Annotated in this window: 83 protein-coding genes, 2 tRNA genes and 4 pseudogenes; 69 read left to right on the top strand and 20 right to left on the bottom strand. The window is 69.3% G+C overall.

Annotated elements, in window-relative coordinates; all coding sequences use genetic code 11:
* Positions 1 to 299: 299 nt before the first annotated feature.
* The 3 genes from MFF54_RS13760 to MFF54_RS13770 all read left to right on the top strand — a co-directional run bounded on the left by MFF54_RS13760 (position 300) and on the right by MFF54_RS13770 (position 3,732).
* The gene (locus tag MFF54_RS13760; protein ID WP_238303491.1) at positions 300 to 452 is read left to right on the top strand and encodes a DUF3096 domain-containing protein; all 153 of its coding nucleotides are present in this window, start codon (positions 300 to 302) and stop codon (positions 450 to 452) included.
* Between the two features lie 149 nt (positions 453 to 601).
* Positions 602 to 3,304 carry a pyruvate, phosphate dikinase gene (gene ppdK, locus MFF54_RS13765; RefSeq protein WP_238303492.1) on the top strand — a complete coding sequence of 901 codons (2,703 nt, stop codon included), beginning with the start codon at positions 602 to 604 and terminating at the stop codon, positions 3,302 to 3,304.
* A gap of 179 nt (positions 3,305 to 3,483) precedes the next feature.
* Positions 3,484 to 3,732 carry a hypothetical protein gene (locus MFF54_RS13770; RefSeq protein WP_238303493.1) on the top strand — a complete coding sequence of 83 codons (249 nt, stop codon included), beginning with the start codon at positions 3,484 to 3,486 and terminating at the stop codon, positions 3,730 to 3,732.
* 43 nt (positions 3,733 to 3,775) lie between these two features.
* On the opposite strand, the gene MFF54_RS13775 is transcribed toward MFF54_RS13770, so the two are convergent.
* The 3 genes from MFF54_RS13775 to MFF54_RS13785 form a co-directional block, all read right to left on the bottom strand.
* Complete coding sequence (locus MFF54_RS13775; protein WP_238303494.1) at positions 3,776 to 5,257, bottom strand: peptidoglycan L,D-endopeptidase MepK; 1,482 nt, start codon at positions 5,255 to 5,257, stop codon at positions 3,776 to 3,778.
* Between the two features lie 224 nt (positions 5,258 to 5,481).
* The gene (locus MFF54_RS13780) at positions 5,482 to 7,446 is read right to left on the bottom strand and encodes a L,D-transpeptidase family protein (protein ID WP_238303568.1); all 1,965 of its coding nucleotides are present in this window, start codon (positions 7,444 to 7,446) and stop codon (positions 5,482 to 5,484) included.
* Between the two features lie 121 nt (positions 7,447 to 7,567).
* Complete coding sequence (locus MFF54_RS13785; protein WP_238303495.1) at positions 7,568 to 9,055, bottom strand: sigma-54-dependent transcriptional regulator; 1,488 nt, start codon at positions 9,053 to 9,055, stop codon at positions 7,568 to 7,570.
* A 298-nt stretch (positions 9,056 to 9,353) separates the two neighbouring features.
* On the opposite strand from MFF54_RS13785, the gene MFF54_RS13790 reads away from it, so the two are divergent.
* From MFF54_RS13790 to MFF54_RS13830, 9 genes are all read left to right on the top strand, one after another.
* Positions 9,354 to 11,228 carry a M3 family oligoendopeptidase gene (locus MFF54_RS13790; protein WP_238303496.1) on the top strand — a complete coding sequence of 625 codons (1,875 nt, stop codon included), beginning with the start codon at positions 9,354 to 9,356 and terminating at the stop codon, positions 11,226 to 11,228.
* An 84-nt stretch (positions 11,229 to 11,312) separates the two neighbouring features.
* Positions 11,313 to 12,674 carry an ABC1 kinase family protein gene (locus MFF54_RS13795; protein ID WP_238303569.1) on the top strand — a complete coding sequence of 454 codons (1,362 nt, stop codon included), beginning with the start codon at positions 11,313 to 11,315 and terminating at the stop codon, positions 12,672 to 12,674.
* A 139-nt stretch (positions 12,675 to 12,813) separates the two neighbouring features.
* A complete protein-coding gene (locus MFF54_RS13800; RefSeq protein WP_238303497.1) occupies positions 12,814 to 13,107 on the top strand; it encodes an aa3-type cytochrome c oxidase subunit IV in 294 nt (97 codons plus the stop codon).
* Positions 13,108 to 13,240: 133 nt separating this feature from the next.
* Positions 13,241 to 14,464 (top strand): Re/Si-specific NAD(P)(+) transhydrogenase subunit alpha, encoded by a 1,224-nt coding sequence (locus tag MFF54_RS13805; RefSeq protein WP_238303498.1) that lies wholly within the window; start codon positions 13,241 to 13,243, stop codon positions 14,462 to 14,464.
* A gap of 24 nt (positions 14,465 to 14,488) precedes the next feature.
* Positions 14,489 to 14,938 carry a proton-translocating transhydrogenase family protein gene (locus MFF54_RS13810; protein ID WP_066918323.1) on the top strand — a complete coding sequence of 150 codons (450 nt, stop codon included), beginning with the start codon at positions 14,489 to 14,491 and terminating at the stop codon, positions 14,936 to 14,938.
* A gap of 4 nt (positions 14,939 to 14,942) precedes the next feature.
* Entirely contained in the window at positions 14,943 to 16,343 is a 1,401-nt protein-coding gene (locus tag MFF54_RS13815) for an NAD(P)(+) transhydrogenase (Re/Si-specific) subunit beta (protein ID WP_238303499.1), read from the top strand.
* A 298-nt stretch (positions 16,344 to 16,641) separates the two neighbouring features.
* Positions 16,642 to 18,336, top strand: a complete 1,695-nt coding sequence (gene recJ, locus MFF54_RS13820) for a single-stranded-DNA-specific exonuclease RecJ (RefSeq protein ID WP_238303570.1) — start codon at positions 16,642 to 16,644, stop codon at positions 18,334 to 18,336.
* Between the two features lie 92 nt (positions 18,337 to 18,428).
* Positions 18,429 to 18,512: transfer RNA gene (locus tag MFF54_RS13825), tRNA-Tyr, on the top strand.
* Between the two features lie 75 nt (positions 18,513 to 18,587).
* A tRNA-Gly gene (locus MFF54_RS13830) sits at positions 18,588 to 18,661 on the top strand.
* Between the two features lie 121 nt (positions 18,662 to 18,782).
* Here MFF54_RS13830 and MFF54_RS13835 read toward each other — a convergent pair.
* Positions 18,783 to 19,760, bottom strand: coding sequence for a hypothetical protein (locus MFF54_RS13835; RefSeq protein WP_238303500.1), 978 nt, complete (start codon positions 19,758 to 19,760; stop codon positions 18,783 to 18,785).
* Between the two features lie 547 nt (positions 19,761 to 20,307).
* Positions 20,308 to 20,616: a hypothetical protein gene (locus MFF54_RS13840; protein WP_238303501.1), complete on the bottom strand. Its 309-nt coding sequence runs from the start codon at positions 20,614 to 20,616 to the stop codon at positions 20,308 to 20,310.
* Positions 20,617 to 20,649: 33 nt separating this feature from the next.
* Between MFF54_RS13840 and MFF54_RS13845 the strand changes: the two genes are divergently transcribed.
* From MFF54_RS13845 to MFF54_RS13880, 8 genes and pseudogenes are all read left to right on the top strand, one after another.
* Positions 20,650 to 20,892, top strand: coding sequence for a hypothetical protein (locus MFF54_RS13845; protein ID WP_238303502.1), 243 nt, complete (start codon positions 20,650 to 20,652; stop codon positions 20,890 to 20,892).
* 96 nt (positions 20,893 to 20,988) lie between these two features.
* Complete coding sequence (locus MFF54_RS13850; RefSeq protein WP_238303503.1) at positions 20,989 to 21,498, top strand: hypothetical protein; 510 nt, start codon at positions 20,989 to 20,991, stop codon at positions 21,496 to 21,498.
* Between the two features lie 83 nt (positions 21,499 to 21,581).
* Entirely contained in the window at positions 21,582 to 23,225 is a 1,644-nt protein-coding gene (locus tag MFF54_RS13855; protein WP_238303504.1) for an AAA family ATPase, read from the top strand.
* Positions 23,226 to 23,235: 10 nt separating this feature from the next.
* Complete coding sequence (locus tag MFF54_RS13860; RefSeq protein WP_238303505.1) at positions 23,236 to 23,457, top strand: hypothetical protein; 222 nt, start codon at positions 23,236 to 23,238, stop codon at positions 23,455 to 23,457.
* Positions 23,450 to 23,662 carry a hypothetical protein gene (locus tag MFF54_RS13865; RefSeq protein ID WP_238303506.1) on the top strand — a complete coding sequence of 71 codons (213 nt, stop codon included), beginning with the start codon at positions 23,450 to 23,452 and terminating at the stop codon, positions 23,660 to 23,662. Before MFF54_RS13860 ends, MFF54_RS13865 begins: the two co-directional genes overlap by 8 nt.
* Positions 23,663 to 23,679: 17 nt before the next feature.
* Positions 23,680 to 23,952, top strand: a pseudogene (locus tag MFF54_RS13870) (hypothetical protein); the annotation flags it as partial.
* 55 nt (positions 23,953 to 24,007) lie between these two features.
* Positions 24,008 to 24,436, top strand: coding sequence for a hypothetical protein (locus tag MFF54_RS13875; RefSeq protein WP_238303508.1), 429 nt, complete (start codon positions 24,008 to 24,010; stop codon positions 24,434 to 24,436).
* 422 nt (positions 24,437 to 24,858) lie between these two features.
* Positions 24,859 to 28,914: a bifunctional DNA primase/polymerase gene (locus tag MFF54_RS13880; protein WP_238303509.1), complete on the top strand. Its 4,056-nt coding sequence runs from the start codon at positions 24,859 to 24,861 to the stop codon at positions 28,912 to 28,914.
* On the opposite strand, the gene MFF54_RS13885 is transcribed toward MFF54_RS13880, so the two are convergent.
* Positions 28,847 to 29,803, bottom strand: coding sequence for a hypothetical protein (locus MFF54_RS13885; protein ID WP_238303510.1), 957 nt, complete (start codon positions 29,801 to 29,803; stop codon positions 28,847 to 28,849). The two genes, MFF54_RS13880 and MFF54_RS13885, sit on opposite strands and share 68 nt — an antisense overlap.
* Positions 29,804 to 30,297: 494 nt before the next feature.
* On the opposite strand from MFF54_RS13885, the gene MFF54_RS13890 reads away from it, so the two are divergent.
* The 22 genes and pseudogenes from MFF54_RS13890 to MFF54_RS13995 all read left to right on the top strand — a co-directional run bounded on the left by MFF54_RS13890 (position 30,298) and on the right by MFF54_RS13995 (position 52,620).
* Entirely contained in the window at positions 30,298 to 30,687 is a 390-nt protein-coding gene (locus MFF54_RS13890; protein WP_238303511.1) for a hypothetical protein, read from the top strand.
* A 203-nt stretch (positions 30,688 to 30,890) separates the two neighbouring features.
* Positions 30,891 to 31,121: pseudogene (locus MFF54_RS13895) on the top strand (trimeric intracellular cation channel family protein); the annotation flags it as partial.
* Between the two features lie 982 nt (positions 31,122 to 32,103).
* On the top strand, positions 32,104 to 32,610 hold the full coding sequence (locus MFF54_RS13900) for a hypothetical protein (RefSeq protein WP_238303512.1): 507 nt from the start codon (positions 32,104 to 32,106) through the stop codon (positions 32,608 to 32,610).
* A gap of 532 nt (positions 32,611 to 33,142) precedes the next feature.
* Entirely contained in the window at positions 33,143 to 33,772 is a 630-nt protein-coding gene (locus tag MFF54_RS13905; protein WP_444543605.1) for a DUF4113 domain-containing protein, read from the top strand.
* 249 nt (positions 33,773 to 34,021) lie between these two features.
* Positions 34,022 to 34,534, top strand: a complete 513-nt coding sequence (locus MFF54_RS13910) for a hypothetical protein (RefSeq protein WP_238303513.1) — start codon at positions 34,022 to 34,024, stop codon at positions 34,532 to 34,534.
* A gap of 76 nt (positions 34,535 to 34,610) precedes the next feature.
* A complete protein-coding gene (locus tag MFF54_RS13915) occupies positions 34,611 to 35,048 on the top strand; it encodes a hypothetical protein (RefSeq protein ID WP_238303514.1) in 438 nt (145 codons plus the stop codon).
* Positions 35,000 to 36,901, top strand: a complete 1,902-nt coding sequence (locus MFF54_RS13920; RefSeq protein WP_238303515.1) for a phosphorylase family protein — start codon at positions 35,000 to 35,002, stop codon at positions 36,899 to 36,901. The genes MFF54_RS13915 and MFF54_RS13920 overlap by 49 nt, the downstream gene beginning before the upstream one ends.
* 254 nt (positions 36,902 to 37,155) lie before the next feature.
* Positions 37,156 to 37,753: pseudogene (locus MFF54_RS13925) on the top strand (cysteine hydrolase family protein).
* A 328-nt stretch (positions 37,754 to 38,081) separates the two neighbouring features.
* Positions 38,082 to 38,348: a metal-sensing transcriptional repressor gene (locus MFF54_RS13930; RefSeq protein WP_238303516.1), complete on the top strand. Its 267-nt coding sequence runs from the start codon at positions 38,082 to 38,084 to the stop codon at positions 38,346 to 38,348.
* A 7-nt stretch (positions 38,349 to 38,355) separates the two neighbouring features.
* Entirely contained in the window at positions 38,356 to 39,690 is a 1,335-nt protein-coding gene (locus MFF54_RS13935) for an MFS transporter (protein ID WP_238303517.1), read from the top strand.
* 124 nt (positions 39,691 to 39,814) lie between these two features.
* Positions 39,815 to 40,249, top strand: coding sequence for a DNA polymerase III subunit gamma/tau (locus MFF54_RS13940; protein ID WP_238303518.1), 435 nt, complete (start codon positions 39,815 to 39,817; stop codon positions 40,247 to 40,249).
* 56 nt (positions 40,250 to 40,305) lie between these two features.
* Positions 40,306 to 42,033 (top strand): efflux RND transporter periplasmic adaptor subunit, encoded by a 1,728-nt coding sequence (locus tag MFF54_RS13945; protein WP_238303519.1) that lies wholly within the window; start codon positions 40,306 to 40,308, stop codon positions 42,031 to 42,033.
* 8 nt (positions 42,034 to 42,041) lie between these two features.
* Positions 42,042 to 45,155 carry an efflux RND transporter permease subunit gene (locus MFF54_RS13950; protein ID WP_238303520.1) on the top strand — a complete coding sequence of 1,038 codons (3,114 nt, stop codon included), beginning with the start codon at positions 42,042 to 42,044 and terminating at the stop codon, positions 45,153 to 45,155.
* 17 nt (positions 45,156 to 45,172) lie between these two features.
* On the top strand, positions 45,173 to 45,550 hold the full coding sequence (locus MFF54_RS13955; protein WP_238303521.1) for a hypothetical protein: 378 nt from the start codon (positions 45,173 to 45,175) through the stop codon (positions 45,548 to 45,550).
* A gap of 39 nt (positions 45,551 to 45,589) precedes the next feature.
* Positions 45,590 to 45,874, top strand: a complete 285-nt coding sequence (locus MFF54_RS13960) for a DUF1289 domain-containing protein (RefSeq protein ID WP_238303522.1) — start codon at positions 45,590 to 45,592, stop codon at positions 45,872 to 45,874.
* Positions 45,858 to 47,063 carry an MFS transporter gene (locus MFF54_RS13965; RefSeq protein ID WP_238303523.1) on the top strand — a complete coding sequence of 402 codons (1,206 nt, stop codon included), beginning with the start codon at positions 45,858 to 45,860 and terminating at the stop codon, positions 47,061 to 47,063. Before MFF54_RS13960 ends, MFF54_RS13965 begins: the two co-directional genes overlap by 17 nt.
* A gap of 222 nt (positions 47,064 to 47,285) precedes the next feature.
* Entirely contained in the window at positions 47,286 to 48,116 is an 831-nt protein-coding gene (locus MFF54_RS13970) for a chromate resistance protein ChrB domain-containing protein (RefSeq protein WP_238303524.1), read from the top strand.
* 2 nt (positions 48,117 to 48,118) lie between these two features.
* Entirely contained in the window at positions 48,119 to 49,528 is a 1,410-nt protein-coding gene (chrA, locus tag MFF54_RS13975) for a chromate efflux transporter (protein WP_238303525.1), read from the top strand.
* Entirely contained in the window at positions 49,528 to 50,172 is a 645-nt protein-coding gene (locus tag MFF54_RS13980) for a hypothetical protein (RefSeq protein WP_238303526.1), read from the top strand. Before chrA ends, MFF54_RS13980 begins: the two co-directional genes overlap by 1 nt.
* The gene (locus MFF54_RS13985) at positions 50,169 to 50,561 is read left to right on the top strand and encodes a hypothetical protein (protein ID WP_238303527.1); all 393 of its coding nucleotides are present in this window, start codon (positions 50,169 to 50,171) and stop codon (positions 50,559 to 50,561) included. The genes MFF54_RS13980 and MFF54_RS13985 overlap by 4 nt, the downstream gene beginning before the upstream one ends.
* A 41-nt stretch (positions 50,562 to 50,602) precedes the next feature.
* Positions 50,603 to 51,565 (top strand): DUF1259 domain-containing protein, encoded by a 963-nt coding sequence (locus MFF54_RS13990; RefSeq protein WP_238303528.1) that lies wholly within the window; start codon positions 50,603 to 50,605, stop codon positions 51,563 to 51,565.
* A 5-nt stretch (positions 51,566 to 51,570) separates the two neighbouring features.
* Positions 51,571 to 52,620, top strand: coding sequence for a Cj0069 family protein (locus MFF54_RS13995; RefSeq protein WP_238303529.1), 1,050 nt, complete (start codon positions 51,571 to 51,573; stop codon positions 52,618 to 52,620).
* A 59-nt stretch (positions 52,621 to 52,679) separates the two neighbouring features.
* Here MFF54_RS13995 and MFF54_RS14000 read toward each other — a convergent pair whose 3' ends face one another.
* The 5 genes from MFF54_RS14000 to MFF54_RS14020 form a co-directional block, all read right to left on the bottom strand.
* Positions 52,680 to 52,883, bottom strand: a complete 204-nt coding sequence (locus MFF54_RS14000; protein WP_238303530.1) for a hypothetical protein — start codon at positions 52,881 to 52,883, stop codon at positions 52,680 to 52,682.
* 121 nt (positions 52,884 to 53,004) lie between these two features.
* Positions 53,005 to 54,207: an MFS transporter gene (locus tag MFF54_RS14005; RefSeq protein WP_238303531.1), complete on the bottom strand. Its 1,203-nt coding sequence runs from the start codon at positions 54,205 to 54,207 to the stop codon at positions 53,005 to 53,007.
* The gene (gene arsB / locus MFF54_RS14010) at positions 54,197 to 55,264 is read right to left on the bottom strand and encodes an ACR3 family arsenite efflux transporter (RefSeq protein ID WP_238303532.1); all 1,068 of its coding nucleotides are present in this window, start codon (positions 55,262 to 55,264) and stop codon (positions 54,197 to 54,199) included. Before arsB ends, MFF54_RS14005 begins: the two co-directional genes overlap by 11 nt.
* 6 nt (positions 55,265 to 55,270) lie before the next feature.
* On the bottom strand, positions 55,271 to 55,708 hold the full coding sequence (gene arsC, locus MFF54_RS14015; RefSeq protein ID WP_238303533.1) for an arsenate reductase (glutaredoxin): 438 nt from the start codon (positions 55,706 to 55,708) through the stop codon (positions 55,271 to 55,273).
* Positions 55,701 to 56,060, bottom strand: coding sequence for an ArsR/SmtB family transcription factor (locus MFF54_RS14020; protein ID WP_238303534.1), 360 nt, complete (start codon positions 56,058 to 56,060; stop codon positions 55,701 to 55,703). The genes arsC and MFF54_RS14020 overlap by 8 nt, the downstream gene beginning before the upstream one ends.
* Positions 56,061 to 56,110: 50 nt before the next feature.
* Here MFF54_RS14020 and arsH point away from each other — a divergent pair, with 50 nt between their 5' ends.
* From arsH to MFF54_RS14035, 3 genes are all read left to right on the top strand, one after another.
* Positions 56,111 to 56,857 (top strand): arsenical resistance protein ArsH, encoded by a 747-nt coding sequence (arsH, locus tag MFF54_RS14025; RefSeq protein WP_238303535.1) that lies wholly within the window; start codon positions 56,111 to 56,113, stop codon positions 56,855 to 56,857.
* 100 nt (positions 56,858 to 56,957) lie between these two features.
* Positions 56,958 to 57,356: a hypothetical protein gene (locus MFF54_RS14030; RefSeq protein WP_238303536.1), complete on the top strand. Its 399-nt coding sequence runs from the start codon at positions 56,958 to 56,960 to the stop codon at positions 57,354 to 57,356.
* Positions 57,357 to 57,681: 325 nt separating this feature from the next.
* On the top strand, positions 57,682 to 57,999 hold the full coding sequence (locus tag MFF54_RS14035; RefSeq protein ID WP_238303537.1) for a hypothetical protein: 318 nt from the start codon (positions 57,682 to 57,684) through the stop codon (positions 57,997 to 57,999).
* 163 nt (positions 58,000 to 58,162) lie between these two features.
* Here the strand turns inward: MFF54_RS14035 and MFF54_RS14040 are convergent, their stop codons facing one another.
* Positions 58,163 to 58,753 (bottom strand): hypothetical protein, encoded by a 591-nt coding sequence (locus tag MFF54_RS14040; RefSeq protein ID WP_238303538.1) that lies wholly within the window; start codon positions 58,751 to 58,753, stop codon positions 58,163 to 58,165.
* A gap of 83 nt (positions 58,754 to 58,836) precedes the next feature.
* Positions 58,837 to 59,412 carry a hypothetical protein gene (locus MFF54_RS14045; protein ID WP_238303539.1) on the bottom strand — a complete coding sequence of 192 codons (576 nt, stop codon included), beginning with the start codon at positions 59,410 to 59,412 and terminating at the stop codon, positions 58,837 to 58,839.
* A gap of 267 nt (positions 59,413 to 59,679) precedes the next feature.
* Here MFF54_RS14045 and MFF54_RS14050 point away from each other — a divergent pair, with 267 nt between their 5' ends.
* From MFF54_RS14050 to MFF54_RS14105, 12 genes are all read left to right on the top strand, one after another.
* Positions 59,680 to 59,898, top strand: a complete 219-nt coding sequence (locus MFF54_RS14050; RefSeq protein WP_238303540.1) for a hypothetical protein — start codon at positions 59,680 to 59,682, stop codon at positions 59,896 to 59,898.
* Positions 59,885 to 60,067, top strand: a complete 183-nt coding sequence (locus MFF54_RS14055; RefSeq protein WP_238303541.1) for a hypothetical protein — start codon at positions 59,885 to 59,887, stop codon at positions 60,065 to 60,067. Before MFF54_RS14050 ends, MFF54_RS14055 begins: the two co-directional genes overlap by 14 nt.
* Positions 60,067 to 60,438, top strand: a complete 372-nt coding sequence (locus MFF54_RS14060; protein WP_238303542.1) for a hypothetical protein — start codon at positions 60,067 to 60,069, stop codon at positions 60,436 to 60,438. Before MFF54_RS14055 ends, MFF54_RS14060 begins: the two co-directional genes overlap by 1 nt.
* Before the next feature lie 72 nt (positions 60,439 to 60,510).
* Positions 60,511 to 60,780 (top strand): hypothetical protein, encoded by a 270-nt coding sequence (locus MFF54_RS14065; RefSeq protein ID WP_238303543.1) that lies wholly within the window; start codon positions 60,511 to 60,513, stop codon positions 60,778 to 60,780.
* 77 nt (positions 60,781 to 60,857) lie between these two features.
* A complete protein-coding gene (locus MFF54_RS14070; RefSeq protein WP_238303544.1) occupies positions 60,858 to 61,526 on the top strand; it encodes a hypothetical protein in 669 nt (222 codons plus the stop codon).
* Between the two features lie 84 nt (positions 61,527 to 61,610).
* Complete coding sequence (locus tag MFF54_RS14075; protein ID WP_238303545.1) at positions 61,611 to 62,261, top strand: hypothetical protein; 651 nt, start codon at positions 61,611 to 61,613, stop codon at positions 62,259 to 62,261.
* Complete coding sequence (locus MFF54_RS14080) at positions 62,261 to 62,629, top strand: hypothetical protein (RefSeq protein WP_238303546.1); 369 nt, start codon at positions 62,261 to 62,263, stop codon at positions 62,627 to 62,629. Before MFF54_RS14075 ends, MFF54_RS14080 begins: the two co-directional genes overlap by 1 nt.
* Entirely contained in the window at positions 62,629 to 62,880 is a 252-nt protein-coding gene (locus MFF54_RS14085) for a hypothetical protein (protein ID WP_238303547.1), read from the top strand. Before MFF54_RS14080 ends, MFF54_RS14085 begins: the two co-directional genes overlap by 1 nt.
* Complete coding sequence (locus MFF54_RS14090; protein ID WP_238303548.1) at positions 62,873 to 63,247, top strand: hypothetical protein; 375 nt, start codon at positions 62,873 to 62,875, stop codon at positions 63,245 to 63,247. Before MFF54_RS14085 ends, MFF54_RS14090 begins: the two co-directional genes overlap by 8 nt.
* On the top strand, positions 63,240 to 63,671 hold the full coding sequence (locus MFF54_RS14095; protein ID WP_238303549.1) for a hypothetical protein: 432 nt from the start codon (positions 63,240 to 63,242) through the stop codon (positions 63,669 to 63,671). Before MFF54_RS14090 ends, MFF54_RS14095 begins: the two co-directional genes overlap by 8 nt.
* Positions 63,668 to 64,162, top strand: coding sequence for a hypothetical protein (locus tag MFF54_RS14100; RefSeq protein ID WP_238303550.1), 495 nt, complete (start codon positions 63,668 to 63,670; stop codon positions 64,160 to 64,162). Before MFF54_RS14095 ends, MFF54_RS14100 begins: the two co-directional genes overlap by 4 nt.
* A gap of 79 nt (positions 64,163 to 64,241) precedes the next feature.
* On the top strand, positions 64,242 to 64,691 hold the full coding sequence (locus tag MFF54_RS14105; protein WP_238303551.1) for a hypothetical protein: 450 nt from the start codon (positions 64,242 to 64,244) through the stop codon (positions 64,689 to 64,691).
* Positions 64,692 to 64,744: 53 nt separating this feature from the next.
* On the opposite strand, the gene MFF54_RS14110 is transcribed toward MFF54_RS14105, so the two are convergent.
* Positions 64,745 to 65,338, bottom strand: a complete 594-nt coding sequence (locus tag MFF54_RS14110; protein ID WP_238303552.1) for a metallophosphoesterase family protein — start codon at positions 65,336 to 65,338, stop codon at positions 64,745 to 64,747.
* Between the two features lie 297 nt (positions 65,339 to 65,635).
* On the opposite strand from MFF54_RS14110, the gene MFF54_RS14115 reads away from it, so the two are divergent.
* Entirely contained in the window at positions 65,636 to 65,854 is a 219-nt protein-coding gene (locus tag MFF54_RS14115) for a hypothetical protein (RefSeq protein ID WP_238303553.1), read from the top strand.
* On the opposite strand, the gene MFF54_RS14120 is transcribed toward MFF54_RS14115, so the two are convergent.
* Complete coding sequence (locus MFF54_RS14120; protein ID WP_238303554.1) at positions 65,811 to 67,373, bottom strand: integrase arm-type DNA-binding domain-containing protein; 1,563 nt, start codon at positions 67,371 to 67,373, stop codon at positions 65,811 to 65,813. The genes MFF54_RS14115 and MFF54_RS14120 overlap by 44 nt on opposite strands.
* 388 nt (positions 67,374 to 67,761) lie before the next feature.
* Here MFF54_RS14120 and MFF54_RS14125 point away from each other — a divergent pair, with 388 nt between their 5' ends.
* Entirely contained in the window at positions 67,762 to 68,511 is a 750-nt protein-coding gene (locus MFF54_RS14125; RefSeq protein WP_238303555.1) for a DUF5131 family protein, read from the top strand.
* Positions 68,508 to 69,434, top strand: coding sequence for a three-Cys-motif partner protein TcmP (locus MFF54_RS14130; protein WP_238303556.1), 927 nt, complete (start codon positions 68,508 to 68,510; stop codon positions 69,432 to 69,434). Before MFF54_RS14125 ends, MFF54_RS14130 begins: the two co-directional genes overlap by 4 nt.
* A 158-nt stretch (positions 69,435 to 69,592) precedes the next feature.
* On the opposite strand, the gene MFF54_RS14135 is transcribed toward MFF54_RS14130, so the two are convergent.
* Positions 69,593 to 70,006, bottom strand: coding sequence for a hypothetical protein (locus MFF54_RS14135; RefSeq protein WP_238303557.1), 414 nt, complete (start codon positions 70,004 to 70,006; stop codon positions 69,593 to 69,595).
* Between the two features lie 224 nt (positions 70,007 to 70,230).
* Here MFF54_RS14135 and MFF54_RS14140 point away from each other — a divergent pair, with 224 nt between their 5' ends.
* Both MFF54_RS14140 and MFF54_RS14145 read left to right on the top strand, forming a co-directional pair.
* Positions 70,231 to 70,575, top strand: a complete 345-nt coding sequence (locus tag MFF54_RS14140) for a hypothetical protein (protein ID WP_238303558.1) — start codon at positions 70,231 to 70,233, stop codon at positions 70,573 to 70,575.
* Positions 70,576 to 71,189: 614 nt separating this feature from the next.
* On the top strand, positions 71,190 to 72,191 hold the full coding sequence (locus MFF54_RS14145) for a BstXI family restriction endonuclease (RefSeq protein WP_238303559.1): 1,002 nt from the start codon (positions 71,190 to 71,192) through the stop codon (positions 72,189 to 72,191).
* Here the strand turns inward: MFF54_RS14145 and MFF54_RS14150 are convergent.
* Entirely contained in the window at positions 72,175 to 73,242 is a 1,068-nt protein-coding gene (locus MFF54_RS14150; RefSeq protein WP_238303560.1) for a DNA methyltransferase, read from the bottom strand. The genes MFF54_RS14145 and MFF54_RS14150 overlap by 17 nt on opposite strands.
* A 724-nt stretch (positions 73,243 to 73,966) precedes the next feature.
* Here MFF54_RS14150 and MFF54_RS14155 point away from each other — a divergent pair.
* The 5 genes from MFF54_RS14155 (at position 73,967) to MFF54_RS14170 (ending at position 77,417) form a co-directional block, all read left to right on the top strand.
* Positions 73,967 to 74,485: a hypothetical protein gene (locus MFF54_RS14155; protein WP_238303561.1), complete on the top strand. Its 519-nt coding sequence runs from the start codon at positions 73,967 to 73,969 to the stop codon at positions 74,483 to 74,485.
* Positions 74,486 to 74,587: 102 nt separating this feature from the next.
* Entirely contained in the window at positions 74,588 to 76,189 is a 1,602-nt protein-coding gene (locus MFF54_RS14160; RefSeq protein WP_238303562.1) for an AAA family ATPase, read from the top strand.
* A 13-nt stretch (positions 76,190 to 76,202) separates the two neighbouring features.
* Positions 76,203 to 76,532: a hypothetical protein gene (locus tag MFF54_RS14165; protein WP_238303563.1), complete on the top strand. Its 330-nt coding sequence runs from the start codon at positions 76,203 to 76,205 to the stop codon at positions 76,530 to 76,532.
* A complete protein-coding gene (locus tag MFF54_RS27900; protein WP_442412701.1) occupies positions 76,450 to 77,067 on the top strand; it encodes a L5-gp82 domain-containing phage-derived protein in 618 nt (205 codons plus the stop codon). The genes MFF54_RS14165 and MFF54_RS27900 overlap by 83 nt, the downstream gene beginning before the upstream one ends.
* On the top strand, positions 77,037 to 77,417 hold the full coding sequence (locus MFF54_RS14170) for a hypothetical protein (protein WP_238303564.1): 381 nt from the start codon (positions 77,037 to 77,039) through the stop codon (positions 77,415 to 77,417). Before MFF54_RS27900 ends, MFF54_RS14170 begins: the two co-directional genes overlap by 31 nt.
* A gap of 4 nt (positions 77,418 to 77,421) precedes the next feature.
* On the opposite strand, the gene MFF54_RS14175 is transcribed toward MFF54_RS14170, so the two are convergent.
* The 3 genes and pseudogenes from MFF54_RS14175 to MFF54_RS27800 form a co-directional block, all read right to left on the bottom strand.
* On the bottom strand, positions 77,422 to 78,015 hold the full coding sequence (locus MFF54_RS14175) for a hypothetical protein (RefSeq protein WP_238303565.1): 594 nt from the start codon (positions 78,013 to 78,015) through the stop codon (positions 77,422 to 77,424).
* 133 nt (positions 78,016 to 78,148) lie between these two features.
* Positions 78,149 to 78,712, bottom strand: a complete 564-nt coding sequence (locus MFF54_RS27650) for a phage antirepressor KilAC domain-containing protein (RefSeq protein WP_283206281.1) — start codon at positions 78,710 to 78,712, stop codon at positions 78,149 to 78,151.
* Positions 78,654 to 78,938 (bottom strand): annotated as a pseudogene (locus tag MFF54_RS27800) (Rha family transcriptional regulator); the annotation flags it as partial. The pseudogene MFF54_RS27800 and the gene MFF54_RS27650, both read right to left, overlap by 59 nt.
* 407 nt (positions 78,939 to 79,345) lie before the next feature.
* On the opposite strand from MFF54_RS27800, the gene MFF54_RS14185 reads away from it, so the two are divergent.
* Together MFF54_RS14185 and MFF54_RS14190 are read left to right on the top strand one after the other, a co-directional pair.
* Positions 79,346 to 81,376: a hypothetical protein gene (locus MFF54_RS14185; RefSeq protein WP_238303567.1), complete on the top strand. Its 2,031-nt coding sequence runs from the start codon at positions 79,346 to 79,348 to the stop codon at positions 81,374 to 81,376.
* 169 nt (positions 81,377 to 81,545) lie between these two features.
* A partial coding sequence (locus tag MFF54_RS14190) for a hypothetical protein (protein ID WP_373321168.1) occupies positions 81,546 to 81,803 on the top strand: 258 nt, incomplete at its 3' end.

Below are 81,803 nucleotides of genomic sequence, written 5' to 3' on the forward strand. Positions count from 1 at the left end.
GCGCGCGAGCTTGCGGCCGGCATCAGGTGGTCGAGGGCACGGGCCAGGACGCGCGGATGGACGAGGGCTGGGCGCTGGAGGAGCGGGTCGGCGTGGAGCATCGGTGCAATGATCCTTTCGAGCCCCTTGAATATTCTGGATCCTGGTTAATGCGCGTTTAAGCGCTGCGCTGATCTGAACCGCCAAGTATTCGCCCTCTCGCCGGCGATCAGGGCGGCCGCAGGGCCTGTGACGCAGCGATGGGAACCAAAACGCCCGTCGGGCGTCTCCAAACCGCCAAGCTTTGTCCGCCGAATCCGATGACCATCACCATCTCGAACCTGCAGCCCGTGATCGCGATCATCGCCGGGGTGCTGATCCTGATCGCGCCCCGGTTGCTGAACTATATCGTGGCCGCGTACCTGATCGGCGTCGGACTGATCGGCCTTGGCCTTTTCCGCGGGCTGGTGTGAGCCGAGAGGCTTCATCGCCGCGGTGAGACAGCCGTGGGTCGGCATCCACCGCCTTCAGGGCGTTCACCTTGCGTTGCAACGCGAGATGGTCCAACCCGCGATCCAATGACCGGTCACGGTCACGTCACTTTCGAATGGACGGAAACGATATGGCGAGCCAGGGCAGCGCGGGCACCGCGAAGTGGGTCTACGCCTTCGGCGACGGCAAGGCCGAGGGCAAATCGCAGATGCGCGAACTGCTGGGCGGCAAGGGCGCGAACCTCGCCGAGATGTCGAATCTCGGCCTGCCCGTCCCCCCCGGTTTCACCATCACCACCGAAGTCTGCACGTATTATTACGCGCATGACAAACAGTACCCGCCGGAGTTGAAGGCGCAGGTCGACGAGGCCCTGGCCAAGGTCGGTGCGCTGACCGGCCGGACCTTCGGCGACGCGCAGAGCCCGCTGCTCGTCTCGGTTCGCTCCGGTGCCCGGGCCTCGATGCCGGGCATGATGGACACGGTGCTCAACCTCGGCCTCAACGACACCACGGTGCTGGCGCTCGCCCAGAGCGCGGGCGACGAGCGCTTCGCCTACGATTCCTATCGCCGCTTCATCACCATGTACTCGAACGTGGTTCTGGGCGTTGAGCACCACGCCTTCGAGGAGGCGCTGGAGCAGTACAAGGAGAGCAAGGGCGTCGAGCTCGACACCGAGCTCGGTGCCGAGGACTGGAAGACCCTGATCCAGACCTACAAAAAGATCGTGCGCGAGGAGCACGGCTCGGACTTCCCGCAGGGCGCGCAGGACCAGCTCTGGGGTGCGATCAGCGCCGTGTTCGATTCCTGGATGATCCCGCGCGCGAAGAAGTACCGCGAGCTGAACAGCATCCCTGAGAGCTGGGGCACGGCCGTGAACGTGCAGGCCATGGTGTTCGGCAACATGGGCGACACCTCGGCCACCGGCGTGGCCTTCACCCGCAACCCATCGACGGGCGAGCGGGCGCTCTACGGCGAGTTCCTGATCAACGCTCAGGGCGAGGACGTGGTCGCGGGCATCCGCACGCCCCAGGACATCACCGAGAAGGCGCGCATCGAGGCGAAGTCCGACAAGCCCTCGATGGAGAAGGCGATGCCGGAGAGCTTCGCCGAGCTGACCAGGATCTACGGGATCCTCGAGAAGCACTATCGCGACATGCAGGACATGGAGTTCACCATCGAGAGCGGTAAGCTCTGGATGCTCCAGACTCGCAACGGCAAGCGCACCGCGAAGGCCGCGCTGAAGATCGCGGTCGATCTCGCCAGCGAGGGCCTGATCTCCGAGAAGGAGGCGATCCTTCGCGTAGAGCCCGGCGCGCTGGACCAGCTCCTGCACCCGACGATCGACCCGAAGGCCGAGCGCAAGGTGATCGCCTCCGGCCTGCCGGCCTCTCCGGGCGCGGCGACGGGCGAGATCGTGTTCAACTCGGAGGATGCCGAGGCCTGCAAGAAGGCCGAGCGCAAATGCATCCTCGTGCGCATCGAGACCTCGCCGGAAGACATCCACGGCATGCACGCCTCCGAGGGCATCCTCACCACCCGCGGCGGCATGACCAGCCACGCGGCAGTGGTTGCCCGCGGCATGGGCAAGCCCTGCGTTTCGGGCGTCGGCTCGATCCGCATCGACTACAAGGCCAAGACTCTGACGGTCGGTGGCGTGACCCTGAAGGCCGGCGACAAGCTGACCATCGACGGCTCGACGGGCCAAGTGCTGCAGGGCGAGGTGAAGATGCTGGAGCCCGAGCTCTCCGGCGACTTCGCACAGCTGATGGGCTGGGCCGACGCGCACCGGACCATGAAGGTCCGGACCAATGCCGACACCCCGAACGACGCCCGCACCGCGCGCAACTTCGGCGCCGAGGGCATCGGCCTCTGCCGGACCGAGCACATGTTCTTCGAGGGTGACCGCATCATCGCGGTGCGCGAGATGATCCTGGCCGACGATGCGGAGGGCCGGCGCTCGGCGCTCGCGAAGATCCTGCCCTACCAGCGCCAGGACTTCGCCGAGCTGTTCGCGATCATGTCGGGCCTGCCCGTCACGATCCGCCTGCTCGACCCGCCGCTGCACGAGTTCCTGCCGCACTCGGACGCCGAGGTGGCCGAGGTCGTGAAGGCGACGGGCGTCGCCGAGGACAAGATCCGGCACAGGATGCGCGAACTCTCCGAGTTCAATCCGATGCTCGGCTTCCGCGGCTGCCGCCTCGCCATCGCCTTCCCGGAGATCGCCGAGATGCAGGCCCGCGCGATCTTCGAGGCAGCCGTTCAGGCCGCCAAGGAGACCGGCGCTCCGGTAGTACCGGAGGTGATGGTGCCGTTGGTCTTCACCCGGGCCGAGTTCGACATCGTCAAGGCGCGCATCGACGCCATGGCGAAGGCGGTCTCGGAGGAGACGGGTGCCAAGCTCGACTATCAGGTCGGCACCATGATCGAGCTGCCGCGCGCGGCATTGAAGGCCGGCGAGATCGCAGAGACCGCTGAGTTTTTCTCCTTCGGCACCAATGATCTGACGCAGACGGCGCTCGGCATCTCGCGCGACGACGCCGCCACGTTCCTGGGTCCCTACACCCAGAAGGGCATCCTGGCGGCCGATCCCTTCGTGACGATCGACCAGGAAGGCGTCGGCGAACTGGTGCGCATCGGCGTGGAGCGCGGGCGCAAGACGCGGAGCGACATCAAGCTCGGCATCTGCGGCGAGCACGGCGGCGATCCGGCCTCGGTCGGATTCTGTCAGGAGGTCGGGCTCGACTACGTTTCGTGCTCGCCCTACCGCGTGCCGATCGCGCGCCTCGCGGCGGCCCAGGCGGCGCTCGGCAAGGTGCTCAGCGGCGAGGGCTGATCCGAATCGAACGTGGCCCGGGCAGCCCGTCCGGGCCACGTTCACCCGCCGTTATCGAAGCGGCGCAACAGCTGTGGAAAAAATCAGGGCGCCGGGACGAACCTGCGCTGTACCGGCACGTTGACTGCTAGTGGCTCCGACGAGCGCCAGCCCGAATGCCACGCGCGGGATTGCCGGCCATGAACGACCCGAGCCCCTCCCCACTCTACATCTCTGACCATCCCGCCGCCGTCCGGCTCCCGCGCACTCTGGAGCGCGCCTGCCTGTGGACGATCGGCACCATCGGCGGCCTCGCCACGTGCGGCCTGCTGGTCTTCGCGGTGGCGACCCAGAGCAGCGCCGACGCGGAGCGTATCGCCGGCACCAGCGACTACGCCGCCGGACTGGTCGCAGCGCTCGCGACCGCGCAGGCCCGCGGCGGCCGCTGAGCCGGTCCCGGCCCGCGCGTCGCGGTTACCGGGGAGATCGCTCTCAGCGCCCCCCGCCGACGCCGCGCGTCGCCGAACCGCTGAAGCGCTGGCTGTCGAGCGCGTCGCCGGGGCTACCTTGGCCGAAGCGGGTCGTGATCCGCTCCGGCGATGCCGAGACGAGGGCATCCGGGGCCGCGTCCGATCGCGCCCGGGCCGCGGCGACGCGGACCGGCGCTGCGTTCGAGGCGGGGACGGACGCGTCGTCCGCCGCGACGGTCTCGAATAGGGCACGCAGCTGCTGCTTCGGATCGGCATCCGCCGCCACGAGGTTGCTGCGCCGGGCCGTCACAGGCAGGAACGCTGCCTTCTGCAGCGGCTCCGCCGCGGGAATGGCCACGGCGCCGATGGCGGCGAACTGAACCGGTCGCGGCGGAGGCAGCGGCATGGCGATCGCGCTCGCCGCCACCGCCTCGAACTCGGCAGGGCGGCGGGGCGGCAGCGGCGCGAGCGTTGCCTGGATCGCCGCATCAGCGCTGCCGGACGCGGCGCCTGCGGGCTCCGCCGTCAGCAAGCTGCGGGCATCCGGCTTTCCGTCGCGGGCGAGGGCCGCACCGCGCAGCGCCGCGCTGGCGTTCGGCGCCGCGTAGGCGAGGGCCGCGTTGGCGCCGACCGGCGCTTCGGGGTCGGCGCTCGCGACCACGATCGGCGCGCGGCGCTGGCGCGCGGCCGGAACCGGTGCCGTCGCGGGGACGCTGGCAGAGCCGCCGCCGAACAGGCTCGCCAGGAAGCGACCGACGCTCGGACCGTCATCCTCCTCGGCGCTCGCGACCTGTGTCTGCACGCCGGCCACCGTGCCGCCGCGGGCCAGAACGGCGGCGCGGGCTTCCTCGTAGCGTGCAAGCGGGTGGCCATCGCTCGGCAGGTGCACGGTCCGGCCGTCCGGGAACAGCCGCGCGAGCTGGTCGTGGGTCATGCGCGGCCAGGAGCGAACCGAGCCGACATCGAGATGCACGAAAGGCGAGCCCGAGCGCGGATACCAGCCGACGCCGCCGCGCTGCATCTGCATGCCGACTGCTCGGATCTGATCGATCGAGACATCCGGCAGGTAGAAGTCCATGGCCTTGCCGAGCATGTGCTGGCTGTATTCGGCCACCATCCGGGAGCGCCGCCGCAGCATCGCGTTGGTGCCAGGGGAGCGGTAGGCGGAGACGATGTGGATCGCCTCGCTCGAACCGACCTGCCGGTAGGCCTCCCACACCGTATCGAAGAGGCGGGGATCCATCTTGGTCGGCTCGTCCACGCGCCAGTCGCGCAGGAGCCAGTTCAGCTGATCGAGCCCGGACCGATCGTAGCGCCCGTCGCGCTTGAAGGTAACGGTGGCGCTCTCCTTGGTGTGGGTGTGGAAGATCGTGAGGCTGCGGGTATCGCCGTTGGCGACCGCGTCCTGCGTTCCGCTCGTCGTCCCGATCAGAGCGAGCGACACGCCGGCCGCGAGGACGAGGCGGCGGATCGCGGCCGGACGGATGGGGGAGAACCTGCGCACGATGGCCCTTGCCCTCTTGCCGCGCCCCGGGCGGAGCGTCGTGGTGAATGCAAGGTTGCCGAAAACCGTGAATCGCCGGTTATCGAGGCCTCGCCGCGGATACCGTCCTGTCGGTGGAACGGCTAAGCCGCGACCATGGCGAAATCGTGCCCGCAAGTGCTCGGGCGCACGCTCGCGGATTCTTGTCTTTGGATCGGACAGGATCCGGAAAGTCTAGCGCCGACTTACCACCAGCCGCGCGAGATCGGCGCGGGGCGCGGTCCCCAGGGATCCGGGCTGGCGTAGACCGGTGCCGCCTCCGCCCGCACCGTCGGGCGCGCGGCGTGCCGCACCTTCGGCTTCGGGCGCGGCATCTCGGCGGTCTGCCGCGCCGGCTCGGTCGGCGCCTTCGGGGCGCGGGCGATCGCAGGTCCACCACCGCCCGGCAGGCCGAGCGCCGCGCGCATCGGCGCGTCGTAGCCGTAGATGTCGGGCAGCGTCCGGTAGCTGCCGGAATCGTCCAGGTAGGCCGTGAAGTAGGCGAGATGCACCGGCAGCTTCTCGTCCAGTCGGATCGTGCGCTCGCCCTTGCCGATCAGCTTCTTCAGCCGCTCGCTGGTCCAGGCCTCGGACAGCACCGCGTCGGCGAAGCGGAACGGGTCGTCGACCCGTACGCAGCCGTGGCTGAGCGCGCGGTCGGATCGGGCGAACAGCGAGCGATTCGGCGTGTCGTGCAGGTAGACCGCGTGGTTGTTCGGGAACATGAACTTCACGAAGCCCAGCGCGTTCTTCTCGCCCGGCGGCTGCCGCAGGGAGACGTGGCCGCCGCGCCGAACCACCTCGTAGCCGCCCCAGGTCTTGCCGCCGTAGGCGGCGATCTTCGGCAGCATCGTCTTCAGGATCGAGGGCGGGACGTACCAGGACGGGTTGACGACCGCGTACTCCATCAGGCCCGAGAAGAGCGGGGTCGGCGATTCCGTCTTGCCGACGATGACCCGGGTCTCGTCGCGCAGGCGCCCCTGCCGGACGACGCGCAGGCGGTATTCCGGCACGTTGACCAGCACGTAGTCGGATCCGAGATCGGTCGGCAGCCAGCGCCAGCGCTCCATATTGACGATGATCTGCGCCTCGTCCGCGCTCGCGTGGCGCTGCGGCTCGACGCCTGCCAGAGCCAGCACGGTCTGGGCGTTGAGCGTGCCTGTCGCGGGTAGCCCGCGGGACCGCTGGTAATTCGAGACCGCCTTCGCAACGCCCGCGTCGTAGAGATCGGGTTCGCCGGGACCGTGGTCCAGCGTGCCGGGCGCGCGCGCCTCGATGTCGAGATGCTGGCGCAGAGCGGGCACGCGCGAGTCGCGCATGCCGATCTTGAGCATCGGGCCCGGCGGCAGCTTCAGGGGCTTGCTCGAGGCGGAGACCGTCGGTTCGGCCGGCCCGCGCAGGGCGGCGAGCCGGGTCCTCAGCGCGAGGTAGCCGGGTTGGCGCGGATTGTACCGCTGGAGCACGCTGCCGGCCTCGGGGCCGGCCGCCGCCACGGCGGCAAGCACCGCATCGGCTGTCGGCAGATCGAGGCTCGGTGTGATCAGGCGCGAGATCGACGCGAGGTTGACGCGCCCACCGCGCGCATCGCGCGCGTAGAGGGCGATGGCAGCGGACAGCTTCAGGTCGGCGTCGGCGATCGTCGCAAGGTCGTCCGGTGAGGCGGGCAATCTCGGCACCGGATAGGCGCGCGTGTCGAGCCCGTCCTCGCTCGCGGCGGCCAAGCGTGCCACGGCTGCCTTGGCGGCCGGATTGTAAGCGCCCTCGCTCACCCATACCGGCTGAAAGGCGCCGAGCGCGTAGAACGCCCGGATCGCCTCGCGCTCCTTCGCGGTGAGGCGGGCGAGCAGGGGCGCCGCGTCGGCGAGGCGGTTGAAGATCGCGGCGGCGCGCGGATCGCTCGGTACGGCGGGCGCAGCGGCGCTAGCGGGGGCCGGAGCCGGCGGCGTCTCGGCCTTCGCGGCCCCCTCCGCCGGCACGCCTACCGCCTCGTCCGCGGTGGTGGGCTTGGCCGATTCAGCCGCTCCCGAGACGGCGGGAGCTGCCGAGGGGGTCGCGGCGTCGGGCTCGACGGCGGCGGTGCGCAGGGGCATGCCGGGCTCCGCCCGGGCGGGCACGAGCGTACCGGCGAACAGCGCGGCCAAGGCGATGGTGGCGGAGCGCGGAACGCCCATCATGGCTCTCCTCGGGGCGGACCGCGTAGTGCGATCCTCACAAATGTATAATCGAAGCAAGCGCTGCCGTATGCATGCGCCCCGGGAAAACCGAGCCTGCGCGGCGCGCGATGGCGCACGGTCAGGCGGCAGCGTCCTCGGCCTTCTCGTCGATGCCGAGATCCTTGAGCTTTCGGTAGAGCGTGGATCGGCCGATTCCGAGGCGGCGCGAGACCTCGGACATTCGGCCGCGGTAATATTGCAGCGCGTAGCGGATCACCTCTGATTCTACGGCCTCCATCGTCTTCATCTCACCGGTCTCCTCCACGACGAGCGACATGGCGTGGGGGTCGCGCACCTCGACGCGCACGATCTCGCGCACCGGCTCCAGAGCCGCGTGCGCCGAGACCGGCTGGCCGGGGGCGGGCGGGATGCGGATGTCGAAGCCCTCGACCTGGGCGGCGATCTGGGGGAATTCGGAGACGGTCAGCTCGTCCCCGTCCGCCAGCACCACGGCACGGAACAGCGCATTCTCGAGTTGGCGCACGTTGCCGGGCCAACTGTAGCGCGTGAGGAGCGCCATCGCTTCGGCGCTGACCCCGCGCACGCGCTTGCTCTCCTCCGCCGAGAAGCGGGCGCAGAAGGAGCGCACGAGGTCCGGAATGTCCTCGCGGCGAGCCCGCAGAGGCGGCAGGGTCATCGGGAAGACGTTGAGGCGGTAGTAGAGGTCCTCGCGGAACTTGCCGGCTTTGACGAGGTCGAGGAGCGAGCGGTTCGTCGCCGAGACCAAGCGGATATCGACCCGCACGCTGCGCTTGGCCCCGACCGGATCAACCTCGCCTTCCTGCAGCGCCCTCAGGAGTTTGACCTGGGCGTCGAGGGGGAGCTCCCCGATCTCGTCGAGGAAGAGCGTGCCGCCCGACGCCTCGACGAACTTGCCGGTATGCCGCTCGGTGGCGCCGGTGAAGGCACCCTTCTCGTGGCCGAACAGGGTGGATTCGACGAGATTCTCGGGGATCGCCCCGCAATTCACGGTGACGAAGGGCTTGCCGCGCCGGTCGCCGGAGCCCTGGATCGCGCGGGCCAGAACCTCCTTGCCGACGCCCGACTCGCCCTCGATCAGCACGGGGATCGTGGACTTGGCCGCGCGCTCGGCCAGCCGCATCACCCGGTCCATGTCGGGGCTCTTCGAGGCGAGATCGCGGAACGTCAGCGCGCCGGAGGCGCGGCGGCGCATGCGCCGGACCTCCTCCTCCAGCTGATCGACCCGCAGGGCGTTCTTGATCGAGACCTGGAGCCGCTCGGCGCCCGCGGGCTTGACCACGAAATCGACCGCCCCGGCCCGCATGGCGCTGACCACCGCATCGATGGAGCCGTTGGCGGTCTGGACGATCACGGGGGTGTCGATGTCGCCCTTGCGCATCTCGGAGAGCACCCCGAGCCCGTCCAGCCCCCCCGGCATGACGAGGTCCAGAAGCACCACGTCGATGTCGTGCTGAGCCCGCAGGAGGCTCAGAGCCTCCGCGCCGTTTTCCGCGGTGCGCGCCTCGAAGCCGAATCGGCGCACGCTCGCCTCGGCGAGGCGGCGCTGCACCGGGTCGTCGTCGACGATCAGCACCGTGGTCGTCATGCGGGCTTTCCTCGTGCTGGCGCGCCGATCCCGCCGCGCCGGAGGCAGCCTCCGCCGACGGTCGCGGTCCGCGACGTGTTCCGTTTCGAGATGCAGCCTCGCTCAGATGCGTAAAGCCGCGCTTAACGACGATCCCGGGATTTCGGGCACGGCGAGCACGCGCGGGGCCGGCCGGCTTGTCACAGCAACGACCGGCGCATCGGTTGAAGCGCGGGCCGGGCCGCTCGATATCAGCGGCTTGCCATGGGATCCGGGGCCTGTCTCACGGGCACGGCCCCTTCAAGGAATGTGAGCGCCGATGCCAGACCGTATTGCCGCCGTGGAAGCACAGCCCTGCCGGAGCGCCGACAGCGCGCTGGCGGCCCGCGCGACCGCCCACGCGGTCGATCTCGGCGCGCTTCCCGAGTGGGACCTCTCGGATCTCTACGCCGGCCTCGACGATCCGGCCTTCCGCGACGACCTCGCGCGGGCGGAGAGCGCGTGCAAGGCCTTCGCCGAGACCTATGCAGGCCGGATCGCCGCGCTGGCGGCGGGCTCGGATGCTTCGGAGCGGCTGGCCGAGGCTCTTCGCACCTACGAGGGCATCGAGGATCTGCTCGGCAAGCTGATGTCCTACGCAGGTCTCGTCTATTCCGGCGACACCACCGACGAGGCGCGCGCGAAGTTCTACGGCGATACCCGTGAGCGCCTCACCGACGCCTCGGCCGAGTTGCTGTTCTTCGCTCTCGAGCTCAACCGCGTCGAGGACGCGGTGCTCGACGCCGCGATGGCCACCGGGCCGCTCGCTCATTATGCGCCCTGGATCGAGGACCTGCGCCGGGAGAAGCCCTACCAGCTCGAGGACCGGGTCGAGAAACTGTTCCTCGAGAAATCTGTGACCGCGAACGCCTCCTGGGACCGGCTGTTCAACGAGACGATCGCGAGCCTGCGCTTCCCCGTCCAGGGCGAGATGCTGCCGCTGGAGCCTACGCTGAACAAGCTGCAGGACCCGGACGGTGCTGTCCGCCGCGAGGCGGCCGGAGCGGTGAGTGAGGTGCTGCGCGGGAACCTGCGCATCTTCACCCTGATCACCAACACCCTTGCCAAGGACAAGGAGATCTCCGACCGCTGGCGCGGCTTCAAGGACGTGGCCGACGCGCGCCACCTCTCCAACCGGGTCGAGCCCGAGGTGGTCGCGGCCCTGGTCGACGCCGTGCAGGCGGCCTATCCGCGATTGTCGCACCGCTACTACCGCCTCAAGGCCAAGTGGTTCGGCGTCGAGGCTTTGCCCTACTGGGACCGCAACGCGCCGCTGCCGCGGGTGGAGCAGCGCACGATCCCCTGGACGGAGGCCCGCGACACGGTGCTGTCGGCCTACGATGCCTTCTCGCCGGATCTCGCCAACATCGCCCGGCGCTTCTTCGACGATCGCTGGATCGACGCGCCGACCAGGCCCGGCAAGGCGCCGGGTGCCTTCGCGCACCCGACCGTCCCCTCAGTCCACCCCTACGTTCTGGTGAACTATCAGGGGAAACCGCGGGACGTGATGACGCTCGCACACGAACTCGGCCACGGGGTGCATCAGGTGCTGGCGGCCCCGAACGGCGCCCTGATGGCCCAGACGCCTTTGACGCTCGCCGAGACCGCGAGCGTGTTCGGCGAGATGCTGACCTTCCGCAAGCTCCTGGCGGAGACGAGGGACACGACCCAGCGCCGGGCGATGCTCGCCGCCAAGGTGGAGGACATGATCAACACGGTCGTGCGCCAGATCGCGTTCTACGCCTTCGAGCGGAAGGTGCATCTCGCCCGCGCCAAGGGCGAGCTGACGACCGAGCAGATCAACGCGCTCTGGCTCTCGGTCCAGGCCGAATCACTCGGGCCGGCGATCCAGCTCGACTCGGGGTACGAGCCCTACTGGGCCTACATCCCGCACTTCATCCACTCGCCCTTCTACGTCTACGCCTACGCCTTCGGCGACTGCCTCGTGAACTCGCTCTACGGCGTCTACGCCAAGGCGGAGGCGGGCTTCGTGGAGCGCTACTTCGCGCTTCTCTCGGCCGGCGGATCGAAGCCCTACAGCGAGCTGCTGAAGCCCTTCGGGCTCGATGCCAGCGATCCGGGCTTCTGGCAGATCGGGCTCGCTATGATCGAGGGCATGATCGCCGAGCTGGAGGCGATGGAAGGGGCGTCCTGACCCGCGGCGCAGGGACCCACGGCCCTGGCACCGGCGCGCCGGCTGCTTATCTCGGCTCTGACAGCTGAGGTGAGCACCCGCCCGATGGCCGAGACCGACCGCGAAGCCAACCGCTTCTCCGCCCGCGCCAGCCGCTACGCCCGCGTCGGCGTGAATGTCGGCGGCGTCGCAGCCCGGATGGCGAGCGCCCGCCTGTTCGGAGGCGAGGGCACCACCAACGCGGCCGCGCTTGCTCAGGCGCTGGGCGGGCTTAAGGGGCCGATCATGAAGGTGGCGCAACTGCTCGCCACCATCCCGGACCTGCTGCCGCCGGAATACGCGGCCGAGCTCCAGAAGCTCCAGGCCGATGCCCCGCCGATGGGCGCAGCCTTCGTCAAGCGCCGGATGATGGCCGAGCTCGGGGCCGACTGGCAGAGCCGCTTCGGCAGTTTCGACCTGAAGCCGGCCGCTGCCGCTTCTCTCGGGCAGGTGCACCGCGCCACCGCCAAGGACGGCGCAAAGCTCGCCTGCAAGCTTCAGTACCCGGACATGCAATCGGCCGTGGAGGCCGACCTGAAGCAGCTGGAAGTGGCCTTCGCCCTGCACCGGCGCATGAATTCCTGGCTCGATACCCGCGAGATCGCCCAGGAGATCGGTGCTCGGGTACGTGAGGAGCTGGACTACACCCGCGAGGCGAAGCACGCGGCGCTCTACGCCGCCGTGCTCAAGGACATCGATGCGGTGCGGGTTCCGGGCGTTCACGCCGACCTTTCGACCAAGCGCCTTTTGACCCTGAACTGGCTCGACGGCGAGCGCATCCTGAACTTCGCCGAGAGCCCGGTGGAGATCCGCAACCGCCTCGCCCAGGCGATGTTCAAGGCGTGGTGGCACCCGTTCAGCCGCGCCGCGGTGATCCACGGCGACCCGCATCTGGGCAACTACACGGTCTTCTCGGAGGGCGGCGAGGCGCAGGGCATCAACCTGCTCGACTACGGCTGCGTGCGCATCTTCCATCCGCGCTTCGTCGGCGGCGTGGTGGACCTCTACCGCGGCCTTCTGGAGGACGACGAGGCCCGTATCGTCCACGCCTACGAGGTCTGGGGTTTCAAGAACCTCAATCGCGAGATCATCGACATCCTGAACATCTGGGCGCGCTTCATCTACGGGCCCCTGCTGGAGGACCGCACCCGCACCGTGGCGGACGGCGTGAAGCCCGGCGAGTACGGCCGTCGGCAGGCCTTCCAGGTCCACCAGGCCCTGAAGGAGCGCGGGCCCGTCACCGTTCCCCAGGAATTCGTGTTCATGGACCGCGCGGCTGTCGGTCTGGGCGCGGTGTTCCTGCATCTGCGCTCGGAGCTGAACTACCACCGCCTGTTCGAGGCCGAGATCGAGAGCTTTTCCCTCGACGCGCTGGCCCGGCGACAGGGCGAGGCGCTGGCCGCCGCGGGCCTCGACCTGCCGCGTTGACGGCGGGGACTGGCGCAAAGTTGCGCGTAACGATGCGATCTTGGCCTTAAAGACGGCGGCAACGCGATTGCCGCCCGTATGGGCTTGAGTTAAATCCCCTGCGACAGAACAAACAGGCGTCACAGGGGACGAACGCACGATGGCTGAGACCAAGACCGTGTCCGGGGCAGCCTACAGCCCGGCGATGGACGCCAAGACCCACGAGCAGACCTACAAGGGCTTCATCCGCTTCGTCGAGATCGCGACCGGCGTGGTCATCTGCTGGGTCCTGGCGCTCGCTGTCGGCGGCATCCGCGAGGCTTGGCTTACGGCGATCGCCGGCGTCGTTGCGGCCTCCGCCGCCGGTGCTGTCGGTGCGCTCGCGCCCGCGGTCGGCTGGAAGGCGCCCTTCGTGGTCGCCGTTCTTCTCGCGCTGTATCTGTTCTTCGCGTAGGGGCGGCTGCGTCTGCGGCCAGAGACGCCGAGTTACATCCGCACCGTTTCCATCAACCAGACAGTGCCCGCTCACCTCGTAAAACCGTCATGGTTCGCGCATGCGGTGGCGGTCCATTTGAGGGGTAAGCTGAATGCGCATCGCTGTGCTTTCGGAAACCGACGCCGCGGAGCCGCGGGTCGCGGCGGTGCCGGAGACGATCAAGAAATTCAAGGCCTTGGGGGCTGAGGTCGTGGTGCAGTCGGGTGCGGGCCTCTCGGCCGGCGTTCCGGACGCCGAGTACGAAGCCGCAGGCGCCACCGTGGCGTCCTCCGCCGAGGACGCAGGCCGCGATGCCGACCTTGTCCTGAAGGTCCGCCGCCCGAGCGCCGACGAGGCCAAGCTCCTGAAGCGCGGCACCACCGTCGTCGCCATCATGGATCCGTACGGCCGCGAGGCCGAGCTGAAGGCCCTGGCCGATGCCGGCCTCGACACCTTCGCGATGGAGTTTATGCCGCGGATCACCCGTGCGCAGGTGATGGACGTGCTCTCCTCGCAGGCGAACCTCGCCGGCTACCGCGCCGTGATCGACGGCGCCGCCGAGTACGGCCGCTCCATGCCGATGATGATGACCGCCGCCGGCACCGTTCCGGCCGCGCGCGTCTTTATCATGGGCGTCGGCGTCGCTGGCCTCCAGGCGATCGCTACGGCCCGCCGCCTCGGCGCGGTCGTCACCGCCACCGACGTCCGCCCCGCCACCAAGGAGCAGGTCGAATCGCTCGGTGCGAAGTTTGTGGCCGTCGAGGACGACGAGTTCAAGCAGGCAGAGACCGCGGGCGGCTACGCCAAGGAGATGTCGGCCGAGTACCAGCGCAAGCAGGCCGAGCTGGTGAAGGGCCACATCGCCAAGCAGGACATCGTCATCACCACCGCGCTCATCCCGGGCCGGCCGGCCCCGAAGCTCGTTTCCGAGGAGATGGTCGCCTCGATGAAGCCGGGCTCCGTCCTGGTCGACCTCGCGGTCGAGCGCGGCGGCAACGTCGCCGGCGCCAAGGCCGGCGAGATCGTCACCACACCCAACGGTGCGAAGATCGTCGGGCACCTCAACGTGCCGGGCCGCCTCGCCGCCACGGCCTCGGCGCTCTACGCGCGCAACCTCTACGCCTTCCTCGAGACGCTGATCGACAAGGAGTCGAAGGCGCTGGCGATCAAGTGGGACGACGAGCTGGTCAAGGCCACGAACCTGACCCGCGACGGCCAAGTCGTGCATCCCTCGTTCCAGCCCAAGACCGACGGCGCGGCCTCCGAGGCCTCGGCGGTCGGTCTGTCGAAGTCCGAGGCGGGCCAGGGCGCCACCAAGGGCGCGGGCGCGGCGTAACCGGCTCCCCAGGAGATCTCACCCATGGCAACCATCGCCCCTGACCAGGCCGCGGATCAGACCCGCCTCCTGGCCGACACCGCCCGCGCCGCCGCCGCGGCCGCCCGCAACGCCGCCGACCAGGCCCAGGCGATCGCCGACGGCCTCGGCCACGGCGTCGCGGCGGCCACGCACGGCGCCGTCGACCCGACCGTGTTCCGCCTCGCGATCTTCGTGCTGGCGATCTTCGTCGGCTACTACGTGGTCTGGTCGGTGACTCCGGCCCTTCACACCCCGCTCATGTCGGTCACCAACGCGATCTCGTCGGTGATCATCGTGGGCGCCCTGCTCGCCGTGGGCGTGCCCTACATCGAGAAGGGCAGCGGCTGGGCCCGCTTCTTCGGCTTCATCGGCATCGTGCTGGCCTCCGTGAACATCTTCGGCGGCTTCCTCGTCACACAGCGCATGCTCGCCATGTACAAGAAGAAGGCCTGAGCCGATGTCCGAGAACGTCTCCTCCCTTCTCTACATCGTCGCCGGCGTCCTGTTCATCATGGCGCTGCGGGGCCTCTCGCACCCGACGACGTCCCGCCAAGGCAACCTCTACGGCATGATCGGCATGGCGCTGGCCGTGCTCACCACGCTGATCGGCCATCCGCCGGCGGGCGCGGCCGCGTGGGTCATCGTGCTGCTCGGCCTCGCCATCGGTGGCGGCGCGGGCGCGGTGATCGCCAAGCGCGTGCCGATGACGGCGATGCCGCAGCTCGTCGCCGCCTTCCACTCGCTGGTCGGCCTCGCGGCCGTGGCGGTCGCGGCCGGCGCTCTCTACGCGCCGCAGGCCTTCGGCATCATCGAGAACGGCCACTTCCACAAGCAGTCGCTGTTCGAGATGGGCCTGGGCGTCGCGATCGGCGCGATCACCTTCACGGGCTCGGTCATCGCCTTCGCCAAGCTCGACGGCCGCATGTCCGGCAAGCCGATCATGCTGCCGCAGCGCCACCTCATCAACGCGCTGCTGGCCGCGGCCCTGGTCGTGCTGCTCGCGCTGTTCATCGGCACCGAGTCGAAGTTCCTGTTCTGGCTGATCGTGATCCTGTCGCTGGTCCTCGGCGGCCTGATCATCATCCCGATCGGTGGCGCTGACATGCCCGTCGTCGTCTCGATGCTGAACTCGTACTCGGGCTGGGCGGCGGCCGGCATCGGCTTCACCCTGGGCAACCTCGCGCTCATCATCACGGGCGCGCTGGTCGGTTCCTCGGGCGCGATCCTCTCCTACATCATGTGCCACGCGATGAACCGCTCGTTCATCTCGGTCATCCTGGGCGGGTTCGGCGGCGATGCCGCGGCGGCGGCCGGCGGCGGACAGGTCGAGACGCGCCCCGTCAAGCAGGGCTCGGCGGACGACGCGGCCTACATCATGAAGAACGCCGAGCGCGTGATCATCGTGCCGGGCTACGGCATGGCGGTGGCGCAGGCCCAGCACTCGCTGCGCGAGATGGCCGACCTCCTCAAGAAGGAGGGCGTCGACGTGAAGTACGCGATCCACCCCGTCGCGGGCCGCATGCCGGGCCACATGAACGTGCTGCTGGCGGAAGCCAACGTGCCCTACGACGAGGTCTTCGAGCTGGAGGACATCAACGGCGAGTTCCCGCAGGCCGATGTCGCCTTCGTGATCGGCGCCAACGACGTCACCAACCCGGCCGCCAAGACCGACAAGGCCTCGCCGATCTATGGCATGCCGATCCTCGACGTGGAGAAGGCCAAGACCGTGCTCTTCATCAAGCGCGGCATGGGCTCCGGCTACGCGGGCGTCGAGAACGAGGTGTTCTTCCGCGACAACACCATGATGCTGTTCGGCGACGCCAAGAAGGTCGTCGACTCGATCCTGAAGAACCTCTGATCGGATCGGGGATCCCCAAGGGCCTGAGGCCCTCGGGCGAGGTCCGGGGCGCGCAGCCCTGCACCCGTCAAAGGTCTCGACCTTTGGCACCCATGACACGCTCTTGCGGGGCGGCCAGCGATGGCCGCCCCGCTGTCGTTTTCGGGCGGCAGCGTAAGCGGCGGCTCCGCGCTATGATCGCGCCGTGCTAGCCCTAACGCCCCCGCCCCGTTCTTTCCTCGGTGTCAGTGCCTCGATCCAGGGGCGGGCGTGGCGCGAGCGCTGCGCGGACCCGACTGCCCAGGCCGCCGCCGCCGCCATGGTCCAGGCCTATGGCCTGCCCGAGTTGCTGGCGCGCGTGCTCGCCGGGCGCGGCATCCGACCGGACGGGGCGGATGCCTATCTCCGCCCGCGCCTGCGCGAGCTGATGCCGGACCCCGACAGCCTGCTCGACATGGACATCGCCGCCAAGCGCATCGCCCGCGCGGTGCGTCGCGGCGAGATCGTCGCGGTGTTCGGCGATTACGACGTGGACGGCGCCGCGAGCGCGGCGCTGCTCGCCGGCTACCTCCAGGGCCTCGGCGTCACCGCCCGCATCCACATCCCGGACCGGATCACGGAAGGCTACGGTCCAAACGTCGCGGCTGTGCGGGCACTCGCCGCGGAGGGCGCGAGCCTCCTCGTCTGCGTCGATTGCGGCACCAGCGGCCACGGCCCGCTGGAGGAGGCGGAGAAGCTCGGCCTCGACGTGGTGGTGCTCGACCACCACACTGCCTCCGAGGTGCTGCCGCCGGTGCGCGCCCTGGTGAACCCGAACCGCCTCGACGATCTTTCCGGCCTTGGCCACCTCTGCGCGGCGGGCGTCGTCTTCCTGACGCTGGTCGCGGTCAACCGTGTCCTGCGGCGCGAGGGCTTCTTCGGCGGCGAACTGACGGAGCCGAGGCTCACCGATGCTCTCGACCTCGTGGCCCTGGCAACCGTCGCCGACGTGGTGCCGCTGACGGGCCTCAATCGGGCCTTCGTGGTCCAGGGTCTCACGGTGATGCGGTCCCGCAATCGCACGGGCCTTGCCGCCCTGTTCGATGCCGCCTCTCTCGACGGTCCGCCGGAGGCTTGGCACCTCGGCTACCTGCTGGGGCCCCGCATCAACGCGGGCGGGCGAATCGGCGATGCGAGCCTCGGCGCGCGGCTGCTGCTGAGCGCGGACGGAATGGAGGCGGTGCGGATCGCGGCCGAACTCGACCGGCTCAACCGCGAGCGCCAGCTCATCGAGGCGCAGGCCGTCGCCGATGCCGAGGCCGCGATGGACCGCCTGCTCAGTCTCGACCCGGACCGGCCGGTTTTGGTCGCCGGGAGTGCCGACTGGCACCCGGGCGTGGTCGGACTGATCGCTTCGCGGCTCAAGGAACGCTTCGGCCGGCCCGCCTTCGCCTTCGCACTGCGTCCGGACGGAACGAGCACCGGCTCGGGCCGCTCGGTCGCGGGGGCCGATCTCGGGGCTGCGGTGCGGGCCTGCGTCGATGTGGGGCTCGCCGCCAAGGGCGGCGGCCACGCCATGGCGGCGGGTGTGACCCTGAAGGGCCAGGACCTCACCCGGTTCGAGGCGCACCTGACCGAGAGTCTCGCTGCGGCCGTCGCAGAGGCGCGCGCGGCGGACGTGCTCCTCGTCGACGGCACGCTCAGCGCGGGTGGCGCCACCGCCGAGACGGTCCACCTGATCCAGCGCGCCGGCCCTTTCGGCCAGGGGGCACCGGAGCCCGTCTTCGCCCTCGCGAACCACCGTATCGTCGATGCTGGGGTGGTCGGCACCAGCCACGTCCGGGCGCGCCTGCGCAGCCGCGACGGACAGCTCATCGGCGCGATCAGCTTCCGCAGCGCGCAGAGCCCGCTCGGCCTCGCGCTTCTCAACGGGATCGGCCGGGAGTGCCACGTCGCCGGCACCCTCGCATGCGACCGCTGGCGCGGTGCGGAGCGGGCCCAGCTGCGCATCTGCGACCTCGCTTCCGCCGATTGATCGGTCGTCGTACAACAGCGCAACGAGGCTGTTGACTCCAGGGCAGCCCCCAACCATAAGACCCCGGCGCGGCCCGTACGGGCCGCTCGTTTGGGGGAATGTCCCGAGCGGCAAAGGGGGCGGACTGTAAATCCGCTGCGTAAGCTTCGAAGGTTCGAGTCCTTCTTCCCCCACCAAACGATCCCATGGACTGCCGGACAGCTCAGCGGTTCGCTTCTCAAGCGTTCCGCTTTGTGCTATCCGGCCGGCATGCGGGTGTAGCTCAATGGTAGAGCAGCAGCCTTCCAAGCTGAATACGAGGGTTCGATTCCCTTCACCCGCTCCAATCTCCCCCCCCTGAGAACGGCTTTCCCCGCAGGCGCTTAGGCTCTTCGTGGTGGTATCCGCGGCTGCACGCATGAGCGTCGGATGCCACTGGGATACCACCTCAATGAGTGGTATCCCCCCTAGGCAGCGGCGCCCTTCGTGACCCGCCGGACCTTCTTCTGGGCCGTGACGGTGTCCCGCATCAGCGCGACAAGGGCCTGCCCAGGGACGCGGTAGTGCTCGGGCGCGGCGCACTCCAGGGTCTCGCTTCCCCGCTGGACCACCAGGCGCGTCGGCAGGGTCCCGGTCCCGATGATGATCTGCTGGTCGACCTTGCGGGCCCACTCGGCGACGTGTCCGAGGTTGTAGATCTCGAAGAACGAGTTGACTGCCCGGAGGCGGACCCGCTGCTCCTCGATGCGCCTCATCAGGTCCCCCAACTTCACGAGGCCGATGCGGATCTCGCGGGTCGTGGCCTCCTGCCGGCGCAGGACCTCCAGGGTCTCTTCGACCTCCCGCTCGATGGCGAGCAACTGCTCGGGGACCGTCGGGCCGGAGCGGAAGAGCTCGGCCCCGTGCAGCGCGTAGCCCTGGACGACCACGCCCCGGACGCGGGCGTTCTCGGTGCCGTAGTCGCGGAGTTGCTCATCAGTGGAGAGCATGCCGTCGCCGCTGGCCACACGTTCGAGCCGCGCCCAGACCGTCCGCCCGAGCATCGCCTGCAGGCGGCGCCGGACGTCCATGAAGGCCTGGACGGCCGGGTCGGCTCGCATGGCGGCGATCTGGTCGACGAGGTCGGAGCGCTGGGATAGGACCATCCGCTGCCGCTCGACGTAGTCGCGCCGGTCCCGGGCCGCGTCGAAGTCCTTGACCAACTCGTCGAAGACGACGCCGTACCGCTTGTGGGCGCAGTCGCGCCCGACGAGCCGGCGCCCGCCGGAGCGGTAGAGCATGACCACGCCCTTGTCGTGGTTGGGGTGCTTGCAAAACACGCACTGGGCGCGGCCGCGGTCCCGGCCCGCGACGTTGTAGGCCAACTCGACCATCGCCTCCTCGTCGGGCGGCGGGTCGTTCGAGACGTTGTCCAAGCTTTCCGGGTCGTCGGTTGTGAACTCCATCGCGAGGAGTTCGTCGTCGGATCGGGTTTTCCAGAAACCCGCACCCGACTTGTCAAAAAGGGCTTCGAGGTCTGCCAAGGGCATCTTCCTGATCACCAATCAACGGAAGATGGAAACACAGTAAGCAGTTCGCCACCAGCGCCCCGCGAATCTTTACGCAGTAATCTGTGGATAAGCGGGTCAGGATACACCGATCCCTGCTAGCAGTCCGGGGCGAGTTCCACTAACCGCCCGCGACCATCGTCTCCAGGGCCACGACCCGGGCGGCGATCTCCTCGATCATGCAGGCGTGGTCATGGCCGTGGACCGTGGCCCACCAGAACTGGTTCTGGGTCATGCGGAGCTCCCCGCGGCGACGGTGCGCCGGCACAGTTCCGCGCACTCCGGTTCGCCGTCCGCGCGGTCCCGGCAGCCCCCGGCGCAGCGCAGGTGGGCGGCCTCGATCTCGGCGGCGCGCCGAAGGTCCTCGGCACACTCCTCGTAGGGTTGGTCCGCCATCGCGGCGATATGGCCGAGGGCATGGTGGACGTAGGCTTCGTAGGTCGTCTCAGCTCTGGAAGGACCCCACGGCAGACAAGGGGGCGTCAGAAGTGCGCTTGAGCTCTTCGGTCCAGGGCACGCCGTAGACCTTCGACAGGAACTCGGTGTCCTCGGGCGGCTGCGCCGATAGGTTCGTGAAGAGCTGGTAGCGGTGCCGGCCGGTCGTGGGCTCGTCGATCCGGACAATGGCCGCTCCGGGGCGCAGTTGGTGGATAACCTCCCGCAGCGCCTCGGCGTCCGCTGCGTGCCGGGCCCGCTCGTCATCCAGCGCGGCCACGGCGCGCGCGAGCTCGTCCAGTTCGTCGTCCTTGAGCATGTAGTGATCCCTTCCCAAAGAGAGGTCTTCAGGATGAACCGGCGTACGACGCAGAGGGACCGCGTCACCCGGAACCTGCTTCCCCCGCGCGTCCTGCAGAAGATTTCGTATGTGGCGAGCGCGGACGACATGACCGAATTGGCCAACGGCTTGATCGCCGCCGCGCGCTATTGGGCCAAGTTCAAGGGCGACGAGGCGGTCACCCGCCGATACTGGCAGAATGTCATGGAAGTGTTCCTCGGGGATGCGGACGTGGACATAGCCGGGAAGCAATGACGCCCTCGGCGTCCCGTTCGCCCATGGAAGGAAGGCCCTGCCCACCCGGCGGGGCCTTCCTCGTTTCGGGGGAGCCTGGGCGTGCTATGCCAGGGCATGGACGTCATCCTTCAGTACATGGATCCCGAGGCGTGGCCGCGTCCGGACGGGTGGGTCGTCATCGGGCGCTTCGGGACCAAGGCGCTCGCCTATGACGGCGAGCGGCGCCCCTTCCTGATCGGCGACGGCGAGCCCGAGCCGCTCGACCGAGACGCCGTGAATGCCGCCCTGGCGCCAGCGGTGGACGCCGCGGCGTCCAGGCTATGGCCGGGGGGCTGGTCATTCGCGGTCTCCGAGGTATTCGGCATCAACCGGCGTAATCTGCAACCTGAACGGCTCGCCCGCGGGGGCCTGCCGCCTGGCGTGCTGCAGGCGCTCGCCCACATGTCCGACAGCGAGGACGCCGAGGGCGTGGGATGGCTGATGGTCGCGCTCGCCCGGTACACTGACCGGTACGCGGAGCGTAGCGACTTCATTGACCGCTTGGACGAGGCCCTCGCCGCGGCCCGGAATGCAGCCGAGGGGCTGCGGCTCGCCCGCCGTGGAAAACCGCTCCGGCCCGAATAAGGAAACCGTTCTTTAACGTCTGCCCCCTCATACCGGGGGGATGCGCTGGGAGGCATCGGTCTCTCGCGCACGGAGAGTAGCCGATGACACAGACGCCCTTCGAGGCGGCTGCCGCGGAGATGCGCGCCGATATCATGGCCGCAGACCGGGCAGCCCAGAACCGCCCACACGATCACGTCCTGACCCTCGCCGAGCTCTACCAGGGGGCCGAGCCCGGCGACGTCCTGGATCAGGCCGCCCGCGCCGCCGAGGCTGCCCTTGCGGCGCGGAACAGAATCCCCCTGAGCCAGAAGGCCCTGGTGGAGTTGAAGGACTTCCGCCGGGAGCCCACGCTGCAGGGGCTCAGGCAGATCGTCTGCCTCTGCGACAGCTTCATTCAGAGCTGCACCGATATCATCACGGCGCGGATGGCGCATCAGGACCTGCGCGACCACGCGGCCATCCTGCTGATGCTCGCCGGCGACCGCGTCGGGGCACGGATGACCGTCAGAAAGACGTTCTCGCTGCTCCTTGCCGGCGACCACTCCTCGCTCTGCCACTACGAGCTCTGGGTCACGCTCGTGGAGGCGCTGCACGTCGCGACGGACGGGCGCGGCGAGGACGAGCCCGACGACTACGGCCCGGTCCCGCGGCTGCCGTCCCGGCTCATCGCCCGGCAGCGCCTCAACATGCAGACGGAAGTCATGCTGCTTCACGAGCATGCGACCGCGGCCATCATCGACAACATCGCTGACGATATCCCGCCCGATCCGGACTTCGACTTCATGGACCTGGAGCGTCCCGGACCCCTGCGTCGCCGGCCGCTGCGGCCCGCTCCTCGGCCGGCGCCAAAGGCCGTTCCCGCGGCCCCGGCCGTCCCGGCACCGGCGGGCGGCCCGGCGCGGCGCGCGCTCGTCTCGGGCAGCCTGGACCACCTCACGTCAGGCCCGCTGAAGGACTACCGGAAGACGGCGCGGGAGTTGCTGCCGTCGATCTCGGTACCCGACCTCTCCGAGGTCCGCGAGCGGCTCGTCGCGGGCATGCCCTGGGCCGCCGAACAGGTCGCTCGCATGCTCTCGCCGCTCGTCGGCCGGGACCGCGTCGTGCTGCCCCCGTACCTGCTCGTCGGGGCGCAGGGCACGGGCAAGACGGAGGCCGCAGTCGCGATTGCGGAAGCACTCGGCCTGCCGACGACGGTCGTCCCCTGCGGCGGGCTGGCAGACGGCATGTGGGCGGGGACGTCCAGGGCGTGGTCCACGACGCGGCTGGACGGCGCCGCCCAGCAGATCCTGGCGGACCGCTGCATGACCGTGTGCTCGATCCACGACGAGCTCGATAAGTGCGCCCGCTCGGACCACAACGGGTCGCACCATGCGGCGCTGCTGGGAATGCTCGAACCGTCGCGGCGCCACGCCTACCACGACCCGGCGTTGGAGGCTGCCTGCGACCTGTCGGGGGTGTCGTTCCTGGCGACGGCGAACGGCACGGAGCCGCTGCAGGGGCCGCTCCTCGACCGGTTCACGGTCATCACGTGGCCCGCCCCGCGGCGCCAGGATCTGCCGGTGGTGGCGCGCCGCATCCTCCAGGCGCTGCGCCGGGAGGGCGGCCTGGACCCGGCCTGGATGCCCGACCTCGACGCCTCCGAGATCCGGGCTCTCCAGGGTTGGCAGGGGGGCAGCATGCGTCCGCTCCGCCGGGCCATCGAGCGCCTCGTCGCGCTCCGGTCTGATCCGAAGCTGGCCAACTGACGGGGGGATCATGCGTCGCGAAATCCGTCCCTTCCATACCGCCGGCTCGCCCCTCGTCGCCGCCGTCGCCGTCGGGCGCGTCCCGGAGGCGTCCGCCCGCATCGCAGCAAGCCACCTAGCGGCGCTGCAGGTCTCGGTCCGGATCGGCGAGCTCTCGCCGCTTCAGGCCGCCCTCCAGGCGGCCGAGGCGGTCGAGTACGCCACGGGCACGTTGGAAGTCCTCTATGTGTGAGAACCTCCGCCAGATCCGCGACCGCCTCCGGTCCGCCTGGACGACGCGCCGAGTGTGCGGCCTCGTCGGCGTCGCGGCGACGCTGCGCGTCGAGCGCATCATCGCGCTGAACGCGTCCGGCCGCATCCCGCGGACGGACGCCGTCCGGATGGCGCTCGAAGCCGAGGCGGTGGCCCTCTGTTTCCCGCCGCTCCCGTGGCTCTGAGATAGGTCTACGGGAACCGGACGCGAGGGCTCTGGTCAGTCCGCGTGCGCGGCCTCGTCGCCGTCCACGTGCCCGCCCTGGCCCTCGCGGGATGCCGCCTCTACGCCGGCGAATCCGCCTGGCTCCGCTGCCTCCGGACGGGCGACCGCGACGTCCATGCCTGGGTGGCGGGCACGCCCGTCGACGGGCCGCGTCCGCGGCCCGCGGTGCGGATCAGCTACCGGCTCGCGGAGCCCGGCTTCCGGCGCCGGTACACGGGCGCCGTCATTACCTCCGCCAACGTCATCTAGCTCGAAGCCGATGGCTCGGCGTGGGCCTTCAATCCCTTCTGAAAGGTCCCCAAGAATGCGTTGCGTTATCCTTGTCCTTGCAGCCCTCGCTCCTTCGACCGCCCTCGCCGCCGAGCTGTGGCCGACGTTCGACGGCAGCTGGCAGTGGGCCCTAACGGAGCCGGTTCCGGGAGGCCTCCGGCGGTTCGGCTACGTCGACGCCGAGCCGGCCGGCCCGGCCACGTGGAAGATCCGCGTCACGTGCGGGGTCGAGGATCCCCGCACCGGCCGCGTCGTCAGCAGGGTCGTGGGCACCGGCACGTCCACCCGGGCGCGCTTGCCCGGGTTCGGCGGGCGCTTCGACTTGAAAGGCGGGCGCTGCGGGACCTTCATCATCACCCAAGACGACAGGGACCCCGAAAACCTGGCCTTGTACGGCGAGTTCGACGAGGGAGTGCCCGAGTGCCCCCGGCGTGGCGTCGGAGCACTATCGAGCGGGGACTGAGGGCCTACCGTCCCGGGTGATCTCCCCGGAGGGTGCCCACATGCTCGACAGCGCCGGCCGCAGGGCCGACGCCAATCAGACTACCATTGCCACGGACTGAGGGGACCGCTGGTAGTGGTCGCTCGCACCCATCATCCGGGTGGCGTCCTGCACGTACGACCGCGGTTGGTATGTCCTGACGTCAACTTTAACTCTGAGGCGTCTTAGCACCGTCTCAGATGCCGCAGTCGTACGAATAGCCGTTGACGTATTCGGCGACGCGAAGACAATCGACTGCTGGGATGAGACCGTGCGGGTTCGGCTTGCTGCAGAGGCAAGCTGAACATTGTTCAGAAGTCTTCGCCCTCTTTCCTGCACACGACGACCCGCAACCGCGCACCCCGAGAGCGAGCCCCTTGCGATCCGATGAATTTCCTACCGAAGTGCACCCGCTTGTCGCGGCTGTCCTCGGCCGCTTCCAGGGCGCCAGAGTCATCAGCCTACGCGACGCAGCCTCCTTCGACCACGCGGCCGAGGCCGCCGAACGCGCCGCCAAGCTGGCCGCCGCCGAGGTCCGTGCCCGAGAGTTCGCCTGGCGGCAGGAAGAGCACCGCCAGAGCTTCCGCGTCGTCGCCCCGGCCTGCGTCGCGAACGGGTGGTCGCTGTTCCCGCAGTCCCGTGGGGAGAAGCGCGGCCCCATCCAAGTCCTGAAGGCGGACAACAATCGGAAGACCCTGCAGTGGAAGCCGTACCAGGAGAGGCTGCCGACGCGGGAAGAGCTGAGCTGGTGGGCAAACTCCGAGAGCCGCACCAACCGGGCCAACACCGCCCTGATCATGGGGCCGATCTCGGGCGGCGCACTGGCCGTCGACATCGACGTCAGCGACCCGTCGATCTCCGAGGCCGTCCTGCGCCTCGCCGACCAGCATCTCGGACGCACCGAATTCCGGCGCGTCGGGCGCGCCCCGCGCATCGTGCTGGTGTATCGGAGCGACCCGGCCGACCCCATCCGTAACCGGGCCTACGCCCTGGCCGCGACCGGCCCCGGGGGCGAAGACGACGCCCAGGCCATCGAGGTCCTGGCTGACCGGAAGCCCATTACGGGGTTCGGGGCCCACCATCGGACGGGCCGGCACTTCAAGTGGATCGGCGCCTGCCGCCCGGACACGCACGGCCCCGAGCACGCCACGGTCATCGGCCAGGCCGCGATCGAGGCCTTCGTCTCCGCCGTCGACGGCGCCGGCATCATCATCCCGAACCTGCGCCGCGCCCTCGCCGTCGGCGACGGTCCCATGATCGACCCCGCCCTGGTCACCGCGACCGGCTTCGTCCGGCCCGGCGTCAACATGTCGATGAGCGGCGTCCAGTGGGATGCCCAGGGCAAGGTCATCGGCGGCCGCGAAGCCTACGTCCACAGCCGAGCCTACTCCTACGTCCTCCACAATGCCGGCCTGGCCCTGACCGAGGACGGGCCCTACACGCTCGCCGGCCTGCTCAAGGACGAATGCGAGGCCGCGTTCGCGCCCGGGGGGACCAAGTTCAAGAGCCCCCAGGAGCTCGTCCGCGGCTGCCGGGAGCGCATCGACAGCTCGGTGGCGAAGCTGATGCGCGGGGAGATGAAGTCCCGCGGCATCGTGCGCGACGAGGCGACCGGAAAGGTGACCGCCGTCCCGGTCGTGCCGCACGCCGTCGAGCGCCTGGAGGCCGACGACCTGTCCTGGCTGCCGACCGAGCGCGCGAAGCTGCCCGACGACGTCGTCTTCGAGCCCGCCGATCCCGCCCTGGCCCGGGAGCGCGCGCTGATCTCGAAGGCCGAGCGGGACGAGCAGTCCCTCCGGCTCGGGACGTCCATCGTCGAGGTGTTCCGGGGGTTCCACGACATCGTCCGCCGGGACCACGCCCTCGGGAAGGAAGCCCCCGTCCGCCCGGTGTTCCTGCTCCGCACGCCGACCGGCGCCGGGAAGTCCAGCACGGCGGTGAAGGTCACGACCGAGGACCTGGCGCGGAACGGCCCCATCCTCGGCGCCGGCTTCGTAGGCGAGGGCGATCAGCGTCGGCCCGCCCGCGGCGCGATGCTCTACATGCAGCCGAGCTACGACAACATCGCGGAGAACGTCGAACGCTTCCAGCGGTCCTCGCGCGGCGCCACCGCGGTGTTCCGGCGGAATGCGGAGGACGCGGCCAAGGACCTGCCGGCCGGCACGCGGTATCTCATCCTCGAAGGCAAGGAGCGCGGCGGCTGCCTGCGCGCCGACGACCAGCGGGTACTCCGGGCGGCGGGGATCTCGACGGCCAACCTGTGCAAGGCCCAGGTCGAGGACGGCATCGGTGGGACCGAGGAGCGGGTCTGCTCGCACTACGACACGTGCCCCGTCATCGCCGCCAGGAAGAAGATCACCGAGGCCGAGGTCATCTTCGTGCCGACTGCGTTCCTGACCTCGCCGAGCCTGCCCGCCGGGCTCCTGGACCACGTCGCGGGCGTGATCATCGACGAACGCTGCTGGACCGAGATCCTCCGCTGGGACGCCTTCCCGACAGCGACGCTCGACCAGCACCGCGCGCCCCCGCGCACGTACAAGAGGGACAAGGGCGAGACTGGCGAGGACCTGGCCGTCGCCCGGCAGTACGCCGCCCGGACCGCCGCCGAGGCCATCCGGAAGCACCACGACGTCGCAACGATGCTGGTCGTGGAGCACGGCATGGAGAAGGCCGAGGCCTTCGTCGAGGCGGCCGTCAAGGTCTGCGGGCGCGCCCAGGAAGCCGGGCGCAAGCTGCACCCCGGCATGAACTCCGAGGCCATCAGGCTCCTCGCCGAGCGGCCGAAGGGCAAGCACTTGAGGGAAGAGTGGAGGTTCTGGAAGATCGTCGAGGAGCGCCTGGCCGCGCTCAAGCACGACGGCGTGATCCGGGATCTCAACGGCGGCAGGGACCGGCTCGACCGCGACGGCAACGCGATGCCGGGGCAGGCCCGGGGCGAGCGTGACTACCGCATCCAGACCATCGACGGCGGGGCCAACGTGCGGATCTCGTGGCGCGCCGCGCCCAACTTCGCCGAGAAGCCCATCCTCCTCCTCGACGCCTCGGCCGACGAGGAGCTGACGTCGAAGTGCTGGGGCGGCCGGGAGGTCCAAGTCACGCACCTCGACGCCGAGCTCAACCTGCGGACCATCCTCGTCGCCGACCGCGCATGGCGCTCCGCCGAGTTCCAGATGGCGTATGCCGGCGCCGACAAGTCGAAGCGGCGGGCCATCGCCGCGACGGTCAAGCGCTTCCGCCACGCCATCTCGGCGGCGTCGCTGCTCTACGGCCACGGCCGGATCCTCGTCGGGGCGCCGAAGGCGACGCGCGCGGCGCTCATGGATGCCTGGGGCGAGCCGGCGAACGTCGACTGGGCGCACTACGGGGCGATCCGCGGGCTGGACTTCGCCCGGCGGCACCTCGTCGCGTTCTCGGTCGGTAGGCATGAGTTCCCGGTCCGGGTCATCGACGGAATCGTCGCCGCGGCCACCTACGACGACCCCGAACCGGAGACCCCCATCGACCCCTGGGGCGACGGCTGCGTGCACAACGAGGACGGCAGCCTCGCCACGGACGACCGGGGCCACGCCATCGAGGTCCGCCCCCCGCAGGTCCGGCGCACGCATCCGCTCCGCAACGGGGGCGGCGTCACGGTCACGGTGTCGGAGTACGAGGGCCGTTGGGCGCGCGTCATCCAGCGCCAGTTCCGCGAGGAGGAGTTGTCGCAGTTCGCCGGCCGCCTGCGCCCGGTCTACCGGGTGGACGAGGAGGCGCCCCTGTGGATCGCGGGCTCGAAGGTCCTGCCGGAAGGCTTCGTCGTCGACGACGTCGTCGGGATGGCGGACTTGGCCGATCCCGTCCGCGTGGGCGCCCTGTTCGACGCCATCCGCCGCACGGGCGTCGCCGACGCCAGGGTCATCGCGGAGCAGGCGCCGGATTCGAGGCTGCGGGGGGCCGCGGCGGCGGTGCTGCACGAGCTCGGGCTCGACGCGCCCGACGCTACGAGCCGGTGGTCCAAGGGCATGGCGGCGGTCGAGGCCGTGGTGGACGGCGTGTCGACGACCGTGCAGGTCCCGGCCTACGTGAGCGATCCCGTGGCCCACGTCCGGGAGACCTATTCGGCCCTCGGCATGGACGTGACCGAGACCGAGTTCCTGGCGCTCGGCGCGCAGCCCGCCGGGGGGTACGCCAGGTCCGAGGAGGGCGACAAGGTGGTGGCGGAGGTCGGGACGCGGGCCGCGCGCGCGGCCCGGGAGCTCGCCGTCCGGGACGAGGTGCGGGCGTCGTTCGACCGCGTGGCCAGCAACTTCGGCACCGACGCGGCCACGCTGTTCGGGCCGCACGGCATCGACATGGACGAGCAGATGGTCCTGGTGGCGAACCCGCCGCCGGCGGATGACGGCGCCGAGGTCGTCACCTTGCCGGTCGCGAAGGGCTCAGGGCCCGCAGTCCCGTCGGAGCCGGACGCGGCTGCCGCATAGCCGTCGGGGTGCGCGTGCGCTTCGGGACGCGCGCCCCTCGCGGGTCGCCGATCCTGAGGCGCAGGCACTTCACGCCGTTCTTGACGGGCGACCGCTCGTAGGCCCACTCGAAGTCGATGCCGACCCGGCGGAGGTCCTCCGCGACCGGGCGGAGGAGCTGTTGCTCCAGCGCCGACGGCGAGACCATGCCGTCGGCGCCGAGGGCCGCCTGCATCTCGACGGTGGGGATCTCCAGGCTCAGGTGGCCGCCCCGGCCCCGCCGGGCCCTCCAGCCGCGCGGCAGCGTCGCCCCGGCCTCGGTCCACGCCAGCAGCCTGAGGTAGACGACCGGGGTGTAGCGGCACGAGAACGCAGCCATGACGCGGGGGTCGTAGCCGAACGGGGCGGGATCGGGCCCGTCGTCGGTGGCGTCCGCGTGCGGATGGGCGATGGCTGCGAGGGTGCGGTCGGCCTTGAACTGCACTGCCTTGGCATTCGCCGCGATGCGATGCCGCGGACGCTCGACGTCCTCGTGGACGCCCGGCGCCAGGATGGCCACTTCGCCCAGCGAGGGCTCGCCGGCGATGCTCGCCCTGATGTGCGCCGCCCGGGCGTGGGCCTCCACCATCGTGCCGACGTTCACCCGCCCGACGTCGGAGAGGAGCGGCCCCAGCGGCATGCCGATTGTCTCGCGGGGACGGTCGGCGAGGTGCTCGTAGTCGAACCGGGCGTCGAGCCAATCGCCGCGGTCGAGATCCCGTCCCGCCGCCCGGGACAGCACGGACAGGGCGAGGCGGACGGCCTTGGCATCGACGCGCTCGCCGGGCGAGACCGGGTCGCCGTCCACGTGCCGGGGCATCCGAGACGATAGGACGAGGTGGCGGGCGAGGTGGCGGCTGAGGGGCTGCATGGCGCGATCCGAAGCGGTCCTGACCCCTATAGTGCGACTGACGTTGGAATAGCGCAATGGAGTATTTCTGACAGTGGCTTAGCCAGACGCACCCCAGTCCTTTAGGGGGTAGGGGGTTCCCACCCACCGGGAGTAGGCGAGCGACAGCGAGCTATAGGAAACCCATGTTCAGGGGGTTCCTACGCGCGCGCCTGCGCGAGGGCTGACGCCCCCGCTCCGTCGCGCGTGAGGTCTGGGGGTGACCGCTGTAGGAAGGCTGACCTCAAGGGAAGGGCTTTGCCCTGTTCTCAGGGGGGTGAAGAACCGCCGCGCTGCCGCGCCGCCCCGCCGCCGCCGCGAGGCCGTAGGGGCGGCCGCCACCGCCCCTCCCGCCGCCGTTGAGGGTCTTATCCCCATCCCTCCGCGCGAGGGGCGTCAGCGCGCCTCCCTGCGCCTCGACGCGATCCGCACGCGCGCTCTTCTCTCTTGCCAGGTGCAATGCTTCAATCGTCGCCATGAGCGAGACCCAGCACTTCCCCGACGCCGACACTCATCAGGCCCGCGCCGCCCGCGACCGGCAGGCCGCCCGGGATCGGGCCCAGCGCTGGCGCGAGGAACGCCGCGCCGAAGTGGACGGCCTGCGAGCCCGCGTCGTCGAGCTCGAAGCGGCCGCGCTCGTCGACGGCGACCTCGTGGTCGGGCTCGCCCGCGCCATCGCCCGCGACCGCGCGGCGCAGCCCGCCGGCGAGATCCCGGTGACGGGCTGCGCCGTGACCGTTAGGGCGGTCCTCGACCAGGCCGCCAAGGGGGCGCGGAACGCCGGCCGCGACTATAACGCCGCGAAGCTCGCTGCCGGCGCCCGGCTCATGGCGGCCGTCGAGGTGGTCGCCCGCCCCGTGGCTTGACGGCTAGACCTTGTGGCGAATCGCGAGCAGCCATACAATTTCTTGGCTTCGAGCTTGCCATGCGGCGTGCGAGGGCAGGAAAGCCTTAACGGACCCGCGCTGGCGACACCGCCGCCGGGTCCGCTTTTTTTGGAAGGCAGGCCGTGAGCGGTCTGGCGGTCGGCATAACCGTCCGAGACGCGGTCGAGGCGGCCCGCAGCGCATTGAGCAGGTCGGCAAACGGGCGCTCCCGCAGACGGTCCAGTTCGTCAACCGCAACTCTGGACTGGATTGGCGTGATGATCTTCACGGTCACGGGTGCCCTCGCAGCCTCCCGCAAGGAAATGGACTTCGTCGGCTTCGCGGTGCTCGGCACTGCGACCGGCATCGGCGGCAGCACGCTGCGGGACCTGGTGCTCGGGCTGCCGGTGTTCTGGGTGCTCCAGCCCGCCTACAGTGAATACCGCGTCGAGCGCCGATATCGGCTTGCCGGCACGCTCTTCTGACCTCGTGCCTATACCGCTTACCTCTTCAGGCCCACTCTCGTGCATGATTATAATCCCAATCCTGTCGAGAAACTGAATAAGGCTGGAGCGAACTTCTGACCCCTTGCTGACATTCGGCCTGCTTCCGCCGAAGGTCCAGATGGGGTGGAGGCTGTGTGAAAACGCGGAGGCGGTAGAAGGATCTCCCCTCGCATGCATTAGGCGGCGCCGAAATAGGCGTCCCAGTTGCATCTGTGGTCTTATCTAGGATGCCCGGATGGCTGCCTGCCAGAAGATTGTTCTACAATTTCGGAGGGTCTCCGCGTTTTCACACAGCCTCGGTGGGAAGCTGCCATTCAATGTTTGCCCGCCGAACGACCGCTTGGCGGAATTTGCGGACTTGCCTGAGTCGCGGCCGTCAGGGTGGGTACCGACACCGGGGCGCCGACCGGGGTACGGTCAGCCGAGCGCCGGCGCCTTCGAAGCCGGAACGTCTAGCGCTCCCATTCCCGCTGGTAGAGGCTCGCCAGGCTTTGTCAGCCGCCTCGGTTCGGAAAGGGAAACGAGGCGCAGGCGGATGCCCCAGGGATCGTGGAGGACAAGCGTGCCGTCGGCGTCGTCGAGCAGCAATGAATGACTTCGGCGCGAGTTCCGCGGCGTCGAGGAGGCGCAGCAACCGGCTCGTTCCAGGCCCAGCTGGTCAGGTAAGGATGCAGGCGATTGGAACGGCCAGCATCAAGTCCGCAACGAACGTAAAGCTGAAAAAGCCTTTATTAAGCACTTTTGCTACGGCCCCTTGCACGCCAAGGGCGCAGACGATATCATCTAAGCGTAGATTTTTATTAAGATCCCAAGACTCTGTTAATCTTCGAGTCTGTTGCTGCGTGCATCTGCTCGCTGCATGCTTATGACTTCTGTCGGTGGGCCGGATGGCCACGCGCAGGAGGTTCGATTGAACGACAATACCCTTGAAGAGCTACTGCTCAGAAGTGCGCAGGTAACGGACCTTGAGTTCCGTTCGTTCAGCATGGAGGCACAAGCCAAGCGCATGGCGCGGGCTTTTCAATACTCGAAATTCGTTGTGGCGGTCTACCCAACGCACGACGAGACTGGCTTCGCTCACATGTTGCTCAAGGGCACACCGGAAAGGCTAGAGGCGGAAGTGCAGAAAGCCACACGAATGATGGGGCCATTCCGCAGGCTGCAGCCAACGTGGTTCGCATTGATGGTTGAAAGTCCTGACGTAGCCAGAACGATAAGAGACGTCCACGAACTTAAGCAACACGAGCGCGCAACGAAAGCCAAGGAAAGCAGGTTAACTAGAGAATTTCGGGAGGAGTTGACCCCTCAGGGTCTTAGGAGATTCTCCCAGACCAATGTGGTCGCACGTTACGCTCACTACGTCCGCTCGAAAGGCTTAACGCTCCGCAAGATTCGGATCTCAATGGAACGAGTATAGCTGACCAAATGGCCGGATAATCTATAATTATCCGGCCATTTAAACCCAATTCGGTGAGCGGGCGGGCGGATATTTGATTGCCATGCCTGGCTAAGTCGTTGTTTTAGATTTATAATCCAACTATGCAGACAGGCGTTCGCGGCGCTGCATGTTTGATCCGAGAGTTTGATGGTGCAGTCTTCACGTTGGAGTGGAGGGACGCGCTATGGGCCAGGTTCTTTATGGCTGCGCCACGACGACTGAGGGGATCCGTCGAGCGATCCAGCATAGTCAAGCGCGTCTGAGGACTGCGGTCCTGGCGCTCCTGGCGCTTGCGCCCGGCGTCCTCGCCAACCACGTCGCCAAGAAGAACCCCGAGCTCGGCGGGGTCTGCGACCTGACCGACCGGCAAGCCTACGACCACTGGATGGCCCGGATCCCGCCCAAGGACATTTGGGGAGTCGGCCCAGCGAACGTCCGCAAGCTGGGGGCGCTCGGCTGCGAGAGCGCCGCCGACGTGCGCGACCTCAACACACGGGCGGTACGCAAGGCCATGACGGTGGTCGGCGAGCACCTGGTGCGGGAGCTGCGCGGCGAGGCCTGCCTCGACTTGGAGGAGGTCGCCGCGACCCGGAAGGGTTGCGTGGTCACCCGGAGCTTCTCCGATCGGGGCGAGGATCAAGCGACGATGGAGCAGGCGGTCGCCGCCCACGCGACCCGGCTCGGGGAGAAGCTCCGGCGGGAGGGGCTCGGCACCGACCACGTCACGGTCTTTCTCCACACCTCGGAGCACGACCGGACCCGGTCGCAGCGCTCGGTCTCGACGGTAGTGACCCTGCCCGAGGCCTCGAACGACACGATGGTGCTGGTGAGGGCCGCCCTTCACGGCGTCCGGAAGACCTGGCAAGACGGTTTTCGCTATTCGAAGGCCAACGTGGTCACGACCGACCTTCTGCCGCTCCACGCTTCCCAGCGAGCGATGCCCGGCCTCGGCCAGCCCGATCGCGAGCAGCGTGCCGCGCTGATGGCCGCGCTCGACGCCTGCAACCGACGGTTCGGGCGCGGAGCGGTCGTCCCTGCCGCGGCCGGGTTTGCGCCGGCGCGGGGATGGTCGACCAAGTTCGAGATGCGCTCGCCGCGCTACATGACACGGCTGAACGAGATCCCGGTGGTGGCGGCGTAGGAGGCGCCGTAGCGGAAGTCGGCGACGGTCGAGCACGTATCGACCTTCCCACGGTGCCCGAATCGTTGTCTGCTCGCACTCGACCTGTGGAAACGACCTTCGTTTCCGATGTCGCGAGGGGCGCGTAACGGTCTGTTCGGGGTTTGCCCGTCTCAATTCCGTAGGAATTTGATTGAGGGTAACGGCCGACCGTCGGGTCGGCCGTCTTGTGGGTCGCCTGACGAGGGATACGATATTCCCGGGTGACCGTTGAACCTGCCGTTCGAGGAGGCCTCGTCACGAATGTCAGCGTCCGTTGCGATCATCGGCAGCTTCAAGACGGTCGAACGTTACCAGGCCGTGCTCGCCTCCATCGAGGCGTTTCGCGCCGAAGGATGGACCGTGACCTCGCCGGCGGGATCGGCGGTGCTCGAAGCGGGCATCGACTTCGTCCGCTTCGAGACGGACCATCCGGACATGAGCGACGCCGAGGTGCAATCCGTCACGTTGGAGCGCATCATGTCAGCGGACATCGTGTACGTGACCGCTCCGGACGGCTACATCGGGCGGACCACCTGTTACGAGATCGGCCGGCTCATCCAGGCACGGCGGCCGGTCTTCTTCTCGATGAAGCCCGAGGACCTACCCATACTCGTCGCATCCAGGTTCATCGCCGAGGCATCCGTCGTGGCACGCGAGTACAAGGGCCGGCACGCACCGACGCTGTTCGAGGACGGCGAGGATGGTTCAAGCGTCGTGGAACGTCGGCTCACCCATGGTTGACTCGGCATGCCTCCATTCCGCCGCGGGTCCCTTCCCCGCGCGGCACAACCACCGCAGGGTCGTCATCTGCGGGAGCATGACGTTCTACGGCGAGATGCTGCGCATGCAGGATTGCCTCGTGCAGAACGACGTGCCGGTCGAGTTGCCCGATGCCGAGGACGACATCGTCGCCGCGCTCGAACAGGCGGAATATGAGAGGTTCAAGCGTCGGGTCACCCTGGCGCATCTTCGGCGTGTCCGGCATCGGACGACCTTCGCCGTCCTCGTCCTCAACCTGGATAAGCATGACCGGCCGGACTACATAGGTCCGAGCACCTACGCTGAGATCGCGATGGCGTCCGCGTTCAACAAGCCGGTGTACCTGATCGGCAACGTCCCTTCCGCGTATGCGGATGAGCTGGCCGCGTGGAAGGCCGTTCCGTTGAATGGACGCATGGACCGGCTGGTCGAGGATTATTGGGCGTCATGCGTTCCCCGGCCGCAGCCGCAGATGAAGCTGTTCAGCATGGCCTGACCGGCCTTCGTCGGCCGGCCGTCTTCCTCCACTTCTTCGACGTCCATTTCCTTGAGGAGAAGGGGGTCGACCGCTTCATGGACCAGGCCATCGCGGAAGCCCGCTTGGCCACCCGCCTCGCCGTGCTCCTCGCCGACGACGTCCTGGTCCCGGCCTCCAGCCGCATCGAGAGCGAGCTGTGCAAGCGGGTGCTGCTCGAATTCCCGCACAGGATCTTCGCGGACCACTTCACCATGGTCGGCAGCGGCGCGAGCTTCGAGGAGTTCATCGAGGAGAAGCGTTCGCAGTATCGTGCGGACCAAGCCCAGGGGATCGCCTACCGGGAAGCCGGGATCGGGATCGACCTGCCGTGGCGGACGAGGCGGCGCAGCGCAACGGCCGACATCGCCACCGACTGGAAGCGCGCCCTCCCGTCGGGCGCGGCCGAAAGCCTGTTCAAGGCGTTGCACGGAGACCTTCCCAAGGACATCGAGCGCATTTGGGAGGGGATACCCGAGCGGCTCGGCGCGAGCGCCTTCATCGTCGAGAACGTCATACCGCTCCTCTTCGGTAGGCCGAATGCCGGCCTCATCGTTCGCAACCGCCTCCACGGTATCGTCAACAAGTCGTACTTTGGGAGCTACGGCAAGGATATCCTCGGGTCGGTCTTCCGGCGCATGCGCTACCTCGAATCCCCTGACAGCATCCCGTCAGGGGACCCTGCCAACGACCTCGATTTCCAGCGGCTGGTGGCCTCGTGCCGGGACACCGGCGTGCTCAAGGATATCGTCAAGGCGCGCCTTCCGGCCTTGCTGACCCTGCGGGATGACCCGAGGCTCGCGGCGGCTTATGCATTGGCCCATCCCACGCCCCTGCCCCCGACCGGAGAAGGGCGGATGGGACCAACGTGGAAAGGCCACGTGATCGGAGACGGCATGAAGGGCGAGGACAAAGTCGCGGGTGCCTGCCCAAGGGTGCTGATCGTGACGGCGCTGCCGCGGGAGGCCGCCGCCGTCCTCGCGACCTTCGACGAGTGGTCCGACGCCCCCGGGCACGCGAACGACCCGAACGTCTACCGGGAAGGACGCTATCGCATGCCCGACGGAACCATGCGCAAGGTCCTGCTGGCCTCGCTGCCCATCATGGGTACCGACATGGCGGCCACGGTCGCGACGAACGCCTTCCGGACCCATCCCCGCATCGGTTACGCGCTGATGGTCGGCATCGCGGGGGCGTGTCCCAACCCTGACCTTGCCGAGGAGCATGTGAGGCTCGGCGACGTCGTCGTGTCCGATGCCAAGGGCGTCTTCGACTACGGGCATGTGAAGCGGACTCCCGAAGGCGACGAGAACCGCGGCAGTCACCAGCGGGTCTCCGGTTCGCTCCTGGGCATATTCGGCATGCTCTCAAGCGAGGAATTGCTCGGGAAGCGCCCCTGGGAGGCGATCCTGGGTTCGACCCTCGCCAAGCCTGATACGTCCTGGCGTTTCCGTCGTCCTGGCGACGACAAGGACGTCCTGCATCGTTTCGTCGATGGCAAAGCAGAGGCGATCCCCCATCCCGAGGATGCCGACCGTAGACCTGGCCACCCTCGCCTGCACGGCGGGGCCATCGGCACGGCGGATATCCTCCTGAAGGAGCCCCATCTGCGGGACGTGCTCCGCGACTGCTACGCGGTACGGGCGGTCGAGATGGAGGGTAGCGGAATGCAAACCGCCTCCTGGCTGTCAGGTCGCGAGTTCATCGTCGTACGCGGTACCTGCGATTATGCGGATCCCATGAAAAACAACGATTGGCAGCACTATGCCGCCTTGGCAGCCGCCTCCGTCGCAAGGTCGATGGTCGAGCGGATGCCTGTCGAATGGTTCGACTGACCCAGGGCGATCCGCCCCGGTCGGCGTGTGGAACGGGTGCCCGTCCATCGCGCCACCGGCAAGGGTCGTCGCGATCAGGTAGGTTGCATCCCGGGCGATCGGACAGGCACGTCGCCCAGGCGGACCGAACGCGCCGCCGAGGCCATCCGACACCCGGTTGCACCTATGGACGGGATGCCACCCGGGCGGCTGATGGTAGGTTCCCGCACTAACGCCGGGCGCCGACGCGCCGCGACGGCAAGGGAGTAAACAGCATGTCGGACCTGACCACCCTTCGCGGCCTCTCCGACCTCAGCCAGGAGCCAGCGGCCCTGAAGGGTCGGCCCTCATAATGGTCGACCTGCAGAACATCTACCGCGCGGGGGTTATGCGCCTCGAAGGCGTCGAGCCGGCGATCCGCGAGGCAGCCGCCCTGCTCACGCGCGCTCGCGACGCCGGCATCCCGGTCTTCCACATCCAGCACGATGCGGGGCCGGGCTCGCCCTACGACGTCACGGCGGCCATCGGCCGGATCAGCGACGAGGTCGCCCCCAGGGACACGAGCCGGTGATCACCAAGGCCTACCCGAACTCGTTCGTCGGCACCGATCTCCAGGCGCAACTCGATGCCGCCGGGGTGAAGGACCTCGTGCTGGCTGGTTTCATGATGCACATGTGCATCAACTCGACCGCGCGTGGGGCCTTCAGTCTGGGGTTCCGGCCCACCGTGGTCGCCTCCGCGACGGCCACCCGTGACCTACCCGCGCCGGACGGTTCGGTCGTCCCCGCTTCGCAGCTCCAGGCGGCGAGCCTGGCCGCCCTTACGGACCTCTTCGCCGTGGTCGCACCCAAGCAGAATGATATTCGGGGCTGAGGTTCACTGCAGGGAGATTGGGCGGAATGGGCGGCCCAGGGCGCTCTCACACCGTCTACTTTATGTGTCACAACGCCAGGGTGTTGTGGCCGCCGGAGCGACCATTCCATCTCAATGACAGCTATCGGGCCCCTGCGGGCATTCGCGTAATTAAACCTGAAGGTCCGCTGATGGCGCACAGCCGAACAAGCGGCGTGCGAACTTCTGACCCCTTCCGGACCTTCAACCTGAACTCGTTGAAGGTCCGCTCAGGTACGTGAAGCAGCCGAAGTAGCCACCAGGAAGAGAGGGCTTGAGCAGATCCCCTCCGGGGGGATAGGATGTACCTATGGAGCACGCCTCGCACCCGGACATCGTCAAGCGCCTGAAGCGAGCCCACGGCCACCTCGCCGGCGTCATCGCCATGATCGAGGAGGGCCGTCCGTGCCTCGACCTCGCCCAGCAACTCAACGCCGTGGAGAGCGCCGTCACCAACGCCAAGCGCGCCCTCATCCACGACCACATGGAGCACTGCCTCGGCGAGGGCGTCGACGGCGGGGGCAAAGCCGCCCGCGAGGCGCTCGCCGAGTTCAAGGCCATCGCGAAGTACCTGTGAGGCGGCCATGCCGAACGTCCTCGCGAACCGCACATACCGCCACCTGTTCGCGGCCCAGGTTGTCGCCTTGATCGGCTCCGGCCTGCTGACCGTCGCCCTCGGGCTCCTGGCATATTGGCTGGCCGGGGCGGATGCGGGCGCGGTGCTGGGGACCGCGCTCGCGGTCAAGATGGTCGCCTACGTACTGGTCGCGCCGGTGGCGCAGGCGTTCACCAGCCGGCTGCCCCGGCGCGCCTTCCTCGTCGCCACTGACCTCGTCCGGGCCGGCGTCGCGCTGGCGCTGCCCTTCATCGACCAGGTCTGGCAGGTGTACGTGCTGATCGCGGTCCTGCAATCGGCCTCGGCGGCCTTCACGCCAGCCTTCCAAGCGACGATCCCCGACATCTTGCCCGATGAGCGCGACTACACCCGGGCCCTGTCGCTCTCGCGTCTCGCCTACGACCTGGAGAACCTGCTCAGCCCGGCGCTCGCCGCGCTGTTGCTGACGGTCATCGACTTCCACGGGCTGTTCGCCGGCACCATCGTCGGCTTCCTCGGCTCGGCGGCGCTGGTGGTCACGACGACGCTTCCAACGCCGAGCGCGCCGACCCGCCGGTCCGGGATCTACGAGCGCACCACGCGGGGGCTGCGCATCTATCTCGCCACGCCGCGCCTCAGGGGACTCCTCGCCCTCAACCTCGCGGTCGCGGCGGCCGGCGCCATGGTCATCGTCAACACGGTGGTTCTCGTTCAGGCCCTGCTCAAGCGCCCGCAGGACGACGTCGCCGTGGCTCTCGGCCTGTTCGGCGGCGGCTCGATGGTTGCGGCCCTCCTACTACCGCGGGTCCTCGACCGCCTGTCCGACCGCGCCGTGATGATCCCCTCCGCCGCCCTGCTCGGGCTCGTCTTGCTCGGGTTCGCGGAGGTATCTTGGACCAACGGTTTCGGGTGGGTCGCCCTGCTGGGGACGTGGCTCGTCCTCGGCATCGGCTACTCGGCGGCACAGACCCCGACGGGCCGCCTGCTCCGGCGCTCCGTCTCCGCCGAGGACCGGCCGGCCCTGTTCGCGGCGCAGTTCGCGCTCTCGCACGCCGCCTGGCTCGTGACCTACCCGCTGGCCGGGTGGCTCGGTGCGACGGTCGGAATGCCCGCGACGGCGGCGGCGCTCGGCCTTGTCACGCTCGCCGCGACCGCCGCGGCCCTGCTGCTCTGGCCCTCCGAAGACCCCGAGACCGTGGAGCACGCCCACCCGGAGCTCGCCCCATCCCATCCGCACCTCGCGACGGCCCACGGCCATCGCCATGCCCACGCGTACGTCATCGACGACCTTCACCACCACTGGCCGTCGGGCCGCCCCGGATGAGAGACCGCTCCGCCTTCCGAGCGAACGGTTCATGCCCCAGTCAGGCAGCCGGTGGCACCAATCGACCCATGGCCCTTGGTCGCGACGCCGCGTGGATGGTAGTGTCGCCTCGGGAGACCCGTTGGTGAGAGTGCCGCCGAACCTGCTGCGCCGGATCGCTACCAGCCTGATGCTGCTGGCGCTGACGGCGCTCGCGTTCAACGTGGCGGCGGTACCGGCGAGCGCCTTCGCTCCCGTCGAGCACCTGGAATACGCCGGGCCCGAGCATAGCCACATGCACGGCGACGGCACCGTGCACTCGCACGTCGTGGCCAAGGTCGCTTCGGACGAGGCCGGGGCTTGGCCGGAGTTCCCCCCGCTCGACGATCCGCAGGACCACGAACACAAGAAGTCCGACTGCTGCGGCCTGGCCCACCCGGTCGCGCTACCTTCCACCGAGGCGGCCGCTCCTTTGCCACGGTCCCCGGGCGCGACCGTCGTCTCGCGGGAATCGGCGCATCCGTTCGGAGTGGATCCGAACGGCCCGAAACGACCTCCCAGGTCCCTGCCGAACGCGTGAGCGCGGTGTCCTGACGGACACTGCACAGGCCGTGCCCGTTCGACAGGACCTCAATCGTGACCTTTCTCAAGAACGACGCCCACGGGCGGCCGCGAGGCCGTGCCGCTGGGCTGGCCATGCTGATCCTGGCCACTTGCTTCGCGGCGCCCGCGCGCGCCGGCGGGGGCGACGACCACAGCCACGGGCCGGCGCCGGCTTCTTCGACCGCGGCTGCGCAGGGCACGCCCCGCGTCTCCATTCAGTCCGACCTCTACCAGGTGGTCGGCACGCTCAAGGGCGACCGGCTGACCCTCTACGTCGACCGATCCGAGGACAACGAGCCGGTGACCGGCGCGACCGTTTCCGTGACCGTCGAGGGCGAGGCGATGCCGGCCGCGCCGAATGACGATGGGACCTACGCCGTCTCCTCGCCCCACCTCGCAGAGCCCGGTTCGAACGACCTCGTAATTCAGGTCGCCGGCCCGGACGGCGAGGACCTGCTGATCGCAGCCTTGGTTGTGGCCGAGCCGGCCCGCCCGGTGGCCGAGGCAGGAGCGGGACACGTGCATCCCGGCATGCCGTTCCTCGCGCACCTCAAGGAGTGGCTCGGCCAGCCCGAGCCGGGCCGGGCCTGGGCGCTCGCCGTCTTCGCGGTCGGGTTGGCCGTCGGGCTCGCCCTGCGGAGCCGCCGCATGCGACCGGCCGCCTTCGTGGCCGGCGCCGTCCTCGTGGTCGCCCTGACGGGCACCGCCTTCGCCCATGGCGGCGAGGACCATGACCATGACGCGCCGACCGCGACGCCTGGATCGAACACCCCGCAGCGCCTGCCGGACGGGTCGGTCTTCGTCCCCAAACCCTCGCAGCGCATCCTGGAGGTGCGCACCACGACCGCCAAGCCGACCGAGGTCGAGGGTGCGACCCGCCTCATCGGCAAGGTCATCCCCGACCCCAACCGGGGCGGGCTGGTGCAGAGCATCGGCGGCGGCCGGGTCATCGCGCCCGAGGCCGGCATGCCCCGGCTCGGGCAGGCCGTGCGCAAGGGAGAGGTTCTCGCCCGGGTCGAGCGGCCGATCATCCAGGCCGACCAGGCCATCGTAGTCGAGAAGGTCGGCGAGATCGAGCAGCAGATCGGCCTCGCCGAGGCGAAGCTCGCCCGCGCCCGGAAGCTCGTCGCCTCCGGCGCCGGCACCGCCATCTCCGTCTCGGACCTTGAGATTGAGCTGGAGGGCATGCGCCGGCGCCGGGCAGCGGTCAGCGACATCCGCACCACACCCGAGACCCTGACGGCTCCGGCCGACGGCGTCATCGCCTCGACCCGCGTCGTCGCCGGCCAGGTCGTGCAGCCGCAGGACGTGTTGTTCCAGGTCGTCCATCCAGGCAGCCTTTGGGTCGAGGCCCTCTCCTTCGAGGACGCACCGACCGGCACGGGGACGACGGCGCTGACCGTCGACGGCGCGACCCTGAGGCTGGAGCCCAAGGGCGTCAGCCGTGCCCTGCAGCAGCAGGCGACCGTGCTCCAGTTCGCGGTCGTCGACCCGCCGGACAACCTCCGGGTGGGACAGCCGGTGACGGTGCTCGCCGCGACCGGGACCAGCGCGACCGGCATCGTGCTCCCCCGCAATGCCGTCGTGCGCGGGACCGGCGGCGAGGCGATGGTCTGGCGCCACGCCGCGCCCGAGCGGTTCGAGCCGCGTCAGGTCCGGGTCGAGCCCGTCGACGCCACGCGTGTAGTGGTCCGCGCCGGCGTGAAGGAAGGCGAGCGCGTCGTCGTGCGCGGCGCCGACCTCATCAACCAGATCCGGTGAGGCCAACCATGTTCGGCACCCTCGTCCGCGCCAGCCTGCGCAACCGCCTCTTCGTCCTCGCCGCGGCCGTGCTCCTCGTCGCCTACGGCAGCTTCGTGCTGCCGCGGCTGCCGGTCGACGTGCTGCCCGACCTCAATAGGCCCATGGTCACCCTGATGACCGAGGCCGAGGGCCTCGCGCCCCAGGAGGTCGAGCAGACCGTCACCTATCCCATCGAGGCCGCGATGAACGGCATGCCGGGCGTGACCCGCGTCCGCTCCGTCTCCGGCGTCGGCCTGTCCATCGTGTACGTCGAGTTCGACTGGTCGACCGACGTCTACCGCAGCCGTCAGCTCGTCGCGGAGAAGCTCGCCATCGTGCGCGAGACCCTGCCCCGCGGCGTGGTCCCGCACATGGGGCCGGTCACCTCAATCATGGGCGAGATCCTGCTGGTCGCCATCACCTCGGAGACGCTGCCGCCCATGGAGGTGCGCGAGCTCGCCGACTTCGTCATCCGGCCGCAACTTCTCAGCCTGTCAGGCGTCGCCCAGGTCATCCCCATCGGCGGCGAGGTCCGGCAGTACCGGGTCAGCCCGAACCCGGCTTCGATGCAGGCCCTCGACGTCACCCCGGAGCAGGTCGAGGCAGCGGTCAGCCGGTTCGGCACGAATTCCGGCGGGGGCTTCGTCGATCAGCACGGCCGGGAATATCTCATCCGCAACGTCGGCCTGACCAAGCGCCTCGACGACCTGCGCGGCACGGTGGTGACCTACCGCGACGGCCAGCCCGTTCTCCTGCGCCAGGTCGCCGACGTCGCCTTCGCCCCGGCGGTCAAGCGCGGCGACGCCGGCTACAACGGGCGCCCGGCGGTCATCGTCTCCATCCAGAAGCAGCCCGGCGCCGACACCGTCGACCTGACGCGGCGTATCGAGGCGACGCTCGCCTCCATCCAGAGGACCCTGCCGGCCGGCGTGAAGGCCGACAACATCCAGTTTCGGCAGGCGACCTTCATCGAGACCTCCATCGGCAACGTGAGGAAGGTGCTGCTGGAGGCCGCCGTCGTCGTCGCCGTGGTGCTGGTCCTGTTCCTGATGAACGTCCGGGCCACCCTGATCTCCCTGACCGCGATCCCGGTCTCGGTTCTGGTAACGGTCGTCGTCTTCCAGGCGCTGGGCCTGACCGTGAACACCATGACGCTCGGGGGGCTGGCCATCGCCATCGGCGAGCTCGTCGACGACGCGGTGGTCGACGTCGAGAACATCATCCGGCGCCTGGGCGAGAACCGGGAGCGGCCGGAGCCCCGCCCGGTTCTGGAGGTGGTCGCGGCGGCGAGCCAGGAGGTGCGATCCGGCATCGTCTACGCGACCCTGATCGTCTGCCTCGTCTTCGTGCCGCTGTTCGCCCTGTCGGGCATCGAGGGCCGCCTCTTCGCCCCGCTCGGCATCGCCTACATCGTCTCGATCCTGGCGAGCCTCGTCGTCTCGGTTACCCTGACGCCGGTCCTAGCCTCCTACCTACTCGCCCGGGACGGCGGCGGGCACCGCGGCGACACCTGGCTGGTGCGGCTGCTCAAGCGCTGCAACGCCGCCCTCCTGGGATGGACCTTACGGCATCGCTGGCTGGTGGTTGGGGCCACCGGCGCGGCGGTCGTCGTCGCGGGCGTGGCGGCCACCAACCTGCCGCGGGCGTTCCTGCCGCCCTTCAACGAGGGCAGCCTCGCGCTCGGCCTCGCCTACAATCCCGGCATCTCGCTCGCCGAGAGCCATCGCCTCGGCCTGGTGGCCGAACGCCTCATCCGCGAGGTGCCGGAGGTGACGTCGGTCGGGCGCCGCACCGGCCGGGCCGAGATGGACGAGCACGCCGAGGGCGTCCACTCGTCCGAGATCGACGTCGACCTGAAGCCCGGCCGGCCGAAGGAGGCCATCCTCGCCGACCTCCGCGAGCGTCTCGGCGTGCTCCCGGCGGTGCTCAACGTCGGCCAGCCGATCTCGCACCGGCTCGACCACATGCTGTCCGGCATCCGGGCCGAGGTCGCGGTCAAGATCTACGGCGACGACCTCGACACCCTGCGAAGCCTCGCCGAGGGCCTGCGCGACCGGCTCGCGCGCATCCCGGGCATGGCAGACCTCCAGGTCGAGAAGCAGGTGCGCATCCCGCAGCTCCGGGTCGACGTCGACCACGAGCGGGCGGCCCTCTACGGCCTGACGCCGGCGGCGGTGACCGACGCTCTGGCGACGCTCAGCAACGGGCGCACGGTCTCGCAGATCGTCGAGGGCAACCGCCGCTTCGACGTGGTCATCCGTCTCGGGGACGAGGACCGCTCGACCACGGGCTTGGGCGACCTGCTCATCGCCTCGCCGGCCGGGCGTATCCCTTTGCGCCGGGTGGCCGAGGTCTCGGAGACCGACGGGCCGAACCAAGTCATGCGCGAGAACGCCCAGCGGCGGATCGCGGTCTTCGGCAACACCGACAAGCGGCGCGACCTCGCCGCCGTGGTCGCCGACGTGCGGCGCACCATCGACGAGACCCGCTGGCCCCCGGGCTACCGGGCCGCCTTGGAGGGCTCGTTCCAGGCGCAGGAGGAGGCCGCGACCCGCATCGGCCTGCTCTCGCTGGTGGCGCTCGCGCTGATCCTCACCGTCCTCTACGGCCGCTACCGCTCGCTCGCGCTCGCCGGCATCATCATGGCCAGCATCCCGCTCGCCCTAGTGGGTTCGGTGGCGGCCCTGTGGCTTGCCGGGCAGCCGCTCTCAGTCGCCTCGATGGTCGGCTTCGTGACGCTGGCCGGCATCACCGCCCGCAACGGCATCCTCAAGATCTCGCATTACCTCAACCTCGCCATCCACGAGGGCGAGGCGTTCGGGCCGGCGCTGGTCGTGCGCGGGTCGCTGGAGCGGCTGACGCCGGTGCTGATGACCGCGCTCTCAGCCGGGCTCGCCCTGCTGCCGCTGGTGCTCGGCGCCGGCGAGCCGGGCCGCGAGATCCTGCACCCCGTCGCTGTGACCATCCTGGGCGGCCTCGTCAGCGCCACGCTGCTCGACGCCGTCCTGACCCCGATCCTGTTCCTCGCCTTCGGTCGGCGCGCCCTTGAGCGGCTCCGGGCGGGACAGGTGAGCGGGCTTAAGCCCGCCGAACTCTACTGACCCCCGAAGGAGACACCATGAAGCCCAGCATCCTCGCGCTCGCCCTTGTCCTGGCGCTGCCGGTCGCCGCCAACGCGCAAGGGCATTCTCACAAGGGCCCGAACGGCGGCGAACTCGTCGACGTTGCGGGCGGCCACGCCGAGTTCGTCGACACCCCGACCGAGATCGCGCTCCACCTAAGCGACGAGGACGGCAAGCCGGTCCCGGCCAAGGGCGCGACCGGCAAGGCCACCATCCTGTCGGGCGGCAAGACCGAGACGGTCGACCTAGCCCCGGCCGGCGGGGCCAAGCTCGCCGGCGCCCTGACGAAGCCGCTCGCCTCGGGCGACAAGGTCGTGGTCTCGGCCCGCACCGCCGACGGGCGCAAGATCCAGGTGCGTCACGTCGAGCGCTGAACTTCCGCGGCACGCAGCCGGGCAAACCGAGGGCCAGCCATGAAGAAGGACGACCCCTGCATAGGGGTTTGCCAATGGGACGGGCGAACCGGCTGGTGCCTGGGCTGCGGGCGCACCGTCCCCGAGATCCGCGCGTGGAGGAAGATGACGCCCTACCGGCGCACCGCCCTCGCGCGCGAGCTCCCGCGCCGGATCGGGCAAGTCGCGGATACGTCGAACGAGCTGGCCGCGCCGCGCAGGGACAAACGTCGCGGTTCGAATGCTAAGGAGCCATCCCGACGACAAAGCACGACACCGAGCGAGGTCCATGACGACGATGGTTGAGACCCCTGCGGGTGCCCGAAAGGGTATCCCGGCCGGGATTTGGGCACTGGGCTTCGTCAGCATGCTGATGGACATCTCCTCGGAGATGATCCACGCGCTCCTGCCCATCTACATGGTCACGGTGCTCGGCACCTCGACGCTCGCGGTCGGGATCATCGAGGGCGTCGCCGAGGCAACCGCATCCATCGTGAAGGTGTTCTCGGGCGCCTTGAGCGACCGGCTCGGCAAGCGCAAGCTCCTGGCGGTCCTCGGCTACGGTCTCAGCGCGCTCACGAAGCCGATCTTCCCGCTGGCGGGTTCCCTGGAATGGCTGGTCGCAGCCCGCTTCGTCGACCGGGTCGGCAAGGGCATCCGCGGCGCGCCCCGCGACGCGCTGGTGGCCGACCTCGCGCCACCGGAACTGCGAGGTGCCAGCTTCGGCCTGCGGCAGACGCTCGATACCATCGGCGCCTTCACGGGCCCGCTGCTCGCCATCGGCTTGATGTGGCTCTTCGCCAACGACTTCCAAGCCGTCTTCTGGGTCGCGGTGCTGCCCGCTTTCCTGTCGGTCGCCGTACTGGTCTTCGCCGTGAAGGACCCCGCTACGACGACGACGCGCCGCCCGGCTCGCCTTCCTCTGCATCGGCAAGACCTCGCCCGGCTCGGCGTCCGTTACTGGTGGGTGGTCGCGGTCGCGGTGGTGCTGACGCTCGCCCGGTTCAGCGAGGCGTTCCTGCTGCTGCGCGTCCAGGAATTCGAGGTGCAGCCGTTCCTCCTTCCGCTCGTCCTGGTGGTGATGGGCGTCGCCTACTCCCTATCGTCCTACCCGGTCGGCGTGCTCTCGGACCGGATCGACCGCGTGAGGCTGCTGCAGGTCGGCCTTGTCCTACTCGTGCTGGCCGACGTGACCCTCGCGTTCGCCCCCAACTTGGCGCTGGCCGGGCTCGGCGTCGCGCTGTGGGGCCTCCACATGGGCTTCAGCCAGGGCCTTCTCGCGGCAATGGTCGCCGACACCGCGACCGCCGACCTTCGCGGAACCGCCTTCGGCATGTTCAACCTCCTGACCGGTCTGGCCCTGCTCGTCGCAAGCGTCACGGCTGGCGCGCTGTGGGACGCTATCGGCTCCTCGGCGACCTTTCTGGCGGGGGCTGCGTTCAGCGCGCTCGCACTTGGCGGTCTCTTCGTCGTCAGGCTCAAGCCGGCCCAATGAGGTGAAGGCGGCCGGGCTTCGAGGGCCGGCCTCGCCGGGGTCGGAACTCCCCGGGACGCCCTTCCGTCAGGTTCCGGCCAGGCAACGACTGTGTGCGCTCGGCACAGGCGCGCTTGACAAGACCGGCCAGACGGCAATAAATGTCGGCATCGGGGAGCGATCCCCCGACGAGGCTCCGGCTGAAGAATCGCGTCCCGACTGCATTCGATGCAAGGACGCGTCATGCCCGTGCCCAACACCATCACCGTCGAAAAACTCGCGCGCCTGATCGGCACCCCCGGCTGCCCTGCCGTGGTCGACGTGCGCTCCTACAGGGAGTTCCTTGTCGACCAGCGCCACGTGCCCGGCTCCTTGCCACGGTCGGCGGAGAAGGTCGCCGAGTGGGCGCCGGCCCTGCGCGGCAGGTCTGTCGTGGTCGTCTGCGAGGACGGCCGTCGCAATAGCCATGGGGTCGCCGCCTGGCTGCGCAGTGCCGGCGTCGAGGCCGAGGCCCTGCAGGGTGGCATCGCGGACTGGGCGGCCGCCGAACTGCCGATGGTTCCGGCCAACAAGATCCGCAACCGCGACGAGCAGGGCCGCACCGTCTGGGTCACGCGCGCCCGACCCAAGGTCGACCGCATCGCCTGCCCCTGGCTGATCCGCCGCTTCGTCGACCCGGACGCGGTGTTCCTGTTCGTGCCGCCGGGCGAGGTCGCCGGCGTCGCCGAGAAGTTCGAGGCCGCGCCCTTCGACATCGACGACCCGGGCACCTTCTGGAGCCACCGGGGCGAGCTCTGCACCTTCGACGTCATGGTCGAGGAGCTCGGCCTCGCGACGCCGCCGCTCCTGCACCTCGCGACGCTGGTGCGTGGGGCCGATACCGGCCGGCCCGACCTCGCCCCGGAAGCAGCGGGCCTTCTCGCGGCCTCGCTCGGGCTGTCGCGCATCTACGCGGACGACCTGGAGCAGCTCGACGCCGGGATGCTTCTCTACGACGCCTTCTATCGCTGGTGCCGGGACGCGACGGCGGAGCGCCATTCCTGGGACGGCGACCGCACCAAGGGGAAGGCGTGACCATGGCCGCGACCGCAGGCATCCATACGGCGCCGGCTCCCGGGGAGGCCGCCCCAGGAGCGCCGGTGCCCGTGACCCTGGCCGAGGCCGTACCGGTCTGGGCGCGCATCGCCGCGCTCTCCTTCGGCGGCCCGGCCGGGCAGATCGCCGTCATGCACCGCGTCCTCGTCGAGGAGAGGCGCTGGATCTCCGAGAACCGCTTCCTGCACGCCCTGAACTTCTGCACCCTCCTGCCGGGGCCGGAGGCGCAGCAGCTGGCGACCTATGTGGGCTGGCTGATGCACGGCACCCGCGGCGGTCTCGTCGCCGGCGGCCTGTTCGTCCTGCCGGGCGTCGTCGCCATCATGGCCTTGAGCTGGGTCTACGCGCTCTACGGCAACGTCGGCCTCGTCGCCGGCCTGTTCTTCGGCCTGAAGGCGGCGGTGCTCGCCATCGTGCTCCAGGCGGTGATCCGCATCGGCAAGCGGGCGCTCAAGGGCCCCGTTATGGTCGGGCTCGCGGCGGCCGCGTTCGTGGGCATCTTCTTCCTCGGCGTGCCCTTCCCGCTGATCGTGCTGACGGCCGGCGTCATCGGCTACCTCGGTGGCCGGGCCGGGTTGCCGCAGTTCAAGGCTGGCGGGCACGGGGCCGGCGGCAAGGTCGTCGAGGGCCCCTTCCTGCTCGACGACCACGAGCTTCCGCGGGAGCGGGCCGCCGCCGGGCACACCCTGCGAATGCTGCTCGTCTGGGGGGCGATCTGGCTGGTTCCCGTCGCGGCCATTCTGCTCGCCTTCGGCTCGGACGACGTCTTCGCCCAGGTCGCGGTGTTCTTCTCGAAAATGGCGATGGTGACCTTCGGGGGCGCCTACGCGGTGCTGTCCTACGTCGCCCAGCAGGCGGTGGAGCACTACGGCTGGCTCAGGCCCGGCGAGATGCTGGACGGCCTCGGCATGGCCGAGACCACACCTGGGCCGCTCATCATGGTCACCCAGTTCGTCGGCTTCCTCGCCGCCTACCGGGCACCCGGCGCCCTGCCGCCGCTGATGGCCGGCACGCTAGGCGGTCTGCTGACCACCTGGGTGACCTTCGCGCCCTGCTTCCTCTGGATCTTCGTCGGCGCCCCTTACGTCGAGCGCCTGCGAGGAAACCGGGCCTTGGCCGGCGCGCTCTCGGCCATCACCGCGGCGGTGGTCGGCGTGATCCTCAACCTCGCGGTCTGGTTCGCCCTGCACACCGTCTTCGCCGAGACCCGGCCGTTCACGGCCGGGCCGATCCGGTTCGACGTGCCGGTGCCGTCGAGCCTGAACCCGTGGGCGCTCGCCCTGGCGGCCGCGGCGGTGCTGGCGGTGTTCCGCTTCAAGGTCGGCATGGTCCCGACGCTGGCGGCCTGCGCCGCGGCCGGCGTCGCGTTGCATCTCGCGGGGCTGGTCTGATGAGGCTGAACCTTGCCCTCGCGCTGCTGGCGCTGCTGACCTGCGGAAGCCCGACGGCGGTCTGGGCAGGGGCCGTCAGCTATGCCGATGCCCCGCTCGGCACCGTTCCGGCGGAGTTCGAGGCAGGGCAGACCGGTCCGGGGGAGCCTGGCCGCTGGGAAGTCGTCTCCGACGCGGAGGCGGCCGGCGGCCGGGCCGTCGCCCAGTCGAGCCAGGACAGGACCGACGGGCGTTTCCCGCTCCTGATCCGTCGAGCGGCCGCCCCGGCGGACGTGGCGGTCTGGGCGCGGATCAAGCCGGTGGCGGGCGAGGTCGATCAAGCCGGAGGCCTCGCGATCCGCCTGCTCGATCCGAACAACTACTATCTCGTCCGTGCGAACGCCCTTGAAGGCAACGTGCGCTTCTACAAGGTCGTCGGCGGCCAGCGCGAGCAGCTGGCCGGTGTCGACCTCCCGATGCAGGCCGGCACTTGGCACACGCTCCGGCTTGAAGCGCGGGGGGACCGCTTCACGGTCTCATTCGACGGCCAGGAGCTGTTCGCGGCCACTGACACTGCGTTCACGACACCCGGCAAGGTCGCGTTCTGGACCAAGGCCGACAGCGTCACGCGCTTTGACGCCTTGAACGTGGAGCCACTGCAATGACCGCCGCCGTGATCCGGTTCATGCGCGGCTCGGTTCCGGTTTGTCTCGCCCTGTCGCTGGACCTTTCGCTCGCGGCGAGCGTGGGGGCCGGGGAGCCGTTTCGCCGGCTCAAGGGCTCTCAGATCATGGCCACGCTTTCAGGCAAGGAACTCACGGACGAAGTCCACTGGGCCTACGTGTTCGGGAAGGCCGGACGCCTGATCTTGGTCTCCCTCGGCACCCGAGGCACGGGTACTTGGCACGTCCGTAACGACGAGCTCTGCCTAGACGGCGGCCCCGACGGGCGTCGCTGCCTTCAGGTCTGGAGCTCGGGCCAGCGCGTCGAGCTTCGGCGCGAAGGCGGCTTGCCCGACGAGGGCATCCTCCAGGCGCCGCAAGCGCGCAGGTAGCGGCACCATCATCCCGGGCCTCGGGCCCAACGGAGACGACCATGAGCAAGCTCGCCTTCCTCGCAGGCCTCGGCCTCCTAGCCCTGGCCACCGGCGCGTCTGCCGCCGAACCCTGGCAGGACGCCATTGCCACCGGTCTCGGCAAGCCCGGCACAGCGATGCCGGGTGGGGTCTACCGCGTCGGCCTGCCCCGGACCGACCTCAACGTCACCCTCGACGGCGTGCAGTTGAAGCCGTCCTTCGCCCTGGGCTCTTGGCTTGCCTTCGTGAAGCATGGGAGCGGCGACGAGGTCATGGTCATGGGCGACCTCGTCCTCACCGACGACGAGGTCAACCCGGTGATGAAGCGGCTGGTCGAGGGCGGGCTGGAGATCACGGCTCTGCACAACCACCTGCTGCGCAATACGCCGCACACCATGTACATGCACGTTGGCGGCCACGGGGATGCGCGCAAGCTCGCCACGACCCTGCGCGAGGCCCTAGGCGCGAGCAAGACCCCCTTCGGCGGTGCGACGGCGGGGGCGACGCCTCCGAAGGTTGGCGGCGCGGAGCCCGCGTCCGCCGGGGAAGGGCCTGTGCCGGTGAAGGCGACGGCACCCGATCAGGCGCTCGACCTCGATACGGCGGCCATCGACGCGGTGCTCGGGCGCAAGGGCAAGGTCAACGGCGGCGTCTATGCCGTGAGCGTGCCTCGTGCGGAGACGCCGAAGGACCATGGCATGGAGGTGCCGGAGGCCATGGGTTCGGCCATCGCCATCAACTTCCAGCCGACCGGCGGCGGCAAGGCGGCCATCACCGGCGACTTCGTCCTGACCGCCGACGAGGTGAACCCGGTGATCAAGGCGCTGCGGGCGAGCGGCATCGAGGTCACGGCGCTCCACAACCACATGCTGGATGACGAGCCACGGCTGTTCTTCATGCACTTCTGGGCGAACGACGACGCGGCCAAGCTGGCCAAAGGCCTGCGGGACGCCCTCGACCAGGTGAAGGTCGCGAAGGGCTGACGCGGATGCACGGCTCAGGCTCCGCACCCTTCAAGGTCGCGGTCGTCTGGCGAGGCGATGCGCGGTCACGGGCCGAGGCACGCCCCGAGACCAGCCGGTTCGCGGCGGTGTTCGCCGCCCTCGACCGGCACGGGCTCGAAGGCGAGCCAGCCGTATGGGTCGAGGGCGAGGCCGATCTCCTCCGCGCCCAGCTCCTGGCGGTGGACGCCGTGCTGGTCTGGGTGAACCCCGTGACGGAGGATACCGGTGCGGGCCGCGGCGCCCTGGACGCGGTGCTGCGGGAGGTGGCCGCCACCGGAGTCCTCGTCAGCGGCCACCCGGACGTCATCGACCGGATGGGCACCAAGGAGGTGCTGGTCCGGACGCGGGAGATGGGCTGGGGTTCAGATACGCATCTCTACGCGAGCCATGCGGCCCTGATGGCCGGGTTCCCTGGGCGCGTGGCCGAGGGCCCGCGGGTGCTGAAGCGCAGCCGCGGCAACGGCGGGATCGGGGTCTGGAAGGTCGAGCGCGCCGCTGGACCGGACGTCCTAGTGCAGGAGGCGCGGGACAGGAGCCTGCGCACCGTGCCACTCGATGTGTTCCTCGCCGAGCGCGCCGCCGACTTCGCGGTTGGAGGCACCCTTGTCGATCAACCGTTCCAGGCTCGGCATTTGGAGGGAATGATCCGCTGCTACGTGAGCGGCACGCGTGTCGCGGGATACGGTGCCCAGCACGTGACCGCGCTGGCTCCGCCCGAGCACGGGCGCGCGCCGCCGCGCCTCTACTCGGGGCCGGAGGACGAACGCTTTCAGCGCCTGCGCGGCCTGATGGAAGCGAAGTGGATACCCGAGATGGCGTCACGGCTCGGGTTGGGGCTGGACGACCTGCCGGTCGTTTGGGACGCCGACTTCCTGCTCGGGCCGAGGGATGCCGCCGGCGAGGACACCTACGTGCTCTGCGAGATCAACGCGAGCTCGGTGTACCCCATCCCCGACGAGGCGCATGGCGCCCTCGCCGCGACGACGCTGCGACGTTTGAGTGAAGCCCGCGCCTACCTACCGGAGCGTGCCTGACGACGCCCGCTCAACGCCCGTTCGGGCAAGCGGCGGGCGTCCCGGCCTCTCCGACGCCCTCAGTACCCGTGGTGGTGATGGTGGTGGCCCCGGTCGAAGTGGATGGGGCTGTCGTAGCCATAACGGTGGTGACGCTCGTAGCCGTGGCGGTGGCCATAGCCATGACCGTAGCCATGACCGTAGCCATGGTGACCGTCGTGATGGTGGTGGTGGCGCGGCCCGCGCTCGTACCACTGCGCGGAGGCGGCGCCTGGGAGCAGCACCAGGGTGGCGGCGACCAGGCCTGCGATGCGGAGCTTCATGGGATGACCCTCGTGGTTCGGGATGCGGCCAGACTGCTCGCTACGCGTTGAACCGGTTCTGAAGCAGACGAGCAGCCTCCGTTCAGCCAAGCCCGCCGCCTCCGTCGACGACGTCCGGCCGTGCGCCCCACAAGGCAATGGCCAACACGAGGTTCGCCAGCGCGAGCGCCGCCAGCAGGCCATAGGCGGCGTCGGCGCCGCCGTAGGTGAGCGCCACCGCTCCGAGGGAGGGTGCCACGGCCTGGGCGATCAGGCCCGGCCGGGCCAGGCGCCCCACGAGCACCGGGTAGCGGACCGGGCCGAACAGGGCGAGAGGCACCGTGCCCCGGGCGATGGAGTAGATCCCGTTGCCCGCGCCGTAGAGGACCAGGGCGAGGCCGACCGCCGGCACGCCCGCCGCCAGGATGGCCAGCCCCAGGACCACGAGCGCCATGGCCACGGTCAGGGTCCAGAGCGGGTGGTGCCGGCCTTTGTTCGCCATCTCGACGATGCGTGCCCCGACCTGGGCCGGCCCGATCAGCGCGCCATAGGAGACGGCCGCGGCCAGCGCGACGCCACGGGCCTGCAGCAGCGCGATCAGGTGCACCGAGACCAGCGTCATCACGGTGCCGCCAAGAACCAGCACGCCGGCCATCAGCCGGTAGGCCCGGCGCTCGCAGGGCGTCAGTGGACCGTTCGCGTGGTGCTCCACACCTCTTGCGGGCTTTCGGGCAGGCGCCTTCGGGATGAGACCCAGTACCAGTGGCAGGGTCACGATGAGGTGCAATCCGGCATAGGCGAGGCAGGCGTGGCGCCAGCCGACCTGCGCGACGAGGAAGGCCGAGAGCGGCCAGCAGACGGTGCTGGCGAACCCGCCCCAAAGCGTCAGCGTCGTGATGGCCGGGCGCGCCTCGGCGCCGTAGAGCCGGCCGAGGGTGGCGAAGGCCGGGTCGTAGAGGCCGCAACCCATGCCGAGGCCGAGGAGGAGCCAGCCGGCGAGGAACACGGGCAGGCTCGGTGCGAGGCTGAGCACGACGTGGCCCGCCGCCAGCAGCAGGGCGGCGGATGCCAGGACCGGGCGACCCCCGTGCCGGTGAATGGCGATTCCCACGCGGGGCGAGGCGATTGCCGCCACCAGCAGGCCGATGGACAAACCGCCGATCACCCAGGCGAGAGGCCAGCCGGTATCCGCTGCGATAGGCCCGGCGAACACAGCCGGCAGGTAGAAGGACGAGCCCCAGGCGAGGATCTCAACCACGCCGAGGGCGGAGATGACGGTGAGGCGGCCGCCCGGATCAGGCCTCACGGGAGGCAGGCTTGAGCGCCGCTCCCTTGCCCGCGGCGCCGCGCTCGTACCAGCCCTGGGAGCGGTTCACGATCCACACGACCGAGAGCATGACCGGTACCTCGACCAGCACGCCAACGACGGTGGCGAGCGCCGCGCCCGAGTTGAAGCCGAACAGGCTGATGGCCGCCGCCACCGCGAGCTCGAAGAAGTTCGAAGCACCGATCAGCGCGGACGGACCGGCCACGCAGTGCTGCTCGCCCGCGGCGCGGTTGAGGAGGTAGGCCAGCCCCGAGTTCAGGTAGACCTGGATGAGGATGGGCACCGCCAGCAGGCCGATGACCGCCGGCTGCGCCAGGATCTGCTCGCCCTGGAAGCCGAACAGCAGCACCAGGGTGGCCAGGAGGGCGACGAGCGAGACAGGTCCGAGCCGGGCGAGCAGCCGGTCAAGGGCGGCCTGCCCGCCCGAGGCGAGGAGGCTCCGGCGCACGACCTGGGCGACTATCACCGGGATGACGATGTAGAGGACCACCGACAGCACAAGCGTGCCCCAGGGCACCGTGATGGCCGAGAGCCCGAGCAGCAGGCCGACGATGGGCGCGAAAGCCACCACCATGATCGTGTCGTTGAGCGCCACCTGGCTCAGGGTGAAGTGCGGCTCGCCCCGGGTCAGGTTCGACCAGACGAACACCATAGCGGTGCAGGGCGCCGCCGCCAGGATGATGAGCCCGGCGATGTAGCTGTCGACTTGGTCGGCCGGCAGGTAGGGCCGGAACAGGTACCCGATGAAGAGCCAGCCCAGCAGCGCCATCGAGAAGGGCTTCACCGCCCAGTTGATGAACAGGGTCACGCCGATGCCGCGCCAGTGCCGACCGACATGCTGCAGCGAGGCGAAGTCGATCTTGAGCAGCATGGGGATGACCATGAGCCAGATCAGGACGGCCACCGGCAGGTTCACCCGGGCGACCTCGGCGGCGCCGACGGCGTGGAAGAAGCCCGGCATGACGTGGCCGAGCGCGATGCCGGCCAGGATGCACAGCGCGACCCAGAAGGTCAGGTAGCGTTCGAAGGTGCTCATGGTGCCTCAGGCGGTGGCGACGCGGCGGCCGCGCTCGTCGACGACGCGCTCGCCGTCCTCCTTCACGAACTCGCCCTGCTGGGCGGGCAGCAGGTCCAGCACCGCCTCGGACGGCCGGCACAGCCGCACGCCCTTCGGGCTCACTACCAGCGGGCGGTTGAGCAGGACCGGGTGGGCCTCGACGGCGTCGAGGAGCTGGTCGTCGGTCAGCGCCGGGTCGGCGAGGCCGAGCTCGGCGTAGGGCGTGCCCTTCTCGCGAAGCGCGTCCCGGACCGAGAGGCCGGCGCGGGCGAGCAACTGCTTGAGGAGCGTCCGGCTCGGTGGCGACTTGAGGTACTCGACCACGTGCGGCTCGACCCCGGCGTTGCGGATCATCGCCAGGGTGTTGCGGGACGTGCCGCAGGCGGGGTTGTGGTAGACGACGACGTCGAACGCCTCAGGCATGGGCGGGGTCTCCGGTGAGGCAATCGCAGGCGGACAGGGCGGCGACGGCGGGGGCGCAGACCTCGGGTCGGCCCTGGCAGCAGTCGCGCATGAGGAAGGCGATTAGGTCGGACAGGCCGGCATAGGCGGCGCTGTAGATGACCGACTTGCCCTCGCGCCGGGACGTGATGAGGCCGGCATGCGAGAGCTCCTTCAAGTGGAAGGACAGGTTGGTGCTCGCGACCCCGACCTCGGTCGCCAGCGCTCCGGCGGCGAGGCCATCCGGTCCGGCAGTGACCAGCGCGCGCACGACCCGGAAGCGATGCTCCTGCCCCAGCGCGGCGAATGCGGCGACGGCTTGCCGTTCTTCCATGATTGGTCCATCAATCCAACGTTCGTTGAAACGTATGGGATGACTGCCGCGTGGACAAGCCCCAACAGCCGTTCGCCGACGGGATGCCGAACCTCTCCGAGGCGCACTTTGAGATGCCGACCTCGGAGCGGGTGCTGGCGCCCGCGCTGCTCGACCACGCGCCGTGCTTCCTGATCCTCTACGGCTCGCTTCGGGAGCGCTCGTTCAGCCGCTTTCTCGCCTACGAGGCGGCCCGGCTTCTGGAGGCGATGGGCGGCGAGGTCCGCATCTTCCACGCGGACGGCCTGCCGCTGCCCGACGACGCCACCGCCGATCATCCGAAGGTGCAGGAGCTCCGTCAGCTCTCGATCTGGTCTGAGGGGCAGATCTGGGTCAGCCCCGAGCGGCACGGCAACCTTACCGGCGTGATGAAGGCCCAGGTTGATTGGCTGCCGCTGAGCGAGGGCTCGGTGCGACCGACCCAAGGGCGAACGCTCGCCGTCATGCAGGTCTCGGGTGGGTCGCAGAGCTTCAATGCGGTCAACAGCCTGCGGGTGCTCGGGCGCTGGATGCGGATGATCACCATCCCGAACCAGTCGTCCGTGCCGATGGCCTACAAGGAGTTCGACGACGCCGGTCGCATGAGGCCGGGGCCGCTCTACGACCGGGTGGTGGACGTCTGCGAGGAGCTGATGAAGTTCACGCTCCTGACCCGCGGACGCGCCGACTACCTCGTCGACCGCTACTCGGAGCGGAAGGAGCGTGAGCCGGAACGCCTCAAAGCTGTCGCCGCCGACATCGGGATCGTGAAGCGGTAGGCTCACGCATCGGGCGATGGTGGCGGAGCGGTTGGCCGTGCCGGTCTTCAGCCTGTCTTACGAGCGTAGCGGCCCTCGTCCAGCGGCTCGAAGTACCGCCGTGGACGACGCGGACATCCATCTTCTTCTTGAGGTTGCCCGGCGTCAGGGGCTCCTTGTGCAAGGTGGCGCCGCGGAGCGTCACGGCCTTGAGCTCCGGCAGGATCTCGACCGGCGTCAGGGGGCCACGCTCGACAAGGAGCTCGGCTATCTCCTGCATCACCCGATCCCAGGATTCCTCTGCGCGAAACCGATCGAGCAGGTTCTCGACCTTGGCGAGGCGCACGTGGACGCGCCCGGCCTTGCCCTCGGCGGCCTTGGCTCGGGCGGCGAGCGCGGCGCTCTCGGCCTGAGGATCTTGGCCTCCCGGCCCGACCATTCCGTCCAGAGACCGCTTGTGAGCGAAGAGCGGCCATTCCAGCTGTTGTGGCAGAAGGTCCCGAAGGGCGCATTCCAGTAATCTCCCAGAGACGTCCTCGCCGTCATGGGGCCGGGCTCCGCCGACGCGGCCGCCTCCGACCTCACGCTGAGCGTCGCCGGCACCCAGACCTGAGGGCCCCGCCAGGGGTACGTGCTTCCCTGACTTTCCGTTACAGACCTCCGGCGCCGCGTTACGAAAGGCTGATGTAACGGGGCGCTATCGACCGATACGTATCCCCTCTGCAGGGGGTACCCGATTTGGAGACTTACGTACTCCGGGCCAGGGAACCCTTTACCACGGGGGCAATCGCGGCTTGCGGGCGATTCGACGAGCTGGGATCGTCGCCTCGAACAGGGAGGCCGCCATGAACGCCACGAACATCGCCGAGGGTTTCGACGTCGGCTTCCAGCGCCTCGCGGTGGCGGCTTTCAACCTGCACATGGACCGCGTCGAGGCCCGCCAGGATGCCGCCTTCGAGCAGCGCGACCGCCGGCTGTCCGCCGTCGGACGTGTGGCCGCCCGGGTCCGCGAGGACGCCGAGACTATCTCCGACCTGCAGGCCGAGGTCGCCCGGCTCCGGGCCGAAGCGGACACCTGGCGCGTGCGGGCCCTCGGCGCCGAGGGGCGGCTGGAGACCGTGGCCGGGGCGCTCCGGACGCTCCGGGGATCGCGCGCGGCATGACGGAATGCCCTCACGGGCGCAGAGATGCTGACGGTATGCTCTCGTGTGCGCACAAGTGTGCACAGGGCAAGGCACAACGGTCCTGAGCAAGATTTCCACAAAAAAGTAAGGCCCGCCCCGGTCGCCCAGGGCGGGCCTCTTTTCGTCCGGCGGTGCGTGGCGGTCAGGCGGCGCGGAGGGCGGCCGGCTCGGGCTGGTCGTCGATGAGGTCCTGCAGGATCGCGAGGGCGTGCGCCTTCGGGTCCTCGGCCTTCGGCTTGACCGGCTCGTCGGCGGCGCACTTGCCCACCAGGACGATTTCGTTGCCGACCCGGGCGAACCCCCGGCCCACTCGCGGCTCCCGGCAGAGCGCGAGGTTCGCGATGGGCCGTTCGCCTAGGGCGTGCTCCCCGACGCGCTTGGCCCCGTGCTGCGTGAGGCGATGGAGGTCGGCCGGCGGGAGCGCGCCGATCCACTTCACGATGTCGTCGGGCACGCCCTGCATGGAGGGAGCCGGGTGGCGGCCGCCGGAGAGCCTCGCGAGGGCGTAGTCGACGCAGCGCTGGCCGACGTCCACGTCGAGCCCCGGCAGGTCGGAGCCGCCCGCCTTGGGGGCGTTCGCGACGCGGTCGAGGGATTCCTCTACCTCGTCGACCGGCGGCGCGAGGTTCGGGAAGATGGAGCGCACAACCCACTTGCCGCCCTCCCACACCGACTTCGTCATCGCCGCCATCATCAGCATCACCAGGATGGCCATCCGCCTCAGTGTACGCATGTCGTCGTCCCTTTCCCGTTCGTGCGGTCCCAGGACGATTTTTCCCCGCACGTACGCATGCCACCAGAGCGTACGTGCGTTTTTCAGCGCCCCCAGATCCGCGCCGCGGCGGCCTGCGCCTCGGGCGTGTCCGACCGGACGACGGGCAGGCCGGCCTCCGTCATCTCGTCGTAAGCCGGCGCCCGAGCCCAGACCTGGCGGGCCGTGGCTCGCTCGATGATCGCCCAGTAGCCGCCCCACTCGACGACCGTCCCGGCCTCGTAGCCGTGGCCCTCGCGCATGCGCATGCGGACGACGTCGAGGGATAGCCCGGCCGCGTGGGCGAGCCGGCGGTGGAGCCGCGCCTCGGCGCCCGCGGGGTCGAGCTCGTCGGCGGCGACGTGCGTCGGTATCGCCGGCAGGGAGCCGTCGGCGCCGAGGCGGTGGACGACGTGCCCTCCGCCCCAGAGGCCGGCCCCCTGCGAGGACATGCCGGCCCGCGTCGTCACGAGCAGCGTCCCCGGCTCGGCATCCAGCTCGTAGACGCCGACGAGGGCGAGGCCGGCCCCCTCCCAGCGGGCGGCCCGGATCGGCCGGTCGTTGGCGACGTGGCCCGTGGCCGGGTCGGCGAGCCGGGCGGTCCAGAGCCACGAATCCGCGCTGAGGCGAGAAATAAGCATGCCGCAGCGTGCCACCGTGCCCTCCGATCGGCAAGCGCCCTGGCCCAGGTGTGTAAGTAATGTGAGCGTTAATCGCGACGGGCGAGGCCCTTGCGCGGGAATAAATGGTATATTGATGGTATCACTCTACAGAGGGTCGCGGGTCGCAGTGGATTGCACCCAGTAGATATTCCTGCGCTACTTCTTGCGAATCCTTGCGCGAGTGCTACTTTTTTCTCCGTCGCCACTAAACGGAGATGGATGGTGCTGAGACGTAGAGGTCCGCCCTTGTCGACGACGGACGTTCGCGCCCGGCTGCGGGACGACTGCGTCCGTCGCGGCGGGCAGCGCGCGTGGGCCCGCGTCCACGACGTCGCCGACACGTACGTCAGCGGCGTCATCGCCGGACGGCAGGAGCCGGGGCCGAAAATCCTCCGCGCGCTCGGGCTCCAGAAGGGCGAGCCGACCTTCATCGAGATCTGGGAGCCGTCCTATGCAGAAGAGTGAGCCGCGCCCCGGGGCGTCCTACCGCGCCGAGCGGAAGGCCGCCGCCCGCATGCTGGCCAAGGTCAACAAGGTGAAGGGCGCGCCCTCGCGCCAGGTCCGCCGCGATGTCGAGGCGTTCGAGGCTATGCGCCGCGTCAGCATCGCCACCGCCCGCGGGGGACAGGCCTGATGTCCCGCCCCTCGTTCGCCGACAACCTCGTCGAGCTCGACGTTGCTCAGACCCGGGCTCGCCTCGCGGCCGCTCTCTCCGCCGTGAAGGGGCACGCCGGCTACGCCGCTGGCCCCCGCTCCGCGACGCTCCAGGGTGCCGTCGGCGCCGTCGAGCGCGCCCTCCTGCTCGCGTCGAGGGAGTGCATTCAGCGCCTCGACGCGGCCCTCGCCGAGGCGGACCGCCCGCCCGCGAGCCTCGCCGAGGCCCATGCCGACATCGTCGCCGGCCTCGACGCGGACGCGCCGCCCCCGCCCGTCCGCCGGTCGCCGCCCCCGCCCCCGATGCGAGGCCCCGTCCCCCCGCGGCCGCGCCTGCCGGCCCGCCCCTGATCCGTGCGTCGTGCGCCAGGCGGCAGTGGCGTCCCAATCAGAAACGACAGTCCTGCATCCGACGAGGCACCCATGATCAAGCGAGAGCACCCCCTCACGACCGTCCCGATGTCCGAGCGCCCCTACGGCGAGGACTGCCCTGACGCCCGGCGCCCCGACGGGCGGTTCTGGAGCCGCCGCCGGTACCGCGGCGTGGAGATCCAGCACGGCATGGGGGCCTGGGAGTGGTCCTTCACCGTGGGCGGCCGCTTCCAGACCGCCGCCACGCTCACGGCCGCCTGCGACCGGATCGACACCTACCGCAACCGCCAGGCCGGGCAGGCCCGCCGCGCCGCGGCCTGAGGCCCCCACGTCGCGCGCCAGGCGGCAGTGGCGCCCTCCACCATCCCCAACAACCACGGTTTCAGCAGGAGCGCCGCGTGCGCCAGTTCAACCTCGACCTCAATCTCACCCCAGCCGCCAAGGCCATCGCCAAGGCCATGGCGGAGTGCTCACTCTTCGAGACCTCGCTGGAGCGCACCGACCGCATCCTCGCCGCCCTGGCGAAGGCCGACCTGATCATCGTGCCGAAGCCCGACGGCAACGCCGAGGCCGTCCGCGAGGCGGTCCGGACCGGCAACTGGAGCGCCGTCTCGGAGCGTGATCTTCTTGCCTGGCGCGACGCGCCCCGCGAGGAGGAGGCCGCTGCCACCGTCGAGACCCTCGACCGCGACAAGGGCGTCCCGACCGGCCGCGTCGTCGAGGTGGTCTACGACAAGGGGGACGGCACCACCGAGACCATCAAGCACACCGAGTTCGTACGGCCGGGGGGCCTCGCCTTCGAACCGTCTTCCGTCGTCGGGATGAAGGTAGTGGCGGTCCGGAATCCGGGCGTGATGGAGACCGTGGCGCTGCAGCCTGGCAACGTGTTCGAGATCCCGCCCGGGGAGAAGGTCGTGGAGGTGCCCGGCGTGGTGCTCCGGGACAACGGCATCCTGGCCGTTTTCTACGACGACGGACACATCGCGTTCGGGGGCGACGCCGCCGACATGGCTGCCTTCCGCGACATGGCCGCCACCGTCGTCGGTGCGGCGAGAACGGCCGCCTGAGGCATCGCCATCCGTCGCGCGCCAGGCGGCAGTGGCGCCTCTCCGACAGCCCGAGCACCCCCCCAGCATCAAGGAGAGCGCCCCGTGCGCCAGGAAAACGAAGTCATCACCCTCGCCCTGCAGCGAGCCTGGGAGCAGGGTAGGAACGGGACGGCCCTCGCGCCCGATGCGGCGTCGGCCGTGGTCGAGGCCCTGCGCGACGCCGGATTCGAGATCGTGCCGACGCCCGACGACGAGCCGCTCCCCGAGCCGGACGAGATCTACCTCAGCGTCGGGTATGGACAGACGCCGCTGCCGTACATGCCCGAGGGGAGCGCCGCCCGCATCGGCGAGGCCCGCCGGACGGGGGACTGGTCCGATGTCACGGACGCCGACTGGAAGGCCTGGGTGAACGTCCTTCGGGACAGCGTGCCGCTGGAGCCCGGGAATGTCATCGTCCTCCCGCCGGGTACGCGGGTCGGGGTCACGCCCGAGGAGTTCCTGGCCGCCATCCACGGCGAGGATGGTCTGGAGATCCGCGATCTCTCCGGCCTGTCCTGGCTGCGCGACTTGCTCCGGAGCGCTCGGAACCCTGGCGCGATCCAGGCCCTGCAAGGTGACAACGACGACGAGGGCGCGGTCTACGACATGCTGCGTGCCGTCGAGGACATGTACCGGCGCCTCGCCCCGCTCACCGGCCAGCGACCCGACATCTTCGATTCCGAGAACCCCGAGAACCGTGGGGAGGCCGCCTGATGCGCACCGTCAATCTCAACGTCGACGTCGGGCTGCCCCTCTCGGACGTGCAGCCCGACGTCGCGACCGGCATCGCCATGATGGAAGGCGTGGAGGGCGGCTACGTCCGTTGGCTCCACGTCACGGCGGCCAGCGAATTCACCGTGCCGCTGACGTACGAGACCGCCGCTGAGGATGCCCTGCGCCTCGCCGCGGCGATCATCGAGTGGGACACCGGCATGATGGAGGCCGCGGACGCGCCGTTCTCGGCCGACAGCCCCAAGCTCGCGACCCGGCAGGTCATCCGGTCGTTCCTGCCGAAGATGTTCGCGTGCGAGTTCCGCGATCTTTTCGTGGACCCGTACGGCTACGCGGGGGCGCTCAGGTGATGCGCGCCCTCCTCACCTTCATCGCAGGCGGCCCCGGGCGGGTCGCCATCACGGCGACGGCGGTCGTCGTCATCACCTTCGTCCTAGCCGGAGCCGGCTGGGATCTCGCCCGGGCGGCGTGGACCACGACGCTGTTCGCGGCCGGGTTCACCTTCGCCTTCGCCGTCCTCGCCTTGATCGGGGCCGCCACCGGCGCATCCGACGAGGCCCCCGTCGCCGCGCCGAAGGAGGCCGACCGTGGCCATGGCTAAATTGATGATCGCGGAGACCGTCCGCCGCGAGCAGGTGGTCGACCTGCCGGCCTTCTCGCAGCACATGTCGGCGGGCTTCGAAACCGAAGACCGGGACGGTAGCCCCTACGCCCGGGGCGGCGGCGCCATCGTCCTGTCGGACGGGAGCCGCCTCCACATCGGGGTGAGCGGCTTCCTTGAGGAGTGGGGCAGCGAGGTGGATCTCGACGGCTTCCATTCGATGGAGCTCAAGGTCGAGTTCGATAAGACCCCCTACCTGGAGGGCAGCTACGGGCCCTGCGGGCGTAGAGACTTCGAGGGGGTCCTCTCCATCCTGGAGGAGATCATGCGGCGCGTGCGCGCTGAGATGGAGGTCGGCCGTGGCTGACGCAACCAACATCTCCAGCGTCCCCTTCGACGGCGCCGAGGTCTGGGCGACGCTGACGCCCAGCATGCAGGCCCGCGTCGGCGCCCTCGCCCTGGAGGCCGCCGTCGGGCGCGCCGTCGCCGAGCACGCCTTCGACCCGGCCTCGCGCGCCGGCATGGAGGCCGAGCGGAACGCACTCGACGCCCTGCAGGAGGCCGTGCTCGGAATGGACGGCCTGTCCGACAAGGCATGGGTCGAGACGGCCAACTGGGGCGCGAGCGTCGTCGAGCTGTTCCGGCTCCCGTCCGTGCTCGGCCAGGCCTGCCACGCGTGCGGCTGCAGCGAGCGCGATCCGTGCGACGAGGGCTGCGGCTGGCATGACGCCGTGACCTGCACCGCCTGCGCCGTCCCGGTGCAAGCCAACCTCTCGGGAGACACCCTGTGACCGCCACCCCCCGTCCCGCCGTGCGCCTGCCGCTGCGGCTCCCCCCGACCGTCCGGGGGGCCTGCGCCGCGGTCCAGACCGTCGCGCCGCTGCCCGAGCCGGTCGCCCCGGCGCCGGACCCCGACGCCCCGCTGCCGGAGGTCCTCGCCGAACAGGCGGCCGCCCTCGCCGAGGTCGCCGATCCCGCTGCCCTGGAGGCCGCCCGCCGGGAGCGGCGCGCCCGCGACCTCGTCGAGGATCTCGACGCCGTGCTGGCGCGCTGCCCCCTCGACGAGACCGTGCTCATGATCGACCTGCAGCCGGCCAAAGAGGGCGAGCGCGGCCGCGCCCTCGGCCGGCGCTCGGCCCGGTGTGGCGGCTCGGCCGCGCGGCTTCGGGCCTATCTGCGCGACGATTGGCACCCCCGGCACGGCGAGCTCGTCGCCCTGCACGACCGCCTCATCGACGCCGAGGCGCGCCTCCGGACCGAATCGCGCGCGCTCTCTTGCTAGGGCCATGGTTCCTTTCTTGGCCGTACGTACGCTGGTCCCCGGGGCGGGCCGAGGGGCCCGCGGGACAGGGATACGGGACATGGACCTCAGAGCCGGACGGACCCCGATAGCGGACCAGATCGCGGCCAGGATGGCGGCGGCGGGCGGGGACGCGCACTTCGCCCCCGGCGCCGCCTACCGCGGGGAGGGATTCGACGGCGAGGCGTGGTGCCAGGAGGTCAATCGCTTCCTGCGCGCCCTCGGTTACGAGGTCCGGATGAGGGCGCCCGGCGTGGGGGCGAGGGAGCCCGAGTTCGCGGTCTGGTGCCAGCCCGAGATCGGGCCCGCGCACCGTCTCCGCATCAGGATCGCCCCTCAGGAGATGAGCGGGGCGGTCGTGTACTCTATATGCAGACTGCACCGCGACACGCTGGAGCACGGCGCCCTCCTGGAGCGTGAGCGCCTCGGTATCAAGCCGCAGTCGAAGCACGGCAAGCGGAAGCTCCGGGTCGAGCCAGAGGAGGCCGCGGCCCCGGGCATGCGTCCCTGACGCCAGCCGCCACCGCAAAGCGAAAGGGCCCCGGATCGTCTCCGGGGCCCCTTTCATTCGGTGTCGGCTTCCTCGTGGCGCTCCCGCGCCCGCCGGCGCTCCTCAGGCTGCTCGGGCGTCGCCGCCATCCGCGCGATGACTTCGGTGACGCGCGCCGGGGCGTAGCCCCAGCCGTCCACGCCGACGTCGCACGACTGGGACGTCCCCGGCAGGGAGCCGTGCGTGTGTCCGTGGACGTGCAGGGCGCCCCGGAACGACCCGGGCCAGGCGCGCATGGGGTAGTGGTCGCAGACGATCCGGCGACCCTCGGCGTGCACGGTCAGCCGCTCCTGCACGCTCTCCCAGGGGAGCGACGTCACGCGGGCGCGGTCGTGGTTCCCGACGATGAGATGCTTGTGCCCCTTCAGGGCGGCGAAGATCTCGGCGGCCCTCGCCGGCGTGTGCCCCCACTCGAAGTCGCCGAGGTGGACGACGGTGTCGCCGGGGCGGACGAGGGCGTTCCACGCCTCGATGAGCAGCCGGTCCATCTCGGCGACGTCGCGGAACGGGCGGTCGGTGTGAGCGATGGCGCCGGCGTGCCCGAAGTGCGTGTCGGCGACGAGCCACACGGTGCCACGCGGCGGGGTCAGGTTGTTGTGGTGGGTCATGGATGCAGCCTCCGTGGCGGGGGCTGCGCGCGCGGCGTCACGCCCCTGGATGGGTCTCTCGATGCAGGGTTAAGGGCGCTATTCGTTTCACCGGGGGCCTCTCGGGGCGCTGGGGAATCGCCAGGATCGCAGCTCGCGCCGGGCGGTCAAGCCGTCGGCCAGGGTCGCCGTGCGCCACGGTGAAGGAAGGGTGAATGAGGGGCCGGAACGTCCACCGGAGACGGGCGGTGGTGGACGTTCCGGCCCCGTTGACCCGCGCCGGTTTGTTCCTATTTCGTTCTCATGCGGAGGCGGGACATGCACGGGTACGAGGACGTCGCGATCAGCGTGGCCGGCGAGGAGCGGGACGCCCTGTGGCGCGCCCTGGCCGAGGACCTGGCGGAGGCCTCGGGCCGCGCCCGCGGCCCGGCCGGATTCGTGCAGGCCGAGCGCCCGGCGGACCTGGCGCGGGCCCTCGGACGGGACCGGCGCGCTAGGCGGGGACGCGCTTCTTCCGCCTTGTCGCGGGCTTCCTGATCGGCCGCGGCGGCGGGGGAGGGAGGGGGACGCGGGCGAGGATCTCGCGCTCCCGCTCGTAGGCCTCAAGGATCGCGGAGCACCACAAGGCCATCCCCTCGGCCTTGAGCGACATCTTCTGCGCCCGGTCGTAGTGGAGCCGGGTCACCGCGGCCGTCCGCTCGCGTTCCTCTGCCTTGCCGTCGACGTGGTCGAGGATGGCCGCCGCGGCCCCGCCCAGCCGGCGCTCGCCCAAAAACGTCGCGAGGCCGCGCCGGACGTCGTGCGGCGTCCATCGCCGGATGCCGTTGAGCGCGAGAAGGTCGGCCTTCCCCTCGGCCGGCTTGCCCTCCCGCAGGCCCTGCAGGCGGGACAAAAGCTGGTTGATGGCCAGGTAGGACACGTGGCCGTCGCCGCGCCGGGACGGGAACATCCACGGGCTGGGCGCCTCGCGGTCCCGCGCGTCCTCCAGGCGATAGCGTTCGACGACGGCCCACGCCTCCGGCGGCACCGGAAGGCCGTGCGGCATCTGGCTCTTCATGACCGCCCCCGGCCATCCGACGGCGGCCCAGCCGGGCAACTCGTTGGAGAACCGCGGGACGCACGAGGTCACTTCGGTCGTCACGAGGGCACCCGTCCGCTGCCCGGTCAGAACGACGGCCCATAGGGCCCCGAGCAGCCCGGCGCCGGTGGCGTGCTCCGTCTGCCCGAGCGACCTGTACCGCTCCGCGACGGCGAGCGTCCGGGCGAGCTCCTCGACGGTCGGGACGTGGTCGCGGGTGCCCGAGGAGTAATCGACCGTAAGCCGGTCCCACCAAGGCACCTCGACGTGGACGAGCCGGCAGCGGAGCGCCTGCTCGCGCCACCCCCAGGTCATGCACTCGCGGAACTGGTTGATGACGCGCTTGGCCGCGGACCTCTTCGTCCCGCCGTCCTCCAGCAGCCGCTGGCGCACCCCGAGCATGAGTTCCAGGTCCAGGGCGGAAACCGTCACCATGCTCAGGCCGGCGAGTTCCGGGTGCCGCAGGTACGTCGGGTAGCTGGTCGCCCAGCGTCCCTTGAGCTTCGGGACCTTCCATTCGAGGTAGGCGTCGACCAGGTCGCCGAGCACCCAAGGCCCCTTCTTCCGGCGCTCCTCGGCGGTCTCGCTCTCGGGCTCCTCCTCCGGCCACGCGGCATCGAGGGCCTCCTCCTCGCTGCCGGTCCGGCGCAGGACCTCCTCGAACAGCCGGGTCTCGGCCTTCGGCTGGTGCAGGCCGGGGACGGCGAGGCGGATGCGCTCGGCCTGGTCCCGGGCCTGCACCAGCGTGATGACCGCGCTGTCGCCGATGCGGACCGTCCCGGTCTTGCTCTTCCGCATCCAGGTCGCCGCGTTGCGGGTCACGCGCAGGACGAGGCCCGGGCAGTCGTCGTCGACGAGGTCGAGGCCGCGGCCGGGGACCTGCCCCTTCCGGATCATCGCGTGGGCGTCCGTGACGTGCTTCTTCGTCAGCGGCACCCGCTGGCGCGCGTACGAACCGCGTCCCCCCTCGACAGCCATTCAGTCCCTCCCGGCGGATACCACCGGGATACCACCTGAGACGAATCACCCTGGCAAGACGTGCGTTAACCCTGGGGTGGCCGTTTCCCCTGTATACTGAGGCGGTTGGTTACCGAAACCCTGGGCCGTTCGGATACCACGAACGCAGGCAATTCAGCCTTCCAAGCTGAATACCCGGGTTCGATTCCCGGTACCCGCTCCACTCTTTTCCCCTGCCGCAACAGTGACTTAGCCTAGCAGGGCGATACCAGCCTTCCCCTCTGATACCAGCCTGATACCAGCCGCGGGCGGGTTTGCCCCTCGATGCCTATGCTGGGTGCGCCTGAAGTTGGGGGCGCGGCATACGATGGGGTCGTCCGTCATCCCGGCGGATGCTAGGTGTTCGCGCATGGCCGATGTGACCGCCATCGAGTGGACCGACGCGACTTGGAACCCGGTGACGGGCTGCACCAAGATCAGCCCCGGCTGCGACAACTGCTATGCCGAGCGGTTCTCAGAACGGTTCCGTGGCGTGCCGGGTCACCCGTTCGAGACGGGGTTCGACCTGACCCTGCGTCCGGCGCGCCTGGGGCAACCGCTGGCGTGGCGCGAGCCGCGCATGATCTTCGTGAACTCCATGTCGGACCTATTCCACAAGGAGGTGCCCGAGGAGTTCGTCGCTCGCGTCTTCGACACGATGGAGCGAGCGAACTGGCATACGTTCCAGATCCTGACGAAGCGCTCCTCCCTAATGCGGGATTTCCTCCGTCGCCGGTACGGCGCGAGCCGGGGCCCAGCGCACATCTGGTGCGGCGTGTCGGTCGAGGACGGCTTGAGGACCTCGCGCATCCGCCACCTTCGCCAGGCTCCGGCCGGCATCCGGTTTCTCTCCATCGAGCCCCTGGTTGGACCCGTCGGTCGACTCGACCTAGACGGCATCGACTGGGTTATCGTCGGTGGCGAGAGTGGCCCCCGCGCCAGACCGATGGACCCGGAGTGGGTGCGGGAGGTCAGGGACCAATGCGTCGTGGCCGGTGTGGCCTTCTTCTTCAAGCAATGGGGTGGATTCCGCCCGAAATCGGGCGGCCGCAGCCTGGACGGACGGGAGTGGAGCGAGTTTCCTGTCGCCCCACGTCGCTCTAAGGTTGCCGCCGGATGACGAAGAAGCCCAAGGAAGGTGTCGGCCCTTGGGCTAAGGAGAAGTTGGACGCACTGGGCGAGTACCTCGGGTTCTACACCAAGGTGCTCAAGAACCAGGGCTGGTGGTGCCGGGGCACCATCTTCGTCGACGCGTTCGCCGGCCCCGGCCGGGCCAAGGTTCGGACCAAGCTGAAGGCGGCGCCGGAGGTCAGCCTGTTCGACACCGAGCCGGCCGCGGACGCCGAGGCGGTCGAGTACCTCAAAGGCTCACCCCGCGTGGCGCTCGACATCGAGAACCCGTTTTCGCGCTACGTCTTCATCGAACGCAACCCGGAGCGCGTCGCCGAGCTGCATGCGCTAGCGGAGGAATACGGCGAAACCCGCCGCATCGTCGTGAAAGAAGGCGACGCGGCCACCGAGCTCCAGGCCATCCTCGACAGCGGTATCAACTGGAAGCATCACCGGGCGGTCGTCTTCGTCGACCCGTTCGGGATGCACATCCCATGGTCGACGTTGGAGGCCCTGGCGCGAACCGGCGCCATCGAGGTGTTCGTCAACTTCCCGCTGGGCATGGCCATCCAGCGGTTCCTCGTGCGCAGCGGTGACATCCGAGAGAACTGGCAGGCGACGCTGGACAGCTTCTTCGGGAGCCCGGACTGGCGCATCCATGCCTACGAGGAGCGCGACGGTCTGTTCGGGGCCGAGACCCTCAAGCTCGCCGATTCCGGAATCCGGCTATTGGAGTGGTACCGTGGCCGGCTCAAGGAAGCGTTCGGGCATGTCTCGCCGGGGCGCCTCATCCGCAACACTCAGGGTGGTCACTTGTATTACCTCGTCTGGGCAGGGCCCAATAAGAAGGGCCTCGACGGCGCACAGCACATCCTGAGCAAGGGCGACCGGGTGCCTCCAGCACGAGGACGTAAGCTGACCATCTACGGTTAGGCTGTGGACCAGACCGGCATGATCGCCGCATCGTGAGGCCGGTGCCGGCGACGCGCTACACGGGCGAGCCCGGCGTGGCGGACGTCTGCCTCTCGTACCGGCGGGAGCTCCTCATCGCGCGGCCGACGACGTGGGCGTGCGGGAGGTTCGAGGCCGTTTTAGAGCTCGATGGCGGCGAATGCCTCCTTGTCCTCACTTGGGATTCCCCTCCAGAACTCGCGTTTTTCCAGGTAGTGGCTGACGTCAATCCAAAGGTCGTCGCAGCTTCCGTTTGTGTATGACCTCACCTTTCCGTCAACGAATGAAATATGCCAAAGGCCATGGTAGATGTACCCATCTGGGTTTTTAGGGTCATTCCTAGTTTCAGGCGTAAGCGCAAGTGGTTCTGGCCAGTAATCAATGCTCTCAAGGAGTCTCGTGTTCGTCGCGTTGTGACCGTCGATCTTGATCAGGGTCGCTACTTGGATCTTGTCTTCCGGGCTTCTGATTAGCCATGCCGTCATGCTCAGCTTTAGCAGGAACTCACGAGCCTGCTCGGTTAGATTACCCTGCTGAAACTGAGGGTCGCACATGATCTGCGTCTGATCATGCGTCTTCAGGGACTCTAGTCGGTGCCCGTGGATCGTGCGGGGGCGCCAGGACGGGCGGCGGATAGTGGGCATGCGGATCTCCAGTATGGAGGCACGCTACCCGGCCCGGCTTACCGCCGGCGGAATCGAATGCACGCATTTGATGTATCTGGGTCAATCGAATCCGAACGGTCGCCTGCCAGGATGCGGGCAACTTCGGAGGCGCCATGAACCGCTACGACCTGAGTGAAACCTCGCCCGCGACCATGCGGAAGCACATCGACATCGCGAAAGCCAACCGCGAGGACTTCGAGGCCAGCCTTAATCCAGATGCCGAGCTCAGAGGCATGGTCCGTGGCTGCGACCTCGTCTGGGGCGTCTGGCCGGATCGAGGTCCTGGCACGCGCCTCGGTCACGGCCTGTGCATCGTCAAGGGCACCCTGATGATGGAGGCCGTCATCGAAGGCGACCTGCGAGCGCAGGTCGCTACCACCACACTATGGTTCCCGTCGTTCGAGGTGGCCAGGCTCGCCTTCGACCGCGACGGTGACGGATTCCTGCTGGCCGCGTAGCCCGCCCCGCCCTGCATAGGCCCGCTGCAGATCGTAGTACGTCCGGACGCCCCGGTCCCAGCGCAGGGCCTCCCGCACCGGGGCGGGGAACCTCGGGCAGGCGACGCGGACCGGGCGGGGCGGCTGCCGGGTCATGTGCGTCGCTTTCGGCCGATGACATGACCACATCGCTCAGAGAAGGTAGAGTTCGGCCCGTCACCCATTAGGACACCACCATGCTCCGTCGCGACCTGCTCGCCGCCCTTGCGTCCGGGCGCCACCCTAACCCACTTCTTCCTCTCGCGGCCGGAATCCAGCCGCATGCCCCAACGTCGATGCAGCCTCAAACCCTGCCCATCGCATCCAACACTTATCCCGCCGGCGGCTCAGATGCCGCGGAGTTGCACCGAGCGCTGAACGTCTCGAACCGACGATTGGACGGTCGGCACACAAGCTAACGCGGCCGGAAGCAGGTGCCAAACCGAGGCAAGCGGGCGGCAGAGGCGACAGTCGTCACGCTTTGTGGGCGGCACCCGTAGACACGCCAAAGCTTCTACGCTGCGGCATGGGCGCCTCCTGTACAATCCGGTGCGCACAGGCCAGGGTTGCTCAAGTGATTCTGTTTGTGAGCAAAAATGGCCCGCTCCAGCGTTCCTCGTGTACCTAATCTCCCCTCCCTGCTCAAAAGCAAGATTTATAAGACGGGGCAGACGCGGGGCGCCGACGATGACGTCATTTTCCAAAACCGAGTATCGCGGAACAGTACGGTACTAGTCCCCTATTCGCATTGGGCGAAGGCCTATGTGCTCCCCGAGGGTGAAGAGGCCTTTGAGAACGGGTTTATCTGCCTGATCAGCCCAGACACGTTTTTCGGAACACCTGGTATAGAACGCGAGCTTGCTGAGTACGACCTCGAATTGGGTCAGAACGCCCTCGTATTTTATGAGACTCGTTCGCAATGGGATAGGTTTAACCCTGAACGCAGGGGATGGACGCCTGCATCTAGCCGACGGCCGCCGCTCAATGGGCAGTACGTGGCACGAGTCCCGGGCCTCACCGCTATAGAGGGTGGCGAGCGGATTTCGCGGGGCTTCAACACGACAGCGAACAAGGGCGCTGGAATCAGGCTCTACGAATACGCGGGCACTCCCACGATCCGGGCAGCGCGCGACCAGTTGGAGGCCCTGTTTTGGCTCTGCGAAGATGCGCTGAGCATCGTCATCGAGAACGACATGCTTGAGGCGGACGCGCTGCGCCGGAAGGCTCATATCCTCGCGGTCTGCGAGGAGGCTGGCAATCTGGATAGGCAAAGGCTGGAGGCGAACCGTATCCTGGATTCCGCCGGCAAGACGGTTTGCCCGCTGTGCCTGGAGCGCCTATCGGGCGCCGGGTTCTTCAACAAGGTGCGGCAAGCGGAGGGACGGGAGGTATCGGACCTCACAGTCACCCAGGTTAACTTATTTCATATCCGGGAGATACAATACGGTCACTACAACCACGTGCCGTATAACTTAGGATGGGGTCACCACCACTGCAATGTGGTGGTAAAGGACAGCGGCATTCGTGAGACCCTGGAGTGGATGAGTGCGGTGGTTGACCGCAACGTCGAGGCGGGCTTCCTCAATCGAAGAGATTGAGCTCGCGGCCGTCGGCGAACTTCCGGCGCGGCTTGGGGCCGGTCAGCTTCGCGCGAGGCGCCTCAATGACGACAGACGCCTCATCCGCACCTGCAAGCCGCGCCTTGGCCATGTCAGTCCAATGCGGGTCGACCTCGATAGAGACCGCGCGCCGGCCGAGCTTCGTGGCCGCGGCCGCCGTGCTCCCGGACCCCGCGAAGCAGTCAAGCACGATGTCGCCCGGATAGCTCGACGTGAACACGATGTGCTCCAGCATGGAGAGCGGCTTCTCGGCCGGGTGCTTGCCCTTGTAGGGCCGGACCGAAGGGAAGTTCCAGATGTCGGTGAACTCCCGGTCGCCGCTCATGTGGAAGGGCCGGATGATGTCCTCGTAGGCAGGGGTCGCCTTGACCCTGCCGGTCCGCTTGAAGGCCTGACACATGAGCGCGTACTGGTCGCGGCTCGGGACGTTCCGGCCGGCCTCCCAATTCGAGACCGCCCCGCCATGGTTAACCTTGCCGTAGGCCCCAATGGCCTCGGTCAGTTGGTAGGTCGTCAGGCCGGCAGTCTTCCTTAGCGCCTTCAGGGTGACGGCGAAGTGGGACTTGAACAGGCTTCCCGGGATGGCCGGTTCCGCGAAGATGACACGCTCGCTGTGAGGGTAGAACTGCCGCAGCGCCTCCTTCTTCATCTTCTGCTTCCAACCGTCGAAGCCTGGCTCATTCGGCTTGGTCCAGACGATGTGTGAGAGCACATTGTAGTCCTGGTAGAAGAGCGCCTCGATGCGCGACGACAGGGTTTGGTCGCAGAAGCAGTAGATGGACCCGTTCGGGCGCAGGATGCGGCGCCACTCGCGAACATAAAGGGCCAGCCAGGCGAGGTACTGGTCATCGTCCTCGAACTTGGTGTCGCCGAAGATATTGTGCTTCTTCGTCGCATGGTAAGGAGGGTCCGTGACGATGAGCGAGATGGACCCGTCCGGGATATCTTGAAGGACGGGGAGCGAGTCACCCTCGACAACCAGAGCCGCCTCGGTGCGGAGCACTGCCGCCGAACCGATGGCGCGCGTCACCGCTTGGAATTCGTTTTCTCTACGGTTCATAGACCCACCCGTGTTGAGCCGCTTAGATAGCCCGTGGACCCGGCAGGCCGCCACTGCCCGTCCGACTCGTCCAGAGCTAACTTTCGCACCCAAGCGTGAGGGGTTGATTACCCCGCGGGCGGCGCCGTGACCGGCGATAGGTCCGGGACTGGCGGCTTTCTGAGGCCGCTTTCCTGTCCTGCCAGTTTGGGTTGACCGCCGCGAGGCCGCGCAGCAGGGACCGCCCCCGCGCCGTCGGGATGACCAGCTCGACGGCGCGGCCCTTGCGGAGTTAGGCGGGCTTCTGCCAGCAAGTCGACCTGTCGGAGTCGGGGTGTGTTTCGGACATGCGGCAGCCTCGCGGGAGTTCAGCGAGGAGTGCCGGATGCAGCTTTGGCTGTGGGACCAGGCATGGCGGGAGTGGACCCCACCACCGGCAGCCGCGCCCCTCCGAGGGCACGTGTCGTCATGATATGTGGATCGCCCGATTCGCATAGGGGAGACCCCCTTGACCGGAAGGGCGGCGTACCCAATGCTTTCTGGGACCGCTGAATAAGCGGGTCCTCCCGCGAGGGAGGGCAGACCTATCCGGAACAGGAACCGGTCCAGCGCGAAACGTTCCTCCCGCCTGAGGGAGGGCAGACCAAGTCGATGAAAGGCCCCGGCATCGCGCCGGGGCCTTCTTCGTTTCGGGGGGCGTGCTATGCCGGGCGGCATGCGCGTCGTCCTCGCCCCCGTCCCAGAGCACCCTGATGCCATCGGCCTCGTCGATGGCATGCCCCTGAAGTTCGAGGGTCGCACCCCCTTCGTGGGCGGTCGTCCCGTTGAGCACGCCGACATCGCGGAGCACCTCGCCGATGCCGTCGAGGCCGCGGCGTCGGCCCTCTGGGGCAGCGACTATACGAACGCCTTGGCGCGGGTTTCCGACCTCAACCGGCGGACCGTCACGCGGGATAGGTTCGCACGCAACGGCTTGCCCATGTGGCTGCTCGGCCTGCTCGGTCGCGCCGCCGCGGCGCCGGCCCCGCGGGCCATGGGCTACCTGCTGCTGGCCGCGACCGAGCTCGTTGACCGGGGGCCCTATTCCCAGGGCGGCGCCGTGACGCGCACGCATCCGCGAGACCGCGACGCTCTCGGCGTTCTCGCCCGCGAGGGATTCGACGAGGCCCTCGCCCTGGTGCACGGCGCCCGGGACGCGCGCGAGCGCCCGATGCCTAAAAATGACGCGACCTGAATCGGAGGTCGTTAGGATTTCGTTGACGTGTCTTTAAGGGCCCAACTGTAGGGTCTGCTGACGTGCCCGAGGCGAACGCCTGTGGCCGGAGGATGGACACCCATGCGACGCAACGCCCCCTTCGGGCGCGCCACGGACGTGCGCGCGCTCCTGCTCGGCGAGGCCCCCTACGGCGGCTCTCCCCAGCGCGACGTCTACGCTGCCCTGGCAGGCCGATATCCCGAGCTCGTGACGGGCGAGCACGACCAGCTTCTCCTCGCGTGCGGCGGAAGCCGAGAGTGGGCCGCCGTCGTCACGTCAGTCTGGCGCTCGGTCTCGGACCGCCTCGGGCGGCAGTCCAAGTACGCCGACGGCTGGCTGGCCATCCGCCTGCACACAGCATGGCGGGAGATGGCCCGCCTGCTCGATCAGCGCAGGAACATCGAACAAGAACTTGAGCTCTACGACGGCGAGGACGACGACCTCGGCGCGCTCCGCGACCGCCTTTGCTTCCACTCCTCCGCCTTCGGCAACGAGGACGCCATCTCCGCGCTGCAGTCGGTCGTCTGGCATTACGCCAGATCCTATGGGCCCGGCGAGGAGCGCCTGCTCCACGCCGGCGTCGGCGCGTCGATGTCGGCGGGCCAGACGTGGCGCGTCGGCACGTGCCTCCCGGGCGGCCCCCCGTACGACGTCGTGGGAGCCTGGGCCGAGATCGGGGCCGACGCCCTCCGGGGTCTCACGCCCAAGCCGAAGGCGGCTAAGCCGCTCCCGTCGCACGTTCAGGCCATCGTCGAGGCGCGGAAGGCGGTCGTCGAGGACGGCCCGTCCCTCATGGTGCTCGCGTCTACAGAGCACCTGCCCGGGACGGCCAAGAATGGCGACAAGCCGGGCTCGTCGAGCTCGTCGACGCCCCGGGCCGAGTGGGCCCCGTTCGCGGGCCGGAGATGGCCGCTCGCCCGCGTGGGCGACCTCGCGGTGGCGCGGGCCGAGCTCGTCGCGGAGTTCCCCTATGCCGAGGGCATCGTCGACGCGGTCCTGCGCGACCTCGCGGGGCGGCCCCACGTTTACGTGCGGCCCGTCCTCCTCGTCGGCCCGCCGGGCTCCGGGAAGACCAGGCTTGCGCGCCGGATCGCGGAGGTCCTGGGTCTCGGCTGCCAGGTCTATGGCGCGGCCGGGGCAGCAGACGCGTCGTTCCTCTCCACGTCGCGCCAGTGGTCAACAGGGCGGGCGTCGATTCCGCTGCAACTGCTCAAGCGGCTGCTGGCGGCCTCGGCTCTCATCGTACTCGACGAGCTCGACAAGGTCGGAAGCGGCACGCAGAACGGGTCATTGCTCGACGGGATTTTGCCCCTACTGACAGACGACGCCCGCCGCCACTTCGACGCCTACGTCGAGTGCCCCGTCGACCTCAGCGGCGTTAGCTACATCGCCACCGCCAACGACGTCTCGGGCCTGCGGAAGACGCACCCCGCGCTGCTCGACCGGTTCCGCGTCTACTCGATGTCCGCCCCCCGGCGCGAGGACGTCCCCGTGCTGCTGCGCGGCGTCATGGCGGAGATCCGCACCGAGCGCGGCCAGGACGCCCTGTGGCTCCCCGACCTCGACGGCGAGGAGGCCGAGCTTGTCGAGGCCCACTTCACGGAGGGGGGCAGTGTCCGGCTCGTGCGGAGGCTCGTCGAGACTGTGCTCGCCTCGCGCGAGCATCTGGCTGCCCGGAACTGAGGGGGAGGCCGACATGCTGCAGACCCCCACCCCCCAGACGATGCTCCGCACGAATCTCACGCTGCTCCGTCGAGCCCTCGACCGTGGCGCCGGCGACGCCCGCCTCCTGACGGAGGGCGTTCTCTACGTCACCGACTTAGAGGCACGAGTGGCCACCGGGGAGATGGATGCGGAGGCCGCCCTCGCCGATGCGAGCCGCGTCGCCCGCGCCCTGACGCAGACGGGGACGCATCGCGAGCGCCGCCGCGAGCCACGCCCGCATGCGCCGGCTCCGGTCCGCCGTGAGGACTGCGTCGTCCGCGTGCCGGGCGGACCCTGGTGCAAGCCCGAGGAAATCTCGTGACCGCGGTGGAGCTCCGCGACCTGGCGGAGCGTATCCGCCGGTCGTGGCGCCCGGGCCGCACGTGTCGCTTCGTCCCCAGACAGGCGCGCGGATATCTCCTCGACGCGGCCGCGATCCAGGAGGCCGCGGCCCGGCTCGCCGCCCCCCGACCGTGACGGTCGAGGTCTACCGCTGCCTCTCGCGTGGACGCTGGTCCGTCCGGGAGCGCGGCCGCGTCGTCGGGCACCGGGGCGCCCTCTGCCTCCGGGACGTCCGGTTCATCGTCTCGGCCGCTGGCGTCGCCCGCATCAGGCTCCGCATGCAGAGAGAAGTCGTCGCCCATGCCCGCGGCGTCCTTGTGGAATCGGAGGCAGTCCCCGCCGCGGCGGTTCGCGTCCGATTCGACCCGTACGCGTCCGGCACCTTCACCGTCCCGGACGGCAGCCCGATCAGCGCGGCCGCCCTCGTCTGGTTCTCCCCCGACGGCTCGTGCTGGGCCGTCCCCCACCCCTCGGAGTGTCCCCCATGCGTAGCCTCGTCGCCCTCCTCGTGCTGATCGGCACGGTCGCCCCCGCCGCCGCCGAGGAGGGGCCATGGTCGGCACCGTCGTGGTATCTCGGCGCGACCGAGCGGCGGGGCGACGTCGTCCTGACGACGGCCATGTACGTCAGCCCGGCGCGCGGGCACTCCGTCGTGGACCTCCATTGCACCCGGCAGGACCTCCGCACGAAGGCGGTCTCCCGGCGCCGGGTCCGGGCAGCCGCGCAGATGGCGCAGGGGCTCTGGTGCGGGGACGGACGCGCCCTCGGGCGGTGGTGCGTCGACCTGCGCGAGGGCGCCCCGCTGACGTGGTACGGGCCGACACCGTGCGCGAGCGGGCCGGCGCAGTTCGGCACGGGGGACTGAGCCCTCAGACGCGGGGCACGCGCCAGGGAGACGTCTCTACCGTCCTCCCCCGTGGCGCGTTCGCGAGGCGGTACGGGAACTCTGACTTCCGCTCCTGCAGCGCCTCCCAGACCGGGTCGGGGATGCCGAAGGGCATGGCGAAATGGTCCACCGGACGGTTCCCGCCGATGACCTGCACGTAGCCGAGGGAATAGAGTATCGATGCGAACCCGCAGTCCGGCGTGTTCTCGAACGTGCGCTGGTTGTGGTGAAGAAGGTGCTCGAAGATCATCCTCTCCCGGTCGCTAAGGTTCGGGATATAGCTGATGAACTCCCGCTTCTTTTTGGCCGCCAGCTTCTTGTACAGGTGAGCCTCGTAGCGCGGCTTCACGAACCAGGCGGCGGCGCGGTACCCGGCGCCGAGCAGTAGGCCGACCGCCAGGGAGCCGGAGAGCAGCCCGACCACAGCAATGATCAGCGCCGCGACCGCCGGCAGCTCCATAGGGAGCTCACCGATGCGGTTGAGGTAGAGGGTCGCGGCAGAGAAGGCGGCGAGCCCGATGAAGGTCGGGATGCCGGCCTTGAGGAAGTCGAGCCACTTGGCGTCGGGCAGGGTCATGCCCCCAAGGTGGCGAACCGCCCGCCGGATGCGATCCCGCCGGGCGGTGCTCTCCACAGGTTTCACCATGGCCGCCCAAGAGAAAGGGCCGGCCCCGAGGGGAACCGGCCTGAATGTAGTGAAGCGAGGTTGGCTACCGATTAGGTGTCCTCGGGGCCGATGCCCGGCAGGAGGCCCTGTGCGGGCGCCCCGGCGGGCGGACGCCGAGCGCGCGGGCGTAGTGGACGACGCCCTTGCCGGTGACCTTGGTCGTCGGCCGCGGCTTCCCGCCGTGCATCTCCCAGGCGACCGTGAGGAGCCCGCGCTTGACGAGCGCCTCTTTGGCGACGGGGCCACCGTTCAGGTCATAGAGGTCGCCGCGCTCGCGCAGCCAGGCCACGAACTTGTTCGGCGGCTGGTGGAGCGCCTTGCCCGCCGCCCGTAGCCCCCACGTGCCGTCCGAATCCGCGAGGGCCTCGACGAAGTCCACCGCCGGCCGGGCAGCCTCGACGGCGGCCTCGGCGAGGAGGCGTCCCTGCCTCTCGACGGCGGCCTTCTCCGCATACCGGCCGAGGAGGCTGCGCAGGAGGGGGTTCGTCCAGCAAGGCGAGCGGGTCGACCGGCTGCGGCGCCGTCGGCAGGGTCCGATTCGCGAAGACCTCCGCCATGCGGTTGAACTCGGCGATGTAGGCTTCCTTGAACCGGGCCGCCTCCGCACCCGTGAAGCCGAGCAGGGCGAAGGCGAACCCGTCCTTCGTCATGCGGTAGTTGGAGAGGACCTTTCGCACGTGGCCCTGCACGTAGACCGGCTGAAAATTCAGCCGGGCGAATTCGGGGGAGCAGACCTCCTCCGTGTTACGCAGGCCCTGTAAGACGTTCTTGTGCGCCCACTTGAAGTAGGCCGCGACGTCCCGGCTGTTGGCGAATGCCGTGCCGTCGACGACAGTGACGACGGGGGCCTTGACCGCTTCGAAAAGCTATGCGGCGGGGTGGGCTGCCTGCTAAGTCGGAGGGTTGACGCTGAAGGATCGGATGCCCTGTCCACGGCGGCGCATAACTTGTCCACAGCGCATGCGCATTTGTCACACCCGCCGGGAAGACACCTGGGAGCCCCGCACGGCGGTCCAGCCACAATGGATGACCCCGGCAGCATCTTTTCAAAACAGGGGCACGTGTTGAGGCTGCCGGCTGCCATCCGGATACCCGGAACCCAATCGAGCCCAGGATGAACTTGGAGGTTCTTGGAGGCCGGCTAAGTGACTCTGGATAAAAGCGAAAAGGCGGACGACGATGGGGTTTCGCCGCCCCGGGTCAGAGGTGCCCCGGGGCGGCGGTCCACCGCGAGAGCCCCATGCCCCTGCACGATGATGACCTGGCGCGAAATGCGCGCGCCCTTGATTTCCACTGGCGAGTCTCCGACGACCTCGTAGCCGCCGCAGGCCTCCCGAAGTTCTCCCGCTCCAAGATCAACCGCGCCATGGCCAGCATCCTGGCGGCGCTCGCCTTAGCATCCGACAGCGACCGCCCCTACGTGAGCTACAGCCGCTCCCGCGACTTTTACGCGGCGCAGGGGCGCTACGAGGGGACCGATTATAGCTACGCGTCGGTGCTGCAGAGCGTGGACGAGCTCGCGCGCCTCGGCCTGATCGAGGAGATCCGCTCGAAGCCCGGCGCGCACCTGACGCACGGCATGCAGAGCCGCGTGCGTGCCTCGGACCGCCTCGTCGAGATCCTAGCCGAGCAGCCCGTCGAGTATCTCGGCTCACGCTGTCCCCTCGTCCTGAAGGACGAGGACGGCACCCGCATCGACTACGAGGACACGCCCGAAACGCGGCGCCTGACGCGCGAGATTGGCGGTCTCAACCGATTCCTGAACTCGTTCTCCATCGACGTCTCGGCATCGGCCTCGCCGGACGACTGGCAGAGGACCACGCACCACGTCCGCGCTCGGAAGGTGAAGGACGGGGTCGAGACCTGGGTCTGTGCCCGCCTGACGCCTCAGATCGACCTCTACCGAGTTTTCAGCCGTGGCGGCTTCAGGCAGGGAGGTCGAATCTACGGGGGATTCTGGGAGGGGCTGCCCAAGGCCCGGCGTCTGGAGCTGCTGATCAACGGCGAGGTCTGCATCGAGCAGGACTACGCCTCGCTGCATCCGCGTCTCCTCTACGGCCTGCGCGGCGAGCGGATGCCCGCGGAGTTCGACTGCTACGCGCTCCCCTACTATGAGCGCTGGGTCGGCAAGCTCGCCCTCAACATCGCCCTTAACGCCGCGACGCTGAACGCTGCGGCCGGCGCCCTGATGGAGAAGGGCCGCCAGAAGAAGGCCGACGGCTCGCCGGTGTGGCCCTACGGCTGGGCCGAGACCCGGCGCATCATCGACCAAGTCATCGACCACAACCCGACCATCGCGGGGTACATCGGCAGCGATGCCGGGGTCAGCCTTATGGCCATCGATGCCCGCATGGCTCTCGACGTCCTGAAGGCCTGCGAGAAGGCTCGCCTGCCTGCCCTCCCGGTTCACGACAGCTTCCTTGCACCGGAGGGTCGGAAGGACGAGTTGAAGAGCATCATGAGCGATGTTCTGGAGGGTACGCTGGACCGGATTTCGTCATTCCCTACAAAGGGTTCGAGGAGGGATTCTATGGGTGAGACGATCCAAATGATCCGATATAGGGAGACCGCCCCCGCGGAGCCTGTGGTCACCCCTGCCGCGGTGCCCGTGGTGACCTCTCCTTCGGAGGTCGTAGGGGTCTCGCCCGCCGTTGTGGAGACCGTCCTGCCGGAGGCGCGGGTGGCCTTCCGTCCTGTGGTGAGGCCGCTCCCGCCACGTATGGCGGCCCTGCCTCCTGTGGTGGCCGCCCCGCTGCCGGTAGCTGTTGAGGTCTCCCTCCCGGCGCCCGTGACCCCTCCCTGTCCCGTGGCTGCCCCTGCCGGTCCGGTGCCCTCCGCCCCACGTGTCGGCCTCCCTGCCTTCCTAGCGGCCCTCCTGCCTGTCGTGGCCCCCGAGGCGCCTCCGGAGCCCGCCGTATCTCATGGGCCATCCCTTCGCTTTTTCCCGGCCCTCGGCGGTCTCCGGGTCTCAGTCCCGCCCGCCGAGGTGGACCCCGAGGACGTCCCGCCGCCCGTGCGTCCCCCGGCCCCTCCCGTGGTCGCTGCGCCCCCTCCAGAGCCTATCCTCGTCTCCCTGGCCCCTGCCTCCGGCATGCTCCCCGCGGCCCTGCCGCGTCCGCCTGAGCCCAGGACGAAAGAAGAGCGTATCCAACTCTTCGGGGACATCATCGCTCAATCACGTGCCAAGCGCAGCCTCGTAGAGCTCGGGCACGCTGACGCCAGAATGGCGGAGCTTAGGGCCATGGCGAAAAAAGAGCGCCGCGTGCGATAGGCGTTGCCTATTGCATAGTACCCTGGCAATATGCGGGCAGGCTCTCGCGGGCCGACGATGCACCTCATCGTGAAGGCCCTCTGTCCGCATACGGACGGGGGGCCATCTTCGTTCTGGGCGCTGTGCCTTGCTGGGCGGAGTGGCATCCTCGTCGGAGGAGATCCCGCCCATGCACCTCGAAACTTCCGCTCTGCTCGCCGGCCTCATCGAGGCCATGCCCGAGGACATCCCCGTTGACGAGCCGTGCGCGCCCGAGACCGGTTCGGCGCGCTCGGCCCGAGAGCGTCGCGATGCCGCCGACCGAAAGAGGGCCGAGCGCGCCCGGCGCCGGGCTGAGGGCATCCCTGAGCCGACGCTTGTCGACCGTGCCATCGCGACAGCCCTCGCCGACCTGTCCCGACGCGGGCGCCTTCGCGCGCGCGCGAAG

The sequence above is a fragment of the Methylobacterium gregans genome (genome assembly GCF_022179245.1).
Taxonomy (GTDB): Bacteria; Pseudomonadota; Alphaproteobacteria; order Rhizobiales; family Beijerinckiaceae; genus Methylobacterium; species Methylobacterium gregans.

Coding starts and splice junctions, on each gene's coding strand:
- MFF54_RS13760 (WP_238303491.1), top strand. CDS start 300: ATGACCATCACCATCTCGAACCTGCAGCCCGTGATCGCGATCATCGCC.
- ppdK (WP_238303492.1), top strand. CDS start 602: ATGGCGAGCCAGGGCAGCGCGGGCACCGCGAAGTGGGTCTACGCCTTC.
- MFF54_RS13770 (WP_238303493.1), top strand. CDS start 3,484: ATGAACGACCCGAGCCCCTCCCCACTCTACATCTCTGACCATCCCGCC.
- MFF54_RS13780 (WP_238303568.1), bottom strand. CDS start 7,446: ATGGGCGTTCCGCGCTCCGCCACCATCGCCTTGGCCGCGCTGTTCGCC.
- MFF54_RS13785 (WP_238303495.1), bottom strand. CDS start 9,055: ATGACGACCACGGTGCTGATCGTCGACGACGACCCGGTGCAGCGCCGC.
- MFF54_RS13790 (WP_238303496.1), top strand. CDS start 9,354: ATGCCAGACCGTATTGCCGCCGTGGAAGCACAGCCCTGCCGGAGCGCC.
- MFF54_RS13795 (WP_238303569.1), top strand. CDS start 11,313: ATGGCCGAGACCGACCGCGAAGCCAACCGCTTCTCCGCCCGCGCCAGC.
- MFF54_RS13800 (WP_238303497.1), top strand. CDS start 12,814: ATGGCTGAGACCAAGACCGTGTCCGGGGCAGCCTACAGCCCGGCGATG.
- MFF54_RS13805 (WP_238303498.1), top strand. CDS start 13,241: ATGCGCATCGCTGTGCTTTCGGAAACCGACGCCGCGGAGCCGCGGGTC.
- MFF54_RS13810 (WP_066918323.1), top strand. CDS start 14,489: ATGGCAACCATCGCCCCTGACCAGGCCGCGGATCAGACCCGCCTCCTG.
- MFF54_RS13815 (WP_238303499.1), top strand. CDS start 14,943: ATGTCCGAGAACGTCTCCTCCCTTCTCTACATCGTCGCCGGCGTCCTG.
- recJ (WP_238303570.1), top strand. CDS start 16,642: ATGGTCCAGGCCTATGGCCTGCCCGAGTTGCTGGCGCGCGTGCTCGCC.
- MFF54_RS13835 (WP_238303500.1), bottom strand. CDS start 19,760: ATGGAGTTCACAACCGACGACCCGGAAAGCTTGGACAACGTCTCGAAC.
- MFF54_RS13840 (WP_238303501.1), bottom strand. CDS start 20,616: ATGCTCAAGGACGACGAACTGGACGAGCTCGCGCGCGCCGTGGCCGCG.
- MFF54_RS13845 (WP_238303502.1), top strand. CDS start 20,650: ATGAACCGGCGTACGACGCAGAGGGACCGCGTCACCCGGAACCTGCTT.
- MFF54_RS13850 (WP_238303503.1), top strand. CDS start 20,989: ATGGACGTCATCCTTCAGTACATGGATCCCGAGGCGTGGCCGCGTCCG.
- MFF54_RS13855 (WP_238303504.1), top strand. CDS start 21,582: ATGACACAGACGCCCTTCGAGGCGGCTGCCGCGGAGATGCGCGCCGAT.
- MFF54_RS13860 (WP_238303505.1), top strand. CDS start 23,236: ATGCGTCGCGAAATCCGTCCCTTCCATACCGCCGGCTCGCCCCTCGTC.
- MFF54_RS13865 (WP_238303506.1), top strand. CDS start 23,450: ATGTGTGAGAACCTCCGCCAGATCCGCGACCGCCTCCGGTCCGCCTGG.
- MFF54_RS13875 (WP_238303508.1), top strand. CDS start 24,008: ATGCGTTGCGTTATCCTTGTCCTTGCAGCCCTCGCTCCTTCGACCGCC.
- MFF54_RS13885 (WP_238303510.1), bottom strand. CDS start 29,803: ATGCAGCCCCTCAGCCGCCACCTCGCCCGCCACCTCGTCCTATCGTCT.
- MFF54_RS13890 (WP_238303511.1), top strand. CDS start 30,298: ATGAGCGAGACCCAGCACTTCCCCGACGCCGACACTCATCAGGCCCGC.
- MFF54_RS13905 (WP_444543605.1), top strand. CDS start 33,143: ATGACGGTGGTCGGCGAGCACCTGGTGCGGGAGCTGCGCGGCGAGGCC.
- MFF54_RS13915 (WP_238303514.1), top strand. CDS start 34,611: ATGACGTTCTACGGCGAGATGCTGCGCATGCAGGATTGCCTCGTGCAG.
- MFF54_RS13920 (WP_238303515.1), top strand. CDS start 35,000: ATGCGTTCCCCGGCCGCAGCCGCAGATGAAGCTGTTCAGCATGGCCTG.
- MFF54_RS13930 (WP_238303516.1), top strand. CDS start 38,082: ATGGAGCACGCCTCGCACCCGGACATCGTCAAGCGCCTGAAGCGAGCC.
- MFF54_RS13935 (WP_238303517.1), top strand. CDS start 38,356: ATGCCGAACGTCCTCGCGAACCGCACATACCGCCACCTGTTCGCGGCC.
- MFF54_RS13950 (WP_238303520.1), top strand. CDS start 42,042: ATGTTCGGCACCCTCGTCCGCGCCAGCCTGCGCAACCGCCTCTTCGTC.
- MFF54_RS13955 (WP_238303521.1), top strand. CDS start 45,173: ATGAAGCCCAGCATCCTCGCGCTCGCCCTTGTCCTGGCGCTGCCGGTC.
- MFF54_RS13960 (WP_238303522.1), top strand. CDS start 45,590: ATGAAGAAGGACGACCCCTGCATAGGGGTTTGCCAATGGGACGGGCGA.
- MFF54_RS13965 (WP_238303523.1), top strand. CDS start 45,858: ATGACGACGATGGTTGAGACCCCTGCGGGTGCCCGAAAGGGTATCCCG.
- MFF54_RS13970 (WP_238303524.1), top strand. CDS start 47,286: ATGCCCGTGCCCAACACCATCACCGTCGAAAAACTCGCGCGCCTGATC.
- chrA (WP_238303525.1), top strand. CDS start 48,119: ATGGCCGCGACCGCAGGCATCCATACGGCGCCGGCTCCCGGGGAGGCC.
- MFF54_RS13980 (WP_238303526.1), top strand. CDS start 49,528: ATGAGGCTGAACCTTGCCCTCGCGCTGCTGGCGCTGCTGACCTGCGGA.
- MFF54_RS13985 (WP_238303527.1), top strand. CDS start 50,169: ATGACCGCCGCCGTGATCCGGTTCATGCGCGGCTCGGTTCCGGTTTGT.
- MFF54_RS13990 (WP_238303528.1), top strand. CDS start 50,603: ATGAGCAAGCTCGCCTTCCTCGCAGGCCTCGGCCTCCTAGCCCTGGCC.
- MFF54_RS13995 (WP_238303529.1), top strand. CDS start 51,571: ATGCACGGCTCAGGCTCCGCACCCTTCAAGGTCGCGGTCGTCTGGCGA.
- arsB (WP_238303532.1), bottom strand. CDS start 55,264: ATGAGCACCTTCGAACGCTACCTGACCTTCTGGGTCGCGCTGTGCATC.
- arsC (WP_238303533.1), bottom strand. CDS start 55,708: ATGCCTGAGGCGTTCGACGTCGTCGTCTACCACAACCCCGCCTGCGGC.
- MFF54_RS14020 (WP_238303534.1), bottom strand. CDS start 56,060: ATGGAAGAACGGCAAGCCGTCGCCGCATTCGCCGCGCTGGGGCAGGAG.
- MFF54_RS14035 (WP_238303537.1), top strand. CDS start 57,682: ATGAACGCCACGAACATCGCCGAGGGTTTCGACGTCGGCTTCCAGCGC.
- MFF54_RS14040 (WP_238303538.1), bottom strand. CDS start 58,753: ATGCGTACACTGAGGCGGATGGCCATCCTGGTGATGCTGATGATGGCG.
- MFF54_RS14045 (WP_238303539.1), bottom strand. CDS start 59,412: ATGCTTATTTCTCGCCTCAGCGCGGATTCGTGGCTCTGGACCGCCCGG.
- MFF54_RS14055 (WP_238303541.1), top strand. CDS start 59,885: ATGCAGAAGAGTGAGCCGCGCCCCGGGGCGTCCTACCGCGCCGAGCGG.
- MFF54_RS14060 (WP_238303542.1), top strand. CDS start 60,067: ATGTCCCGCCCCTCGTTCGCCGACAACCTCGTCGAGCTCGACGTTGCT.
- MFF54_RS14065 (WP_238303543.1), top strand. CDS start 60,511: ATGATCAAGCGAGAGCACCCCCTCACGACCGTCCCGATGTCCGAGCGC.
- MFF54_RS14080 (WP_238303546.1), top strand. CDS start 62,261: ATGCGCACCGTCAATCTCAACGTCGACGTCGGGCTGCCCCTCTCGGAC.
- MFF54_RS14085 (WP_238303547.1), top strand. CDS start 62,629: ATGCGCGCCCTCCTCACCTTCATCGCAGGCGGCCCCGGGCGGGTCGCC.
- MFF54_RS14090 (WP_238303548.1), top strand. CDS start 62,873: ATGGCTAAATTGATGATCGCGGAGACCGTCCGCCGCGAGCAGGTGGTC.
- MFF54_RS14105 (WP_238303551.1), top strand. CDS start 64,242: ATGGACCTCAGAGCCGGACGGACCCCGATAGCGGACCAGATCGCGGCC.
- MFF54_RS14110 (WP_238303552.1), bottom strand. CDS start 65,338: ATGACCCACCACAACAACCTGACCCCGCCGCGTGGCACCGTGTGGCTC.
- MFF54_RS14115 (WP_238303553.1), top strand. CDS start 65,636: ATGCACGGGTACGAGGACGTCGCGATCAGCGTGGCCGGCGAGGAGCGG.
- MFF54_RS14120 (WP_238303554.1), bottom strand. CDS start 67,373: ATGGCTGTCGAGGGGGGACGCGGTTCGTACGCGCGCCAGCGGGTGCCG.
- MFF54_RS14125 (WP_238303555.1), top strand. CDS start 67,762: ATGGCCGATGTGACCGCCATCGAGTGGACCGACGCGACTTGGAACCCG.
- MFF54_RS14130 (WP_238303556.1), top strand. CDS start 68,508: ATGACGAAGAAGCCCAAGGAAGGTGTCGGCCCTTGGGCTAAGGAGAAG.
- MFF54_RS14135 (WP_238303557.1), bottom strand. CDS start 70,006: ATGTGCGACCCTCAGTTTCAGCAGGGTAATCTAACCGAGCAGGCTCGT.
- MFF54_RS14140 (WP_238303558.1), top strand. CDS start 70,231: ATGAACCGCTACGACCTGAGTGAAACCTCGCCCGCGACCATGCGGAAG.
- MFF54_RS14145 (WP_238303559.1), top strand. CDS start 71,190: ATGGCCCGCTCCAGCGTTCCTCGTGTACCTAATCTCCCCTCCCTGCTC.
- MFF54_RS14155 (WP_238303561.1), top strand. CDS start 73,967: ATGCGCGTCGTCCTCGCCCCCGTCCCAGAGCACCCTGATGCCATCGGC.
- MFF54_RS14160 (WP_238303562.1), top strand. CDS start 74,588: ATGCGACGCAACGCCCCCTTCGGGCGCGCCACGGACGTGCGCGCGCTC.
- MFF54_RS14165 (WP_238303563.1), top strand. CDS start 76,203: ATGCTGCAGACCCCCACCCCCCAGACGATGCTCCGCACGAATCTCACG.
- MFF54_RS27900 (WP_442412701.1), top strand. CDS start 76,450: ATGCGCCGGCTCCGGTCCGCCGTGAGGACTGCGTCGTCCGCGTGCCGG.
- MFF54_RS14170 (WP_238303564.1), top strand. CDS start 77,037: ATGCGTAGCCTCGTCGCCCTCCTCGTGCTGATCGGCACGGTCGCCCCC.
- MFF54_RS14175 (WP_238303565.1), bottom strand. CDS start 78,015: ATGACCCTGCCCGACGCCAAGTGGCTCGACTTCCTCAAGGCCGGCATC.
- MFF54_RS14185 (WP_238303567.1), top strand. CDS start 79,346: ATGCCCCTGCACGATGATGACCTGGCGCGAAATGCGCGCGCCCTTGAT.